The 115,343-nt window shown below is 39.0% G+C and carries 122 protein-coding genes (2 of these 122 cut by a window edge); 100 read left to right on the forward strand and 22 right to left on the reverse strand.

Annotated elements, in window-relative coordinates; translation table 11 throughout:
- The 3 genes from BMZ31_RS07500 to BMZ31_RS07510 form a co-directional block, all read left to right on the forward strand.
- Positions 1–1,960 carry the 3' portion of a vitamin B12-dependent ribonucleotide reductase gene (locus BMZ31_RS07500; RefSeq protein ID WP_090831102.1) on the forward strand. The gene continues 599 nt to the left of window position 1, outside the view, so 1,960 of the gene's 2,559 nt are visible here — the last part of the coding sequence; the start codon falls outside the window, past its left edge; the stop codon is at positions 1,958–1,960.
- Positions 1,961–2,324: 364 nt separating this feature from the next.
- Positions 2,325–3,350, forward strand: a complete 1,026-nt coding sequence (gene splB, locus BMZ31_RS07505; protein ID WP_090831103.1) for a spore photoproduct lyase — start codon at positions 2,325–2,327, stop codon at positions 3,348–3,350.
- A 109-nt stretch (positions 3,351–3,459) separates the two neighbouring features.
- Positions 3,460–4,344 (forward strand): patatin-like phospholipase family protein, encoded by an 885-nt coding sequence (locus tag BMZ31_RS07510; protein ID WP_090831104.1) that lies wholly within the window; start codon positions 3,460–3,462, stop codon positions 4,342–4,344.
- A 53-nt stretch (positions 4,345–4,397) separates the two neighbouring features.
- Here the strand turns inward: BMZ31_RS07510 and BMZ31_RS07515 are convergent, their stop codons facing one another.
- Complete coding sequence (locus BMZ31_RS07515) at positions 4,398–4,784, reverse strand: SA1362 family protein (RefSeq protein WP_302846839.1); 387 nt, start codon at positions 4,782–4,784, stop codon at positions 4,398–4,400.
- Positions 4,785–4,840: 56 nt separating this feature from the next.
- On the reverse strand, positions 4,841–5,785 hold the full coding sequence (locus BMZ31_RS07520; RefSeq protein WP_090831106.1) for a DUF1385 domain-containing protein: 945 nt from the start codon (positions 5,783–5,785) through the stop codon (positions 4,841–4,843).
- A 205-nt stretch (positions 5,786–5,990) separates the two neighbouring features.
- On the opposite strand from BMZ31_RS07520, the gene BMZ31_RS07525 reads away from it, so the two are divergent.
- From BMZ31_RS07525 to efp, 4 genes are all read left to right on the forward strand, one after another.
- Complete coding sequence (locus BMZ31_RS07525) at positions 5,991–6,503, forward strand: YqhR family membrane protein (RefSeq protein ID WP_090831107.1); 513 nt, start codon at positions 5,991–5,993, stop codon at positions 6,501–6,503.
- 116 nt (positions 6,504–6,619) lie between these two features.
- Complete coding sequence (aroQ, locus tag BMZ31_RS07530; RefSeq protein ID WP_090831108.1) at positions 6,620–7,066, forward strand: type II 3-dehydroquinate dehydratase; 447 nt, start codon at positions 6,620–6,622, stop codon at positions 7,064–7,066.
- Positions 7,059–8,120, forward strand: coding sequence for a M24 family metallopeptidase (locus BMZ31_RS07535; RefSeq protein ID WP_090831109.1), 1,062 nt, complete (start codon positions 7,059–7,061; stop codon positions 8,118–8,120). Before aroQ ends, BMZ31_RS07535 begins: the two co-directional genes overlap by 8 nt.
- 23 nt (positions 8,121–8,143) lie before the next feature.
- Positions 8,144–8,701, forward strand: coding sequence for an elongation factor P (gene efp / locus BMZ31_RS07540; RefSeq protein WP_090831110.1), 558 nt, complete (start codon positions 8,144–8,146; stop codon positions 8,699–8,701).
- 166 nt (positions 8,702–8,867) lie between these two features.
- Here the strand turns inward: efp and BMZ31_RS07545 are convergent, their stop codons facing one another.
- Positions 8,868–9,701, reverse strand: coding sequence for an SIMPL domain-containing protein (locus BMZ31_RS07545; protein WP_139205918.1), 834 nt, complete (start codon positions 9,699–9,701; stop codon positions 8,868–8,870).
- 453 nt (positions 9,702–10,154) lie between these two features.
- Here BMZ31_RS07545 and spoIIIAA point away from each other — a divergent pair, with 453 nt between their 5' ends.
- The 22 genes from spoIIIAA to spo0A all read left to right on the forward strand — a co-directional run bounded on the left by spoIIIAA (position 10,155) and on the right by spo0A (position 30,292).
- A complete protein-coding gene (spoIIIAA, locus tag BMZ31_RS07550) occupies positions 10,155–11,078 on the forward strand; it encodes a stage III sporulation protein AA (protein ID WP_090831112.1) in 924 nt (307 codons plus the stop codon).
- A complete protein-coding gene (gene spoIIIAB, locus BMZ31_RS07555) occupies positions 11,079–11,594 on the forward strand; it encodes a stage III sporulation protein SpoIIIAB (RefSeq protein WP_090831113.1) in 516 nt (171 codons plus the stop codon).
- A gap of 17 nt (positions 11,595–11,611) precedes the next feature.
- Positions 11,612–11,818 (forward strand): stage III sporulation protein AC, encoded by a 207-nt coding sequence (spoIIIAC, locus tag BMZ31_RS07560; RefSeq protein ID WP_090831114.1) that lies wholly within the window; start codon positions 11,612–11,614, stop codon positions 11,816–11,818.
- Between the two features lie 14 nt (positions 11,819–11,832).
- On the forward strand, positions 11,833–12,222 hold the full coding sequence (gene spoIIIAD / locus BMZ31_RS07565; RefSeq protein WP_090831115.1) for a stage III sporulation protein AD: 390 nt from the start codon (positions 11,833–11,835) through the stop codon (positions 12,220–12,222).
- A gap of 38 nt (positions 12,223–12,260) precedes the next feature.
- Positions 12,261–13,460, forward strand: coding sequence for a stage III sporulation protein AE (spoIIIAE, locus tag BMZ31_RS07570; RefSeq protein ID WP_090831116.1), 1,200 nt, complete (start codon positions 12,261–12,263; stop codon positions 13,458–13,460).
- A gap of 12 nt (positions 13,461–13,472) precedes the next feature.
- Positions 13,473–14,105 (forward strand): stage III sporulation protein AF, encoded by a 633-nt coding sequence (gene spoIIIAF / locus BMZ31_RS07575; protein WP_090831117.1) that lies wholly within the window; start codon positions 13,473–13,475, stop codon positions 14,103–14,105.
- Positions 14,095–14,763: a stage III sporulation protein AG gene (gene spoIIIAG / locus BMZ31_RS07580; RefSeq protein WP_090831118.1), complete on the forward strand. Its 669-nt coding sequence runs from the start codon at positions 14,095–14,097 to the stop codon at positions 14,761–14,763. The genes spoIIIAF and spoIIIAG overlap by 11 nt, the downstream gene beginning before the upstream one ends.
- 3 nt (positions 14,764–14,766) lie before the next feature.
- Positions 14,767–15,321: a SpoIIIAH-like family protein gene (locus BMZ31_RS07585; protein ID WP_090831119.1), complete on the forward strand. Its 555-nt coding sequence runs from the start codon at positions 14,767–14,769 to the stop codon at positions 15,319–15,321.
- Positions 15,322–15,526: 205 nt separating this feature from the next.
- Positions 15,527–16,036: an acetyl-CoA carboxylase biotin carboxyl carrier protein gene (gene accB / locus BMZ31_RS07590; protein WP_090831120.1), complete on the forward strand. Its 510-nt coding sequence runs from the start codon at positions 15,527–15,529 to the stop codon at positions 16,034–16,036.
- A gap of 15 nt (positions 16,037–16,051) precedes the next feature.
- Complete coding sequence (gene accC, locus BMZ31_RS07595; RefSeq protein ID WP_090831121.1) at positions 16,052–17,404, forward strand: acetyl-CoA carboxylase biotin carboxylase subunit; 1,353 nt, start codon at positions 16,052–16,054, stop codon at positions 17,402–17,404.
- A 19-nt stretch (positions 17,405–17,423) separates the two neighbouring features.
- Complete coding sequence (locus BMZ31_RS07600) at positions 17,424–17,834, forward strand: Asp23/Gls24 family envelope stress response protein (protein ID WP_090831122.1); 411 nt, start codon at positions 17,424–17,426, stop codon at positions 17,832–17,834.
- Positions 17,835–18,091: 257 nt separating this feature from the next.
- Positions 18,092–18,484, forward strand: a complete 393-nt coding sequence (gene nusB, locus BMZ31_RS07605; RefSeq protein WP_090831123.1) for a transcription antitermination factor NusB — start codon at positions 18,092–18,094, stop codon at positions 18,482–18,484.
- A 55-nt stretch (positions 18,485–18,539) separates the two neighbouring features.
- Positions 18,540–19,406 carry a bifunctional methylenetetrahydrofolate dehydrogenase/methenyltetrahydrofolate cyclohydrolase FolD gene (gene folD, locus BMZ31_RS07610; protein ID WP_090831124.1) on the forward strand — a complete coding sequence of 289 codons (867 nt, stop codon included), beginning with the start codon at positions 18,540–18,542 and terminating at the stop codon, positions 19,404–19,406.
- Positions 19,407–19,567: 161 nt separating this feature from the next.
- Positions 19,568–20,944, forward strand: coding sequence for an exodeoxyribonuclease VII large subunit (gene xseA / locus BMZ31_RS07615; RefSeq protein ID WP_090831125.1), 1,377 nt, complete (start codon positions 19,568–19,570; stop codon positions 20,942–20,944).
- Positions 20,941–21,174: an exodeoxyribonuclease VII small subunit gene (locus BMZ31_RS07620; RefSeq protein ID WP_090831126.1), complete on the forward strand. Its 234-nt coding sequence runs from the start codon at positions 20,941–20,943 to the stop codon at positions 21,172–21,174. Before xseA ends, BMZ31_RS07620 begins: the two co-directional genes overlap by 4 nt.
- A 3-nt stretch (positions 21,175–21,177) precedes the next feature.
- Positions 21,178–22,071, forward strand: a complete 894-nt coding sequence (locus tag BMZ31_RS07625) for a polyprenyl synthetase family protein (RefSeq protein ID WP_254778663.1) — start codon at positions 21,178–21,180, stop codon at positions 22,069–22,071.
- A gap of 224 nt (positions 22,072–22,295) precedes the next feature.
- Positions 22,296–24,191 (forward strand): 1-deoxy-D-xylulose-5-phosphate synthase, encoded by a 1,896-nt coding sequence (gene dxs / locus BMZ31_RS07630; protein WP_090831127.1) that lies wholly within the window; start codon positions 22,296–22,298, stop codon positions 24,189–24,191.
- A 4-nt stretch (positions 24,192–24,195) separates the two neighbouring features.
- Complete coding sequence (locus BMZ31_RS07635) at positions 24,196–25,041, forward strand: TlyA family RNA methyltransferase (RefSeq protein ID WP_090831128.1); 846 nt, start codon at positions 24,196–24,198, stop codon at positions 25,039–25,041.
- Between the two features lie 580 nt (positions 25,042–25,621).
- Positions 25,622–26,071, forward strand: coding sequence for a transcriptional regulator AhrC/ArgR (argR, locus tag BMZ31_RS07640; RefSeq protein WP_090831129.1), 450 nt, complete (start codon positions 25,622–25,624; stop codon positions 26,069–26,071).
- A gap of 15 nt (positions 26,072–26,086) precedes the next feature.
- Positions 26,087–27,775 (forward strand): DNA repair protein RecN, encoded by a 1,689-nt coding sequence (gene recN, locus BMZ31_RS07645; protein WP_090831130.1) that lies wholly within the window; start codon positions 26,087–26,089, stop codon positions 27,773–27,775.
- Between the two features lie 122 nt (positions 27,776–27,897).
- Positions 27,898–29,187, forward strand: coding sequence for a SpoIVB peptidase (gene spoIVB, locus BMZ31_RS07650; RefSeq protein WP_090831131.1), 1,290 nt, complete (start codon positions 27,898–27,900; stop codon positions 29,185–29,187).
- Between the two features lie 310 nt (positions 29,188–29,497).
- The gene (gene spo0A, locus BMZ31_RS07655; protein WP_090831132.1) at positions 29,498–30,292 is read left to right on the forward strand and encodes a sporulation transcription factor Spo0A; all 795 of its coding nucleotides are present in this window, start codon (positions 29,498–29,500) and stop codon (positions 30,290–30,292) included.
- Positions 30,293–30,537: 245 nt separating this feature from the next.
- On the opposite strand, the gene BMZ31_RS07660 is transcribed toward spo0A, so the two are convergent.
- On the reverse strand, positions 30,538–30,681 hold the full coding sequence (locus tag BMZ31_RS07660) for a YycC family protein (RefSeq protein WP_090831133.1): 144 nt from the start codon (positions 30,679–30,681) through the stop codon (positions 30,538–30,540).
- A 35-nt stretch (positions 30,682–30,716) separates the two neighbouring features.
- On the opposite strand from BMZ31_RS07660, the gene BMZ31_RS07665 reads away from it, so the two are divergent.
- On the forward strand, positions 30,717–31,457 hold the full coding sequence (locus tag BMZ31_RS07665; RefSeq protein WP_090831134.1) for a glycerophosphodiester phosphodiesterase: 741 nt from the start codon (positions 30,717–30,719) through the stop codon (positions 31,455–31,457).
- A 10-nt stretch (positions 31,458–31,467) separates the two neighbouring features.
- Here BMZ31_RS07665 and BMZ31_RS07670 read toward each other — a convergent pair whose 3' ends face one another.
- Entirely contained in the window at positions 31,468–31,701 is a 234-nt protein-coding gene (locus tag BMZ31_RS07670) for a DUF2627 domain-containing protein (protein ID WP_090831135.1), read from the reverse strand.
- Positions 31,702–31,894: 193 nt separating this feature from the next.
- Here BMZ31_RS07670 and BMZ31_RS07675 point away from each other — a divergent pair, with 193 nt between their 5' ends.
- From BMZ31_RS07675 to BMZ31_RS07755, 17 genes are all read left to right on the forward strand, one after another.
- Positions 31,895–33,964 carry a sigma-54 interaction domain-containing protein gene (locus BMZ31_RS07675; protein ID WP_090831136.1) on the forward strand — a complete coding sequence of 690 codons (2,070 nt, stop codon included), beginning with the start codon at positions 31,895–31,897 and terminating at the stop codon, positions 33,962–33,964.
- Positions 33,965–34,098: 134 nt separating this feature from the next.
- Complete coding sequence (gene yqiS / locus BMZ31_RS07680) at positions 34,099–35,004, forward strand: phosphate butyryltransferase (RefSeq protein ID WP_090831137.1); 906 nt, start codon at positions 34,099–34,101, stop codon at positions 35,002–35,004.
- A 30-nt stretch (positions 35,005–35,034) separates the two neighbouring features.
- Complete coding sequence (gene bcd / locus BMZ31_RS07685; RefSeq protein WP_090831138.1) at positions 35,035–36,129, forward strand: branched-chain amino acid dehydrogenase; 1,095 nt, start codon at positions 35,035–35,037, stop codon at positions 36,127–36,129.
- Between the two features lie 328 nt (positions 36,130–36,457).
- Complete coding sequence (gene buk / locus BMZ31_RS07690) at positions 36,458–37,564, forward strand: butyrate kinase (protein ID WP_090831139.1); 1,107 nt, start codon at positions 36,458–36,460, stop codon at positions 37,562–37,564.
- 14 nt (positions 37,565–37,578) lie between these two features.
- Positions 37,579–39,000 carry a dihydrolipoyl dehydrogenase gene (gene lpdA, locus BMZ31_RS07695; protein WP_090831140.1) on the forward strand — a complete coding sequence of 474 codons (1,422 nt, stop codon included), beginning with the start codon at positions 37,579–37,581 and terminating at the stop codon, positions 38,998–39,000.
- 55 nt (positions 39,001–39,055) lie between these two features.
- Positions 39,056–40,063, forward strand: coding sequence for a thiamine pyrophosphate-dependent dehydrogenase E1 component subunit alpha (locus BMZ31_RS07700; RefSeq protein WP_090831141.1), 1,008 nt, complete (start codon positions 39,056–39,058; stop codon positions 40,061–40,063).
- On the forward strand, positions 40,063–41,046 hold the full coding sequence (locus BMZ31_RS07705) for an alpha-ketoacid dehydrogenase subunit beta (protein ID WP_090831142.1): 984 nt from the start codon (positions 40,063–40,065) through the stop codon (positions 41,044–41,046). The genes BMZ31_RS07700 and BMZ31_RS07705 overlap by 1 nt, the downstream gene beginning before the upstream one ends.
- Positions 41,047–41,087: 41 nt before the next feature.
- Complete coding sequence (locus BMZ31_RS07710; RefSeq protein WP_090831143.1) at positions 41,088–42,413, forward strand: dihydrolipoamide acetyltransferase family protein; 1,326 nt, start codon at positions 41,088–41,090, stop codon at positions 42,411–42,413.
- 182 nt (positions 42,414–42,595) lie between these two features.
- Complete coding sequence (locus BMZ31_RS07715; protein ID WP_254778664.1) at positions 42,596–44,539, forward strand: methylmalonyl-CoA mutase subunit beta; 1,944 nt, start codon at positions 42,596–42,598, stop codon at positions 44,537–44,539.
- Positions 44,529–46,739, forward strand: a complete 2,211-nt coding sequence (gene scpA, locus BMZ31_RS07720) for a methylmalonyl-CoA mutase (protein ID WP_090831145.1) — start codon at positions 44,529–44,531, stop codon at positions 46,737–46,739. Before BMZ31_RS07715 ends, scpA begins: the two co-directional genes overlap by 11 nt.
- Complete coding sequence (gene meaB / locus BMZ31_RS07725) at positions 46,726–47,754, forward strand: methylmalonyl Co-A mutase-associated GTPase MeaB (protein ID WP_090831146.1); 1,029 nt, start codon at positions 46,726–46,728, stop codon at positions 47,752–47,754. Before scpA ends, meaB begins: the two co-directional genes overlap by 14 nt.
- Before the next feature lie 194 nt (positions 47,755–47,948).
- Positions 47,949–48,386 carry a BrxA/BrxB family bacilliredoxin gene (locus BMZ31_RS07730; protein ID WP_090831147.1) on the forward strand — a complete coding sequence of 146 codons (438 nt, stop codon included), beginning with the start codon at positions 47,949–47,951 and terminating at the stop codon, positions 48,384–48,386.
- Between the two features lie 405 nt (positions 48,387–48,791).
- Positions 48,792–49,589 carry a transporter substrate-binding domain-containing protein gene (locus tag BMZ31_RS07735; RefSeq protein WP_090831148.1) on the forward strand — a complete coding sequence of 266 codons (798 nt, stop codon included), beginning with the start codon at positions 48,792–48,794 and terminating at the stop codon, positions 49,587–49,589.
- 149 nt (positions 49,590–49,738) lie between these two features.
- Positions 49,739–50,398 carry an amino acid ABC transporter permease gene (locus BMZ31_RS07740; RefSeq protein ID WP_090831149.1) on the forward strand — a complete coding sequence of 220 codons (660 nt, stop codon included), beginning with the start codon at positions 49,739–49,741 and terminating at the stop codon, positions 50,396–50,398.
- Positions 50,391–51,113, forward strand: coding sequence for an amino acid ABC transporter ATP-binding protein (locus tag BMZ31_RS07745; protein WP_090831150.1), 723 nt, complete (start codon positions 50,391–50,393; stop codon positions 51,111–51,113). Before BMZ31_RS07740 ends, BMZ31_RS07745 begins: the two co-directional genes overlap by 8 nt.
- A gap of 174 nt (positions 51,114–51,287) precedes the next feature.
- The gene (locus BMZ31_RS07750) at positions 51,288–52,280 is read left to right on the forward strand and encodes an aromatic acid exporter family protein (RefSeq protein ID WP_090831151.1); all 993 of its coding nucleotides are present in this window, start codon (positions 51,288–51,290) and stop codon (positions 52,278–52,280) included.
- A gap of 26 nt (positions 52,281–52,306) precedes the next feature.
- The gene (locus BMZ31_RS07755) at positions 52,307–52,819 is read left to right on the forward strand and encodes a L,D-transpeptidase (protein ID WP_090831152.1); all 513 of its coding nucleotides are present in this window, start codon (positions 52,307–52,309) and stop codon (positions 52,817–52,819) included.
- A 77-nt stretch (positions 52,820–52,896) separates the two neighbouring features.
- On the opposite strand, the gene prli42 is transcribed toward BMZ31_RS07755, so the two are convergent.
- A complete protein-coding gene (gene prli42 / locus BMZ31_RS20270; protein WP_175478029.1) occupies positions 52,897–52,992 on the reverse strand; it encodes a stressosome-associated protein Prli42 in 96 nt (31 codons plus the stop codon).
- 162 nt (positions 52,993–53,154) lie between these two features.
- Here prli42 and mce point away from each other — a divergent pair, with 162 nt between their 5' ends.
- The 5 genes from mce (at position 53,155) to BMZ31_RS07780 (ending at position 58,273) form a co-directional block, all read left to right on the forward strand.
- On the forward strand, positions 53,155–53,574 hold the full coding sequence (gene mce / locus BMZ31_RS07760; protein WP_090831153.1) for a methylmalonyl-CoA epimerase: 420 nt from the start codon (positions 53,155–53,157) through the stop codon (positions 53,572–53,574).
- A complete protein-coding gene (locus BMZ31_RS07765) occupies positions 53,571–55,121 on the forward strand; it encodes an acyl-CoA carboxylase subunit beta (RefSeq protein ID WP_090831154.1) in 1,551 nt (516 codons plus the stop codon). The genes mce and BMZ31_RS07765 overlap by 4 nt, the downstream gene beginning before the upstream one ends.
- A gap of 77 nt (positions 55,122–55,198) precedes the next feature.
- Entirely contained in the window at positions 55,199–56,317 is a 1,119-nt protein-coding gene (locus tag BMZ31_RS07770; protein ID WP_090831155.1) for a M20/M25/M40 family metallo-hydrolase, read from the forward strand.
- A gap of 65 nt (positions 56,318–56,382) precedes the next feature.
- Positions 56,383–56,850, forward strand: a complete 468-nt coding sequence (locus BMZ31_RS07775; protein ID WP_090831156.1) for a chemotaxis protein CheW — start codon at positions 56,383–56,385, stop codon at positions 56,848–56,850.
- Between the two features lie 148 nt (positions 56,851–56,998).
- Positions 56,999–58,273 carry a DNA polymerase IV gene (locus BMZ31_RS07780; protein WP_090831157.1) on the forward strand — a complete coding sequence of 425 codons (1,275 nt, stop codon included), beginning with the start codon at positions 56,999–57,001 and terminating at the stop codon, positions 58,271–58,273.
- A gap of 107 nt (positions 58,274–58,380) precedes the next feature.
- Here BMZ31_RS07780 and BMZ31_RS07785 read toward each other — a convergent pair whose 3' ends face one another.
- The 3 genes from BMZ31_RS07785 to zwf form a co-directional block, all read right to left on the reverse strand.
- Positions 58,381–59,649, reverse strand: a complete 1,269-nt coding sequence (locus BMZ31_RS07785) for an MFS transporter (RefSeq protein ID WP_090831158.1) — start codon at positions 59,647–59,649, stop codon at positions 58,381–58,383.
- A gap of 823 nt (positions 59,650–60,472) precedes the next feature.
- Positions 60,473–61,093: a cyclase family protein gene (locus tag BMZ31_RS07795; protein ID WP_090831160.1), complete on the reverse strand. Its 621-nt coding sequence runs from the start codon at positions 61,091–61,093 to the stop codon at positions 60,473–60,475.
- Positions 61,094–61,109: 16 nt separating this feature from the next.
- On the reverse strand, positions 61,110–62,612 hold the full coding sequence (gene zwf, locus BMZ31_RS07800; protein WP_139205919.1) for a glucose-6-phosphate dehydrogenase: 1,503 nt from the start codon (positions 62,610–62,612) through the stop codon (positions 61,110–61,112).
- A gap of 482 nt (positions 62,613–63,094) precedes the next feature.
- On the opposite strand from zwf, the gene BMZ31_RS07805 reads away from it, so the two are divergent.
- From BMZ31_RS07805 to BMZ31_RS07820, 4 genes are all read left to right on the forward strand, one after another.
- On the forward strand, positions 63,095–63,796 hold the full coding sequence (locus tag BMZ31_RS07805; protein WP_090831161.1) for an ABC transporter ATP-binding protein: 702 nt from the start codon (positions 63,095–63,097) through the stop codon (positions 63,794–63,796).
- Positions 63,793–66,078 (forward strand): ABC transporter permease, encoded by a 2,286-nt coding sequence (locus BMZ31_RS07810; protein WP_090831162.1) that lies wholly within the window; start codon positions 63,793–63,795, stop codon positions 66,076–66,078. Before BMZ31_RS07805 ends, BMZ31_RS07810 begins: the two co-directional genes overlap by 4 nt.
- 115 nt (positions 66,079–66,193) lie before the next feature.
- Complete coding sequence (gene rnz, locus BMZ31_RS07815) at positions 66,194–67,123, forward strand: ribonuclease Z (protein WP_090831163.1); 930 nt, start codon at positions 66,194–66,196, stop codon at positions 67,121–67,123.
- Positions 67,124–67,130: 7 nt separating this feature from the next.
- Positions 67,131–67,679, forward strand: coding sequence for a histidine phosphatase family protein (locus BMZ31_RS07820; RefSeq protein ID WP_090831164.1), 549 nt, complete (start codon positions 67,131–67,133; stop codon positions 67,677–67,679).
- A gap of 188 nt (positions 67,680–67,867) precedes the next feature.
- On the opposite strand, the gene namA is transcribed toward BMZ31_RS07820, so the two are convergent.
- The 3 genes from namA to proC form a co-directional block, all read right to left on the reverse strand.
- Positions 67,868–68,884, reverse strand: a complete 1,017-nt coding sequence (gene namA / locus BMZ31_RS07825; RefSeq protein ID WP_090831165.1) for an NADPH dehydrogenase NamA — start codon at positions 68,882–68,884, stop codon at positions 67,868–67,870.
- A gap of 412 nt (positions 68,885–69,296) precedes the next feature.
- Positions 69,297–70,436 (reverse strand): glycosyltransferase family 2 protein, encoded by a 1,140-nt coding sequence (locus BMZ31_RS07830; protein ID WP_090831166.1) that lies wholly within the window; start codon positions 70,434–70,436, stop codon positions 69,297–69,299.
- 498 nt (positions 70,437–70,934) lie between these two features.
- A complete protein-coding gene (gene proC, locus BMZ31_RS07835; RefSeq protein ID WP_090831167.1) occupies positions 70,935–71,762 on the reverse strand; it encodes a pyrroline-5-carboxylate reductase in 828 nt (275 codons plus the stop codon).
- A 487-nt stretch (positions 71,763–72,249) separates the two neighbouring features.
- Here proC and BMZ31_RS07840 point away from each other — a divergent pair, with 487 nt between their 5' ends.
- Both BMZ31_RS07840 and BMZ31_RS07845 read left to right on the forward strand, forming a co-directional pair.
- Positions 72,250–73,212, forward strand: coding sequence for an MBL fold metallo-hydrolase (locus BMZ31_RS07840; protein WP_090831168.1), 963 nt, complete (start codon positions 72,250–72,252; stop codon positions 73,210–73,212).
- A 9-nt stretch (positions 73,213–73,221) separates the two neighbouring features.
- Positions 73,222–74,013, forward strand: a complete 792-nt coding sequence (locus tag BMZ31_RS07845) for an SDR family NAD(P)-dependent oxidoreductase (RefSeq protein WP_090831169.1) — start codon at positions 73,222–73,224, stop codon at positions 74,011–74,013.
- A 66-nt stretch (positions 74,014–74,079) separates the two neighbouring features.
- On the opposite strand, the gene BMZ31_RS07850 is transcribed toward BMZ31_RS07845, so the two are convergent.
- Together BMZ31_RS07850 and BMZ31_RS07855 are read right to left on the reverse strand one after the other, a co-directional pair.
- Positions 74,080–74,289, reverse strand: a complete 210-nt coding sequence (locus BMZ31_RS07850; RefSeq protein WP_090831170.1) for a hypothetical protein — start codon at positions 74,287–74,289, stop codon at positions 74,080–74,082.
- 125 nt (positions 74,290–74,414) lie between these two features.
- Complete coding sequence (locus tag BMZ31_RS07855; protein WP_090831171.1) at positions 74,415–74,612, reverse strand: YqzH family protein; 198 nt, start codon at positions 74,610–74,612, stop codon at positions 74,415–74,417.
- Positions 74,613–74,783: 171 nt separating this feature from the next.
- Here BMZ31_RS07855 and BMZ31_RS07860 point away from each other — a divergent pair, with 171 nt between their 5' ends.
- Both BMZ31_RS07860 and BMZ31_RS07865 read left to right on the forward strand, forming a co-directional pair.
- On the forward strand, positions 74,784–76,043 hold the full coding sequence (locus BMZ31_RS07860; protein WP_090831172.1) for a Y-family DNA polymerase: 1,260 nt from the start codon (positions 74,784–74,786) through the stop codon (positions 76,041–76,043).
- 212 nt (positions 76,044–76,255) lie between these two features.
- The gene (locus BMZ31_RS07865) at positions 76,256–76,591 is read left to right on the forward strand and encodes a YolD-like family protein (protein ID WP_090831173.1); all 336 of its coding nucleotides are present in this window, start codon (positions 76,256–76,258) and stop codon (positions 76,589–76,591) included.
- A gap of 139 nt (positions 76,592–76,730) precedes the next feature.
- Here the strand turns inward: BMZ31_RS07865 and BMZ31_RS07870 are convergent, their stop codons facing one another.
- Positions 76,731–76,952 carry a CDGSH iron-sulfur domain-containing protein gene (locus BMZ31_RS07870; protein ID WP_090831174.1) on the reverse strand — a complete coding sequence of 74 codons (222 nt, stop codon included), beginning with the start codon at positions 76,950–76,952 and terminating at the stop codon, positions 76,731–76,733.
- 160 nt (positions 76,953–77,112) lie between these two features.
- On the opposite strand from BMZ31_RS07870, the gene BMZ31_RS07875 reads away from it, so the two are divergent.
- The 5 genes from BMZ31_RS07875 to BMZ31_RS07895 all read left to right on the forward strand — a co-directional run bounded on the left by BMZ31_RS07875 (position 77,113) and on the right by BMZ31_RS07895 (position 81,391).
- Entirely contained in the window at positions 77,113–77,439 is a 327-nt protein-coding gene (locus tag BMZ31_RS07875; protein ID WP_090831175.1) for an iron-sulfur cluster biosynthesis family protein, read from the forward strand.
- Between the two features lie 747 nt (positions 77,440–78,186).
- Positions 78,187–79,398, forward strand: a complete 1,212-nt coding sequence (locus BMZ31_RS07880) for an ATP-binding protein (protein WP_302846841.1) — start codon at positions 78,187–78,189, stop codon at positions 79,396–79,398.
- Positions 79,399–79,579: 181 nt separating this feature from the next.
- A complete protein-coding gene (locus BMZ31_RS07885) occupies positions 79,580–79,789 on the forward strand; it encodes a hypothetical protein (protein WP_090831177.1) in 210 nt (69 codons plus the stop codon).
- Between the two features lie 320 nt (positions 79,790–80,109).
- A complete protein-coding gene (locus tag BMZ31_RS07890; RefSeq protein WP_090831178.1) occupies positions 80,110–80,616 on the forward strand; it encodes an RNA polymerase sigma factor in 507 nt (168 codons plus the stop codon).
- Positions 80,606–81,391 (forward strand): hypothetical protein, encoded by a 786-nt coding sequence (locus BMZ31_RS07895; protein ID WP_090831179.1) that lies wholly within the window; start codon positions 80,606–80,608, stop codon positions 81,389–81,391. Before BMZ31_RS07890 ends, BMZ31_RS07895 begins: the two co-directional genes overlap by 11 nt.
- 106 nt (positions 81,392–81,497) lie before the next feature.
- On the opposite strand, the gene BMZ31_RS07900 is transcribed toward BMZ31_RS07895, so the two are convergent.
- The 3 genes from BMZ31_RS07900 to BMZ31_RS07905 all read right to left on the reverse strand — a co-directional run bounded on the left by BMZ31_RS07900 (position 81,498) and on the right by BMZ31_RS07905 (position 83,703).
- On the reverse strand, positions 81,498–82,445 hold the full coding sequence (locus BMZ31_RS07900) for an alpha/beta hydrolase (RefSeq protein ID WP_090831180.1): 948 nt from the start codon (positions 82,443–82,445) through the stop codon (positions 81,498–81,500).
- 131 nt (positions 82,446–82,576) lie between these two features.
- Entirely contained in the window at positions 82,577–82,708 is a 132-nt protein-coding gene (locus BMZ31_RS20905) for a hypothetical protein (RefSeq protein ID WP_302846840.1), read from the reverse strand.
- Positions 82,709–82,797: 89 nt separating this feature from the next.
- Positions 82,798–83,703 carry a hydroxymethylglutaryl-CoA lyase gene (locus BMZ31_RS07905; RefSeq protein ID WP_090831181.1) on the reverse strand — a complete coding sequence of 302 codons (906 nt, stop codon included), beginning with the start codon at positions 83,701–83,703 and terminating at the stop codon, positions 82,798–82,800.
- A gap of 148 nt (positions 83,704–83,851) precedes the next feature.
- Between BMZ31_RS07905 and BMZ31_RS07910 the strand changes: the two genes are divergently transcribed.
- Genes BMZ31_RS07910 through BMZ31_RS07925 form a run of 4 tightly spaced genes read left to right on the forward strand, consistent with a single transcriptional unit; the run spans position 83,852 to position 86,742 of the window.
- Positions 83,852–85,039 carry an acetyl-CoA C-acetyltransferase gene (locus BMZ31_RS07910; protein ID WP_090831395.1) on the forward strand — a complete coding sequence of 396 codons (1,188 nt, stop codon included), beginning with the start codon at positions 83,852–83,854 and terminating at the stop codon, positions 85,037–85,039.
- 27 nt (positions 85,040–85,066) lie between these two features.
- Positions 85,067–85,756, forward strand: coding sequence for a CoA transferase subunit A (locus tag BMZ31_RS07915; RefSeq protein ID WP_090831182.1), 690 nt, complete (start codon positions 85,067–85,069; stop codon positions 85,754–85,756).
- Positions 85,757–85,774: 18 nt separating this feature from the next.
- Positions 85,775–86,443, forward strand: a complete 669-nt coding sequence (locus tag BMZ31_RS07920; RefSeq protein WP_090831183.1) for a CoA transferase subunit B — start codon at positions 85,775–85,777, stop codon at positions 86,441–86,443.
- A gap of 44 nt (positions 86,444–86,487) precedes the next feature.
- Positions 86,488–86,742 carry a YqkE family protein gene (locus BMZ31_RS07925; protein ID WP_090831184.1) on the forward strand — a complete coding sequence of 85 codons (255 nt, stop codon included), beginning with the start codon at positions 86,488–86,490 and terminating at the stop codon, positions 86,740–86,742.
- Between the two features lie 36 nt (positions 86,743–86,778).
- Here BMZ31_RS07925 and BMZ31_RS07930 read toward each other — a convergent pair whose 3' ends face one another.
- Positions 86,779–87,693: an aldo/keto reductase gene (locus tag BMZ31_RS07930; protein ID WP_090831185.1), complete on the reverse strand. Its 915-nt coding sequence runs from the start codon at positions 87,691–87,693 to the stop codon at positions 86,779–86,781.
- A gap of 16 nt (positions 87,694–87,709) precedes the next feature.
- Positions 87,710–87,907 carry a Z-ring formation inhibitor MciZ gene (gene mciZ / locus BMZ31_RS07935; protein ID WP_175478030.1) on the reverse strand — a complete coding sequence of 66 codons (198 nt, stop codon included), beginning with the start codon at positions 87,905–87,907 and terminating at the stop codon, positions 87,710–87,712.
- A 72-nt stretch (positions 87,908–87,979) separates the two neighbouring features.
- On the opposite strand from mciZ, the gene BMZ31_RS07940 reads away from it, so the two are divergent.
- From BMZ31_RS07940 to BMZ31_RS08035, 20 genes are all read left to right on the forward strand, one after another.
- Entirely contained in the window at positions 87,980–88,531 is a 552-nt protein-coding gene (locus BMZ31_RS07940; protein WP_090831187.1) for an NUDIX hydrolase, read from the forward strand.
- Positions 88,531–89,694: an endonuclease Q family protein gene (locus BMZ31_RS07945; protein ID WP_090831188.1), complete on the forward strand. Its 1,164-nt coding sequence runs from the start codon at positions 88,531–88,533 to the stop codon at positions 89,692–89,694. Before BMZ31_RS07940 ends, BMZ31_RS07945 begins: the two co-directional genes overlap by 1 nt.
- A gap of 105 nt (positions 89,695–89,799) precedes the next feature.
- Positions 89,800–90,441, forward strand: a complete 642-nt coding sequence (spoIIM, locus tag BMZ31_RS07950; protein ID WP_090831189.1) for a stage II sporulation protein M — start codon at positions 89,800–89,802, stop codon at positions 90,439–90,441.
- A 109-nt stretch (positions 90,442–90,550) separates the two neighbouring features.
- Entirely contained in the window at positions 90,551–91,027 is a 477-nt protein-coding gene (locus BMZ31_RS07955; RefSeq protein ID WP_090831190.1) for a ferric iron uptake transcriptional regulator, read from the forward strand.
- Between the two features lie 66 nt (positions 91,028–91,093).
- Positions 91,094–91,681 (forward strand): HXXEE domain-containing protein, encoded by a 588-nt coding sequence (locus tag BMZ31_RS07960; protein WP_090831191.1) that lies wholly within the window; start codon positions 91,094–91,096, stop codon positions 91,679–91,681.
- Positions 91,682–92,107: 426 nt separating this feature from the next.
- On the forward strand, positions 92,108–92,338 hold the full coding sequence (locus BMZ31_RS07965; protein WP_090831192.1) for a YqzK family protein: 231 nt from the start codon (positions 92,108–92,110) through the stop codon (positions 92,336–92,338).
- A gap of 5 nt (positions 92,339–92,343) precedes the next feature.
- Positions 92,344–93,237, forward strand: coding sequence for a site-specific tyrosine recombinase XerD (gene xerD / locus BMZ31_RS07970; RefSeq protein ID WP_090831193.1), 894 nt, complete (start codon positions 92,344–92,346; stop codon positions 93,235–93,237).
- 196 nt (positions 93,238–93,433) lie between these two features.
- Positions 93,434–94,618, forward strand: a complete 1,185-nt coding sequence (deoB, locus tag BMZ31_RS07975) for a phosphopentomutase (protein ID WP_090831194.1) — start codon at positions 93,434–93,436, stop codon at positions 94,616–94,618.
- A 12-nt stretch (positions 94,619–94,630) separates the two neighbouring features.
- The gene (locus BMZ31_RS07980) at positions 94,631–95,452 is read left to right on the forward strand and encodes a purine-nucleoside phosphorylase (RefSeq protein WP_090831195.1); all 822 of its coding nucleotides are present in this window, start codon (positions 94,631–94,633) and stop codon (positions 95,450–95,452) included.
- 31 nt (positions 95,453–95,483) lie between these two features.
- Entirely contained in the window at positions 95,484–96,788 is a 1,305-nt protein-coding gene (locus BMZ31_RS07985) for a pyrimidine-nucleoside phosphorylase (RefSeq protein WP_090831196.1), read from the forward strand.
- Between the two features lie 160 nt (positions 96,789–96,948).
- Positions 96,949–98,121 carry a D-alanyl-D-alanine carboxypeptidase family protein gene (locus BMZ31_RS07990; RefSeq protein ID WP_090831197.1) on the forward strand — a complete coding sequence of 391 codons (1,173 nt, stop codon included), beginning with the start codon at positions 96,949–96,951 and terminating at the stop codon, positions 98,119–98,121.
- A gap of 219 nt (positions 98,122–98,340) precedes the next feature.
- A complete protein-coding gene (gene spoIIAA, locus BMZ31_RS07995) occupies positions 98,341–98,691 on the forward strand; it encodes an anti-sigma F factor antagonist (RefSeq protein WP_090831198.1) in 351 nt (116 codons plus the stop codon).
- A gap of 2 nt (positions 98,692–98,693) precedes the next feature.
- Complete coding sequence (spoIIAB, locus tag BMZ31_RS08000) at positions 98,694–99,134, forward strand: anti-sigma F factor (RefSeq protein ID WP_090831199.1); 441 nt, start codon at positions 98,694–98,696, stop codon at positions 99,132–99,134.
- 12 nt (positions 99,135–99,146) lie between these two features.
- The gene (gene sigF, locus BMZ31_RS08005; RefSeq protein WP_090831200.1) at positions 99,147–99,902 is read left to right on the forward strand and encodes an RNA polymerase sporulation sigma factor SigF; all 756 of its coding nucleotides are present in this window, start codon (positions 99,147–99,149) and stop codon (positions 99,900–99,902) included.
- 141 nt (positions 99,903–100,043) lie between these two features.
- Entirely contained in the window at positions 100,044–100,664 is a 621-nt protein-coding gene (locus BMZ31_RS08010) for a stage V sporulation protein AA (RefSeq protein ID WP_090831396.1), read from the forward strand.
- On the forward strand, positions 100,654–101,076 hold the full coding sequence (locus BMZ31_RS08015) for a stage V sporulation protein AB (RefSeq protein ID WP_090831201.1): 423 nt from the start codon (positions 100,654–100,656) through the stop codon (positions 101,074–101,076). Before BMZ31_RS08010 ends, BMZ31_RS08015 begins: the two co-directional genes overlap by 11 nt.
- A 23-nt stretch (positions 101,077–101,099) precedes the next feature.
- A complete protein-coding gene (locus BMZ31_RS08020; protein ID WP_090831202.1) occupies positions 101,100–101,711 on the forward strand; it encodes a stage V sporulation protein SpoVABEA in 612 nt (203 codons plus the stop codon).
- Complete coding sequence (locus BMZ31_RS08025) at positions 101,662–103,137, forward strand: spore germination protein (protein ID WP_090831203.1); 1,476 nt, start codon at positions 101,662–101,664, stop codon at positions 103,135–103,137. The genes BMZ31_RS08020 and BMZ31_RS08025 overlap by 50 nt, the downstream gene beginning before the upstream one ends.
- 159 nt (positions 103,138–103,296) lie before the next feature.
- Positions 103,297–104,616: a diaminopimelate decarboxylase gene (gene lysA / locus BMZ31_RS08030; protein ID WP_090831204.1), complete on the forward strand. Its 1,320-nt coding sequence runs from the start codon at positions 103,297–103,299 to the stop codon at positions 104,614–104,616.
- A gap of 285 nt (positions 104,617–104,901) precedes the next feature.
- A complete protein-coding gene (locus tag BMZ31_RS08035; protein ID WP_090831205.1) occupies positions 104,902–105,279 on the forward strand; it encodes a GNAT family N-acetyltransferase in 378 nt (125 codons plus the stop codon).
- 1 nt (position 105,280) lies between these two features.
- On the opposite strand, the gene BMZ31_RS08040 is transcribed toward BMZ31_RS08035, so the two are convergent.
- Both BMZ31_RS08040 and BMZ31_RS08045 read right to left on the reverse strand, forming a co-directional pair.
- Entirely contained in the window at positions 105,281–105,805 is a 525-nt protein-coding gene (locus tag BMZ31_RS08040) for a DUF309 domain-containing protein (RefSeq protein WP_090831206.1), read from the reverse strand.
- A gap of 181 nt (positions 105,806–105,986) precedes the next feature.
- Positions 105,987–106,079 carry a YjcZ family sporulation protein gene (locus BMZ31_RS08045; RefSeq protein WP_090831207.1) on the reverse strand — a complete coding sequence of 31 codons (93 nt, stop codon included), beginning with the start codon at positions 106,077–106,079 and terminating at the stop codon, positions 105,987–105,989.
- Between the two features lie 188 nt (positions 106,080–106,267).
- Here BMZ31_RS08045 and BMZ31_RS08050 point away from each other — a divergent pair, with 188 nt between their 5' ends.
- The 11 genes from BMZ31_RS08050 to BMZ31_RS08100 form a co-directional block, all read left to right on the forward strand.
- A complete protein-coding gene (locus BMZ31_RS08050; protein ID WP_139205921.1) occupies positions 106,268–107,047 on the forward strand; it encodes a segregation/condensation protein A in 780 nt (259 codons plus the stop codon).
- Positions 107,034–107,621, forward strand: coding sequence for an SMC-Scp complex subunit ScpB (gene scpB / locus BMZ31_RS08055; protein WP_090831209.1), 588 nt, complete (start codon positions 107,034–107,036; stop codon positions 107,619–107,621). Before BMZ31_RS08050 ends, scpB begins: the two co-directional genes overlap by 14 nt.
- A 160-nt stretch (positions 107,622–107,781) precedes the next feature.
- Entirely contained in the window at positions 107,782–108,201 is a 420-nt protein-coding gene (locus tag BMZ31_RS08060; RefSeq protein ID WP_090831210.1) for a hypothetical protein, read from the forward strand.
- 27 nt (positions 108,202–108,228) lie between these two features.
- Positions 108,229–108,717, forward strand: a complete 489-nt coding sequence (locus tag BMZ31_RS08065; protein ID WP_090831211.1) for a YpuI family protein — start codon at positions 108,229–108,231, stop codon at positions 108,715–108,717.
- Positions 108,718–109,086: 369 nt separating this feature from the next.
- Positions 109,087–109,977 (forward strand): superoxide dismutase, encoded by an 891-nt coding sequence (locus BMZ31_RS08070; RefSeq protein ID WP_090831212.1) that lies wholly within the window; start codon positions 109,087–109,089, stop codon positions 109,975–109,977.
- A 193-nt stretch (positions 109,978–110,170) separates the two neighbouring features.
- Positions 110,171–111,316 (forward strand): D-alanyl-D-alanine carboxypeptidase family protein, encoded by a 1,146-nt coding sequence (locus BMZ31_RS08075; RefSeq protein WP_090831213.1) that lies wholly within the window; start codon positions 110,171–110,173, stop codon positions 111,314–111,316.
- Positions 111,309–111,896 (forward strand): nucleoside recognition domain-containing protein, encoded by a 588-nt coding sequence (locus tag BMZ31_RS08080; RefSeq protein ID WP_090831214.1) that lies wholly within the window; start codon positions 111,309–111,311, stop codon positions 111,894–111,896. The genes BMZ31_RS08075 and BMZ31_RS08080 overlap by 8 nt, the downstream gene beginning before the upstream one ends.
- A 6-nt stretch (positions 111,897–111,902) precedes the next feature.
- On the forward strand, positions 111,903–112,439 hold the full coding sequence (locus tag BMZ31_RS08085; RefSeq protein WP_090831215.1) for a spore maturation protein: 537 nt from the start codon (positions 111,903–111,905) through the stop codon (positions 112,437–112,439).
- Between the two features lie 148 nt (positions 112,440–112,587).
- Positions 112,588–113,325 carry a pseudouridine synthase gene (locus BMZ31_RS08090; protein WP_090831216.1) on the forward strand — a complete coding sequence of 246 codons (738 nt, stop codon included), beginning with the start codon at positions 112,588–112,590 and terminating at the stop codon, positions 113,323–113,325.
- 100 nt (positions 113,326–113,425) lie between these two features.
- On the forward strand, positions 113,426–113,950 hold the full coding sequence (gene resA / locus BMZ31_RS08095; protein ID WP_090831217.1) for a thiol-disulfide oxidoreductase ResA: 525 nt from the start codon (positions 113,426–113,428) through the stop codon (positions 113,948–113,950).
- Between the two features lie 20 nt (positions 113,951–113,970).
- On the forward strand, positions 113,971–115,343 hold the 5' portion of the coding sequence (locus BMZ31_RS08100; RefSeq protein WP_090831218.1) for a cytochrome c biogenesis protein ResB. It continues 292 nt past the right edge of the window; only the first 1,373 of its 1,665 coding nucleotides appear in the window; it begins with the start codon at positions 113,971–113,973; its stop codon lies beyond the right edge, outside the window.

A 115,343-nucleotide genomic window follows, 5' to 3' on the forward strand; every position in this document is an offset into this window, starting at 1 on the left:
AGGAATTTCCGATCACCGTAAGCAAGTAATGGAAATCATGAGCCGAGGTGGAGGGGTCGGAACGAATGGTTCCACATTACGCCCAAGAGCCACTTTGGCAAAAGGGGTAAACGGAAAATCTTCCGGTTCAGTTTCCTGGCTTGATGATATTGCGAAGTTGACACATCTTGTTGAACAGGGTGGGTCAAGACGTGGTGCACAAATGATCATGTTAGCAGATTGGCATCCTGATATCGTAGAATTCATCATTTCAAAAATGCAGAATCCTAGAATCCTAAGATTCCTGATTGAAAATACAAAAGATGAAACAATTAAGAAGTATGCAAAGGATAAATTGAAATTCACTCCACTTACAGTACAAGAAACTGCTATGTATCAAGGTATTGTGAACTTTAAAACGATTCCAGGCTTCGGCGGGTTTAATGAGAAAATCATTGAAGAAGCAGAAGAGAAATTACTTACTGGAGGCAATTATTCTGTTCATAATCCGGAATTTTTAACAGGCGCAAATATTTCAGTTTGTTTAACAAAAGACTTCATGGACGCAGTGGAAAAGGATGCAGAATATGAGTTGCGTTTCCCTGATGTTGAGAGTTACGATGCAGAGAGTATGAAAATCTATAATGAAGAATGGCACAAAAGTGGAGATGTGCGTGAGTGGGGAAAAATGGGCCACAAAGTTCGCACCTATAAAAAAATCCAAGCGAAAGAACTTTGGAACTTAATCAACATTTGTGCGACGTATTCCGCTGAGCCTGGCATATTCTTCATTGACAATGCAAATGACATGACAAATGCTCAAGCTTACGGTCAGAAGGTTGTCGCAACGAACCCATGTGGAGAACAGCCACTTGCACCAAATTCCGTCTGTAACCTTGCTGCAGTGAATCTTGCGGAGATGGCAGATAAGGAAACAAAGACAGTGAACTTCAAAAAGCTAGAACAAACTGTTGCTGTTGGAGTTCGCATGCAAGATAACGTAATCGATGCTACACCATACTTCTTAGAAGATAATAAGAGACAAGCCCTTGGTGAACGACGTGTAGGACTTGGTGTAATGGGATTACATGACTTGCTCATCTACTGTGAAACAGAGTACGGTTCTGAAGAAGGAAATAAACTCGTAGATAAAGTGTTCGAAACAATCGCAACAACTGCATACAGAACATCTGTAGAATTAGCAAAAGAGAAAGGAAGTTTCCCTTTCTTGGTTTCTGATAATGAAAATGAAACAAATCGTCTCCGCAAAGCATTTACTGAAACTGGCTTCATGAAAAAGATGCCTGAAGATGTACGGAATTCGATATTGGAAAATGGAATTAGGAACTCTCATCTACTAACTGTTGCTCCAACAGGCTCCACGGGCACAATGGTGGGTGTTTCAACTGGTCTTGAACCATATTTCTCTTTTTCATATTTCCGAAGCGGCCGTCTTGGTAAATTTATTGAAGTAAAAGCTGATATCGTTCAGGAATATTTGGATCAACATCCAGAAGCAGATACGAATAACTTGCCTAATTGGTTTGTGACTGCGATGGAGTTGAATCCAGAAGCTCACGCAGATGTTCAATGTGTCATTCAACGCTGGATCGATAGCTCGATCAGTAAAACGGTAAATGCTCCAAAAGGGTATAGCGTTGAACAAGTGGAGAAAGTTTATGAACGTCTGTACCGTGGTGGTGCAAAAGGAGGAACCGTTTATGTCGACGGTTCACGCGATTCACAAGTCCTTACTTTAAAAGCAGAGGAAAATAGTATGGACGACTCTGAAAAGGTTAAAGAAAAACCAAAACATCATGTTGTATTGGTCGATACCATTACGCCACTTCGCTCAACCGACGTTACGATTGGTTCTGAAGTTGGAAATACCTGTCCAGTTTGTCGAAAGGGTAAAGTAAAAGAAATTGGCGGTTGTAACACGTGTACAAACTGTAACGCACAATTGAAGTGCGGATTATAACAATTAGTTGGTATGAAAATTTAACGTAGATAACTGTCTAGCTCCAGCGCCCATCCAGTTTTCATCAATGAATATGCTTCTTCGAAAATGTTGCGGAAAGCATGACCTTTAGGTGATGATTGGAGCAGCTCGGGGTTGTTTCCTAAAGCCGAAACAGCCTTAATTGTTTTCTAAAGCCAAAACAATTTTGGTCATAAGCCAAATCGCTCAGAATAAGGATTTCCTGCGCGCTTCGTCTTGTGCTTGTCGGGGTAATACAGGGCGTTTGCGCTTTTCTTAAGAGGATGGAAAAATTTTTCCGTCCTCTTTTTGCGTTTCTTTTGCACATACTAGAAAAAATGTGTTTTTGAAAAGAGGGTGTTAAATGGAGCCGTTTGTACCGCAACTTGTTTATATTGAACCAAAGGCACTCGAGTATCCGTTAGGAAGAGAGCTAAAGGAAAAGTTCGAGGCCATGGGGCTGGAAATTCGTGAAACAACTTCACATAATCAAGTCAGAGGGATTCCAGGTGACAATGAATTTCAACAATATCGGAATGCAAAATCGACTCTTGTAGTTGGCATTAGAAGAACGTTGAAGTTTGATACTTCAAAGCCATCTGCAGAGTATGCGATTCCTCTTGCCACGGGTTGTATGGGTCACTGTCATTATTGCTATTTACAAACCACATTAGGAAGTAAACCTTATATTCGTACTTACGTAAACCTTGAGGATATATTTGATCAAGCCCAAAAGTATATGGATGAACGAAAGCCAGAGATTACTCGTTTTGAAGCAGCTTGTACATCTGATATCGTAGGTATTGATCACTTGACACATTCATTGAAGAAAACGATTGAGTTTATTGGTCAAACCGAATATGGACAATTAAGATTTGTTACGAAATATCATCATGTCGACCACTTGTTAGATGCAAAGCATAATGGTAAAACGCGTTTTCGATTCAGTGTAAACTCAAGGTATGTTATCAAGAACTTTGAACCTGGTACTTCTTCCTTTGATGACAGATTGGAAGCAGCTAGAAAGGTGGCGAATGCAGGCTATCCGCTAGGGTTCATCGTTGCCCCTATATATATGCACGAAGATTGGAAAGAGGGGTATCGAGAGCTGTTTGAACGCCTTCATTCTGCATTGGAAGGTATTCATCTTGAAAACCTGACTTTTGAATTGATTCAACATCGTTTTACGAAGCCTGCAAAGAACGTAATAGCTAAACGTTATCCAAAAACGAAGTTGGAGATGGATGAAGGAAAAAGGAAATATAAATGGGGACGTTACGGGATTGGCAAATACGTTTATCAGGATGAAGATGCCAAGGATTTAGAAGGGACAATAAGAGACTATGTCCGTTCTTACTTCCCGCAAGCCGAAGTTCAGTACTTTACTTAATAGCTAAATTCCCAACAAAATGTTAAAAAAATTTACTCGTCCGCCGTACTATTTTGAGTTCATGCCGCTTAAAGATGTAAAGGTAAGTACATCGATGGGAGTGGCTTCCATGAACATAGACGGTGTTTTTTCCGGAGGTGGAGTAAAGGGATTTGCTCTAATTGGAGCGTACGAAGAAATAGAAAATCGCGGATTCCATTTCAAAAGGGTAGCAGGGACAAGTGCCGGTTCTTTGATTGCCGCTCTTATCGCAGCCGGTTATACGAGTTCTGAAATGAAAGAGCTGCTTGATGAATTAGACTTAACAAAGTTTCTTGATGCCCGCCGAAATTGGATTCCTTTCCCTTTTGCCAAATGGCTTTTCGTTTATTGGCGGCTCGGATTGTATAAAGGTCAAGAATTAGAAAAATGGATGGAAGAAAAGCTGTCTGCAAAAGGATTGAAAACTTTTGGAGATTTACCGCCGCAGACACTTAGGGTTATCGCTTCGGATCTAACGAACGGAAGGTTGCTTGTTCTTCCAGATGACTTAGAAAAATACGGTATCGACCCCAATTCCTTTTCCATCGCAAAGGCTATTCGGATGAGTTGCAGTCTCCCTTACTTCTTTGAACCAGTAAAACTTCGATCCGCAATAGGAGTCAATATTGTCGTTGATGGTGGTGTTCTTAGTAATTTTCCCATGTGGCTGTTTGATAAGGAGAATGTAGCTAAAGTACGGCCCGTTCTGGGGATAAAGCTCAGTCACAACAAATATGAACTTCCCCAAAACAAAATCCATAATGCAATTGATATGTTCGGAGCTTTGTTTGAAACGATGAAGGATGCACATGACGCCAGATATATTTCAAGGAAACACGCAAAAAACATTATTTTCATTCCAACACAAGGTGTATTATTAACTGAATTTGAACTCACAAATGAGAAAAAACAGGCTATGATTGCACTTGGTAAGGAGGCTGCTAAACAATTTTTCAAGAGTTGGGGATATTGATTTACTGTTCGATCTTTTAAGATATTCTTCGCAAAAAGAAAAATCGGGAATCTTTAAAAAGATACCCGATTTTTCTTTTTGGATTTTTTCCCTTCAATAACAGTAAGATGAGCGGGGCTTTTCTTCTTTTGTTTGCTGGGCTTCTTTAAAGAAGTCATTGATGACGAACTTGAGCGCTGTGAAGAGGTTTCTCCACTTTTTAGACGCTTCTTGGATTGTTTGGCTGCTTTAAGAAATGCCTGCTGCTCTTTTTTCTCTGGACTTGAAGAGGAAAAACGCCTTGCTATGAAATAAATGGCCGAAACAATCAGAACGAGAAAAACGATTTTTTGGATAAACCCTGTCGGATTCGTAATTAACATGCCGATGATGCCGACCACAGCTAAGATAATGACTCCTAACGCAAAGAAAACGGAAATCCGATTTTTCAAGAAAGCCACCTCCCTAAGAGCATCTTAAGCATTTTTATTCTCTTTTAAACCCGTATAATTAAAGATTAGACAATTTCTTCAGTTTCTAGTGATTCTGAAGTCTCTTTCTCCATCGCGAGTAATCTGTTAAACGAAAGGATAGCTACTTCGACTTGTTCATTGTCAGGCTCTTTTGTCGTTAAGAGTTGTAACCATAATCCAGGTAATCCTAAATATTTAAGAACAGGTACATCTCTTAGCTTATTTGTGAATTGAAGTACTTCGAACGAAATACCTAAAACAACAGGAATTAGTGCCAAGCGATTGACGACTCGCACCCAAATGGGTTCGGTGGGAACGAGCATATAGACGAATACTCCGATGATAACAGTAAATAGGATAAAACTACTACCGCAGCGATAATGCAAACGGGATGCAGCTTGAACGTTTTCGATAGTTAACTCTTTACCCTCTTCAAAAGCGTTTATTACTTTATGTTCGGCACCATGATATTGAAACACTCTTTTCACGATTGGTGTAAGGGATACAAAATATATATATGCGAGTAACAGTAAAAGCTTGAAAAAGCCTTCAATTAATATTTGCTCAAAGTCCGTTGAAAATATTGGGCGAGTTAGTTCTGCAAGGAATAAAGGAATTAAAGTAAAGATAAATTTCCCAAAAAGAAAAGAAATGACACCAATGGCAGCGACGCCTAAATACATCGACAGCTTGGAAACCTCTTTTTCCTTTATCTTTTCATCTTCATCTGGATGAAGATCGAAACGTTCGGTAGAAAAGTTGAGATGTTTTGAACCGTTTGCACTGGCTTCTATAATCGCTACAATTCCGCGTAAAAAGGGAATCTTTTTAAGAAGTGTAAACAAAGGGTTTGATTTACGAGGTAAATGAAAATACTCTACTGATTGATCTTTTCTGCGGACTGCTGTGACATAATGATGTTTGCCGCCAAACATAACGCCTTCGACGACAGCTTGACCGCCATAAATCGGTTTTGAAATTTTGGACATGAATTTAAACACCAGCCTATCTTATTCTTGCACACTCAGCATAGCATGAATTCTGTATGTACTTACAAGTATTCTACTCGAAAAAAAGAAAAACCTCTATAAGCTTACAAAATAACTACCCATTTTCCATCAAATTAGATAATTTTCCAATGTTCATGCAAACGATTTTAATTGCTGGGACATAATATGGGTGGAGGTGGTCTAAATGTCGGATGAAAGCAAAAAGGAACAAACGGAAAGAGCAAAACCAATGTCTTTTATTTCTATGATAGTAGTTACGGGACTATTTGGTGGAGTGTTTTGGAGTTCAATTGGCCTATTAGCTCATTATTTCAGTTTTACAACAATCCATCCAAGAGTAATCCTAGAGCCTTGGGCAATTGGAGAGTGGAAACATGGCTGGCTTGGAACGTTGATTTCACTCGGGATTATTGGGTTGATTTCTATCGGAGTGGCTTTTCTCTACTATATTCTCCTAAGAAAGTTAAAGAGCATCTGGATAGGAGCTGCATTTGGCCTTGTACTGTTCGTACTAGTATTATTCGTACTAAACCCCATTTTCCCTGGTATCGAGCCAATACGGGATATCGGTCGTAATACACTCATTACTACGGGGTGTTTGTATCTTTTATATGGAGTCTTCATTGGTTTTTCTATTTCATATGAAGAAACTGAACAGCAGCTTCAACGGAAGAAAACGAAACAGGCATCAACATAAATTATCTTTCGATAGTGAGAAAAATAAGCTTGTGATAGAATGTTCATATTGGACATTCTTTTTCATTATTCTAAATAAAGAAAATGTCTTTAAGATGTAAAATCAGGAGAGTCCTTATGAGGAAAATATTGTTGTTGAACGGTCCAAACTTAAACTTGCTTGGTAAACGTGAACCTGAAATTTATGGGTACACAACGCTGGGCGACATCGAGCAAAATCTAGTAGGGCTTGGTAAAACTTTGGGTATGGAAGTTTCCTGTTTTCAATCTAACCATGAAGGTGCGATTATAGACAAGCTTCATGAGGCAAATGAAAGAGAGTACTTCGGCATTATTTTTAATCCGGGAGCTTTTACTCATTATAGTTATGCCATACGTGATGCGGTGGCAGGAATAAAGGTGCCCGTTATCGAAGTACATATTTCAAATGTTCATGCACGTGAAGAATTCCGTCATCAATCTGTTATTGCACCAGTTACTAAAGGACAAATTATTGGTTTGGGAATCAAAGGTTATGAACTTGCCTTAAACGCTTTATATGAAAGGGAGAGAGAACATGAATAAAATAGAAAAATTAAGATCTGACTTTTCAAAGTTAAACATTGATGGAATGTTGATTACTAGTGGTATGAACCGCCGATATATGAGCAATTTTACAGGTTCATCTGGAGCGGTATTGTTAAGTGAGGGGAAAGCCCAGTTTATTACAGATTTTCGCTATATGGAACAAGCTGAAAAGCAATGTGCTGGTTTTGAAATTGTCCAACACAAGGAGACATTACCAGAAGAAGTAGCTCAACAGGTAAAAAATCTTGGAATTACAAAGCTTGGTTTTGAACAGGATCACTTAACATATTCGGCATTTAAGACATACGAAAAAGCGATTGATGTAGAGCTTGTACCCGTTTCAGGGGCCATTGAAAAGTTACGCTTGATTAAGACAGACGCAGAGATTAATATATTAAAGGAAGCAGCGGACATTGCTGATGCCGCTTTTAAACACATTCTTGATTTCATTCGTCCGGGTATTACAGAGTTAGACGTTTCGAATGAACTTGAGTTCTTTATGAGAAAAGCGGGTGCAACATCATCTTCATTTGATATCATTGTGGCTTCTGGATACCGTTCTGCACTGCCTCATGGCGTCGCAACTGAAAAGATCATAGAAAAAGGTGACTTTGTGACACTTGATTTTGGTGCGTATCATAAAGGCTATGTGTCAGATATCACGCGCACAATTTCAGTAGGACAACCTGTTGAAAAGCTTCGTGAAATTTATGACATCGTGCTTGAAGCGCAATTGCGTGGTATGGCAGGAATAAAGCCGGGTATGACTGGTAAAGAAGCGGATGCCCTTACAAGGAATTTTATCGTTGAAAAGGGCTTCGGTGAATATTTTGGACATTCGACAGGTCATGGGATCGGACTTGAAGTGCATGAAGGTCCTGCATTATCTATGAAATCCAATACAATTCTTGAGCCTGGAATGGTTGTAACCGTTGAACCTGGTATTTATATTCCTGGTCTTGGAGGAGTTAGGATCGAGGACGATACGCTCATCACTTTGGATCATAATGAGTCGTTCACTCATTCAACAAAAGAACTCATTATACTTTAATGAATTTTTAGGAGGATTTACACATGATTTCAGTAAACGATTTTCGTACTGGATTAACAATCGAAGTTGACAACGGAATTTGGCGCGTATTGGATTTCCAACACGTTAAACCAGGTAAAGGTGCAGCTTTTGTACGTTCTAAACTTCGTAACCTTCGTACTGGAGCAATTCAGGAGAAGACATTCCGTGCAGGTGAAAAAGTAGCGAAAGCTCAAATTGACAACCCAAAAATGCAATATTTATATGCTAGCGGTGATCAGCATGTATTTATGAATAATGAAACTTACGATCAAATCGAACTTCCTGCAAGTGCAATCGAATACGAATTGAAGTTCTTGAAAGAAAATATGGAAGTTTATATCATGACGTATCAAGGTGAAACACTTGGAGTAGAACTTCCAAACACAGTTGAGTTAGAAGTAACTGAAACTGAGCCTGGTATCAAAGGCGATACTGCTTCTGGCGGTACAAAGCCGGCAATCCTTGAAACAGGACTGAGCGTTCAAGTTCCTTTCTTCATCAACCAAGGCGACCGCTTAATCATCAATACTACTGATAGTTCTTACGTATCAAGAGCATAGAAATTAAAAATAGCCCTTTTGTCCATTCGGATAAGAGGGCTATTTTTTGTTTCGCTGTTTTCTATAGTTGTGTGAAGGCATGGAAGAATGTCCAATCTCTGGTCTTAATCCGCCGTTCATGATTAGAATAGTTTTTAATGCTTTACAACCATTCAACCTCATTTTGTTATGAAAAATAGGAGTATCTGGCAGAGACAATTGCTTTGATGGTAATTTGGCCGGGTTCAATAGGAGTTGTACTTACCCCCTTCACGAACATTGCTGGCTGTTCGTATACTGGCCGTTGTTCATCTTGACCCTCTGTCACTGCAAATGGTACGGGATTTAGTTTGACATTTAGAGTTCCTGCGAGCGTTTCAGCTTTTTTGTTAGCCTGCAATAATGCTGCCTTCAGAGCTTGTAAATAGATTTCGTCTTCTTTGCTTGAATAGAATCTTACATTTGAAACGTAATTTGCTCCACTATCTACAGCTGTATCAACTACCTTGCCCACTGACCGGATGTCATCCACTTCCACACTCAAATAATGAGTCACCTTATATCCTCTAAAGACCTGTTTGCCATCTATATAATTATATTCTGTATCTATTCGGTATTCAGTTGTTCTGATTTGTTCTTTTTTTATTCCAATTTTAACGAGAGCTGCAGTAACTGCTGTTATAATTACAGCATTTTTACTTTGAGCCTCTTTCAAGTCCTTACTTTCTGTAATCGCTCCTAAAGTGACGCTTGCCTTATCAGGCTGTACAAGTATTTCAGAACCTCCTGTCACCCTTAAGACATTCGTTTCGTGTCTATAGTTGGGTTGGTAGGGTATTTGTCGTGAATCATGCATCGGATAATGATAGTTCAAAGAAACCTCCTCCTTCTTACTTTCTTTTAGGCTGTTTTCGTAAACTTTGCTGCTATTTAATAAGTTGAAGTAGAGGTTGATTTCCGCTCCAGGATGCTCGCTTTCCGTGGACGAATTATGAAAAAGCCCTAATGCCGACTTTTTCATGGGCAAATTCTTCTCGGGGCGGACGGTGAGCCTCCTCGGCGCATTCGCGCCTGCGGGATCTCCTCTATCCCGCTGCTCCCACAGGACATTGCTTGACTCCCTTGAATGGACCCACGCACGAAGGAAATTCGATAGCACAAGGAATTCTTCCCTGAATATACATCGCACGATATTATGCGATAGCATAATGGAGGATTTTCGAGGAGTCCCGCACCTTCCGCTTCAATTAATACTAGGTTTACTTTCACAAAACTTATTCCAAAAACAACAATCTTTTAGAAAAGAGCCTTCTGTTATAAATTAATACGGCTGAGGATGCCTAAACATTCCTTTTGGAGTATTCCCTAACCTCTAAATTCAAATATTACTAGATTTAAGAGCCGTGAAAGTCATAAAGCACAAGAGACGACCATACATTTTAAATAATGAGACAAGCAACAGGGAGGAAAAATGGTGGACAGTGTACTATCTTTTTTACCCAAAAATATCGCAGATAAGTTGAAACAAATCCCTCCACGTGAATTATATGAGCTTGAGGAAATTCGTGTCCGAATTAACCGACCAGTTGAGTTAACGTTAAAAGGCGCTCCAAAATTCATTCCATATGTTGTTAGCCAAGATGATGGGGTTCACCTGTTGAACAAAATAAGTCAATTTTCCCTCTATACGTTAGAGGAGGAGTTGAAACGTGGTTATATCACGGTAGAGGGTGGGCACCGGATAGGGTTGGCAGGTAAAGTCATTTTAGAAAGTGGAAAGGTGAAAGCGATCCGAGATATTTCCTCCTTCAATATTCGGATCGCTCGCGAAAAAATGGGGATAGCTGAAGAGATTATGCCGTTCCTATTTGAAGAAGATTGGCTCCATACAATGATTATTGGGCCCCCCCAAACCGGTAAAACAACCTTGCTGCGTGATATCGCCAGGATTATCTCTTCAGGGGATCCGAGGAATGGCCGCTCAGCCTTTAAAGTAGGAATCGTTGACGAAAGGTCAGAAATTGCTGGAAGTGTGAACGGGATTCCACAAATGACGTTTGGCCATCGAGTAGATGTACTCGATGCTTGTCCGAAAGCTGAAGGAATGATGATGATGATTCGTTCGATGAGTCCTGAAGTACTTGTTGTTGATGAAATAGGGAGAAGGGAAGATGCTGAAGCGATCATGGAGGCCGTCAATGCTGGAATTAAACTCATTATGACAACTCACGGTAAATCACTGGATGAAATAAAGAATAGACCATTCTTGAAATCTATATTGGAACAAGGGATTTTTCAAAGATATATTGAGCTGAATAGACGAAACGGCCCTGGTAATGTTACGCAAATTCTCGATGGAAGCGGCAGGAAGATTCCGACAGAAGTGAGAGTGACCTAAATGATGAAATTGATTGGGGCTATATTTATTATCGTTGCCACTACTTGGACAGGTTTTGAAGCATCAAGGCATTTAAGTGAAAGACCAAAGCAGTTGAGAATGTTAAAGTCGGCGCTGCAATCCTTAGAAGCGGAAATCATGTATGGGCATACTCCCTTGCACGAAGCGTCCAGAAGGCTTTCGACTCAAATACCACGCCCTCTATCTTGGTTTTTTGAATCTTTCGCCAAGAAGCTGACACAGACGGAAACAACTGTGAAAGAAGCTTGGGAGGAAAGTTTGAAAGAGGTTTGGAGACTAACTGCACTAAAGCAAGGTGAATTCGAGATCATGAAGCAATTTGGAGAGACATTAGGACGACATGATCGATATTCCCAACAAAAACAAATCATGCTTACCCTTTCCCATCTAGAAAGAGAAGAAGTGGATGCGAGAGAGAGACAAGCGAAATACGAGAAAATGGTAAAAAGTCTAGGATTCCTTTCCGGATTATTACTCATCATCTTACTGATTTAGTTATAGGAGGAGACTTAATGGGCTTAGAAGTAGATATCATCTTTAAGATTGCCGGCGTAGGAATTGTCGTGGCTTTTTTGCATACAGTATTAGATCAGGTGGGCAAGAAGGAGTATGCACAGTGGGTTACTTTGTTCGGGTTTATCTATATTTTGTTTCAAGTTGCAACCATCGTCGATAATCTTTTCCAAAAAATAAAATCTGTATTCTTATTTCAGAGCTAAAGGGGGGATTTGCCATTGAGATCCTTCAAATAATCGGCGTAGCTTTTGTATCTACCTTTCTCGCTCTGATTGTTAAAGAACAAAAACCGAATTTTGCATTCTTGCTCATCGTTTTTGTAGGATGTGCCATTTTTCTTTTCTTGGTGGACCAAATTTACGAAATCATTCACATGATTGAAAGGATAGCTGTGAATGCCAACGTAAATCTCGTCTATGTTGAAACGATTCTGAAGATTATAGGCATTGCCTACATTGCTGAATTTGCAGCACAAATTACAAAGGATGCCGGGCAAGGTGCAATTGCATCGAAGATTGAACTGGGAGGGAAAATCATGATCCTTGCCATGGCTATTCCAATCCTCACTCTTTTAATTGAAACGATCGTTAAATTAATACCGAGTTAGAGATAGAAACGTGTCTTTACCTAAATCGAGGTGAAAAGATGAAGCATCGAATCTTGTTTATTTTTATTATTACGCTCCCGTTATTTTTCCTGATTTCTTCGAATGTACAAGCATCACCAAAAGTGGAAGAAGCAAGTAATACAGTTTCGACAGATGCCTTGGTCAATTCCCAACTGGAATCATTGAATTTGGACGAGCTAAAGCAGTTTTGGGATGATGTCATCCATAAATATGGAGGTTATCTGCCAGAAAGTCAAAAGGGCAGCCTTTACGATTTTATTAAAGGGGACAAACAGTTTTCCTTTAAACACTGGGTTCAAGGTATCCTTAAATTTACCTTCCAGGAATTCATCGTAAACGGAAAACTACTTGGCTCCTTGATCATGCTTACCATATTCAGCATGTTCTTACAATCCCTACAAAATGCATTTGAACAAAGTACCATTAGCAAAGTAGCATACTCCATAATTTTCATGGTCCTTGTGATTATTGCTTTGAATAGTTTTCACGTAGCCATTGATTACACGAATGAAGCAATAGGAACAATGATTTCATTCATACTGGCTCTCATTCCTTTGTTGCTGGCATTGATTGCTTCATCAGGTGGAATCGTATCTGCAGCTTTCTTCCATCCGGTGATTCTCTTCCTTATGAATATGAGTGGCATTTTGATTCAATATGTGATTCTTCCGATGCTTTTCATGGCAACATTATTAAGTATTGTTAGTACCCTTTCAGAACAATACAAAGTGAGTCAATTGGCAAATTTATTAAGAAATTGGAGTATCGGTCTTCTCGGCCTTTTCTTGACCGTTTTTCTTGGCGTCATTTCTGTCCAGGGAGCCTCTGCAGCAGTTACAGACGGGATTACCATTAGGACAGCCAAGTTTATTACAGGAAATTTCATACCTGTCATTGGTAGAGTGTTCACTGACGCGGCTGATACGGTAGTTAGTGCTTCCGTTCTGTTGAAAAATACGGTCGGCATTGCCGGTGTCGCAATCTTATTACTTATAGTTGCTTTTCCGGCAATTAAGATTTTGATGATTGCTTTTATTTATAAATTTGCAGCAGCAATCCTCCAACCATTAGGGGGCGGACCTGTCATCAAGTGCCTAGATATTATTAGTAAAAGCGTAATATACGTATTTGCCGCACTAGGCATCGTATCGCTGATGTTTTTTCTAAGTATTACCGTCATTGTTGCAGCAGGGAATTTAACAATGATGATGAGATAGGGGGTGGGGTTAGTGGATTTTTTAAAAGAGTGGGTCACGAATATCATTCTATTTATTTTGTTAGCAACTGTAATCGATATGTTGCTTCCAAGTTCAAAGATGCAAAAGTACACAAAGATTGTTACAGGTTTACTCTTGATCGCCATCATCCTTACCCCTGTGTTAAAACTTTTATCGCATGATTTTGAAGCCAATTTGTCTTCCATTCCAAATTTTAAAAGCCCTGACGAAAAAAATATGAAAAATTTGATAGAAATGCAGAAAAAAGAAATACAAGCCTCTCAACATGCATATATTTTAGAACAGATGGCTGTCCAACTAAAAAAGGACGTGGAAGAGGAGTTGATGAATCAATACGGATTAGAGATTGCTCATATCGACATTCAAACAGACGGGCAAAATCATCAAACTTTCCCGGATAACCTTCAAAAGGTATCGGTTCTCCTAAAAGGGAGTGGCGAAGAAACTGAAACGGTTGAAGCTGTCAAACAAGTTGAAATCAACACTGAAAAACCTCTTTCATCAAACAAGGTGACAGACCAATCAAGACAAGTTGCAGCAATGTTGTCCGAAAAATGGAATGTACAGGAAAAGACCATCGACGTCATGATCGAAGGAGGGATAGAAAAGAAAGATGGATATTAAAAATGGTTTTCAGAATTGGATAAAGAAACTTCTGGAAAAAGATGGACATCCAGATCCTAGAAAGGGGAAATTTCAATATCTTCTCCTGGCATTGGCTATCGGAGCAGCTATCATGCTGATCAGCAACTTGTTTGGAAATAACAATGTGGATCCGAATAGCACAACAATGCCTGTTTATCAAAATGAAAAAACTAGTGGAGAGGATGTCGAAGTGTTTGGGCAGAAAAAATCTTCCGAGCATAAGACAATCTCTGATTATGAACATTCTTATGAAACGCAATTGAAGGATGCTTTGGAAACGATTCTCGGAGTAGATGATGTTACGGTTGTAGTGAACATCGATTCTACAGAGAAGAAAATATTGGAGAAGAATAAAGTCTCAAAATCACAAACAACGGATGAAACGGATCGTGAAGGTGGACAACGTAAGGTACAGGATACCTCTGAGGATCAGCAAATTGTTATCATCCGAAATGGAGAAAAAGAGGTTCCGATTGTCATAGAAACAAAAAAACCCGAGATTCGTGGGGTTCTTGTAGTCGCTCGTGGTGCAGACAATATACAAGTGAAAAAATGGATTATCGAATCAGTGACAAGGGCATTGGATGTTCCTAGCCATCGCGTCGCTGTTATGCCTAAAAAATCTAAGGGGGATTAATCAATGCTATTAAAAAAACAAACGGTTTGGTTATTAACGATGTTAAGTTTGGTTGTGGTTCTATCTGTCTATTACATTACTTCACCAGAACAAAAAGGCCAAGATTTTGCAGCCATTCAAGACAAGGTAGAAGAAAAGGGTAAGAAAGACGGAGCAGTAACGGAATCAGAAGATGGTAAAACGGTCATTTCCGGAATCTCAAGCGATGAAGCGTTTGAAACTTTGCGTTTACAACTAGAAGATCAACGTAATGCTCAGAAAGAGGAATTGGAAGAGGTTCTAGCTTCTACAGACCTGCCTACGGATAAAAGAAACGATGCATATGAGCAAATGGAAAAACTAAATGACGTTGCCAATACAGAGCAAATTTTAGAAACAACAATTAAGACAATGGGTTATGATGACGCTCTTGTACGTGTTGACGGAGAGCATATCAAGGTAACTGTAAAGTCCAAGAAGAAGCATTCTCCTACAGCAGCAAACGATATCATTCAGCTTGTTAGAACTGAAATTGGAGAAATGAGAACAGTTGCTGTTGAGTTCAAGCCAGCAAAATAAATAATTTTCAAAGGCAAAGGAGTAAAATAAATCCTTTGCCTTTTTAGCTTTTTAATATAAAAATCTTAAATCGGTAGACTAAAGATGAATGCTTAAAAGAAAAATGGTACAGTGGAATATGAAGACTTGTATTGAACTTTCATCATAAATTATCGTATAGTATTAGTATCTAGTCATAATAATGTTGATCAAGGGGTGCTTTAACTTGTTAAAAGTACAAGAAATTAGAGAATTGATAAAGCTAGTAGACAACTCAAGCATTGATGAATTTGTATACGAAAATGATGGTTCTAAAATCCAAATGAAGAAAAACGCTCAAGGGACTGTAATGGTTGCAGCACCATCAGTTGTTCAAGCTCCAATCGAGACTGCACCTGTTCAAATCAGAACAGAAGCTCCCGTAGCAAAAACGGAAGTGAAAGCAGAAGAAGCAAAAACTGAAACAAAAGTGGTAGCGGAAGCAGATACTTCTAATCTTCACAAAATCACTTCACCAATGGTAGGAACATACTACGAATCTCCATCACCAGATGCCGATGTATATGTAAAAGCTGGTAGCAAAGTTTCTAAGGATTCCATCGTTTGTATCGTTGAAGCAATGAAATTATTCAATGAAATTGAAGCTGAAATAAATGGCGAAATCGTAGAAGTACTTGTGAAAAATGGTCAACTAGTAGAATACGGGCAGCCGTTATTTTTAGTGAAGCCGGAATAAGGGGCGATAACAGGTATGATAAAGAAACTGTTAATTGCAAATCGAGGAGAAATTGCAGTTCGAATCATTCGAGCTTGCCGAGAAATGGGTATTGAGTCTGTAGCTGTTTTTTCAGAAGCTGATCGTGAATCCCTTCATGTTCAATTAGCTGATGAGGCTTACTGTATTGGTCCAACGGCTTCAAAGGATAGCTACCTAAATACAACGAATATTATTAGCGTCGCTAAACTTACAGGTTGCGATGCCATCCATCCAGGATATGGTTTTTTAGCGGAAAACGCTGATTTCGCGGAATTATGCCGAGAGTGCAACATCACTTTCGTAGGCCCATCTCCAGAAGCCATCACAAAAATGGGTACAAAAGATATTGCAAGGGAAACGATGCGTGAAGCTGGAGTCCCAATTGTACCTGGTTCAACTGGAATCATTAAGGATATTGATGAAGCTAAAGCATTGGTTGAGAAAATCCAATACCCAGTTATCATCAAGGCAACAGCTGGCGGGGGCGGAAAAGGAATCCGTGTTGCCCGCAATGAGCAGGAATTGGTGAAAGGTATTACGATTACTCAGCAGGAAGCATTGACTGCTTTTGGAAATCCAGGAGTTTATATTGAAAAATTCATTGAAGATTTTCGTCATGTTGAAATTCAAGTTCTTGCAGATACATACGGAAATACAATTCACCTTGGAGAGAGAGATTGCTCGATTCAGCGCAGGTTGCAAAAACTGCTTGAAGAAACCCCTTCACCTGCCCTTGATGGAGAAATCCGCGAGGAAATGGGGAACGCAGCCGTTAAAGCAGCAAAAGCTGTTGATTATTCAGGGGCTGGAACGGTAGAATTTATTTATGATTACGTAAACCGTAAATTCTATTTTATGGAAATGAACACAAGGATTCAGGTTGAGCATCCAGTAACTGAAATGGTAACAGGCGTAGATTTGATCAAGGAGCAGATTAAGGTTGCTTCAAAAGAAAAATTGAATCTCCGTCAAGAAGATGTTACTTTTACAGGATGGGCAATCGAATGCCGTATCAATGCTGAAAATCCAGAGAAGAATTTTATGCCTTCTCCTGGGAAAATCAAAATGTACTTGCCACCAGGTGGATTAGGCGTACGTATTGATTCTGCTGCTTATCCTGGCTATTCCATTCCGCCGTACTATGATTCGATGATTGCGAAAGTCATTACGTATGGTAGCACTCGTGAGGAAGCTATTTCGAGGATGAAAAGGGCATTAAGTGAATTTATTGTAGAGGGAATCCATACAACGATTCCTTTCCATTTACGACTTCTTGAACATGAGAAGTTTGTTGAAGGGCAGTTTAATACGAAGTTCTTAGAAATGTACGACGTAATGAAATTATAGTTAATTGGAGGTGCTCTAGATGAGTGAAAACAATATCTTGGAAATGAATCAAGACAACAATGGCCATGGAAAAGTTGAAATTGCTCCTGAAGTTATTGAAGTAATCGCAGGAATTGCAGCTTCAGAAGTTGAAGGCGTATCGCAAATGCGCGGAAACTTTGCAACTGGCGTTGTCGAGCGATTAGGTAAGAAAAACCACGGTAAAGGTGTGAAGGTGGAACTTACGGAATCAGGCATTAAGGTTGATGTTTATTGCCTAATGAAATTCGGCGTATCCATTCCGACTGTTGCACAGAAAATTCAGGACAATATCCGTCAGGCATTATTGAATATGACTGCTTTGGATGCGGAAGAAGTAAATGTTCATGTTGTGGGCATTCAGTTTGAAAATCAAAAACAAGAAGCTGTTGAAGTTGAACAGGAATTATAAATAGAGTAAGAACCAAAGGCATCTTTATGTCCTTTGGTTCTTTTATTTTCATGGAGTATTTTTTAGAAAATTCTATAAATGAACCTATAAAAAATTAATGGTACAACCGTGCGAAGATGTTTTAATTGTGCTATTATCTGTGTAGTCCATATTGAATAATACGGTCATTAAGAAAAGCTGAAAAATAATCAACGAGAAAATAAAATTAGAACTGTCGCTCAATTTTATTTAATTGCCATAAAGGAGTTAAAGGTAAAATGAAAAGAAGAACTGCCAGGGAAAAAGCTTTACAGGCCCTTTTTCAAATCGACGTAAGTAATAATGACCCACAATCTGCACTTGAACATGTGTTAGAAGGCAAAGATGGGGATGAGTATCTTACAAGGCTCGTCAATGGAGTAACTGACAATAAAGAAGAAATTGATAACCTAATCAAAGGGAATTTGGAGAAGTGGACGATCGACCGTCTAGCGACTGTTGACCGTAATTTGATGCGTGTTGCAGTATACGAAATGAAACATTGCCAAGGTGAAGTTCCTGCCAACGTTATCCTTGACGAAGCAATCGAAATTGCAAAGTTATACGGTGATGACCAATCAAGCCGCTTTGTAAATGGAGTACTATCTAAAATTAAACAACAATTATCGTAAAAACTGATTGGTTGATGATGTTCATTTTAAGACTAAACAGGGGGTTGGTTGAAAGATGAAAGCGATTATGATTGATGGAAAAGAAATTGCAAGTAATTTACGCAAGGACATGCAGGCCGAGGTTGATTTGTTGAAGATTGAACAAATCATTCCTGGACTTGCTGTTATTCTTGTCGGAAATGATCATGCTTCACGAACTTACGTTAATAATAAAAGAAAAGCATGCGAAGATCTTGGGATGCATTCATTATTAATAGAAATGCCTGATTCAGTAAGTGAGCAAGATTTATTGGCAAAAATAAGCGAACTCAATCATGATGATTCCATCCATGGAATCCTTGTTCAATTACCACTACCCAAACACATCGATGAAAAGAAAGTAATTGAATGCATCATCCCTGAAAAAGATGTGGATGGCTTTCATCCGATAAATATCGGTCGAATGATGACAGGGCAAGATGCGTTCCTGCCTTGCACTCCTTATGGAATCTTAAAATTGCTCGAGAAAATGAATATTGAGATTACAGGAAAGCATGTAGTGGTCATTGGGCGAAGCAATATTGTCGGCAAACCAGCGGGACAATTATTCTTAAATAAAAATGCTACGGTTACATATTGTCATTCCCAAACAACGGACCTTAAGAAGTTTACCAAACAGGCCGATATTCTCGTATCTGCTATTGGGAAGGCCAAGTTCATTACCGCTGACCATCTCAAAGACGGAGCAGTAGTAATCGACGTAGGCATGAACCGTGATGAAGAAGGTAAACTTTGTGGAGACGTTCATTATGATGAGGCCAAAGAGAAGGCGAGTTATATTACTCCCGTTCCAGGCGGTGTGGGACCAATGACCATAACGATGTTGTTGCACAATACATTAAAGTCAGCCCGTCAATATAAACAGTCCTTTCAAAAGCTTTAACAAATACTGTTTCTAATTTTAGGATTGCTATAGCAATCCTAAAATCTCCCGTGAAATAAGGATCCTTGTCATCGTGCTAAATTCAGTGGCCTTCTTGGAAATGTCCCTGAAAAAAACAATGATAAGGATTATTTTTTATTTGTATCAATCATTTTCTGAAGATGGTTTGCCGAGAGGAGGACATAACTCTGGAACAGAGATACTTGACAGTGACGGCGTTAACGAAATACATAAAGCGAAAATTCGATGTTGATCCACATTTACAGGATGTTTTTGTTAAAGGAGAGATATCGAACTTTAAGCAACATACTAGTGGTCATATGTATTTTACCTTGAAGGATGAGAAAGCCAGGATACTGGCAGTAATGTTTTCGAGCCAATCGAAGGGGATGAAATTCAAACCAGAAAACGGTATGAAAATTATCGTCAGAGGTGAAATTTCTTTATACGAGTCTAGTGGGCAATATCAAATATACATAAAAGAAATGCGACCGGATGGTGTTGGCGAATTATTCCTAGCGTTTGAACAGTTGAAACAAAAGCTAGAAAGTGAAGGATTATTTTCAAGACAAACGAAAAAAATGATTCCTGCTTATCCTGAAACAGTTGGAGTCATCACATCTCCAACTGGTGCGGCAGTAAGAGATATTCTCACAACGATCAAGAGGCGATACCCAATCGCGAAAGTAGTTGTGCTTCCTGCCCTTGTTCAAGGTGATCAGGCTGCGCCATCGATTGTGAAGGCCATCAATTTCGCTAATAAGGAACAGTTGGCTGATGTTTTAATTGTAGGACGTGGTGGAGGCTCAATTGAGGAGCTGTGGGCATTCAATGAGGAATCTGTGGCACGTGCCATTTTTTCTTCTAAAATCCCTATCATTTCAGCAGTAGGACACGAAACAGACTTTACCATCGCCGATTTTGTAGCAGACTTGCGGGCACCGACACCTACAGCCGCTGCTGAGTTGGCAGTACCGCATATTGATGAAATGGCTGAACGTGTATTAAGCAGGCAAACAAGATTAATACGAGCGATGAAAGAAAAGTTTAATTTTGAATTTAACCGGCTAACTCGTCTTCAAAAGTCTTATGCATTCAGGTATCCGCAAAGATTGTACGAACAAAAGCTTGAGCAATTGGACAAGATGACAGAGATGCTCGTTAGAGGTGCAAGTAAACTTTCAACATTGAAAGCGGAGCAACACGTAACATTAATGCGTCGTCTAAAGCGCAATCATCCAAAGCAGTTGCTTTTAAACGCAGACGAAAGACAAAAGCGATTACAGAAAAATCTTCATCGAAATATGGTGCAAATACTGTCCAATTACTCGAAGGAATATAATAGTCTAAATGCTACATTGCACGCCTTGAGTCCACTTAAAATAATGGAACGAGGCTACAGTCTTGTCTATAATGATGATAATAAGATCATAAAGAGTGTAAAACAAGTCAAAAAATCTGAAAAGATAACTATCAAAGTGACAGACGGTGAGTTACTTTGTGCCGTGAAGGAAATCAAGGAGAGTGAACAAGGATGAGTGCTGAAAAACAAATGTCCTTTGAAGAAGCGATGAACGAGCTTGAACAAATTGTTGATCGATTGGAAGAGGGAGACGTACCTTTGGAAGAAGCTATTGCCATTTACAAGAATGGCATGGAGCTTTCGAAACTTTGCCATGATAAGTTGAAAAACGTTGAAGAACAGTTGACCCAAATCATTACAGAGGATGGGAGAACAGAAAGTTTTTCTATTGGCGAGGAGGAATAAAAATTGAAAGAAACCCTTCTCGTACAGTTTTCTCAAAAATATAAGCTACTCCTAGAAGAATTCCTTCGCTCTAGTGTACAAGAACTTGAAACACCAAGTATTTTAAAAGATGCAATGCAATATTCTCTTGAAGCTGGTGGAAAAAGAATTAGACCGTTGTTGTTATTTGCGACATTAAAAGCTTTTGGGAAGAATCCACTTCAAGGATTGGAGACTGCTGCTGCAATTGAGATGATACATACTTACTCCTTGATTCATGACGATTTACCAAGTATGGACGACGATGATTTGCGCAGAGGCAAACCGACCAATCACAAAGTTTTTGGAGAAGCCATGGCTATCTTAGCGGGAGATGCCTTATTAACATACAGTTTTCAAATGGTTGGTAAAACCTCGAGCGAGCATGCCACAGCAGAAACAAAACTGCAGCTTATCATGGAATTAGCTAAAGCGGCTGGTGCTGAAGGTATGGTTGGTGGACAGGTTGCTGACATGAATGGAGAAGGAAAAGATTTGACACTAACGGAAATGGAATATATCCACATCCATAAAACCGGCAAATTGCTGGCGTATAGTGTAATTGCTGGGGCAATCCTTTCTGGAGCAACGAAAACTCAACTGCAATTACTGACTGATTATGCCTTTCATTTAGGTCTTGCATTTCAGATCCAAGATGACATACTTGACTTGGAGGGAAATCAAGAAATCATTGGTAAGCCAGTTGGAAGCGATACGAATAATCAAAAAAGCACATATCCATCATTATTAACGCTGGATGGTGCTAAAAAAGCACTTAATCAGCATATAACAGAAGCAGACCAATTATTAAAGAAATCTGGATTAGACATCGGATTGTTGAATGAAATTACTCTTTTGATTGCTTCAAGGGATCATTAATGATGTCGGTTTGAGACAAGCGTGCAATTATGTTATAATGTCTTAAGTTTTAATCGAGCGTTTTACATGCCGTTATCACTTTGGTGTTAGCGGCTTTTTGTCAATTACAACTAAGAAAATCTGTTTTTATTGTATGAACTTGAGTAAATTTCCCATTTCATTATAATAAAAGATAAAAAGTGATAAATTTCTACAGAAAAAGCGACGAAAGTGAGTGGTCCAACATGGATCTGTTATCAATAAAAGACCCTTCATTTTTAAAAGGTCTGTCAACAAAAGAATTGGAAGAACTTAGCCAGGACATTCGCCAGTTCTTGATTGAGAAGCTTTCTAAAACAGGGGGACATATTGGACCGAACCTTGGTGTAGTTGAGTTAACAATTGCCTTACATACATGTTTTAATAGCCCAGATGATAAAATTATTTGGGATGTAGGACATCAATCTTATGTCCATAAAATTTTAACTGGCCGTGCTGGCGAGTTTGATACTTTACGACAATATAAAGGACTTTGTGGCTTCCCGAAACGAATCGAAAGTGAACATGATGTATGGGAAACGGGTCACAGTTCTACCTCATTATCTGCAGCCATGGGTATGGCGATAGCAAGGGACTTAAAAAAGGAAGATACATTTGTAATACCTGTTATTGGTGACGGTGCATTAACCGGTGGGATGGCATTGGAAGCTCTTAACCATATTGGGCACGAGAAGAAAAATATGATTGTCATCTTAAACGATAACGAAATGTCTATTGCACCTAACGTTGGTGCCCTTCATAACGTTCTGGGCAAGCTCCGTACCGCTGGTAAATACCAGTGGGTTAAAGATGAGTTAGAATTATTGCTGAAAAAGATCCCAGCAGTAGGCGGAAAACTTGCCGCAACTGCAGAGCGATTAAAAGATAGCTTAAAATACCTTCTAGTGTCTGGAATCTTTTTTGAGGAAATGGGATTTACTTACCTTGGTCCAGTAGATGGTCATGATTATGAAGATCTATTGGAAAATCTTGCTTATGCCAAGAAAACAGAAGGACCTGTCATCTTACACGTCATCACGAAAAAAGGTAAAGGGTATTCTCCTGCTGAAAGTGATAAAACAGGAACATGGCATGGAACCGGTCCATATAAAATGGAAACGGGTGACTTTGTAAAGCCTGCATTAGTTCCTCCGCCAGCTTGGAGTAGCCTTGTGAGTGAAACAGTACGTAAATTGGCAAGAAAAGACGATCGAATTGTAGCGATTACACCAGCGATGCCAGTCGGTTCAAAGCTGGAAGGATTTGCGTCTGAATTCCCTGATCGAATGTATGATGTAGGGATTGCTGAACAGCATGCAGCAACAGTTGCCGCTGGCTTAGCAACTCAGGGAATGAAACCATTCTTGGCTATATACTCTACTTTCCTACAACGTGCCTATGATCAGGTTGTCCATGATATTTGCCGTCAGAACTTGAATGTCTTTATTGGTATAGATCGTTCTGGATTGGTAGGTGCAGATGGAGAAACGCATCAAGGTGTATTTGATATTGCTTTCTTACGCCATTTACCGAATTTAGTACTGATGATGCCGAAGGATGAAAATGAAGGCCAACACATGGTTAATACGGCGTTAGCTTATGATGACGGTCCTATCGCGTTAAGATTCCCTCGTGGAAATGGTATCGGTGTACCTATGGACGAACACCTAAGGACCATTCCGATCGGATCATGGGAAGTGCTGAAAGATGGTAGCGACGCGGCTATCTTGACTTTTGGAACAACCATTCCAATGGCAATGGAGGCGGCAGGATTACTTGAGAAACAGGGTATTTCTGTGAAAGTCGTCAATGCGCGTTTTATTAAACCTCTTGATGAAAAGATGCTTTCTAAATTGTTGCAGGAAGGAATCCCATTGCTGACAATAGAAGAGGCGGTCCTTCAAGGTGGATTCGGTAGTTCGGTGCTTGAATTTGCACATGATCATGGCTTCCACAATTCAGTAATAGATCGTATGGGAATTCCAGATCATTTCATTGAACACGGCAATGTGGATCAATTGCTCGAAGAAATTGATCTTACATTGGAAGAAGCGATGAAAAGATTGACGATTCTTTCAAGAAAAAAACAAAAAAGGGCCTAACTTCATGAAAATAAAGAAGGAACGAATTGATGTACTTTTAGTTGAACGTGGTTTAGTGGAAACAAGGGAAAAAGCAAAAAGAGCTGTAATGGCAGGTCTTGTTTACACTAATGAAGAGAGACTCGATAAGCCTGGTGAAAAGGTTAATGAGGATATTCCCCTTACAGTCAAAGGGAATCTGATACCTTACGTTAGCAGAGGTGGCCTTAAGCTTGAAAAAGCATTAAAGGTATTTGAAATAGATGTAAAAGACAAAGTGCTTTTGGATATTGGAGCATCTACTGGAGGATTTACTGATTGTGCCTTGCAAAACGGGGCTAGGATGTCCTATGCCCTAGATGTTGGCTATAATCAGCTAGCTTGGAAGTTGCGTCAGGATGACCGTGTTGTCGTCATGGAAAGAACTAATTTCCGATATGTTACACCAGCTGATCTTGAAAGAGAGATGCCAACATTTGCTTCCATCGATGTATCCTTTATTTCTTTATCACTCATTTTACCTGTTTTGAAAACGTTACTTGTTCCTGGAAGTGACATTGTGGCATTGGTAAAGCCTCAATTCGAAGCAGGTAGGGAACAGGTAGGGAAAAAAGGTATTGTCCGTGATGAGAAGGTTCATCTAGAAGTTCTCGAAAAAATAATTGCTCTATCCATTAATCAAGGGTATGATGTCATGAATTTGTCATTCTCTCCTATTACAGGGGGAGATGGTAATATAGAGTTTCTCCTTCACCTAAGCTGGTCAGGGGAAAATGAAGAAACGGGTAGTAATCAGCTATCTTTCCTTCCAGTTGAGGTCGTAAGAGATGCCCATAAAGAGTTGAAAACAAAGCAAAAGGATGAAGGGTAAGCTAAGGCTACCCTTCATCCTTTTTTTATGGTTTAGGAAATTATAAAATAAATTAATGTGGATAACTTTCTACGATTTTCTAATAATCCACCTCCAGCGCCCAGCCCCTCGGGGTTGTTTCAAAAATCCGAAACAACCTTAATTGTTTTCTAAAGCCAAAACAATTTTGGTCATAAGCCAAATCACTTCAGAAATCAGGACAAGGAACGCTTCGGCAGCATCATCATCGCACGAAGAAAAGGCGATAGCACAAGGAAAGCTTCCATGAATTCACATCGCACGAAATGATGCGATATGATCATGAGGATTTTCGAGGATGAACTGCGTGATTCGTCTTATGCCTGTCGGGGCTAAACAGGGCGCTTGCGCTTTTTGTTCCTTTGGCTATCTTGTAGTACCTTGTTGATTTTTTGCACTTTGGTGTTGGGAGCCAAGCGTCTGGAGTGGAAATCAATAGACCCTTTGTCAAAAAAATAATAAATGTACATTATCGACAAAATGGGCTAACATATGATTATAAATGACTATTAGAAGAAAGTTGTCGTACAAAGGTTTGAAATGATTAATGGAGTGATATTGAATGAATAAAGGACAAAGGCATATTAAGATTAGAGATATCATTGCCAACAATGATATTGAAACGCAGGATGATCTTGTGGACGAGCTGAAAAATGCGGGATTCAATGTAACACAGGCAACGGTTTCCCGTGATATCAAAGAACTTCATCTCGTAAAGGTTCCACTGATGAATGGCCGTTATAAGTATAGTCTTCCTGCTGATCAGCGCTTTAACCCTTTGCAAAAATTGAAACGGTCGCTAATGGATGCATTCGTAAAAATCGACTCTGCTGGGCATCTTCTTGTGATGAAGACTTTGCCGGGAAATGCAAATGCCATTGGTGCTTTAATAGATAACCTTGACTGGGATGAAATCCTTGGTACTATTTGTGGTGACGATACTTGTCTCATCATTTGTCGTACCCCAGAGGATACTGAACTTATTACAAATCGTTTCCTTGATATGCTATAGAAAGGGGAATGTATCTTGTTAACTGAATTATCGATAAAGAATTTTGCCATTATTGAGGGCCTGCAGGTTTCTTTTGAAAAGGGACTTACAGTTTTAACTGGTGAAACAGGCGCAGGAAAATCAATTATTATAGATGCCATCCACCTGTTGGTTGGCGGTCGTGGATCAGCTGAGTTTGTTCGTCATGGCGAAGACAAGGCTGAAATTGAAGGATTATTTATGATTGATGACCAAAGGCATCCGTGTTATGACCGGGCTACTGAATTTGGGATTGAAATAGAAGAAGGTATGGTCGTTTTACGTCGAGATATATCTCGTAACGGGAAAAGCGTTTGTAGAATTAATGGAAAGCTTGTAACGATTTCTACGCTTCGCGAATTTGGTGGTACGTTGGTTGATATTCATGGTCAGCATGAACATCAAGAGTTGATGGATGAATCCATGCACCTATCCCTACTCGATCAATTTGGGATGGATGAAATCCAACCTGCTCTAATGGAATATGCTGATATTTTTCATCGCTTTGAACAGACTCAAAACAAATTAAAACAACTTAGTGAAAATGATCAAAAGATGGCCCACCGCCTTGATCTTATTCAGTTTCAACTTGATGAGATTCAAAATGCCAATTTAAAACTGAATGAAGATGAAGAGTTGATGGAAGAGAAGCGAAAACTCGGTAACTACGAGCGTATTTTCTCATCGTTGCAATCAAGTTATTCTGCTCTTCAAGGCGATCAGAAAGGCCTTGATTGGATAGGGATGGTGGTTGGTTACCTTGAAGATGCGGCTGAACTAGATCCTGCCTACAAAGAATTGCACGAGTCAGTTTCGAATAGTTTTTACATATTGGAAGATGCATCACATAGCATGAGGAATGAATTGGATGCCCTGGAATTTGATCCACAGAGGCTCAATGAAATTGAAGATCGATTAAATGAAATTAATCAACTGAAACGGAAGTACGGTAAAACTGTTCAAGAAATCCTTGAGTATGCAGCGAAGATTGAAGAGGAAATAGAGACGTTGCAAAATAAGGAAACACACATCGGGCAGTTAGAAAAAGAGTTAACTTCCCTTAGGAAAGACTTAACGGTTGAGGCTAAAGAATTATCTTCCATTCGTCACAAATGGGCTATCAAATTAACGAAACTTATTCATAATGAGTTGAAAGACCTATATATGGCAAAGACTGTATTCGAGATAAGATTTGTTACTGACTTTGAACATTTTATGCGAAATGGTGCGGATAAAGCGGAATTTTATATTTCAACCAATCCGGGTGAGCCGCTTAAACCATTGTCAAAAATTGCTTCTGGTGGAGAACTTTCACGTATTATGCTTGCACTTAAGAGCATTTTCTCAAAACATCAAGGAATTACTTCCATCATTTTTGATGAAGTCGATACTGGTGTTAGTGGCAGAGTGGCTCAAGCCATAGCAGAAAAAATTTACAAAGTTGCAATAGATTCTCAAGTTCTTTGTATTTCGCATTTGCCTCAGGTTGCTGCAATGGCTGATACGCATTTATTTATTTCAAAGGTCACACGCTCTGGAAGAACGAAAACAGCTGTGTCCTCACTGTCAGAAAGCGATAAGATCAAGGAAATTGGTCGAATGATTTCTGGTGTAGAAATCACGGATTTAACAAAAAAACATGCCGAAGAATTACTTCATTTGGCAGCCGAAATGAAAATACCTTGAAAAGCTATCCATAACGGGTAGCTTTTTTATATTTATCTTAGTTATAAATGACTCTCAAGCAGGCAAAATTATAGATGTAGCCATTTTCGACGTGTGGATTAGAAGCGAGGAGAGTGAAAAGTTTGAAATTAGATCTACTTAGAAAGTTAATTGGTGGAATTCTCCTTGTTTCATTAATTGCCATTGGTTTTTCGAAACCGTTTCAACAATATATGAAAATGCCGAACAATGTTACAATTTTTGAAGGACAGGAGCTCACGTTTCCAAAGGCCTCTCCTGTTTCTGCATCGTTAACCTCTGATCAAGCGGGCATTGAATTAAAACAAGATAAGGATTCATTAGCAGTGCACGCAAGCAAATACGGCAATGATGAAATGTTACTTGAATTTGCGGGATTCCCAGTGAAAAAAGTTGACGTGAATGTATTAAAGAACTTTAAGGTAGTACCTGGAGGGCAATCGATCGGCGTAAAGCTTAATACTGTTGGTGTACTAGTCGTCGGACATCATCAAGTAAATACGGATGCTGGAAAGAAATCTCCTGGGGAATTGGCGGGAATTAAAGTAGGCGACATCATTACTCAAATAAACGGTACTAAAATTGAAAAAATGTCAGATGTCGCTCCGTTTGTTCAAGATGCAGGCGAAAGCGGAAAACCACTCGATTTAGTCATCACACGAGAAGAAGGAAAGATTTCAGCGAAGTTAACTCCTTTGAAGGAAAAAGGAGAAGATAACTTCAAACTTGGTTTATATATCCGCGATTCAGCGGCTGGTATTGGAACGATGACTTTCTTTCATCCGGAATCCAAGAAGTATGGTGCATTAGGTCATGTTATTTCTGACATGGATACAAAAAAACCAATCGTCGTGGAAGATGGAGAAATTGTAAGATCAACAGTCACTTCTATTGAAAAAGGGAGTCATGGCGACCCAGGTGAAAAACTAGCCAGATTCTCGTCAGATAAGGAAACAATCGGTAACATTACAAGAAATAGTCCTTTCGGAATTTTTGGAGAGCTTCATAAAGGGATGAAAAATGGCGTAATGGATAAAGCAATGCCAATATTGTTGTCCCATCAAGTAAAAGAAGGTCCAGCTCAAATTCTAACGGTAGTTGATAGTGATGAAGTTCAGTTATTTGACATTGAGATCGTAAGTACAATTCCACAAAAGTTCCCTGCAACAAAAGGAATGGTTATTAAGGTAACAGATCCTAAATTGCTTGAGAAAACGGGTGGAATTGTCCAAGGGATGAGTGGTAGTCCAATCATTCAGGATGGTAAGCTTGTAGGGGCGGTAACGCATGTTTTTGTAAATGATCCTACAAGTGGGTACGGAGTCCATATTGAATGGATGTTGAATGAAGCTGGAATTGACATATATGAAAAGCCTCATAAGAAGGCAAGTTAAGTTATTCAATCTGACGGGCAGCCATCAACTGCCCGTTTTTCTTTTAAATATAGACTTTGTGAGGTCTTATATTATCTGTCATTTAAGATAAATAAAGATTATTCGACAAAAAAGAGATGTTTTTCATGAGGGAAAGCGAATAAAGTCGAAAACTGAAGAAAATCAAAGAATACATAAGATTTTATACCTTTTTTGAGAAAAATTAAAAAAACGAAAGGAATTTTAGTTGCATTGTCGAATTTGTCATTTAGAATAGAAATTAGAGAAACTGAGAAAAGAGCGCATTATAGGAATCGAGGAGGAACCTGAGTTGAAAAAAATAAAAGTATGTGTTGTCGATGATAACAGGGAACTAGTTGGATTATTAGAGGACTATATTTCGTCCCAAGAAGATATGGAAGTAGTAGGAATTGCACATAATGGTCAAGAGTGTCTGGATATGATGGATAATGGCGCAGAGCCTGACGTTTTAGTCCTAGACATTATCATGCCTCACCTTGATGGGTTAGCTGTTCTTGAAAGAATGCGCGAAAAGAAAAATGCTTCTTTCCCTAATGTCATCATGTTAACTGCTTTTGGACAAGAAGATGTTACGAAAAAAGCTGTAGAGCTTGGTGCATCATATTTTATCCTGAAACCATTCGATATGGAGCATTTAGGAAATCACATCCGTCAAGTAAGTGGAAACAACAGTATGGTTTCTCGTAAATTCCCATCAACTAGCTTCCGCTCACAGCCAGATCCAAAACCGAAAAACCTCGATGCCAGCATAACTAGTATCATCCATGAAATTGGTGTGCCTGCACATATCAAAGGTTATATGTACTTAAGAGAAGCGATCAGCATGGTATATAATGATATTGAACTTCTCGGTTCTATTACAAAAGTTCTTTATCCAGACATCGCTAAGAAATACAACACAACCGCGAGCCGTGTTGAACGTGCGATTCGTCATGCGATTGAAGTGGCTTGGAGTCGCGGTAATATCGATTCAATCTCTACGTTGTTTGGTTACACTGTTAGCATGTCTAAAGCAAAACCGACAAACTCAGAATTCATCGCAATGGTCGCTGACAAGCTCCGCCTTGAGCATAAGGCTTCTTGAAAGGGTTAGAAATAAATAACATCAAAACAAAAACCTCTTTCCCGTGAAAGAGGTTTTTCAATGTGATATGTGGGTAGACAGAAGACGGAGCGAAGTCACGCCTTTCATTTGGATTAAATAAGTCATCATTGACGAGATAAATTTATGTTTTCCTGTGTTATGCTTATTAGGATTTAAGTCGCCACAGAAAAATGAAACTAAGGCTTAGTTACTTAATTCATGCATAATATTGAATAGGGGATTTTCTATTGGTCTTTCTTTTCTGCTTCAAGTTCCATCAGCTTTTTTAATAATATGTGCTGAGGCATGTGCATGATTTGTTCTATAGGCACATTAAGTTTTTTAGAAAGAGCAATAGCCGTATCGGCTGAAATTTGTAAAGGTTTCATTTTAAGCCTCCAATTTTTATAAGGGAAGTGGTAATATGACTAAAATTATAGCACACCGTGGCTATTCTGCGTTGTTTTCAGAGAATACAATGACTGCTTTCGTCGAAGCAGAAAAGAGCGGTGCAGAGGGTCTTGAAATTGATGTACAACTCACAAAAGATGGAGAACTGGTTGTAATTCACGATGAGAAGTTGGATCGAACGACTTCTGGAACCGGATGGGTTAAAGATTTTACATTTGCTGAAATCAGAAAACTAAATGCAAATATTCTTTTTAAGACACAAACGAAAAAAGAGCCGATCCCTTCATTGGTTGAGTTACTGGACTGGATAAAGTCAACAAATCTTATCTTAAACATTGAATTAAAAAATGGCATCCTCCCATATGAAGGTATGGAAGAAAAAGTTATAAGTTTGGTAAGAGCACATGATTTGTCGAGTAGAGTCATCATTTCTTCTTTTAATCATTATAGTATCGTCAAGAGTTTCCGTCTTGCTCCTGAGATTGAGACGGCCCCATTATATTCTGAAGGTCTTTATATGCCTTGGATTTACGCTCAATCGATTGGTGCCAAGGGGATACATCCCAAATATATTGCCGCGAATGATTTCATAGTAAAAAGCGCGATGGAAAATGGAATTGCAGTCAGACCATATACCGTTAACAAGGAATCGGAAATGCGACGCTTAATAAATGTTGGATGCTCCGCGTTTGTAACGGATGATCCTGTAAAAGCGCTGAAAATAAGAAAACAAAGTGAAAAGAGACCCTCGTAGGTCTCTTTTGTCATTTTTTGAAACGATTCTGTACTTTATTTCTTTTTCGGTCACGATGAAGGATGAAGCCAGCTACAAAGCCTAGGCCGATTAAGAAAAAGAGTAATCCTACAAGAAATTGTAGAGGTAGGAAGGGTATGGGCGGCTGAAGTACGCCAAAAACTGTATCACGCATTAACTTTATTCCAAGTGCAGCTATGAATCCAGGTACTAACATGATGATAAGAGCAATGATTCGTTGCATATATAAGTCCCTTTCAAAAAGCATATGTTCTCTCAAAAATCATATTACATGTAAGAAATTTGTCAAGTAACCTGTTCCATATTAGAATAGAGATGAAAAATATTGCAGAATAAATATTTAGAGCGTGAAATTTTTTTCTAAATTCAGGAAGTTTAAGTGTGGTTAGGAATCTTGCCATAAGGGGTAAACTGAAATGCAAAATGTAATTATCGTTGGGGCAGGAAAAGGCGGGACGGCTATCCTGCAGATATTGAATGAAACTGAAGTGCTAAATGTAAGGGCTGTCATTGACCGCAATGATGATGCGCCAGGCCTTTTGCTTGCCAAAAAATATAACATACTGACAGGTAAAGATTGGCGGAAGTATCTTACTGAAGACATTGATATCATCATAGAAGTAACAGGTGATGAATTAGTATTCAAGGAATTGTTAGAAGCTCGTGATAAGAATACAGTCCTCATTCCGGGAAGTGTGGCATATCTAATTGCACAACTAATGGAAGAAAAAGAAGAACTGGTTTCCAAGCATCGGAAAGAGTCATATAAGCATGATCTTATTTTTAACTCTACAGATGATGGGATGCTTGTTATTGATAAAGAAGGAACCGTTACTCTTTACAACGACAGGGCACAACAAATGATAGGTATTAGTAGGGAAGATGTTTTAGGGAAGCATATCACCAATATCATTCCTAAAAGCAGACTTACACACGTTATGGAAACACGGCGTCCTGAAGCGAACCAAGAGATGCTTCTAGATAATGGTGTCAAAATCATTACCACCCGAATTCCTATAATTGATGAAAAAGGTAGGCTAATCGGAGCGTTTGCGGTATTTAAGGATATTACAGAAGTGGTCAATCTTGCGGAAGAGATAACAAATCTAAAAGAAATCCAAACGATGCTCCAAGCAATCATCCAATCGAGCGATGATGCCATTTCAGTTGTAGATGAACATGGTCGTGGAATCCTAATCAATCCAGCATACACAAGAATAACAGGTCTTTCCCAAGAAGAAGTTATTGGACAACCTGCAACAACCGATATTTCCGAAGGTGAGAGTATGCATATGAAGGTCCTTCAAACTAGAAGGGCGATTCGAGGAACACCTATGCGTGTAGGTCCTAATAAAAAAGAAGTAGTTGTAAACGTTGCACCGATCATTGTTAAAGGAAAGTTAAAAGGTAGTGTTGGTGTTATCCACGATATGTCAGAAATCAAGTCTTTAAATCGTGAGTTAATTCGGGCGAGGCAAATTATCAGAAACCTTGAGGCCAAATATTCGTTTGAGGATATAATAGGGTTGTCCGAAGAAATGACACTTGCCATCGAGCAAGCCAAATTGGGTGCAAAAACCCCTGCAACAGTATTATTACGAGGCGAATCTGGGACAGGTAAGGAACTTTTTGCCCATGCCATTCATAACGCAAGTGATAGGAAATACAACAAGTTTATCAGAGTGAATTGTGCGGCTCTATCTGAATCATTGTTAGAAAGCGAATTGTTTGGTTATGAGGAAGGGGCATTTTCTGGTGCTAAACGTGGAGGAAGACGAGGGTTATTTGAGGAAGCGAATAATGGAAGTATCTTTCTTGATGAAATCGGTGAACTTTCAGCCAATACGCAAGCAAAATTGCTCAGGGTCCTGCAGGAACGTGAAATTGTTAGAGTCGGTGGTGCGAAATCTGTACCGATCAATGTTCGTGTGATTGCCGCGACAAATGTTAATTTAGAAAAGGGAATTGCAAATGGCTCTTTTCGGGAAGATTTATATTACAGGCTAAATCGTATGCCTATCCATATCCCGCCTTTACGGAAGCGAAAAGAGGAAATTCCTCTGCTTTGTGAGCGGCTCATTCAAAAAATCAATCAAGATTACGGAAGAAATGTTGAAGGTCTGACGGTTGATGCCATTGCTGAACTGCAGAAATATGAATGGCCTGGTAATGTAAGGGAACTTGAAAATATATTAGGCAGAGCCATCATTTTTATGAATTATCATGAAACAGTGATCGATGTCCAGCATTTGCCTGAACTCAAAAATAAGCAAAATGAAAAAGAAAATAGTTTTCGTATGGACGAATTGGAAGATTCTCATTCGTTGGCAGAAATGATGGATCGTTTTGAAGCTAATATTCTGCAAAATACATTAAATAAATTTGACGGAAATAAGACTTTAACAGCGAAAATGCTTGGATTATCGGTTAGGAATTTGTATTATAAACTCGAAAAGTATAAAATTGAAAAAAACAGCATGCAATAATTTTCATACCGCGCAGTTTTTTGCAGGGTGTTACTGAAGGAAATAAAGCGTTTTCAAACGATTCGTTTTGGCACGCTTCTTGCATTAATAATATATGTGTTGAGACAGCATGAGGAAAGTGAGGTAGATGACACTTGTTGTTAGATGCTCTTATCGAAAAAGCTTCGAGTTTTGTTGATAAAACAGTAGCAGTCGCTGCAGCAGAAGATGAAGAAGTCTTAGAAGCTGTAATAGACGCTGTCAGCAACAATCTCGCCAATTTTCTTTTGTTTGGTGATAAAGAAAAGATATTACATATTTTGAATGAGAAAAAACCAGGGTTTGCTGATAATGAAAGCATTATCATTACACATGCTAAAAATCCTGAGTTGGCTGCGGAACTTGCTGTTAAGGCGGTAAGGTTAAACGAAGCTGACGTTCTTATGAAGGGTAATATCGCCACAGCAGTTATTTTGAAAGCTGTTTTGAACAAAGAATATGGATTGCGAACAGGAAGTGTACTATCGCATGTGGCAGTGTTCGAGGTGCCGGGATTCGATCAATTGATCCTTCTGACTGACGCAGCTATGAACATCGCGCCTGATCTTGATCTAAAAGTTCAAATTACAAAGAATGCAGTTTCTATCGCTTCCGGTATTGGCATTGAGACACCAAAGGTTGCACCAATTGCTGCTGTGGAAGTGGTAAATCCAGCAATGCAGGCCACTCTCGATGCGGCGGTTTTAACTCAAATGAATAGAAGAGGTCAAATTACTGGCTGTATCATTGATGGTCCACTTGCTCTTGATAATGCAGTTTCTATACTAGCTGCAGAGCATAAAGGGATAAAGAGTGATGTAGCAGGTCAAGCAGACATTTTACTTGTTCCAACAATTGAGGTAGGAAACGCATTATATAAATCAATGGTCTATTTTGCAAAAGCAAAAGTCGGTGCTGTGATAGCAGGAGCAAAAGCTCCAATCGTATTAACCTCTAGAGCCGATTCTGCTGAAAGCAAACTTTATTCGTTAGCATTAGCATTATGCACTGCTTCTAAATAGAATTTTTTTTATAAATGGGGAGGAATAACAATGGAAATCTTCAAGTACTTAGAAAAATACGATTATGAGCAAGTGGTATTCTGTCAAGATAAGCAATCTGGATTAAAGGCTATTATTGCCATTCATGATACAACTTTAGGGCCAGCACTTGGTGGAACTCGTATGTGGACATACGAAAATGAGGAAGCGGCTATCGAAGATGCATTGCGTCTAGCTCGCGGTATGACTTATAAAAATGCGGCAGCAGGTTTGAATCTTGGTGGTGGTAAGACAGTTATTATCGGCGATCCTCGTAAAGACAAGAACGAAGAAATGTTCAGAGCTTTCGGCCGTTATATTCAAGGATTAAATGGTCGCTATATTACAGCTGAAGACGTAGGTACTACTGTAGCAGATATGGACTTGATCCACGAAGAAACAAATTTTGTAACAGGAATTTCTCCTGCATTCGGTTCATCTGGTAATCCTTCTCCTGTTACAGCTTATGGTGTATACAGAGGGATGAAAGCAGCAGCTAAAGAAGCATTCGGTACAGATTCACTTGAAGGTAAAGTAATTGCGGTTCAAGGCGTAGGAAACGTGGCATATACACTTTGCCGTCACTTACACGAAGAAGGCGCTCAACTAATTGTTACTGATATCAATAAAGAAGCTGTACAACGTGCAGTTGAAGAATTTGGTGCAAAAGCAGTTGATCCAAACGAAATTTATGGTGTTGAATGTGATATTTATGCACCTTGTGCTCTAGGAGCGGTCATCAATGATGAGACAATTCCGCAAATTAAGGCAAAGGTAATTGCAGGGGCAGCTAACAACCAGTTAAAAGATACAAGTCACGGGGATACAATTCACGAAATGGGAATCGTTTATGCGCCTGATTATGTAATCAATGCAGGTGGAGTAATTAACGTTGCTGATGAATTATATGGCTACAATCATGAACGTGCAATGAAGAAAGTTGAACAAATCTATGCAAACATTGAGAAAGTAATCGAAATCTCAAAACGTGATGGGATTCCTACTTACATGGCTGCTGATCGTATGGCAGAAGAAAGAATTGAAAAAATGCGCAATTCTCGCAGCCAATTCTTACTTAACGGCCATCATATCCTAAGCCACAGATAAGAAAAAAGTAAAAATGCAGCTGCTAGATTTAGTCTACAGTCAATAAGATAAATTCATTTAAGGAGAAAACGCTGGATGCATATTCAGCGTATTTCCCTTTAGGCTATGTTAAAGTGTTGATTTTCTGCACTTCATTGATTGGAGTGGAGGGCGCTTGACTCCTAGGGGATTAGCGTTACAGGCGAGACCCCACAGGAGCGATAGCGACGAGGAGGCTCGACGAACGCTCCTAGGAAAGCAAGCGACTGGAATGGAAATCACAGGCAAGTTTAACAGAGCTTCCCTTTAAAAGGTAGAGAAGAAAATAAAGCAATGTGGAGGTTTAAAAGTGCAGGACAAAGAATATCGAATTCTCGTCATCAACCCGGGCTCAACATCAACGAAAATAGGGGTTTTCGATAACGACATTTCTGTTTTAGAGAAAACAATTCGACACGAAACAGCGGAAATCGAATCATTTGCATCTATTATTGATCAGTATGAATTCCGAAAGAATACGATTCTAGAAGCACTGGACGAAGAAGGGATCAATATTTCCAAACTGAGTGCAGTATGTGGTCGTGGAGGGTTATTACGTCCTATTGAAGGTGGTACATATTCGGTTAATGATGCTATGCTAGCTGACCTTCGCGCAGGCTACTCAGGACAGCACGCTTCGAATCTTGGGGGAATCATTGCATATGAGATTGCCACAGCTTTGAACATCCCTTCTTTCATTGTAGATCCTGTTGTAGTAGATGAACTCGATCCAATTGCCCGTATTTCAGGTTTTTCTTTAATCGATAGAAAAAGTATTTTTCATGCCCTTAACCAAAAAGCGGTAGCTAGGCGCGTTGCAAAAGAGTTAGGAAAGAAGTATGAAGAACTGAATTTAATCGTTACTCACATGGGTGGAGGTATCACTGTTGGTGTCCATCGTGGTGGAAGAGTAATAGAAGTGAACAATGGGCTTCATGGGGACGGGCCTTTCAGTCCAGAACGTGCTGGAACAGTTCCTGCCGGAGATTTGGTAGCCCTTTGTTACTCGGGTGAATTTTACCGTGAAGAAGTCATGAAGAAACTTGTTGGCCAAGGTGGTCTAGTGGGCTACCTCGGGACTAACGATGCGGTAAAAGTGGAGAAAATGATTGAAAAAGGCGATGAAAAGGCTAAGTTGGTGTACGATGCAATGGCTTATCAAGTTGCTAAGGAAATTGGTGCAGCAAGTGCTGTTCTTTCAGGTAAAGTCGATGCCATTATATTGACCGGCGGTCTTGCCTATGGAAAAGGTTTTGTAAAAGCAATCAGTGATCGTATTAATTGGATCGCAGATGTCATTGTTCATCCCGGAGAAAATGAACTTCAAGCCCTTGCAGAAGGAACAATTCGAGTTTTAAGAGGAGAAGAAGCACCTAAGGAATACCCTGGAAATATAAAGAAGGTTTCAGCTAAGTAGGAGGAGGAATTTCATTGGCACAAGAATATGATTTGGTCATATTAGGTGGCGGAACAGGTGGTTACGTTGCTGCCATCCGCGCTTCACAGCTCGGATTAAAGACAGCTGTCGTTGAAAAAGGGAAGCTTGGCGGTACATGTTTGCATAATGGTTGCATTCCAAGTAAGGCCCTTTTAAGAAGTGCAGAAGTATATGCTACTGCTAAGAAGAGCGAAGAATTTGGAATAGTAACAAGTGAAGTTAGCGTTGATTTTAAGAAAGTCCAAGAGCGCAAAAATAAGATTACAGATCAACTTTTTAAAGGTGTCCAGCACTTGATGAAACAAGGGAAAATCGACGTTTATGAAGGGTTAGGAAGAATCTTGGGACCGTCGATTTTTTCACCAATGCCAGGAACGATTTCGGTTGAAATGAATAATGGTGAAGAAAATGAAATGCTTATCCCTAAAAACGTAATTGTGGCTACAGGTTCAAGACCTCGAACATTACCAGGCTTAGAAATTGACGGTAAACAAGTGATGACTTCTGATGAAGCTTTGCTCATGGAAGAACTACCTGAATCCATCATTATCGTTGGTGGTGGGGTAATCGGAATTGAATGGGCATCCATGCTGTCTGATTTCGGTGTAGATGTCACAGTCATCGAATTTGCGGATCGCATTGTTCCAACCGAGGACAAAGAAATCTCGAAAGAAATGCAAAGATTGATGAAGAAAAAAGGCGTTAAGATTGTAACAAGTGCGAAAGTGTTGCCAGAAACACTTACTAAAGGTGAAAAAGTCACTGTTAGTGCAGAAGTTAAAGGCGCACAAAAAGAATTTCATGCGGACAAATTGCTTGTTTCTGTTGGTCGCCAAGCAAATGTTGAAGGTATTGGTCTTGAAAACACAGAAATCCAACTCGAAAAGGGTTATATCGCAACGAATGAATTCTTCCAAACGAAAGAGTCTCATATCTATGCAATCGGTGACGTCATCGGCGGATTACAACTTGCACATGTGGCTTCACATGAGGGGATAACAGCTGTTGAACATATTGCAGGGCAAAATCCTTCACCAATGGACTATAGCCTTGTTTCAAAATGTATTTATAGTTCTCCGGAAGTTGCTAGTGTCGGATACACAGAAGACGAAGCGATTCAAAAAGGTTACAAGGTTAAAACAGGCAAGTTTTCATTTCGTGCAATTGGTAAAGCGCTTGTTTTTGGAGAATCTGACGGATTCGTCAAGATTGTTGCAGACGAAGAAACAGATGATATTCTTGGTGTTCATATGATTGGACCTCATGTGACGGATATGATCTCTGAAGCAGGTCTTGCGCGAGTATTAGATGCAACTCCTTGGGAAGTTGCCCATACCATTCATCCGCACCCAACTTTATCAGAAGCAATTGGAGAAGCGGCACTTGCAGTATACGGTAAGGCCATCCACTCTTAATATTGATCTTATGTACCCACTTAAATAAGTATGGAAAAATAGGAGGTTACTATAAATGGCTGAAAATCGTCATGAAGCTTTAGGTCTTAGTGATGCTAAAGTATTAGAAATCTATGAAACGATGCTAATGGCGCGTCGTATTGATGAGCGTATGTGGTTGTTAAATCGTGCTGGTAAGATTCCTTTTGTTATTTCTTGTCAAGGACAAGAGGCTGCACAAGTTGGGGCAGCATTTGCTCTGGATACTGAAAAGGACTATGTCCTTCCATATTACAGAGACATGGGTGTCGTTCTAACTTTTGGTATGACTCCGACTGAACTAATGCTTTCTGGTTTTGCTAAAGCAGAAGATCCGAACTCTGGCGGACGTCAGATGCCAGGTCACTTTGGACAAAAGAAAAACCGCATTGTAACAGGATCTTCCCCTGTAACAACTCAAGTTCCACATGCTGTTGGGATTGCGTTGGCTGGAAAAATGGAAGGCAAAGATCTTGTGACATTTGTTACCTTTGGTGAAGGATCATCCAACCAAGGTGATTTCCATGAAGGTGCTAACTTTGCTGGTGTACATAAGCTTCCGGTCATCTTTATGTGTGAAAACAATAAATATGCAATCTCTGTACCTATTGAAAAACAATTGGCATGTGAAAATGTATCAGACCGTGCGATTGGCTATGGTATGCCTGGTATCACAGTGGATGGAAATGATCCTCTAGAAGTCTATAAAGCTGTGAAAGAAGCGGCTGAACGTGGACGAAGAGGAGAAGGTCCGACATTAGTTGAAACAGTATCATATCGTTTAACTCCACACTCATCTGACGATGATGACAGAGCATATCGCGCACCAGACGAGGTTTCACAAGCAAAAACAAAAGATCCAATCATCACTTTTGGAGCTTATTTGAAAGAAACTGGTGTAATGAATGACGAACTAGAAAAAGAAATCAATGACCGTATCATGAAAATTGTTAATGATGCTACTGAATATGCAGAAAATGCGCCTTATGCAGAGCCTGAGAGTGCTATGAAATATGTATACGCAGAAGGTAAGGGGGACTACTAATGGCGGTAATTTCTTATATCGAAGCTGTAACAATGGCAATACGAGAAGAAATGGAAAGAGATTCAAGAGTATTTGTTCTTGGAGAAGATGTTGGTAAAAAGGGTGGAGTTTTTAAAGCGACAAACGGCCTTTACGAACAATTCGGCGAAGCGCGTGTACTTGATACGCCACTTGCAGAATCTGCTATTGCTGGCGTAGGAATCGGTGCAGCAATGTATGGAATGCGTCCGATCGCAGAAATGCAATTTGCTGACTTTATCATGCCTGCAGTCAACCAAATCATTTCTGAAGCTGCACGTATCCGTTATCGTTCCAACAACGACTGGAGCTGTCCGATGGTAATCCGTGCGCCTTATGGTGGTGGAGTTCATGGTGCACTTTATCACTCTCAATCAGTTGAAGCGGTATTTGCCAATCAACCTGGATTGAAAATTGTCATGCCTTCGACTCCTTATGATGTAAAAGGATTGTTAAAAGCAGCAATTCGTGATGAAGACCCTGTCTTATTCTTTGAACATAAACGTGCATACCGCTTGATCAAAGGGGAAGTCCCAACAGACGATTATGTACTTCCAATCGGTAAGGCAGATGTGAAACGTGAAGGTGAAGATATCACAGTTATTACTTACGGCTTATGCGTTCACTTTGCACTTCAAGCTGCAGAGCGCTTGGCAAAAGACGGCATTTCCGTTCACATTCTTGACTTAAGAACTGTTTACCCTCTTGATAAGGAAGCAATTATGGAAGCTACTTCTAAAACAGGAAAAGTGCTGCTTTTAACAGAAGACAATAAAGAAGGCAGTATCATGAGTGAAGTATCAGCTATTATTGCTGAGAACTGCCTGTTTGACCTTGACGCACCAGTCATGCGTTTGGCAGGTCCTGATATTCCCGCAATGCCTTATGCACCAACTATGGAAAAATATTTCATGGTTAACCCTGATAAAGTCGAAAAAGCAATGCGTGAACTTGCTGAATATTAATTGATCATTTTTAACTGAAAGTGTAGAAGGAGGTTTACACATTGGCTATTGAACAAATTAAAATGCCCCAACTTGGAGAGAGTGTGACAGAAGGCACAATCAGTAAGTGGTTGGTTTCTGTCGGAGACAAAGTAAACAAATATGATCCTCTAGCTGAAGTAATGACGGATAAGGTAAATGCAGAAGTACCTTCTTCCTTTGCGGGGGTAATTAAGGAACTGATAGCGGGAGACGGAGACACGCTTGCTGTTGGTGAAGTGATTTGTACGATTGAAGTAGATGGCGGTAATGTTTCTACTAGTGAAAGTATCAATACTGTAGCTGAGGCTCAAAAGACTGAAGAAACAAACGTAGCAACAGAAACTTCAACTGAACAAGGGAATAAGCTGCGTTATTCTCCAGCAGTCCTGAAGATTTCACAGGAAAATGGCATCGACCTTACGCAAGTTAAAGGTACGGGTGCAGCAGGAAGAATCACACGTAAAGACCTTTTAAAGTTGATTGAATCTGGAAACATTCCAAAAGCAGGACAAAAGACTGTAGAAACGAAAGAAGTAGTTTCTGAACCGGTTATCAATGATGCTCCTCCTGAAAATGTACCTGTTCAACCAGCAGTTTCTGCATCAAAACCAGCTAGTCCTACTCCTAGTGTTCCTGTTGTCCCAGGAGATATTGAAATCCCTGTAACAGGAATCCGTAAAGCGATTGCAGCAAACATGTTACGTAGTAAACATGAAGCACCACATGCCTGGACGATGATGGAAGTTGATGTGACAAACTTAGTAGAATACCGAAATGGAATCAAGAATGACTTTAAGAAAAAAGAAGGATTCAATTTAACTTTCTTCGCTTTCTTTGTTAAAGCTGTGGCTCAGGCATTGAAAGAATACCCACAAATCAATTCTATGTGGGCGGGAGATAAGATCATTCAGAAGAAAGACGTCAATATTTCTATTGCTGTTGCTACAGATGATGCATTATTTGTTCCAGTAATCAAGCATGCTGATGAAAAAACGATTAAAGGCATCGCTAGAGAGATTACAGAACTTGCAGTCAAAGTTCGTAATGGACAATTGAAATCAGAAGATATGCAAGGTGGAACGTTTACAGTAAACAATACTGGTTCATTTGGATCCGTTCAATCAATGGGTATTATCAATTACCCTCAAGCTGCGATCCTTCAAGTAGAATCAATCGTGAAGCGTCCTGTTGTTATGAATAATGGAATGATTGCTGTTCGTGACATGGTAAACCTTTGTATGTCTCTTGACCATCGTGTACTTGACGGTCTCGTTTGCGGCCGTTTCTTACAACGTGTGAAAGAAATTCTTGAAAATACATCAAAAGACACTACATCTGTTTATTAAAATAAGATTACCTTTCTAAAACCGCTATCCCTTGGATTAGCGGTTTTTCACTATCATTGCCCACTTTTAAAATGTATATTAAAATAAAGGTAGTAGACTTTTTAGAATTTTATCAATATTTTCGAAAAAGAGGGGAGTGAAAGCTGTCTTGTAAGAGACAGGTCGTTATGAACTCAAACAAAATGAAACAAACAACTTTTGAAGAAGCTAGTTATGAGAAATGGCAGGAAAAAGCGGAAGCAACTTTAAAAGGCAGGAAAATCGATTCTCTTGATACAAATACATACGAAAACATAGTCTTGAAACCGCTTTATTCCGAAGAAGATGGGGCGAGAAATGGCTATCCAGGGATTGAGGACTTCAGAAGGGGGAGTGGCATATTAGGTTATGTTGCTTCAAGTTGGAAGATTGCACAAGATATCCTATTCCACTCAATCGATGATTTGAACGAAAAGCTTAATAGAGTTTTTTCAAAAGGACAAACAGCTATCTCTTTTGATGTAAACGAAGAATTGTTTTCTTCAGAAAAAGAACTAGCTGCTGTCTTAATAAAACATGTAGCTCAATACCCTTTAGCGATAGATGCGAAAGGATTGCAACCAGCTTTTCTTTCCATCTTATTAAAGGCAGCAATTGATGAAGGCGTAACAGAGAAGGTAAGTGGCTATGTCGGTTTTGATCCGCTAACCATAATGGCTGAAGCGGGGACTATTCCAGAGGACCATTCCTTACTATTAGACCAATGGTGTAAAAATATTCAATATGCAGGTCAGCAACTTCCCAATCTTAGGACGGTCCTTGTAGATACCGCAGCATATAACAATACTGGTGCAAATGCTGTTCAAGAGCTTGCGGTTGCAATAGCAATGGGGAGCTATTATATAGAAAAACTTCTTGAACATGGAATGCAGTTGAATGAAATACTTGAAAAATTCATTTTCAAGTTTTCTATTGGTTCTAACTTCTTTATGGAAGTGGCTAAGCTAAGAGCGGCCCGTATTTTATGGAACAAAATTTCTGAAGCATATGGAGCACAAATAGATCGTGGAATGGAAATCACAGCTGAAACTTCTAGAATGAACAAGTCCCTTTTGGATTCTCGTGTGAACATGCTTCGTGCGGGCAATGAAGCATTTGCGGCAGTTCTTGGTGGTGTCCAATATTTGAAGGTTGGCTCGTACGATGAACTCTCTAAATCTTCTGAAATAGGAGAGCGGCTTGCTCGAAACACTCAGTGGATCTTAAAAGATGAGGTACATTTGCAAAAGGTTATAGATCCTGCAGGTGGCTCTTGGTATATCGAGAATTTGACGGAGGAATTGGCTGAAAAGGCGTGGGCTAAGTTTCAGAATATCGATGCCCAAGGTGGCATTCTTGAGGTATTGAAATCTGAAACCCTTCAAAAAGATATTGCTTTGGTTCGTCAACAAAGAGCGAAAGATGTACTTAATAGAAAGAAAAGTATTGTAGGCACGAATGTTTATGCAAATTTGGATGAGAAAGTATCCCAGGAGATTTTAAAACCATGTGGCCATTTATACACAAATGTTTCGTTAGAAGAACTCCTTCTAGAACTAGAACAAGGAAATGGAATCAGCCATCTTTTGAAAAAGAAAAAAAATTCAGCTGGAAATACATTTCAAGCTCTCAAAGGGATTCGGTTGTCCCGACCTTTTGAAGAAATGAGGCAAAAGGCAAGAAATTTAGCATTAAACAATGGTTGTGACCCGACAGTGGGGCTACTTTGTCTTGGAGAGTTAAAGGAATATAAACCACGGACCGATTTCGTGAGAGGTTTTTTAACAGCGGGAGGAGTCAAAGTCACCTTAAGTGAAAGTAACCTTTCATTAGAAGAAGCCAAAAGCTTCATAGAAAAATCTAATACGGAACACTTTTGCTTATGCGGTAGTGATGAGACATATCGGACCTTTGGAGTTCAGCTTGTTGAAAAACTCAAGCAATCATATCCAGAAAAGACGTTCTATTTAGCAGGGCTCCCAACTGCAGAAGATCAAGCAGTCTGGCTGGAAAAAGGTATAAAGCAATTTATTCATTTGAAGAGCAACTGTTACGAATCTTTATTGACATTACTAACAGAAATGGGGGCGGAAGTACATGAGGAATAAACCTAATTTCGCCAGCATTTCTCTTTTTGACACTCAGAAAGAGAAACGAATTTCAGACTGGAAAATAAAAGCTGAACAAGAAATTTCAAAATCAATCGATAATCTTTTGTTTGAAACAAATGAGCAAATCAATCTGAAACCGTTATATACAGAAGAAGACCTAGTAGGAATGGATCATCTCAATGATAAACCAGGAGTAGCGCCCTTCACACGCGGTCCGTATCCAACGATGTACGTAAATCGTCCATGGACGGTTAGGCAGTATGCAGGTTTCTCGACGGCGGAAGAAAGCAACGCTTTTTATCGAAGAAATCTTGCGATGGGTCAAAAAGGACTTTCTGTTGCTTTCGATTTGGCTACTCACCGCGGCTATGACTCTGATCATGAGCGAGTGGTTGGAGATGTTGGAAAAGCGGGTGTGGCGATCGACTCTGTGGAGGATATGAAAATATTGTTTGATGGAATTCCTCTCGATCAAATGTCGGTTTCAATGACGATGAACGGAGCGGTTCTTCCTGTCCTTGCTTTCTTTATCGTGACGGCTGAGGAGCAAGGAGTAGATAGCGCAAAACTTTCAGGCACAATCCAAAACGATATTTTAAAAGAATATATGGTTCGAAATACATATATTTATCCGCCTGATATGTCAATGAAAATTATTGCCGATATCTTTGAATATACTTCAAAAAATATGCCGAAATTCAACAGTATCAGTATTTCGGGTTATCACATGCAGGAAGCTGGAGCGCCAGCTGACATAGAATTGGCCTATACGCTTGCTGATGGACTGGAATATGTCCGCACTGGATTGAAGGCAGGTATAGAAATAGATACTTTTGCACCAAGGTTGTCGTTTTTCTGGGCAATCGGAATGAATTACTTCATGGAAGTAGCCAAAATGAGAGCAGCCCGTAGAATCTGGGCAAAGATGATGAAGTCGTTCAATCCTAAAAATGAAAAATCGATGGCATTGAGAACACACTCTCAAACATCGGGATGGAGTTTGACAGAACAGGACCCTTTCAATAATGTCATCCGTACTTTAATAGAAGCTCATGCAGCAGCGATGGGTCATACCCAATCATTGCATACGAATGCTTTGGATGAAGCAATAGCGTTACCTACCGATTTTTCAGCTAGAATTGCCCGTAATACGCAACTTTTCTTACAAGAAGAGTCTGGTATTACAAATGTTATTGACCCTTGGGGTGGTTCTTATTACGTTGAAACGCTGACGAATCAATTGATGGAGCGTGCGTGGGAACATATTGAAGAGATAGAGAGTCTTGGAGGAATGGCGAAAGCGATTGAAACTGGTCTTCCAAAGATGAAGATTGAAGAGGCGGCTGCAAGAAGGCAAGCTCAAATTGATTCCGGCAAAGAAGTAATCATTGGTGTGAATCAGTATAGACTAGAGCAAGAAGATGCACTGGAGATCCTTGAAGTTGATAATACGGCCGTCCGTTTAAAGCAGATTGAAAAACTGAACAGATTGAAAGCAGATCGCGTTGAAAGTAATGTTAAGGAAGCTCTTCAAGCGATTACTCAATCGGCTGAAAGCGGAGAAGGAAACCTTCTTGAACTTGCCGTACAAGCCGCAAGAGTAAGGGCTACCCTAGGGGAAATTTCGTATGCAATTGAAAAGGTTGCAGGTCGTCATAAAGCTATTATTCGCTCAATTAGTGGGGTATACAGTTCCTCCTATACGAATGATGATGAAATCGCTGTAGTGAAGGATATGACAGATGAATTTCTGGAAAATGAAGGCCGTAGACCCCGCATCATGATTGCGAAGATGGGACAAGATGGGCATGATAGAGGTGCCAAGGTTATTGCTACTGCTTTTGCTGACCTTGGATTTGATGTAGATATCGGTCCGCTTTTCCAAACTCCTGCAGAAACTGCCTTACAGGCTGTTGAAAATGATGTCCATGTCATTGGGATGAGTTCTTTGGCGGCTGGACACAAGACACTTCTACCTCAATTGAAGGAAGAATTACAGAAACTTGGTCGTGAGGATATCTTACTCGTCATTGGTGGGGTTATTCCAACACAAGACTATGAATTTTTATATGAAAATGGAGCTGCTGCCATTTTTGGACCTGGAACCGTTATCCCTATTGCTGCGCAAAAAGTAATTCAAGAGATATATAAGCAGTTAGGTTACGAGGAAGTGTCACTAGAAAATGGAGCAAAATAAGAAACGTCGAATTGTACCGAACCGCAAAAATGGACCTACGCTGGATGAGTTATATGAGGGTGTAATAACTCAAAATAGAGGATTATTAGCGCGTGCAATTACACTAATTGAAAGTAACGCTGAACATCATCATCAAGATGCGCAAGTCTTACTGCACAAAGTTCTTCCACACACTGGAAATTCCATTCGAATTGGAATTTCCGGTGTGCCGGGGGCCGGAAAAAGTACGTTTATTGAAGCCTTTGGATTACATTTGTGCCAATTAGGACACCGGGTAGCTGTATTGGCAGTCGACCCTAGTTCGAGTATAAGTGGTGGAAGTATTTTAGGTGATAAAACGAGGATGGAAGAATTATCACGTAACCCTCATGCCTTTATCAGGCCAAGTCCTACAGGAGGAAAACTTGGTGGTGTACACCGCAAAACAAAGGAGACGATACTTCTTTGCGAAGCTGCCGGATTCGATGTTATTCTTGTTGAAACCGTGGGTGTTGGTCAAAGCGAAGTAGCGATTCGTGGAATGGTAGATTTCTTCATGCTTTTAGCGCTAACGGGTGCTGGAGATGAATTGCAAGGAATGAAGAAAGGGATTATGGAAATTGCTGATGCCATTGTGGTGAACAAGGCTGATGGTTTAAATAAAGTGCGATCCATTCAAACGGCAATGGAATATAATCGCATTCTCCACTTCCTCCAACCTGCTACAGAAGGGTGGACAACAAAGGCTTTTACATGTTCAGCAATCGAAAAAGAAGGGATTTCGGAAATTTGGAATGTCGTCAAGAAATTTTCGGAGTTGGGTAAGGGAAGCGGGACTTTCTATAACAGACGCAAGAGTCAGTCCAAAGAATGGGTACATGCACTTATTACCGATCATCTTCATTTCCGTTTTTTCCATCATCCTGAAGTAAAACAGTTATTACCAGAAGTTGAACATGGCGTGATAGAAGGTGAATTAACGGCCTCTTCAGGCGTGGAGCAATTAATTCAAGTTTTTCTTAGTAGCGGAAAATAGAGAAAGGACAGCTCCATTTTCGTGGTGGCCATCCTCTCATAAAGTATGATGGGTTACATTCTTGATGTGTTTTTAATATAACCTTTCTATAGGTAACTTAAACTTTTTTCTCAAAACATTTCACTTTAATGGAAACCACCTCATGGAATTGGTATGATGATAAGGATAATGGTTATTAAAAGGAGTGACATATATTGAATATGGATTTTAATTTTTTTATGAACGATGTCGTTAAACAGGCACGTCAGGATATGGTTGAATCAGGTTATACAGAACTAACTACTCCAGATGGTGTGGAGGAGGCTTTTTCGAAAAAAGGTACAACTTTAGTCATGATCAATTCTGTATGCGGTTGTGCAGGTGGAATTGCCCGTCCGGCTGCAGCACATTCAGTGCATTATGATAAGCGTCCTGATCACCTCGTTACCGTGTTTGCGGGACAAGATAAAGAAGCAACAGAAAAGGCACGTTCTTATTTCACAGGTTATCCGCCTTCATCGCCATCTTTCGCACTTTTAAAAGACGGCAAAATTTGTACAATGATTGAGCGTCATGAAATCGAAGGCTTTGATGCAATGAATGTTGTATCTAAACTGCAGCAGGCATTTGAACAATATTGTGAAGAATATTAATTTGAAAGCTTATCCCACTTCTGGGATGGGCTTTTTTTATGTAATAAAGTATAAAAACCTATAAAATTTCACAATTTATTTGAGTGTAGATACAGCACGAAATATGCTACACCAATGAATTATGCTCTATGATATCTTTTTGAAATAGTCTATAAAGATTGTTCAATTAGATGGAATAAATCAGTTGCGTTTGTGCCTTAATCTCTTTCAGAATAATAAAATTATTTTTTAGTAAAGTAAATTTTTAATAATTTTATTGCATAAATATAAACTTGTGTTAAAATTCATTTAGGTGAATAAATATTAATTCTAGTTTTTACTTGTGTTTTGCTAGTCTTTCACTATAAAATATTTTTAATTAAGAAAAATAATAATTTTCAGTAAAATTATAGGGGGAAAACAAATATGAAAAAAAGTATTAGTATTTTCTTAATGTCTATCTTGGTTGTTGGATTACTTGCGGCATGTGGAACAGGCGGCAAAGAGTCAAATAATGCTACAGGCAAAAAAGAAGATGACAAGAAAGTTTTAGTAATGGGTACATCAGCTGACTATCCTCCATTTGAATATGTTGATACAGCTAAAGGTGAAGAAATTATCGGTTTTGATATTGATCTTGCTAAAGCTATTGCAAAAAAAGCTGGATATGAAATTCAAGTAAAAGACATTGATTTCAATGGATTAATTCCAGCGATTGAAGCTGGACAAGTAGACTTCGTATTAGCTGGTATGACTCCAACTGAAGAACGTAAGAAAAACGTTGATTTCAGCGATATCTATTATGTAGCTAAGAACATGATTGTTTCAAAGAAAGATAGCGGCATTAAGACAGTCGAAGACCTAAAGGGTAAAACATTGGGAGTTCAATTAGCTTCAATTCAAGAAGGTGAAGCTGAAGAAATGGCGAAAACCATTGACGGCCTTAAGGTTGAAAACCGTAATCGTATTCCTGAAATCATCCAAGAAATCAAAGCAGGCCGTTTTGATGCAGCTATGATTGAAGATACAGTTGCAAAAGGATACTTTAAAAAGAATCCAGACCTTAGCGGGTTCACAATGGAAGTTTCTGAAGAAGAAGCAGGTTCGGCAATTGCTTTCCCTAAGGATAGCAAATTAACTGAAGACTTTAATAAGGCATTAAATGAAATGAAAGAAAACGGCGAAGTTGACAAGCTAATTGTTAAGTGGTTTGGCGGAGAGTGATTCGAAGTTTCTTGCATGCCATTAACGTTCAGAGGGGAACATCTCTCTGAACGTTTTTATTCTTGGAGGAGATTTACTTTTTTTGTAAAAGGTGTGTCCCAAACGAATCGCAGTGCTCTTTAAAGAAAAGATAGAAAGGTTGGATATTAATGAATTTGAATTTTCTAGATATCCTACCATCCGTCCCTTACATATTAGAAGGCGTGGGAGTAACCCTCCGCATTGTCCTTGTGGCCGGATTGTTAGGATTTATTCTCGGTATCATTTTAGCTTTATTTAAAATAAGTTCAGTAAAAGTATTAAATTGGTTTGCGGATGCTTATACCTCTGTTTTCCGTGGCACTCCGCTAATTCTTCAGCTTATGCTTATATATTATGGTTCTCCTCAAATTGTTGGATATCAAATAGAGCCATATACGGCAGCTGTCTTAGCGTTTGCACTTAACTCAGGAGCGTATATTTCTGAAGTGATTCGCGGTGGGATTTTGGCAGTGGATAAAGGGCAACGAGAAGCGGCAATGGCTCTTGGAGTCCCTTATAAGAAAATGATGTGGGATATCATCCTGCCTCAAGCACTAAAAAATATCCTTCCAGCACTAATGAATGAATTTATTACATTAACGAAAGAATCAGCCATTGTATCAGTCATTGCAATTAATGATATTATGCGTCGTTCATACATTGTTGGTGGGGACAAGTTCTCGTTTTTTGAACCGCTCCTATTTGCCGGCCTCATTTACTATCTGATGGTCATTATCTTAACATTGGTAGGAAAAGCAATCGAAAGGAGAATGAGACGCAGTGATTAAGATAGATGATTTACACAAATATTTCGGTAAACTCGAGGTCTTAAAGGGAATATCGACAAGCATAAATGAAGGCGAAGTAGTAGCTATCATTGGTCCATCTGGGTCCGGTAAATCCACTTTCCTGCGTTGTATGAACCTTCTGGAAACACCTACGAGCGGGCGCATTTGGATTGGCGATGACGAAGTTACAAATAAGAACACAAATATCATGAAGGTCCGTCAAAATGTAGGGATGGTATTTCAACATTTTCACTTATTCCCGCATAAGACAGTTCTTCAAAACCTTACTTATGCACCGATGAAAGTGAAGGGTATTTCAAAGCAAGAAGCTGAAAAGATCGGTCATGAACTTTTAGCTAAAGTTGGATTATCTGAAAAAGCGAACGAATACCCTACTAGACTTTCTGGCGGACAAAAACAGCGTGTTGCCATAGCACGGGCTCTGGCAATGCAACCGGACGTAATGCTGTTTGATGAGCCAACATCGGCGCTTGATCCAGAGATGGTAAAAGAGGTATTGGAAGTTATGAAATCCCTTGCCCACACAGGCATGACAATGGCGATTGTAACTCATGAAATGGGATTTGCCCGTGAAGTAGCTGATCGCGTTCTGTTCTTAGATGGCGGAGTCCTTGTAGAAGATGCTCCTCCAGAAGAATTTTTCAATAATCCTAAGAGCAAACGTGCACAGGATTTCTTGCAAAAAATGCTATAGAAGATATATGCTATGGAAAAGATGATCTTATAGGTCATCTTTTTTCAGGTTTAGAATGATTAAATAAGACCATTTGGATTACTTTCTAAAAGTTCCTAATCTATATTTGAGAGAAATCAATGAATAGAATGTAGACAATATTTGTTTCATTGGAGATTTTTGAGGAGATGAATAATGAAGTTTCGTATAGGTTACCGAACGCTGAAAACAGCGGTTGGTACAGCAATCAGTATCATCATAGCCCAACAATTTGGACTAGAAAACTATGTTTCGGCAGGAATTCTTACGATTTTATGTATTCAAGTTACTAAACTTAAGTCATTGCGTACCTCTTGGGACAGATTCTTGGCTTGTGTCCTGGCAATGCCTTTCTCAGCGATCCTCTTTGAGGGAATTGCTTATCATCCAATCGTAATCGGGTTGATGTTATTATTTTTCATTCCAACAATCGTGATGTTTCGTGCTCAAGACGGTATTGTCACAAGCAGCGTTATCATACTGCATATTTATTCTGCCGGACAGGTGACGAATTCGTTGTTCTTGAATGAGTTCGGTGTCATCATCATCGGGATTGGAGTAGCTCTCCTAATGAATTTATACATGCCAAGTGTGGATCGTAAATTGGAAGAATATCAAAAAGAAATTGAAAAAAATTTTAAGATCATATTTTGTGAGATGGTCAGTTACTTAAGAGACCACGACAGCAAATGGGCAGGTAAGGAAATTACTGAAACGGCGACCTTATTGGATGAGGCTAAGACGCTTTCCTTTAAAGATGTTCAAAATCATTTTCTTCGTCACGAGAATCATTATTACCATTACTTTAAAATGAGGGAAAAACAGTTCGAAATCATTGAGAGAACTTTGCCCCTCGTTACATCACTCACACTAACAGTAGAACAAAGCAAAATGATGGCTGAGTTTATCGAGGAACTAGCCGATAATATCCACCCGGGAAATACTGCGCTCTTTTTTATTGGAAAACTGCAAAAAATGAAAGCTGAATTTAGCGAGATGGAGCTTCCCAGAACAAGAGATGAGTTTGAAACGAGAGCAGCTTTATTTCAACTCATGAATGAAATTCAACATTATTTACATCTAAAAAGTCTTTTTAAGGGAATTCCTAATCAACCATCGAATCAAAAGAACCTATATGATGCAAACTAGAAGTAAAAAGTTGGCAGGTGATGATGATGGTGAAACTGACCATGACTTTTCTTTTTACTTTTTTTATTTCCCCTCTTTGGCCGTTGGGTCCCAACCCGATACCTGGAGAGCCATTTGTGATTGTGAACAAGCAATCCAATGAGGTAGTCTTTATTCAGGATAATCGTATTCAAACGATTATCAGCGCAGCGACAGGGAAAACAGCAGACTTAACACCTGAAGGATTATTTACGGTTACAGTAAAGGCTAAAAATCCATATTATCGGAAGAAAGATATACATGGTGGAGACCCTTCTAATCCTTTGGGAACAAGATGGATTGGCTTTGATGCAAAAGGCACGGATGGAAGGACATTTGGAATCCATGGAACGAACGATCCTCAATCGATAGGAAAGTATGTTTCTCAAGGTTGTATTCGCCTGCAGAATGAAGCTATTGAATCCATTTTCGAATTTATTCCGCTTGGTACAAAGATATTAGTAGTGCCCAAGGCTGATTCATATGAAGACATTGCAAGAGAGTATGGAGCAATACAATAGAAAACCAATTGCAAATTAGTAGCAGCAAAAAGGACTGTCACATATCTCGTGACAGTCCTTTTGTTTCCAATAATTTATTAAAAAAGAGAAGCAAGTCCAATTAATAGAGTGGATGCTAGCATAGCAAACAACATCAAATAGACGATTACTTTTTGCATTTTACGATTTGACATTTTATTCACCTCTTTCAAAGAAATCCAAGTTTCACCCTTATATTTATTTTACTTTTAAAAGCCTATTCTCACAACTGCTTAAATTAGGAAGGAATTACGACATTTTTCTCGAATACTAAAATTGTCGAATAAAAAAGAAACTTCTAAATTGGAGTGAAATTTATGATTAAAAAAATCGATCATATTGGAATAGCCGTACATTCAATAGAATCTTCTCTGCCATTTTATTCAGATGTTCTTAAGCTTCCGCTTCTTTCAATTGAAGAGGTAGAAAGTGAACAAGTGAAAATTGCTTTTTTACAAGCAGGAGAAACAAAATTGGAATTGCTTGAATCCACTCATCCGGAAAGTCCGATTGCTAAGTTTATCGAAAAACGCGGTGAAGGTATACATCATGTGGCATTAGGAGTGACATCCATCGAGGAACGAATTTCTGAGATTAGGGAAAATGGAATAAAAATGATCAACGAAGAGCCTAAGATCGGTGCGGGAGGAGCATCTGTAGCCTTTATGCATCCTAAATCAACAGGTGGAGTATTATTTGAGCTTTGTGAAAAGAAAGGGTTGAATGTGAAATCATGACAAACATCTATGACAAAATTAATGAATTATATGATAAGCGACGGGAAGTTGAGTTAGGCGGTGGTGATGAGAGAATCGAAAAACAACATGAAAAAGGCAAGTTGACTGCTCGTGAAAGAATTGAGCTATTAGTGGATGAAGGAAGTTTTATCGAATTAAATCCATTTCTTGAACACCGCTGTACAGATTTTGGATTAGAAGGTCAAAAAGGACCTGGCGATGGTGTTGTGACTGGTTACGGAAAAGTGAATGGGCGACCAATCTATTTATTCTCCCAAGACTTTACTGTTTTTGGCGGTGCCTTGGGTGAAATGCATGCAAAGAAGATAGCAAATGTGATGGATTTAGCGGCCAAAAATGGTGCTCCGTTCATTGGTCTAAACGACTCAGGTGGTGCGAGAATCCAGGAGGGAGTTGTTTCCCTGGATGGCTACGGACACATCTTCTACCGTAACGCCATCTATTCCGGTGTCATTCCGCAAATCTCTGTCATCATGGGCCCATGCGCTGGTGGTGCGGTTTATTCGCCAGCCATTACGGATTTTGTTTTTATGGTTGAAAAAACAAGCCAGATGTTCATTACGGGTCCTAAAGTCATTGAGACGGTGACAGGTGAAAAGATTTCTCCTGAAGATCTTGGTGGAGCGAAAGTACATAACTCAATTAGTGGAAATGCCCATTTCCGAAGCGAAAGTGAAGAGGAAGTGCTGATGATGGTACGTCAATTGCTAAGCTATCTCCCTCAAAATAACGAAGAAAAGCCTCCGCGTCTTGATGGGTTGACAGAAAACGATGACCGTCCTGATTTAGTGGATGTTGTACCTTTTGATGCAATCAGACCTTACGATGTGAGGAAGGTTGTAGAACAAGTGGTGGATGAAGGTTCATTTATGGAGATTCATCAGGATTTTGCGAAAAACATTGTTGTCGGTTTAGCTAGGATCAAGGGAGAGTCTGTTGGACTTGTCTGCAATCAGCCTAAATTTATGGCGGGTGGTTTAGATATTGACTCATCGGACAAAGCATCAAGATTCATTAGATTTTGTGATTCTTTCAATATACCTATTATTACTTTTGAAGACGTTACTGGGTTCTTCCCTGGCGTTAAGCAGGAGCATGGAGGAATCATCAGACACGGAGCAAAAATCCTTTACGCTTATTCCGAAGCGACTGTGCCAAAGCTGACGGTAATCCTACGAAAAGCTTATGGTGGTGCTTACGTTGCGTTGAATAGTAAATCAATCGGCGCAGACCTTGTGTTTGCATGGCCTAATGCAGAAATTGCCGTCATGGGCCCACAAGGAGCAGCTAATATTATCTTCGCAAGAGAGATTCAAAACAGTGAAGATCCTGAGGCGGTTAGAGCGCAAAAAATTGAAGAGTATCGTGAAAAGTTTGCCAACCCTTATGTGGCAGCAAGCAGAGGAATGGTCGACGATGTCATTGATCCTCGTGATACGAGAATCAAGATCATTCAGGCGCTTGAAATGCTTCGCAATAAAAAAGAGTCGAGACCGGCAAAAAAACATGGAAATATCCCATTGTAATTGTTCACGTTCATTGGCTGAAAGTTTGGTTTCATGTATACTGATATAGTGAGTACATAATACGGAGGTTTCTAACAATGATTAATCATGAACGCTTATTAAATGAATTTTTAGAACTCGTGCAAATTGATTCTGAAACTAAATATGAAACAGAAATTGCCAAAGTTCTAAAACAAAAATTCTCTGATCTTGGTGTGGATGTTTTCGAAGATGATACAACTGCCGTAACTGGGCATGGTGCAGGTAATTTAATCTGTACCTTGCAAGGTACAAAAGAAGGGGTAGATACAATCTATTTCACTTCTCATATGGATACAGTTGTCCCTGCAAGAGGTGTAAAGCCTTCTATTAAAGACGGTTATGTTGTCACTGATGGAACAACAATTCTGGGTGCAGATGATAAAACTGGTTTAGCTGTTATGCTTGAAACGATTCGTGTCCTGAAAGAACAAAATCTTCCTCATGGAACAATCCAATTCATTATTACAGTTGGAGAAGAGTCTGGCTTAGTAGGAGCAAAAGCTTTAGACCCTTCCCTTGTAAAGGCGAAGTTTGGCTATGCATTGGACAGTGACGGCGCAGTTGGTAACATCATTGTTGCTGCACCTACTCAAGCTAAAGTGAATACAGTCATTTATGGAAAGACTGCTCATGCTGGGGTAGCTCCTGAAAAAGGTGTTTCTGCTATCACAATCGCTGCAAAGGCGATTGCAAAAATGCCACTTGGAAGAATTGATGAAGAAACGACTGCCAATATTGGAAGATTCGAAGGCGGAAAGCAAACGAACATCGTTTGTGACCGTGTAGATATTTTAGCTGAAGCACGTTCATTGCTTCCTGAGAAGATGGAAGCTCAAGTTCAAAAGATGAAAGAAGCTTTTGAAACGGTTGCAGAGCAAATGGGCGGAAGAGCAGAAGTAGATGTTCAGGTTATGTATCCTGGCTTTAAATTTGGCGCAGGTGACCACGTTGTTGAAGTGGCACGTAAAGCAGCAGCGAAAATTGGTCGCAGTTGTGAGTTGCTTCATAGCGGTGGCGGCAGTGATGCCAACGTAATCGCAGGTTTCGGTGTACCTACGGTTAACCTAGCTGTAGGTTATGAAGAAATCCATACGACAAATGAGCGTATGCCAATTGAAGAGTTAGGGAAACTTGCTGAAATGGTTCTTGCAATTATTGAGGAAGTTTCTGCTTAATCGTTTTTACAGCCTCTGCGGGCAATGCCTGCTTAGGCTGTATTTTTAAGGTAGGAGGATTGGACATGTCAGAAACGAATAAGTCTGTTGTTTTTCAAGTTGGTAATGAGGAATATGCCATTCAAATTCAATATGTCATTTCGATTGAAAAAATGGAAAGCATTACTCCGATTCCACATTTGCCTGAGTATGTTAAAGGTATTGTCGAAGTAAGAGGCGAGTTAATCCCGGTTATTGATTTTGAGAGCATTCTATACAATCGTCCATTGCTAGTGAATGAAAATGCGAGATTAATAGTGTTGAAAACGGATGAAATTTCCCTTGCTGTCCTTGTAAATGAGGCGAAAGAAATTATTGATATCCCAGAAGAAAAGCTGAAGCAAGTTGGATTGATAACATATTCAAAAACATCCTATTTCGTAGGGGTTGCAAACCTTGATCATAGATTGATCACTGTGATAAATCCTTCCTCCTTATTAAAATCTCTCGAAGGAATTGAGGAAATTAAGGATTACATGGCAAGCTACGTTTAATATCGAGCCCTCGTCGTTTGACGGGGGTTCATTTCTTTTTATGGAATTTCTAAATTAAAAGTCATCCGCCTCCAGCGCCTTTGGTTCTTGGTACCTTATCTTTTTTTTGATAGAATGAACCTATTATATTGAAGGATGTGCGATCGGCATGAAAGAGATGTATCCTAAAAACGGCCGAGTCATTTTACATGTCGATATGAACAGTTTCTATGCCTCAGTAGAGATGGCGTATGATCCTAAGCTTAACGGTAAGCCATTGGCGATTGCGGGAAATGTGGAGGAGAGACGCGGAATAATTGTTACTTGTAGCTATGAAGCTAGAAGTTTCGGTGTAAAGACGACAATGCCACTTTGGGAAGCGAAAAAACTGTGTCCGCATCTAGTCATAATGAAACCTAATTTCGAAAGATATCGAGCGGCTTCGATGGCGATGTTCGAAATCCTGCGTGAATATACGGAACTCGTTGAACCTGTTTCCATTGATGAGGGGTATATGGATATCACTTCTTGTTATGAAACGGGCAGTCCTATTGAAATAGCCCAGCAAATTCAAAGTCAAATTCTCAATCAATTAAGCTTGCCTTGCAGCATCGGAATTGCCCCAAATAAGTTCTTGGCAAAGATGGCTTCGGACTTTAAGAAGCCCATGGGCATTACTGTTTTGAGAAAACGCGATATTCCTGCTGTTCTTTGGCCTTTGAATGCAGGAGAAATGCACGGAGTAGGAAATAAGACAGCTGAGAAACTATCAACAATAGGGATTCAGACGATAGGTGACCTAGCTAAAGCTAATGACGTCCAACTTAAGTCACTTCTAGGCATCAATGGACCACGTCTCAAAGATCGAGCGAATGGAATAGATCCAAGACAAGTTGATCCAGAAGCCGTTTCGGACTTCAAGAGCATCGGCAATTCTACGACACTCCCACGCGATGTCTCAACTCAGCATGAACTATTGAAAGTAATAGATAGTTTGTCTGAAAAAGTTTCGGTGAGATTAAAGCGAAAAAAAGTTGTTGGTTCAAGTCTCAGCATCACCATTCGTTATAAGAACCGCATGACTGTTACAAGAAGCAGGAAACTCCTAAATACAGTGAACAAACAAGATGAAATTAGTTCGATTGCCAAAAGCCTATTTCTCAAGCATTGGACAGGTGATTCTGTAAGGTTGTTAGGAGTTACTTGTACAGATCTTGTTGATTATGATCATGCGGTACGGCAATTAGATTTGTTTTCCTATGAGAATGAAGCAAAGAAGGAACCATTATACAAAACCCTTAATCAATTGCGCGAAAAGTTCGGTAAGGATATAATCGATCATGCCGGTATGCATACGAAAGATTCTCCGAATATTGGGACTGAAACCAGTTTCAATAAAGATTTTTTGAGGGATTTTCCAAATAAGCAAAGTGAAGAAAAATAGCTGTTTAGACGATTAATGGCCAGCTGTTTTGGTGAAAAATAATGCTTTAGAGTGGAGTAAAAAGATGCCCGGAAATCGTATGATTTTCGGGCATCTTTTTGGATACGCTACAGATTGAAAGTGTTAGCATGAATATTCGTAGATTTTTTCTTGATGATTAAAACAAACATACTTGCGAGTAAACAAAACGATCCTGCCATGATGAAAGCCCAAGTATAGGAGCTAAGTACCTTATAGATAATACCGCCACCAAACGCTGCGAGTGCTCCTCCAGCTTGATGGGCTGCGAATATCCACCCGTAGACGATTCCGCTTTTATTTTCTCCAAAAATTTGTCTTGAAATTCCGATTGTGGGTGGTACAGTTGCTATCCAATCCAAACCATAAAAGATTGAAAAGACGATTAAGAGAGTGGTAGATCCTTCTAAAAGCGCAAATGGAAGAAGTAAGAGGGAAATTCCCCTTAGTGAGTAATACCAAAACAAGAGCCAACGGTTATCAAACCGATCTGACAACCACCCAGATATGGTTGTACCAATCAGGTCAAAAACTCCCATAAATGATAGCAATCCTGCTGCCGTTATAACAGGGATCCCAAAACTAATGCAGACGGGAATAAAGTGGGTGCCGATTAATCCGCTCGTTGACAATCCGCATATGAAAAAGCTTCCTGACAACAGCCAAAATTCTTTTACTTTTACGGCTTCTCTAAGTGTAAGAAATGCCATTGTTATAGGATTTTGTTTTTGTTTTACATGTAGGTTTATCTGTTCATTTTCTTGTCCATATGGAAGAATCCCTACATCTTTTGGTTCGTTTTTCATGAAAAATAAAATAATAACGAGCATGATGATACTAAGTAGTAAAATGAGGCTGATTCCCCAACGCCATGAAAAGTTTGTTTCAATGGAGGCCAACGCAGGCAATAATATCAGTTGCCCCGTTGCCGTACTTGCAGTCAACACCCCGATTGCCAGTCCGCGCCTTTTTACAAACCATTTATTTGCAACATATGTACTAAGTACGGTTAGGAATACACCAGATCCTAGACCAATAATGATTCCCCAAATTAAAATCAGATGCCATGCTTCCTTCATCACGAACGTTAATAAAATTCCCGTTATCAGTGTAGTCATGGCCATAATCATCATTCGCTTCATACCCCATATTTCAATTAAGGCAGCCATGAAGGGGCCAGACAGACCATAAAGCAATAAGCTTATGGCAAATGCCATTGAAATGAACGCACGATCCCAGCCGAATTCGGTTTCAAAAGGGACCATGAATACTCCAGAGGATGAGCGGATTATTCCTGCGACAATAATTGAAAAGAAAGCAATCATAAGGACAACCCAGCTATAATGTATCCGTTTCATCGTTTCACCATCACTTTATATTTATTAATTCAAAATATTATAACATGACAAAAGATAGTAGGTTTCATTTCTTAGGGCTATGTTAAAGTGCATTGTTGATTTCTGAAATTTGTTGATTCGGGCGGATGGTGCTTGACTCCTCCTCGAAAATCCTCATGATGCTATCGTATCTTTTCATGCGATATAAATTTATCAAAGTTTTGCTTGTGCTACTGCCTTTCTCGTGCGTGGATTCTTCGAGGAAATTCATCAATGTCCAAGACGAATTTGTTCATGAAAAAGCCGGCATTAGGGATTATCATGGACAAAATTGTCCTCGTAAAGCAAGCTACTGGAGCGGAAATCAACAGTCAGGATTAATAGAGCATATTTTTCCAGGAAAATCGACGGGTGTTTCTCTGATTTCATGCTTTTTAAAAAAGCTTCATATGAACTTAGCGAATAAATTTTTGAAAACGTTGATTACCCTAAAAAAACAGGCGATAACATTTTTGAAAATGGCGATTACGATTAAAAAACAGGAGTATAAAAAAGGTCATAAACCCCTTAAGGGTATATAGAAGTATATTTATATCCACTTAAAAAGCGATTATTACTCCAAAATCTCCATATTTAATCATGCAAGTTTACGTACAAGTAGATATTTCGTGCCTTCTGTCAGAATTTCTAAATAATATAGGTAAATTAAAGTGATTTGTTGATTTTTTGCACTATGTTAGCTCGATAGGACAACATACAAAATTAATAGAGCCTTACTCTAAGAAACGAGAGCAGAAAAAAAGCAATGAATGCTATTAGACATTCACTGCTTCCATTTTGGTGATTAGTTTGACATACCTTCGAGTAAGAGCACGCGTGCAGGGGACGCGTCTGTACCCTGAAGTTTAAGGGGAGCAGCAACCATGAAGTATTCTCCGGCTGAAACTTCCTTCAACTGCAGGCCTTCCATGATAATGATATCTTGACCCATCAAAGCACGGTGAGTAGGATGACCTTCTTGTGCTCTCTCAATTCCAAGTGCATCAATGCCGATACCGCTGATTCCTTTTTCGACTAAATAGACAGCCGCATCTTCTGCTACATAGATGAACTCAAAATTGAAGCCTTCATCAAACGAATTTTTTGTTTTTAAGAGAATGAAATCGTCCTTCTCAATATGAAGGTCTTCCAAGTCTGCTTTCGTTACTTTTTCGTTTACAGATGAAAGATCCAACACTTTACACTGACGAACAAGACGTTCTAAAGGAATTGTTTCAAAGGTTTTTCCTTCATTGATCATATGAAGGGGAGCATCAATGTGCGTCCCTGTATGAACATCTAGACTCAATCGTGATTCCGTAACATGTCCGTTTGTTTGCGTGGTTAGCTTTGGTTGTTTTTCTGGCTTGTTTTTGTAAACCGCCATTCCTTCAAAAATTTGTGCTGTAATATCATGAATTTTCATTATTAGACCTCTTTTCCTAACAATTATCTACATCTAGATCGGTAACTGGCCACCAAAAGAATCCCTCTTTTTCTAAAAGCTCATCTGCTGCCTTTGGTCCCATTGTCCCTGAAGCGTAGTTAGGGAAGTTTTCTTCTTTTGTGTTTTCCCATACTTCCGAAATCTTATCAACGAAGCTCCATGAAAGTGCAACTTCATCCCAATGTGTGAAATTCGTTGCATCACCGCGCATGCAATCGTAGAGTAGTTTTTCGTAAGCTTCAGGTGTATTCATACCGTCAATACCTTTGTTGGCAAAGTTCAGTTTAACTGGCGTCGCATCCATGTGTGAACCAGCCTTTTTCGCATTCAAATGCAGAGTTATTCCTTCTTCTGGTTGGATATGGATAACCAGAAGATTTGGATTCAATGTCTTGTCAGTTTGATAGTATAAATTCATTGGAATATCTTTGAATTGGATGACGATTTTAGTCGACTTAGCCGTCATCCGTTTTCCTGTACGGATATAAAAAGGAACACCTGCCCAACGGAAATTGTCAATCAACAATTTCCCAGCTACGAATGTTTCCGTGTTTGATTGTGGGTCAACCATGTTTTCTGCACGGTACGCAGGAACGTTTTCTCCTGACATTGTGCCTTGTCCGTATTGACCGCGAACAAAATTTTCTTTAACTTGATCACCCTCGAAAGGTCTCATGGCACGGAATACACGAACTTTTTCCGAACGGATTTCGTCAGTTGTCAAACGGATTGGAGGTTCCATTGCAAGTAAAGCAACCATTTGGAGCATATGGTTTTGGACCATATCTCTTAGTGCACCGCTTGTTTCGTAATAACGACCGCGCTCTTCTACACCTAGAGTCTCACTTGAAGTCACTTGGATATTTGAAATATAACGGTTATTCCATAAAGGCTCAAACAAAGCGTTCGCAAAACGGATCACTTCAATGTTTTGAACCATTTCTTTTCCTAAATAATGATCGATTCTATAAACTTCATTCTCAGAAAAAGCAGTTCTAATTTGTTTGTTTAATTCCTTTGCGGAAGGAAGGTCATGACCAAATGGCTTCTCAATAACAAGACGCTTATATCCTGATACATCGGTCAATCCATCAGACTTCAAGTGCTGTGCAATTGGACCGAAAAATTCTGGTGCCATGGCAAGATAGAAAATTCTGTTGCCGCCTAATTGGTAATGTTCGTCAAGTTCTTGAGCCATTGTTTTTAAGGTTGCGTAAGAACTGGAATCTGTCACATCATGGGAGTGGTAATAAAAATGTGATATGAATTCATCGATATTTTGATCCTTTCCCAAGGCCGTTAAAACAGAATCCTTTACATTTTCTTGAAACTTTTCATTTGTAAGCTCTCTTCTTGCCACACCAATTACGGCAAAACGTTCTGATAATTTCCCTTTTTCGAACAATCGATAGAGGGAAGGGAAAAGTTTTCGATTAGCCAGATCTCCAGTTGCTCCGAATATCATTATCAATGAAGTCGGTTTTCCATCTTGATTCACTTTGAGGACCTCTTTTCAATTGGTTTATGAATAGTGTCAATAGGACAGGAATGAAGATCCTATTGTTTGCCAGTGGGTTTTCTGGCGTTCTGCGCTCTTTTCATTTCTCCCACCTAGTTTTAAGGAATGGACATAGATTTAGGAACATTCCATGTCAATGTTAGTAGGAAGTCGATGTTCAGAAATCGCAAAGCACGTGAGGCCTTTTTAATAAGGCTTAATGCACGATGTCTTAAGGTAACAGCGAGTTTGCTTTGCCTTTATGTATATTCGCAATTACCTACATACCCATTCAAATACAAAATTCTATCGTTTTCTCTTAGAATTAGCAACTTTTACGCAATAAATGTAGAGTTATGGAAATTATTGAAAAATAACAAAGAAAGTTTTGAAATAAAAACTTTAAAATATTTCATAATTATATTGTCGCCTTGATTTTTCGGGTGTATGATGAGGGTAGATGAAAAGGGAGGGTCATAAAAATGGGCATACAATTGAGAAGTGTTCAAAAGACCTTTAAAAGTGGAGAAGTAAGCATAAATGCTTTGAAGGATATCACGCTTAATATCCCTGAAGGAGAAATCGTTGTTATTTTAGGTCCTTCCGGTTCAGGGAAATCGACTTTGTTAAATGTCATTGGTGGAATCGATAAGGCAGATTCTGGAAGTATTCATACATGTAATTTAGAATTGGAAACGTTAAAGGATGCACAGTTAACTGAGTATCGCCGAAACCATGTCGGTTTTATCTTTCAATCTTACAATCTCATTCCGACTCTTTCCGTTTATGAAAATGTTGAAATCGGTTCACAAATTAGCAAAAAGCCACTATCTATTGATGAAGTGCTTCAAAAAGTCGAAATGCAGGGTCGTAAAGAAAAATTCCCTCATCAACTTAGTGGTGGAGAACAACAACGCGTCGCCATTGCTCGGGCATTGGTGAAGAATCCGACTTTGCTGCTTTGTGATGAACCTACTGGTGCTTTGGATGAAGTAACAGGGAAGAAGATACTCACTCTTCTTCAGGATATTAATCGGAAATACGGCACAACGGTCATGTTAATCACCCACAATGCCGGAATTAGTGAAATGGCTCATCGTGTCATCAAGATGAAAAGTGGTGAAGTGGTGGATGTGAGTCAAAATGCAATGCCTATAAGCGCTGAGCAGGTGAACTGGGTATGATTTTAAATCAAGCTGTCATTCGGACCATTCGCGCAAGCAAACTTCAGTCATTGGGTGCAGTCTCTCTTATTGCACTTGCCGTTCTGCTATATATGATGCTTTCAAGCTCCACAGATGCTGTCAAAGAGAGTAGTGAATCTTTTAAGAGGAATTATAAGCAGGAGGATTTTCATTTTGTAACGAGTGAGGAACTTGATAGACAGTCAATTAAAGAAATTTCAAAGAAGCATGAAGTCTTAATTGAAGAAAGATTAGTAGCTGATGTACCATTTGAAAAAAACAAGACCATCAGGTTATTTACCCCGACAGACTCGATAAATAAGCCATTTTTTGAGAGTGGGAAAATCCCTTCACAAAAAGGTGAAATTGCATTATCTGTAGGCTTTACTGAGAAGAATGGGTTACAGCTTCAAGATGAGATTACTCTGGGCGGAGAAACGTTTAGGGTAACGGGTACTTTCTTGCTGCCAGATTACATCTATGGAATAAAAAATGAGACAGATATGATTCATGACCCAGCAACCTTTGGCATTGGAATCGTCATGAAGGATGAAATAGCGAAGATCTCCGATTTTCCAGTAGCTAATTATTTGGGACTTTTCCTAAAAGAACAGGTGAAATCTTCATCGATGCTAAAAAAAGAAATAGGTTCTGTGGAGCCGATTCTTAAATGGTTGGATGCAAGTGAAAATCCGAGGATTACTTACTTAGACACAAAACTTCAAGGAACTGAATCATTTTCTACTATCTTGCCATTGATGATTGTGGCTATCGCGATGATGATGGTCGTCCTCCTCATCAAGCGTAAGCTCGAGATGCAACGAAAACAAATTGGGACACTTCTTGCTTTAGGTTACAGGAATTTGGAAATTGTAAACGCCTATTTGATTTATCCGGTTTTGATAGGGTTGTTGGGAAGTACAATAGGGATGGTAATTGGTCTTGCTCTTTCTATGCCACTTACTCAATATTTTACGGAGTTTTACAATCTTCCTCTCCTTACAAAGGTTTCATTGAATGTAGGCCGATTATCAGCTGCGATTTTTTTGCCTGTTTTTCTGCTTGGTACTGCTGGTTATTTGGTTGTCAACAAGCAGCTTGCTAAAAAGCCACTTGAACTAATGAAACCGCCAATCATCACAGTGATGCTGCCCAAATGGAGTAAATGGTTGTCATTAGACCGAATTTCTTCTTTTTCAATGAGATATCGATTGCGGATGCTTTCCCGCAATATGAGTAGAGCGTTCTATTTGGTTGTCGGAATCGTCTTTTCTACGATCCTTCTCATGTATGGTTATATTTCAATTACGTCGATTGATACGCTTATGAACAAAACTTATAAGGATGTAATGAAGTTCGATTATGCTGTTTACTTTAAGCAACTGCAAAATGGGGCGTCTCAAAATGACAAAAATGTTTTTTCTCTCTCAAATGCAGATATGATTTCTATCATCAGGGATGGAACGCGGGAACAAATTGATTCAAAGAAGGTTCAGCTGTTTGGTATAGATGAAGGTGTTGAACTTTTAGATTTGGTTGATGCTGAAGGCAATAATATGATACCGAAATTAAAGGATGGTATTGTTATCAATCAAGTGCTTTCGTCCGCCTACAATCTCCATGAAGGTGACAAGATAGAATTGAAAAGTGCGACAAGTGAGAAAACCCAAATGTTCATAGTGACAGGTATTGCCGAGATGTATACGGGAACAATTGCTTACTTTGAACGAGAAAGGCTGAATGCTTTTTCTGATTTTCCAAGGGATACCTATTTAGGGGAATGGTCTATTGAAAAGCCAGGCGTTAATGATGAAATTCTACTTTTGGAGGATAAAGAAGAAACGATAAAAGCATTTGCTAGCATTACAGGCCCCATGCAATCTTCAGTTGTGATTATGTCGCTTCTTTCCTTTTTAATTGGTTTAATCATCATTACCCTACTGACAAATCTAATGGTGGAAGAAAATGAAAATACGATTTCACTACTAAAGGTGATGGGGTATACAGAGAAGGAAATTGCAAAACTAATGCTTCATATTTATACTCCAATTGTATTTATTGCATACTTTCTAGGAATTCCTGCAGCTTTTTGGAGTGTCAAAGCCATGTTTATGACTGTTGCAAAGGATGCGGATTTTGCCATGCCGATATCCGTAGAACCTTATATGACTGTACTTGGTTTCATCATGATATTGACTACCTATTATGTATCACTTTTGCTCTCAAAAAAGAAGCTTAGCAAGATTTCCTTACAAGAAGTGTTGAAAAAACAAGAGGCGTAATCTCTACCATTCCGATGTTTCTGTTAGCATATAGTATAATAAGAATTAATGATAAATTTGATCATCCGTTGTCATTATTTTGGCAGCGGATGATTTCTTAGAAAGGAGTGTCCACATGGATATATTTTTCCTTGGAACAGGGGCAGGGGTTCCTGCAAAACAACGAAATGTTACTTGCATAGCTCTTAAGCTTCTTGAAGAACGGGGATCTATTTGGCTATTCGACTGTGGGGAAGCTACCCAGCATCAAATATTACATACATCTATTAAACCTCGAAGAATTGAAAAAGTTTTTATCACCCATCTCCATGGCGATCATATTTATGGGTTGCCAGGGTTACTATCGAGCAGGTCTTTTCAGGGCGGTGAAACAGAAGTAACCGTTTATGGACCTGTTGGAATTAAGTCTTTTATTGAGATAAGCCTGTCTGTTAGTCAGACTTACTTGAAGTATCCTCTTAAAGTGGTTGAGGTTGATGAGGGCATCATTTTTGAGGACGAGCAGTTTAGTGTTGAAGCACGTTTGCTGGAGCATGGAGTCCCATCCTTTGGTTATAGAGTTGTAGAAAAGGATCGTCCTGGAACTTTGCTTTCGGAGAAATTAACTGCGGACGGGATTCCTCCTGGACCGATTTATCGCCGGATAAAAAGTGGTGAACCAGTACTGCTGGAAGACGGACGTGTCCTTCATCCAGCTGACTACGTTGGACCAGCGCAAAAAGGAAGGATTGTAACGATTCTAGGCGACACGAGATTGTGTGAAAATGCTAGATATCTTGCACAAGACGCGGATTTACTTATTCACGAAGCAACTTTTTCTAAAAATGAAGAACGCCATGCTTATGACTATTTTCACTCTACAACACATCAAGCTGCTGATGTAGCAAAGTCATCCAATGTGTCTAAACTTTGTTTGACTCACATTAGTTCCCGTTATGACCGGGAAGCATGTAAAGAATTAACTCGGGAGGCCGAGGAAGTTTTTCCGAATGTGGTAATGGCGGAGGACTTTAAAGAAATCCATATCCCTTTAAAAGGAGAGTGATTGTGCTGTGAAAACGATATTTTTAGTTAGGCATGCGAAAGCGGAAGGGCAACCGGAAGCAGCACCTCTTACTGAAAAAGGGGTAGCGCAAGCGAAGGCACTGGTTTCCTTTTTTAAGGATAAAGAAATTGATGTTATCTATTCGAGCCCTTTTAAGAGAGCGGTTGATACGATTAAACCATTGGCTGACGAGAAAGGTCTTCCTATTATTGAAGATGGGCGTTTAGGTGAGCGGGTTCTAAGTTCAGATTATTTTCCTGATTGGCAAGAAAAATTGAAAATCAGTTTTGAAGACTTTGACCTTGTCTTTGAGGGAGGAGAGTCGCATCGTTCGGGTATGGATAGAGCGATTTCGGTTTTAGAGGATGTTCTTCAATCAGATGCTAACAATATCATTCTTGTAAGTCACGGAAACTTAAGTGTTCTGCTGTTGCGCTATTTTAATGAAAGTTTTGGATTCGAGGAATTGATGGAAATGACTAATCCAGATGTATTCGAAATAGTAGTGTCAGATGAAGAAACCATGCTGAAAAGGATATGGGACGACAGAATTTAAAAAAATCAGTCTAGTCAATTTCATAATCTTGATTTATCGCCATTAGGATACAACATATAGTTGAGTTGAACCATCCTCAACTATATGTTGTAGTGATATGGCTAATTAGTGTAATTATGAAATTGACTAAATCACGAGATTGGCTGATTTTTTTTCATGTTAAATAGATAATATTCTTATTATTTAAGTTACCATCCACGCTCATATTGTTTTGGGCCATCCAAATCCAAGCCAAGCTCTTTTGCTGCTGTGCGTGGCCAATAAGGATTGCGCAGGAATTCCCTTGCGACGAAAATCAGATCTGCACGTTCGTTTTGAAGGATTTCTTCAGCTTGTAAGCCAGAAGTGATCAAGCCGACAGCTCCTGTTTGGATATCTGCACCGTTTTTAATTTCTTCTGAGAATTTCACTTGGTATCCCGGATATACAGGGATGCGAGCTGGCACGACAGCACCTGAACTTACATCGACCAAATCCACTCCTTGTTCTTTCATCCAAGTTGCATATGTGACATAATCCTTTGCGGTTAAGCCTTCCTCGTGATAATCATTAGCTGACACTCTTACAAACAGTGGTCCGTCCCAAACGGTTTTGACTGCTTCAATGACTTCACGAAGAAAACGATAGCGGTTTTCGGTAGATCCACCATATTCATCGCTACGCTTATTGCTAAGTGGGGATAGAAACTCATTAATCAAATATCCATGCGCCCCGTGGATTTCAATGACATCAAATCCCGCTTTCTTCGCTCTTTCCACACCTTTTTTAAACGCTTCAACTGTTTCGTGTATATCGTGGATCGTCATCTCTCGAGGAGTCTTCATTTTGTCATCAAATGCAATCTCTGAAGGGGCAATAATTTCACCCTCTAAAACAGCTTTTCTTCCTGCATGGGCAATTTGAATACCTGTAGCTGCCCCGTGTTCTTTCATTAAGGTGACGAGTTCTTTTAGGCCTTCAATATGCTCATCACTCCAAATGCCAAGGTCTTGAGGAGAGATTCTTCCCTGCGGCGTCACGGCTGTCGCTTCTATAATGATTAAGCCAGCCTGGCCAACTGCTCTGCTCGCATAGTGAGTACGGTGCCAGTTTTCAACGTGACCGTTTTGATTATGGCTTGAATACATACACATCGGAGCCATTACGATTCGATTCTTGAGTGTTACATTTTTAACTGTATAAGGGGTGAAGAGTTTTGTTGACATAAAAGACCTCCTTTTATTTCTAAATAAAAAAGTATATAAATTTAACCGGGATAACTGTCTAGCTCCAGCGCCCAGCCCCTCGGGATCATAAGCAAATCGCTCCAGAAATCAGGATAAGAAACGCTTCGGCAGGATTAACATCGCACGAAGAAAAAGCGATAGCACAAGGAAAGCTTCCATGAATTCACATCGCACGAAATGATGCGATAGCATCATGAGGATTTTCGAGGATGACTGCGCGTTTCGTCTTATGCCTGTCGGGGCTGAACACAAAGGAAAGCTACTTGGAAATACATCGCAGGCACAAGTGTTCTTTACTTGTGCCGAGGGCGCTTGCGCTTTTCTTTCGATATCCTAAATATATGGATGTTTTCAGTATATCAAAATCGGTGTATTCGCGAAATTTTTATGCTTATTTCCGGCCTCTAAGATCACTGAGTTTATATTTCGTTCCTCTCCATATGATGCCGCCCCTTTTGAACGTCAAGAAACTAGCTCTTATAATGGAGTATATGAACAGTATGGCAGTGAGTGGAAAAAGAAGAAATAGGACGGGTGAGAATCGGGTCATTCTTTTAATAATATAGGTGTAGAAAAAGGCAATTAGTGCAATATTGGCAAGGCTGATGAGTTGCAATGGCTGATTGGTAGAGAAAACAGTGAAAAACGGCAAAACCTGTGAAATAAATGTTCCTACAATCGCGAACATGACCATGCTCATTCGATAATGCAATCCTGCAAAAGTGTTTTTCTCTAACCCTATAAACGCTTCCTTAAGATTTGGATACCATTCAACTTCAAGCAGATGAAGAGCAGTAACAATCCGGCATTTGAAACCCGCTTTTTTCATCCGCATACCGAGTTGTAAGTCATCGTCAGGTCTCAACTTGATGACTTCATGCGTCCCGAAAGCCACATAAGCAGATTTTGATACGAGCATGAATGCCCCGATTCCTGTGCCATTTTTCGAACGGGGATTATTGGCTGTCCATGGTCTTTTAAAATAGGAAAAGCCAAACAGGAAAAAGGCAACAAATGATTGTAGCCATATTCCACGTCCATTTAGATTAGGAGCAGCTGTAAGATGGTCTAATTTTAGGCGTTCGGCATAGCTGATTGCTTTTGCTATCATGTTATTTTTAAAATGAACATCGGCATCGGTAAACAATAACCATTTACCAGATGCCACCTGTGCCCCTCTGTACAATGCGTGATTTTTACCGAGCCATCCTTGTGGCAATTGTTCAATATGAATCACGTTAATTCGTGAGTCTAGATTTTTGATATTCTCCATGATAGTACCTGTATCGTCATTTGAGCGATCATTAACCAGAATCCATTCAATGTTCTGATAGGTCTGCTCTAACTGACTCATCACGCTTCTTTGAATATGTTGTTCCTCATTCCGAGCCGCGACAATAATCGTCAATTCCGGTCCATGTTTAATAGGTGGTTCTTCTTCCAGGCGATCAAGGTTCCGAAAGCCAATGACTGCATCGGTAAAAAATATAATCCATACAATCAGGGCTGCTATTAATAAAATGGTCAGCATGTCATCCCTTCCTTTCCCTTATTTTAATGAAAGGCTATGTTAAAGTACATTGTTGAATTTCTGCATTTTTCTGACTGGAGCGGAAATTAACAGAGCATATTTTTTAGGAAAATCGATGAGAAATTCTGTGATTTCGTGATTTTTCTAAAAGCTGTATATGAACTTAGCGAATAAATCTTTGAAAACGTTTATTACCATGAAAAAACAGGCGATAACATTTTTGAAAATGGCGGTTACGATTAAAAAACAGGAGGATAAAAAAGGTCACAAACCCAGCGGGGGGATAATGTAATATTCTCATATCCACTTTAAAAGAGATAATTACGCCAAAATCTCCATATTTAATCATGCAAATTTTCGTACAAGTAGTCATTTCATGCCTTCTGCCAGTATTCCTCAAAAATAAAGTTAAATTAAAGTGAACTGTTGATTTTCTGCACTTTGTTGACTAGAGCGGAATTCAACAGGCAAGACAGAGCATAATGAAAAGAGGGAGGTTCATTTCATTTGTTCACTTAACATGCTTCCGAGTCTTTGCGATTGCGCAGCGGCTTCTTTAATACAGGAAACGAAAGCATTTTGAACACCATGCTTCTCAAGAACGCGAATGCCTGCTTCCGTCGTTCCACCTGGGCTAGTGACATCCTGGCGTAATTGCAATGGTGCTTTCTTTGAAACACTCAGCATTCCAGCAGCTCCGATCAATGTTTGGATAATGAGCTCTTTTGCCATTTGCTGTTCGAGACCAATTTCGACCGCGCTTTTTTCCATTGCTTCAACTAGATAATAGATATAAGCAGGACCGCTCCCTGATAACCCTGTTACGGCGTCGAGCTGGTTTTCTTCAACTACCGTAGTAAGTCCTACTGTTTCAAACAAACCCTTAACAATCAGCATCTGTTTTTCGGTTACCCGTTCGTTTATCGCGATTGCAGTCGCAGATTTACCAATGGCAGCGGAAGTGTTTGGCATCGCCCGCACGATAGAGAGAGGTTTGCCTGCTAGTTTTTCAATCGTTTCAATTGAAATCCCTGCTAATACAGAAACAATTAACATATGTGGCTGCAAGTATGCTTTAAGGTTGTTGATTGCGTCCGCAGCATCTTTTGGTTTCATCACTAAAACGACTACATCAGCATCGGCAAGTGTTTCCTCTAGGTGATGTGACGTACAAACTTTATATTTTTCCTGTAGCTGAGTTAACTTTTTTTCATCACTGCGATTGGTGACCCAGATTTTTTTTGATTCCATCAGATTATTATCAATCATTCCTGAAATAAGTGCATCTGCCATGGCGCCTGCGCCAATCATCGCTAACTTTCTCATCATCCATTCCTCCTTTAGTTTTCCTCAAAAAATACAAAAAGACCCTTCATCCGTAAAGGACGAAAGGTCTAGCTTCCGTGGTACCACCTTCATACACCTTTTTTATGAAAATCGAAAAAAGGTGACTCGACTCCGATAACGCCGGAATTGCGTTTAGGTTTGGCCTAACAGCTCGAAAGGTAGGTTTCAATGGTCAAGTGGACGGAGAAGCCTTTCAGCCGCTGAGCTTCTCTCTCTTTCGCCGTTTCCCATTTACTGGCCTTTGTCATTGCCATTTTACGAATCAAAGTTTTAATTGTCATTATGGTGGAAATTTAGCTTGTCTGTCAAGGATGAAAATTTTATTTTTTTGGAAAGTTATGTGAAAATAATGACAATTAAAGATAAAGTAAGTTAGAATTATATTTATATGTAAGTGACTTAAGAAATGATCTTTATTTTCGAAAAAATTCTTATTTAAATATAGTTGTTTGAAGGAGCATGCGGAATGACAGAATGGCAGAACGGCATTGCGAAAATCACCCTTCCTACCCCTTTTGCGGTGGGGGATGTGAATGTTTATTTAGTAAAAGGGGAACGTTTGACACTCATTGATGCCGGAACAAAAACGGAAGAGTCGTGGGAGGCATTCAAATCCCAATTGGGAGAATTGGGTCTTACTCCCGAAGATATCGAGCAGGTGGTGCTCACCCATCATCATCCGGATCATGTGGGGATGCTAGATTATTTGCCTGACTCGTTAGAAGTGTATGGTCATTATATAAATGAGCGCTGGATCAACAGATCGGAGGAATTTCTTGAAGAGCATAACCGTTTCTTCCATGCTATATTTGCAGAATTCGGCATTCCTGATCAATTTCTTCCGTTCATTAAGCAGTCTAGAAGAATCTTGCGTTATTCTTGTCATCGTCCGCTGACTGGAGAGTTGAAGGAAGGCGATCGTCCGCTTGGTATGAGCGACTGGGAGGTTATTGAGACGCCGGGGCATGCTCAAAGTCATATTGCGCTTTTTAGGGAAAGTGATGGGGTACTTATTGGGGGAGATCATATTATTGCCCATATTTCTCCTAACCCATTAATTGAACCGCCATTGCCTGGTGAAACGGAAAGACCGAAATCGCAGCTTCAATATAATGCTTCTTTAAAAAAAGTGCTGAATTATCCGATTGAGCTTGTATATTCAGGACATGGTAAAGAAGTATTCAATTTGAATCCGTTGATTGAAAAAAGGCTGTTGAAACAGCATGATCGGGCAATGGGTGTCAAACAAATGCTTGCAACTGAACCGCTTACCGTGTTTCAAGTTTGCCAGCGTCTGTTTCCGACTGTTTATGAGCGTGAACTATCGTTGACGATTTCTGAAACGGTTGCCCAGTTTGATTATTTGTTATCATTAGGAGAAATTGAAATGGTTACAGAGCATCAACCATATTTGTATCGAGCTAGATGAGGTGAATAGATGGGGAGAATTACAGGGAAAAATATTGTGATCACAGGTGCATCAGGAGGAATAGGAGCAGAAATTGCCCGCCTTTGTGCTGAGCAAGGTGCCAATTTGGTGTTATTGGCTAGAAGTCATGACAAACTGATGCATTTGAAAAAAGAACTTGAAAATAAGCATCCTATCCAGGTGTCTGTTTATCAGTTGGATGTTTCTAATTCTGCCGACGTGAAGGCAGTCTTTACACGAATATTTGAGGAAATAGGGACTGTGGATGTTTTAGTCAATAATGCTGGGTTTGGCATTTTTAGGGAAGCGCACGAAGCTTCTATTGAAGAAATTACAGGTATGTTCAATGTTAATGTTGTCGGTCTGATGGCCTGTACGGGTATGGTTTTACCACATATGCGAGCTAGAAGGTCAGGGCATATCATTAATATTGCTTCACAAGCAGGCAAGATTGCCACTCCGAAATCGAGTGTGTATTCTGCCACGAAGCATGCGGTGCTTGGATATACGAACAGTCTAAGAATGGAGCTGGCGGATTATCATGTACACGTAACATCTGTCAATCCTGGACCAATCGCTACGAATTTTTTTGAAATTGCTGACGAAAAAGGCACTTATGTAAAAAATGTGCAAAAATTCATGTTGCAACCTGAATATGTCGCAAAAAAAGTGGTCGAATCGATGTTTACAAAAACGAGAGAAATCAATTTACCTCGTTGGATGAACATGGGGAGCGTAATATACGTTCTGTTCCCTCGCTTATTTGAACGTTTAGGAAAAAAGGCTTTTAATAAAAAATAAGACATTGCCGCCGTTTTGGCGGTTTTTTGTTGGGCTGAAATGAAAAAGAGCCCTGTTGAAGGGGCTCTAAAAGGACCATTTTTCAATCTTTTCAATGTTATCTAAGAAATGACTTACCAATTCACTAAATGAATAACTTGATTCACCTAGTATGTATGATATGGCATTTTCATCGCCAATATCTTTACTTCCCCTAACTCCAAATACGGGCTTAACATGATTATTCTGAATAAGCGCCTTTGCAAGTTCAATAGCTAACTGTCTATTAGGTTCCATATAATCCCCTCCATACTCTATAAATATTGGAGGTTTGTCCATCATATGAAATTTATTTTGAGTTGAAAGAGATTTTTTTATCGTTTTCCGACAGAAGGCTCCCACTTCAAGGAAGTGTGAGTAGTTCAAGCCCCGCTTAAAAATTCATAAACCACATCATTGATAATATCGTATAAATCGGCGTCTGTTTCAGTTGCTTTCACAGTAAGAATTTCTTCGTAAAGCCGGTCATAGTCACTTTTGTTTAAAGGTAGATTTTCTCCGTGCTGATAGTATTGCTTGAAGATATTTTCGATCATTTTATAAATGAATTTTTTATCCATCCTTTTGCACCTCATCCTTATTATAACCCTTTTTCTATTGCCATTCCTATTGGCAGAATCTCCTTTATCATGAAAACTGTCGTAAAATTTCCATTGAAACAGAACGTATATTCGCATATGATAGTGGGTATAATGAAATGGAACAAATGTTCTGCAACGGAGGAAAAAATGATGTTCGACTACAGCACGATGCCGCAACACAAAATTTTGTGTATTGATATGAAAAGTTTCTACGCAAGCTGTTCCGCGGTCATGCTTGGGCTCGATCCGTTAAATTGTTATCTTGCTGTTGTAGGTCATAAAGAGAGGCAAGGAAGCGTGGTACTTGCTGCTTCACCACTTTTAAAAAAAGAATTCGGGATTAAAACGGGTTCTCGTAAGTATGAAATTCCAGAAGATCCCCGTATTATTATCGAAGATCCAAAGATGGCAACCTATATTAGGATTTCCACTGAAATTAGCCGAGTTTTTCACCGCTACGTTCCTAAAGATGCAATCCATACGTATAGTGTCGATGAAAGTTTTATTAAAGTAGACGGAGCTTCAAATCTATGGGGAGATGCGGATCAAATCGCAGAAAAAATTAGGGATGATATTTACAGGGAATTTCAGCTTCCTTGTGCGATCGGCATCGGTCCGAACATGCTTATGGCGAAACTCTGTCTCGACTTAGAGGCCAAAAAAACGGGAATTGCTGAGTGGACTTATGAGGATGTGAAGCCAAAACTTTGGGAAGTCTCGCCGTTAAGTGAGATGTGGGGGATAGGGAGACGAGTAGAAAAAACGCTAAACAGCATGGGGATTTTCACAGTTGGTCAGCTGGCTCGCTATGATTTGGAAAAACTCGAAAAGAAATTTGGGATTATGGGGAATCAACTGTACCATCATGCTTGGGGAATTGATCTATCTGAAATTGGTGCTCCGATTGTAGAAGGTCAAATCAGCTTTGGAAAAAGCCAAATTTTACTGAGGGATTATAAGGAAGAACATGAAATTAAGAGTGTAGTCCTTGAAATGTGCGAAGAGGTAGCAAGGCGGGCAAGGTCGCAACGAAAAGCGGGACGGACAATCAGCTTTGGCCTTAGTTACAGTTCCGAAGAATTCGGTGGAGGCTTTTACAGGTCCAGAACAATTGAAAAACCAACTAATATCACGATGGATCTCTATCGTGTTTGTTTACAGCTTTTTCGCGAACATTATAGTGGAAAGACTGTCCGACAAATTTCCATTACGCTTGGCAATATTGTGGATGACTGCGAGATGCAATTGAGCCTATTTGATCCAGGCGCTGATAAAAGGAGAGAGCTAGGCTATGTGGTGGATCGTATTCGACTCCGCTATGGTTCGGCTTCATTATTGCGAGCTGTTTCTTATACAGCAGCTGGAACCGCAAGGCATAGGGCATTGCTAGTAGGTGGGCATAAAGGATAAATAAGATAGGCTCTTTTCGTAAATTTTGTTGCTTTCACACGCAAAAGTAAAAATCGGCTTCTGGATTTTTACGATTTTTTATGAATTCTTGATTCAGGAACTTCTCGAAAAGAGCCCCGAATCCATAAAGAATGCGGGATGAGAGTAGTATCCGAAAAGCAACAATCAATGCGAAAACAGCCACAAGATGAGAGCAAAGGGAGGTGGACTCGATGATTCGGGACAGAGGAAGAATAAAATGGACATCAATGATGCTTCCTGAACATGTGAAACTACTTCGCGATTGGGTTGCAGAAGAGACTTACGAACAGGAAAAGGAAATCGATGAACAACAGTTGGAGTTAATGAATGAGGTTCTAGCACAGGCAATGGAATTAGGGCTATCAGTTACGATTACGCATTATCGAAAGCCGAGACATGAACTCATCATTGGCAAGATCCACTACTGGAATGAGTTGTCTCAAAAGCTTCATATCATAGACCGCTTTGAAGAAGTACATCGAATTCCATTCAAGCACATTGCCGATGTACGGCTAACAGATGAATAAGGATTGAAAGGAGGGCCAAGAGGCATTGTTACTCTTTTTTCAGTTGAGCTAAAATCCGACCGTGAACGTGAATAATCCTGGAAACAGAAATCAAATTAAAACAAAGGGCGGCCATATATAATTGGCCGCCACTAGCATATTATTCTTCTTTATCCTTCAAAACTTGAACAGCGCGCACGCAAGAATCAAATTTACCCTTATGCGTGCCGTCACAGAAAGGAAGCTTTGAAGACATACCACATCGGCAAAGAGAAAAAGCCTGTTTTGTTTCAAAAACATTTCCATCGACATCAATCAATTCTACTTCTCCTGTCACACGTAGCGGGCCGTTATCCATCACTTTAATTTGCACCTTTGACATTTTAAGCACCTCTTTCACAAATTGTTCACATTTTTATTCATGATTTGATATTAAAAGGAAGTATTGGAAAAAGCAACTAATACTTTTCCGAAACGATTTCCGCAGCTTTCGACTGGCATATGCTACAATTATCATATGCCAGACGAAAGGGGCTTTAAACATGGAAATTAAAATGACAGAAGCAGCGGCCCAAAAAATCAATGAAAAGTTGCAAGGGAAGCTAGGCTTCCTGAAGTTGAAATATGAAACAGAAGGTTGCGGTTGTGTAGTGAGCGGGGTTACAGCCCTGTGGTTCGTTGATGAATTAGACGAAGATGACCAGGCCATTCAAACGAATGATATAACCGTTCATATAGAAAAATCAAAGGTTGTATTTCTGGATGAAAATATGACAATAGATTTCTCAGAAAGCGCAAATACATTTCAGTTGCGAAGTCCAAATCAAATCCTTAACGGAAGAATGAGTTTTGTAGATCATACAAAATAGAGAATTCGTCTAAAGAAGCTGCCATTTAGGCAGCTTTTCTTGTGGTCTAGGAAATTATAAAATAAATTAATGTGGATAACTTTCTACGTTTGTCTAATAATCCAGCTCCAGCACCCCGCCCCTCGGGGTTGTTTCCTAAAGCCGAAACAACCTTGGTCATAAGCCAAATCACTTCAGAAATCAGGACAAGGAACGCTTCGGCAGCATTAACATCGCACGAAGAAAAAGCGATAGCTTTTTCGAGGATGACTGCGTGGTTCGTCTTATGCCTGTCAGGGCTAAACAGGGCGCTTGCGCCTTTTGTTCTGGAATGATGGGTTAATATTGTTCAAAGCCTTCTTGGAAACGCCCTTACTTTCAGAGGGATTTTAAAAAAAGAGCAAAAATCGACAGATTATGATAACTTTAAAGATTAATGTGGAATAATATAAATCGGTTGTTTCTTAAAATAAGGCTCTTTTCTTACACTTTGTTGTTATTGTTATACTAAAACCATTAGGGGTTTATCTTTTAGAATTTTATTTTGAGGAAAAGAGCACGAAATAAGAATCCATGCGTGTTGTTACTTAATTCGTAAGAGCAACATTCAATGCCAAAACAACCTAAAATAAAGATGTTTATATGGAACTGTAATAAACAAAATGAACATCCGTATCGTCCGTATATTACAGGATTCAAATTATTGATTGAATATGAAAGGTAACGAAAATGAGTATAATAAAGGATTTTTTGCTACAACTAACATTTATGATAATACCTATATTTATTTACTTTACTTTTATTACAGAGAGGGTAAAGACGGAGAAAAATAAAAAAGTAATCATGTCTATTTTATGGGGATTATCCATCATATTTTGCATGTCCTTTCCCGTGATTTTTGGTGAAAATGCGCGTCTGGAGTTAAGAATTATTCCTCTATTATTTGGCACCTTATACGGCGGATTTTGGTCAGGCATCTTCCTATCAGCCCTTATAATACTTTATCGCCTTTATTTTGGAATTAGTATAGGTTTTTACAATACTGTTGTTGTTTTATTATTAACACTGCCTGTTATTTTGTTTTTTCAAAAATCGTTTGCAAGTTCGAAAAAAGACAAAAGGGTAAAAGTTGCGGTTGGTCTATCATTATACTACTGTCTAATTGGCCTTACTTCCTTTGGTATTCTAAGAGGTTTTTCAATAGAATATCTTAAAGTACAGGTTATTCATCTTATCTTTGTAGTGGTCGTTACTTGGTTTTTCACTGTGTTAGTTGAAACGATCTCAGAGATTCATCAGCTTCGATTGGAGATGCAAAACACAGAGAAGTTACGGGTTATCAGTGAATTAACAAGTGTTTTTGCTCATGAAATTAGAAATCCGATGCAAGTTACTCGTGGCTTTCTCCAACTTTTAAACGAGCCTGATTTGCCTGAAAAAAAGAAAGAATATATCCAATTATCCATTGAAGAATTAGATCGTGCAAATGAAATTATTAATGATTTTTTAACTTTTGGAAAACCATCAATAGATAATTACGAAAGAATCGATGTAGGTAATCAGTTACATCGTGTAGCCAATATCATCCAAAGTTACGCCATGAGCCATCATGTTGAGGTTGAAACGAATGTTCGTGATAACTGCTGGATATATGCTAATCCGCAAAAATTGAACCAATCTTTGATCAATATTTTAAAAAATGCGATAGAGTCTATGCCAGATGGTGGAATTGTTTGGATTTCGTGTACTACCACTGATGATGGATATATAAAGATAAACATTAAGGATCAAGGGATTGGTATGACAAAAAAGCAAATTGATAGGCTTGGTTCTCCATTTTATTCTTTAAAGGAAAGTGGGACAGGACTAGGAATGATGGTAAGTTTTCAAATTGTCCGTTCTTTCAAAGGTAAAATACAAGTGAACAGTGAAAAGGATATTGGGACAGAAATTATTATTCTTTTACCCCAGATGAACTAAAGTTAGAGAGCATACGCCAAATATCAGCAAGCTAGTTTGTTTAATTAGATACTTTCCATCTGTTTGATTGAGCGCCAGCACATGGTATAATAAGAAACTTGGGTAATTACAATCATTACCTAAACTGAACGGAAGCCAAAAAAAGCCTCCGCAAAGCGATAAAATATGGAGGTGTAAGAGAATGAATAAACGATGGACGATTGGTAAAATAAAGGGATTTATTGAGAACAATTCGGAAAGTAAATTGTTAACGACGGAATATCACGGCTTTTCTCAAAAGTTATTACTTCAATGTGCATGTGGTAGCAATTTTGAAAAAACATTTACGAAATTTAAAAATAATAACCAACGTAAATGTGACGTGTGTCAGCCGCCCAAGGGTGACCGATAACGCATAAAATAAACGAAGTGCTGATTTCTCCTAAAGAGAAGTTGGCACTTTTTTTTATAAAGTGAATTTCACTAAAGAGAGCTTAGAAGAATGTTCCTTCTTAAAATATTTGGGGCTTTGACCCTGGAAGGATTAACGGCATTTTTGTTGAAGTACCAATTAAAAGGAGCTTGGAGTTTCAAGCTCCGTATTTTATTACAATAACAGGCGCGTTAGCAGAATAAATCTTAAATAATATTAGTGAAAATGAAATAAATATTGCGCTGATTCGACTAATCTATGAGTATAAAAAATCGGAGGGAAAATGGAGTGACCAACTGATGATTAGCAATGAAATTTCGGAGTGGTTTTACTTGTACAACAAAGATATATACCATTATTTGGTTTATTACATCGGGTCCAGTGATGTAGAAGATCTGGTGCAGGAAGTTTTTATCCGAGCAATTAAAGGCTTTGATACTTATCAGAAGAAATCAAGTCCTAAAACCTGGCTTTTTTCGATTGCGCGGAATGTGGGGATAGATGAAATTAGAAAAAGAAAGCGTTTAAGGATGAAGCAAATGATTTGGTTCCGGGATGAGCAAACGGATAAGGAAACACCGGAGAAAATTCTCCAACTAAATGAAAATAACCGATTGCTTTATCAAGCAATTCAATCTTTAAAAGCAAATTATCGGGATGTAATCATCCTTAGAGGGATTAAAGAATTTTCTGTATCTGAAACAGCATCGATATTAAATTGGAATGAAAATAAGGTTCGAATAACCTATCATCGTGCGTTAAAGACACTACAAAAAGTAAAGGAGGATTTTCTTCATGAAAGATAATGAGAAATTTTATGATTTAGAGAGAAAAATTCGATCATTACCAGAACCTGATTATGATAAATCGTTTACCAAAGATACACAAGATATCATCCATGGAAACCTGTTACAATTTGCAAGTTCATATTTTAAGAAGAAAAAGAGAATTGCAATAATGAGTAAGATTTCATTAGGTTTAGTTAGTGTTGCTGCATTCGTATTATTCGCCCTTCTTACTATTCCAATAAACGGGGATGGTCCATCGAGTCTTGATCCAAATGAACAAGGGCAACAGAGTAAAAACCATAATACAATAGATGAAAATAAAGTGGACAATGATAAAGATGCTATTAATGAGAACAAACCTGATAAATTAACAGAAACGATTCTTTATGAAAATACAGAATATGGATTTACCTTTGCGTTACCCAAAAGTTGGGAGGGATACCAGATTGTGTCAGATACTTGGGAGGGTATTGATCAACAACAAAGTGAAATAATTGAAAATGGTCAAATCCTTTTAATCAGACATCCTGAATGGACGAAGGAAAAACCGAGACAAGATATACCGATTATGATTTTTACTCTTAATCAATGGTCCTCACTTGAAAAAGGGGAATTTCATATTGGTGCAGCACCTATTGGTCCAGCAATGCTGGGGCAAAATAATAAATATGTTTTCGCACTTCCGGCTAGATATAACTTTGCATTACTAGAGGGATATATAGAAGTAGAAAGTATTTTAGAGAACAATCCACTTCAATCGAAAAATGGAGAAAAAGATACATCCAATAATTGAATAATCATCAGAAATAATTCTCCAAACCACAAAAAAGGATAGATAAGGCATAATTCTCTGCTTTATCTATCCTTCTCTTCTGCCTAATAAACCGTACGAAAATTTATCAGCCTTCTGTTTTATCAATGGTAGGAACTGAGTGTTCTTTCCGCCAATAAAATTCTGTAAGGAATTCATCTACCACTCTTTCATAATCTTCCCGGTTTTCGTTTAGCGATTGAGCATGAACGCCGTTTGCCGCAATAAACAGTTTCTTAGGACCGGGCTTTTTTTCATAAAGGGCTTCGGTCATGGCTGGGAGAATGAAGTCATCCTTGCTGCTATGAATAAATAAGATGGGATGCTTAATATTTTCAATAACCGAAATGGGCGAAACAAGGTGAATCGAGTACTTATCACGTATCCGTAAGAAAGCATCTGCCACTGGAATAAGAAGCAAGGAAGGAATCTTCATTTCTGCTTTTAAACGATAGGCTAACTGTTCTTTGAAATCTGAAAAAGGACAATCGGCAATGTAAAAATCAGCCCCATCTTCAAGCATTCCTGCATAAAGGAGCATGGTTGCCGCACCCATTGATTCACCGTGAATACCAATGCGTACCTCAGGGCCCTTTTCTGCCCTAAGCCAATCCACAACCGCCTTTAAATCGAATTTCTCATAATGCCCAAAGCTCGTTGTTTTTCCGCCAGATTCTCCATGGCGGCGATGATCGTAGATAATGGCATTAAATCCTCTTTTTAAAAACAAGTTCATGTACTTAATCGAATTCGTTTTACTTTCTGTTACGCCATGGCTTATGATCACGTATTGCGAAGTGTCATAAGGTTCGACCACAATCGCATTGATGTTATAGCCAAAGGGGGAGGATATGAGAACTTCCTTTTTAGGAAGTGACTCAAATTCAAGAGGATTAAGCCTTCCGGATTCCTCTTCTCTTTTACGGATAAGCATCTCATCTTTTTTCTTCATGTACATTAATCGATTCGTAAAGTAAAAACCGATAGAGGCAAAAAATAAAAAGAGCGAAAATAGAAATCGAAAGGTCTTTTTCAAAAATATCCCTCCGTCATAATCGGATAACGTGTAAGGGGTGGATATGGATCCAGTCTCACTTATCTTATTTTACCATTCAGACAAGCTGTTAAAACAACAAAAAAGCCGCTTTTCATAGCGGCTTTTGCATTTTAAGATTGAGCATTTTCACGTTTCGTCGGATGAATCGCTTTTTCTAATTCTTCAGCTGCGATTAGACGCTTTCCAGTATCCGCACTTGCTTTACCTTTTTGGCTATTTCCCTTATCACGATTTTGACTCATAGTTGATAGCTCCTTTCAGTGTTGTCTTCTTTTAATAAGATGTTTCAACCGAAGGAGAACTATTCAATATGTACCATGAAATGAACAAATTAGTTATGGACTGCATTCAACTTATAGAAAGCACTATCAATATTGCGGCTAAGATGAGGGAGCAATGAGTTTAATGCATCAATAATCTTATTGAGATCAATTCCAGTCCTAATGCCCATCCGTTCAAGCATATAGACAACATCTTCCGTAGCAGCATTTCCAGATGCACCAGGGGCGAAAGGACATCCGCCTAAGCCACCGGCAGAAGTATCAAAACGGTCAATTCCCGCTTGTAGGGCAGCTAAAATATTAGCGACAGCAAGTTTTCTCGTATCATGAAAATGAGCTGTTAAAAGAACGTTCGGAAAAGCCGATTTCAACTTTGAAAATAAAGAATAAGATTCAGTAGGTGCAGCCATTCCGATTGTGTCGGCCACGCTTAATTCATCGACTCCAGCCTCGACAAACTCTCCGCATAATTTCAATGTGTCATCCTCAAGAATTTTGCCTTCGTAAGGACAATAGAAAGCGGTAGAGATACAAGCTCTGACAAAAAGCCCTTTTTCCTTCAGAGACGCAATGATGGGCTTTAGTTCTTCCATGCTTTCTGCTGTTGTTTTATTAATATTTTTCTGGTTAAACGTGTTACTGACTCCGACAAAAACCGCCACTGCTCGGCAATCGGTTTCTAACAAGCGATCAATTCCTTTTTGATTTGGAGCAAGGACGAAATTCCGACTTGCCTCGTCTAGACATTCGGAAATAATTTCATTTGCATCACTCATTTGTGGAACCCATTTGGGCGAAACGAGAGAAGTGAGCTCCATTTCCTTCATGCCAGCTTCTTTTAATCCTTTGATAAAGTTGATTTTTGCCTCAGTTGGAATGAATCCTTTTTCATTTTGCAGACCGTCACGAGGGCCTACCTCAATGATGGTGACGTCTTTAGGTAAGTGCAAAGTCATGTTAACCCTCCTTTATACATATTTTTATTGTAGGATGAACAAATTCTAAAAATCAAGAATAATAGAAATTTTGACAAAATAAAAGGAATTTTGAGTTTTCGCTCGAACTAAATAATAGTGAACAACAACGATAGAAGGGAAGATGGAGATGAGACATACTGAAGTAGTGATTGTAAGTGCAGTCCGTACGGCAATTGGAAATTTTAATGGAAGCTTGAAAAACATATCCGCCCCCGAACTAGGGGCAACAGCAATAAAAGCCGCTTTAGAAAAAGCAGGAGTGAAACCAGATCAAGTAGACGAAGTCATTATGGGGAATGTCTTGCAAGCAGGATTAGGTCAAAATCCGGCACGCCAGGCTTCTTTGAAAGCGGGTATTCCTGAAAGCGTTTCCGCAATGACCATTAATAAAGTCTGCGGTTCAGGCTTAAAGGCCGTGCACTTGGCCACTCAGGCCATTCTGGCTGGTGACGCGGAAATCGTTGTAGCTGGTGGAATGGAAAATATGAGTCAATCACCATACATTTTAAAAAATGCTCGTGATGGTTTTAAAATGGGTGACCAAAAATTAGTCGACACGATGATTGCAGATGGCTTAACATGTGCATTCAATAATTATCATATGGGCATTACGGCAGAGAATCTGTGCTCTCAGTACGATTTAACGAGAGAGGAACAAGATGAATTTTCCGCGTGGAGTCAGGAAAAAGCTGTAACGGCGATTGAAGAAGGCAAATTTAAAGACGAGATTGTTCCTGTACATATTCCGCAACGCAAGGGTGATCCTGTCGTATTCGACACGGATGAATATCCAAAGAAAGGTACAACAGTTGAAAAGTTGGCTGGATTAAGACCTGCCTTTAAGAAAGACGGAAGTGTAACAGCAGGAAATGCTTCAGGAATTAATGATGGAGCAGCCGTTGTCATTGTAATGAGTAAAGCGAAGGCAGAAGAGCTTGGCATTCAACCACTTGTATCTATAAAAGGAAATGCAAGTGCTGGCGTAGATCCGAGTATCATGGGAATTGGTCCTGTATCTGCAGTGAAAAAGGCTTTTGAAAAAGCTGCTGTATCCATGGAAGATATTGAGCTTATTGAAGCAAATGAAGCATTCGCAGCCCAGTCACTTGCAGTTGACCGCGAGCTGAAATTTAACAAAGAAATCCTGAACGTAAATGGTGGAGCAATTGCGTTAGGGCATCCAATCGGAGCAAGTGGAGCGAGAATTCTTGTCACACTTATCCATGAAATGAAACGCAGAAATGCAAAGAAAGGACTAGCGACACTTTGTATTGGTGGAGGCCAAGGTGTTGCAACTGTCGTTGAGTTGGCATAAAAGTAGGAAAAGAGAGGAGCGGTAAAAATGAAACAACTTTGCAGTTCATTTACAGAAGCCGTAGCCGATATTCAAGATGGCGCAACCTTGATGGTTGGCGGATTTGGTCTTTGTGGCATTCCGGAAAATCTAATCTTGGCCCTTGTCGAAAAAGGGGTAAAAGACCTTACTGTCATCTCCAATAACTGTGGAGTCGATGACTGGGGACTTGGCTTACTCTTGAAGAATAAACAAATCAAGAAAATGATAGGTTCATATGTTGGTGAAAATAAAGAGTTTGAACGTCAAGTTTTATCGGGAGAGATTGAAGTGGAATTATTGCCCCAAGGATCTCTTGCCGAAAAAATTCGTTCGGGTGGTGCGGGAATCCCTGCCTTCTATACACCGGCTGGCGTTGGCACTCCGATTGCTGAAGGTAAGGAAACAAGGATTTTTAAAGGGAAGGAATATTTGCTTGAAGAAGCATTAACAGCTGATTTTAGCCTGGTTAGAGCATGGAAAGGTGATAAGATGGGAAATCTTGTTTATCACAAAACGGCTCGAAACTTCAATCCGATGATCGCAGCCGCGGGAAAAGTGACGATTGCTGAAATAGAAACATTGCTTGAAATCGGGGAACTGAATCCAAATGAAATCCACACGCCAAGCATATATGTGCAAAGCCTTATTGAAGGTAAGCAGGAAAAAAGGATTGAAAGACTTACAGTAAAAAAATAGAAAGGAGTGTGCCCAATAATGAGCAATCAGCAGGTTTCTGTGCGTGAAGTAATCGCTAAAAGAGCGGAGAAAGAAATTGAAAATGGCTATTATGTGAATCTTGGGATTGGAATGCCTACATTGGTAGCTAATTTTATTTCAGATAATAAGCAAGTCGTTTTACAATCAGAGAATGGTCTATTAGGAATTGGTCCATACCCGGAACAGCAAAATGTAGATCCCGATTTGATTAATGCAGGAAAAGAAACGGTTACGGCCATATCTGGTGCTGCCTATTTTGATAGTGCTGAATCATTTGCGATGATTCGCGGTGGACATGTCGATATTGCTATTTTAGGCGGTATGGAAGTTTCCGAAACAGGAGATTTAGCGAACTGGATGATTCCTGGTAAGATGATCAAAGGTATGGGTGGCGCAATGGATCTGGTCCATGGAGCACGTAAGATTATCGTCATCATGGAGCATACGAATAAAGCTGGTGAATCAAAAATCCTGAAGAGTTGCACACTCCCGTTAACAGGGAAAAACGTCGTGAATAGAATTATCACAGAACGAGCGGTTATGGATGTAACGTATTCGGGACTTAAGTTAGTTGAAGTTGCAAAAGGCTATACAATCGAAGAAGTAGTCGCTGTAACAGAAGCGAGCATGACAGTAGATGAAAATGTAGTGACAGAAGCTTATTAACAAATGGTATACTAATCTTCAAAAAGTATCCAAGGAGCTTTCACATGAAAAAGAAACATCAAAAACATCAAAAACAGCAACCGAAAAAAGATGATTCGAAATTGACGCTTGGGGATGTACTCAATCAAGATTTAATGAATCAATTGAAAAACAAACAGCAGGAATTAAAAGCTGCTGAAGAGAAGAAGGCTGCTGAGGAAGAAGAAAGAAAACGCGAAGAACGCCGATTGAAGGAAAAGAACAAAAGCTTTGAGGAGCTTTTGAACGAAAGTCAATTCAATTGGAAGGAATTTAAATAAGTAAGCAAGGATAAAGCAGCCGCATATGTGGCTGCTTTATCTATGGTCACTATAAATATTTGCCTTCGTGATGGATTGAATAAGTGCTATCTCTTCGTTGGTGAGTGAATCACTTTTGACTGCATTTGCATTGTTTCTTACTTGGCTCACTGAACTGGCACCTGCAATCACAGAAGCTACTTCAGGATAGGCAAGATTATACTGTAGGGCAACTTCGGTAAAGGAACGTTCGGATGAAAGTTTGTTTTTTAGTAGAGGAAGCAATTCTGATAATTCCTCATGACCATAATCAAGATAACTTTTTCCAAGATCAAGCTTTTCCATAAAAGAGTCACTGAGAAGCCCTTTTGCTAGTGGGCCTCTTGCCACTATGCTGACACCTTTATCTTCTAATAGAGGTAGAACGGTTTCCTCAGGTCTTCGGTCCAGTAAGTTGTATTGCATCATAATGGCAACTATGTTTGATTTTTCGATGTATTCACGAATGACGTTTGGGCGAATCGAAGAAATTCCATAGAATCTGATATAACCCTCTGACTTTAAGTCTTCAAAAGCTTCAATCGTTTCTTCAATGGGATCATCAATTGTACCACCATGAAGTTGATAGAGATCAATATAATCTGTACCAAGACGCTTTAGACTATTTTTAACTGCGTCTTTTATATAAGCTTTAGAAGGATCCCAAGTCCATTGGTCTTTCTTGTCTGTCCAGCGATTCCCGACTTTAGTCGCGATGATGACTTGTTCACGAACCTCTCTTAATGCTTTGCCAACCAGTTTTTCATTAACTCCGAAATCATAGAGATCTGCTGTATCAAAGTAGTTGATTCCTTCATCGAGAGCCGCTTCAATAATTTGCTGAGCTTTTTTGTCGTCAGTACCCAGCGACATGCAGCCAAGCCCCAGTTCACTTACCATTAAATCAGAATTCCCGAGCTTTCTTTTTTTCATGAATACACCTCAATCTTTACAAATTCCGCTTTTCTCTATTCTCGCATAGGGATTCTTTAATCTCAAATGATAGAAACCGGCACTCTGTCTGTCCAAAGGCTAAAATCATTTCACTAACAGTAGGATACGTTCGGTTAAGTTCATTTAGTTTATCAAGGATTGCCTGTCCTTTTCCTATCAACACGATTCGCTTATGTCCACCATACATTCTCATATTCATACCTCCGAAACGAAATATGTTAAAATGTATGAGCATTCAATTTCGGATTAGAACAGGAGTGGCAAAATGAGTCGCTTTGAGGAAAAAACAATTAAAACGGAAGAAATTTTTTCAGGGAAAATAATAAGTTTAGAAGTTCAGGATGTGGAACTTCCTAATGGGAAAACATCCAAAAGGGAAATTATCAAACATCCAGGTGCTGTTGCTGTTATCGCTCTTACAGACGACAACAAGATTGTGATGGTTGAACAATATCGTAAGGCTTTGGAAAGAACTTTGGTGGAAATTCCGGCTGGGAAACTTGAAAAAGGAGAAGACCCAAAGCTTTGTGCCATGCGTGAACTAGAAGAAGAAACAGGATACGAAAGTGAGACTCTGGATTGGCTCATTTCCTTCTACACTTCTCCTGGATTTGCAGATGAACTTGTTCATTTATATGTTGCAAAAGGATTGAAAAAGAAGGAAAATGCGGCGGGATTGGATGAAGATGAGTTCGTAGAACTGGTTGAATTAACCCTTGATCAGGCAATAAAATATGTAAAAGAACAAAAAATTTACGACGCGAAAACGGCATTCGCGGTAAATTACCTTCAATTACAAGAGGCGTTAAAGAAATAATGGACCTCTTTTATGTGGATTTGCATATTCATATTGGCAGGACCGCATCAGGGAAGCCAGTTAAAATAACCGGTGCAAAATCCTTAACTTTTTCAAACATCATCCATCATGCTCGTGATGAAAAAGGGCTGAATATGATTGGAATTATTGACAGTCATTCTCCCGAAGTCATGGAAGAAATGGAAATGTTAATAGCAAATGGACAAATGGAAGAGCTTGCAGAGGGTGGATTAGTATACGGAGACATGTCCATCATTCTTGGTTCAGAATTGGAAATATACGATGAGTCTTGTCAGGGTCCTATTCATGTACTCTGTTACTTACCAACATTGTCGAAAATGAAAAAATTTTCACATTGGCTGTCACAACACATGAAGAATATTCAATTAAGCTCTCAACGCGTTTACATATCAGGGAAGGAACTTCAATTGAAAACAAAAGAATTGGAGGGATTATTCATTCCTGCACATGTCTTTACTCCATTTAAGAGTTTGTATGGAAAAGGTGTGAAAAAAACGCTGGAAGAGGTATTTGTTCCAGACTTAATAGATGGAATTGAACTGGGGCTAAGTGCCGATACTTTAATGGCAGATAGTGTAAATGAATTGCATCGCTATCCTTATCTTTCAAATTCTGATGCTCATTCATTAGGGAAGATTGCACGTGAATACCAAACCATTCAAATGGAAAAGCCGACATTCCATGAACTGAAATTGGCTCTTCTTGAAAGAGAGGGCAGAGGTGTTGCGGCGAACTACGGGCTCGATCCTCTCCTTGGAAAATATCATCAAACCACTTGTGCAAATTGCCTTAAACGATTCGAAGAATCCGAGTTGAGATGTAGCAATTGTGGTGGAATGAAAAAGGTAAAAGGGGTAGCTTCGAGGATAATGGAGTTGAAGAATGAGATGGGGCAGGTCAGAACAAGGCCACCCTACATTCATCAAGTGCCACTAGACTTCATTCCAGGTTTAGGACCGAAACTTTTACAACGACTCTTGAACCATTTTGGAACGGAGATGGCTGTTCTTCATGAGGTCCCCTTTGAAAAGATGAAGGAAGTAATTCCTGAAAAAGTAGCCCAACTGATTATGAAAGCAAGGATAGGGCAACTCAATCTTGCCGCAGGCGGCGGAGGTAAATACGGTAAGGTCACCGAATAAAAAACATAGGATGAGTCCAAGTAATGGGACTCATCCTATGTTTTTTTGTCATAGATTAACAGGACATGCATACAATGAATTAACCAATTAATAGGAGGAAACGCTATGAAGAAACGAATGTACCAGAACGTCGCCGCAATCTATTTCCGCGAAAACTCCTCGATCTTTTTATTTGTGGTGGTCTTGTTCTTAATGGGTGTTATTTTTGGCGCCGTTGTTGTAAATAGCTTGAGTTTCACACAAAAAGAAGATTTATTTTCCTACCTTTCTCAGTTTTTCGGACAGGTTTCAGATGGAAAAGTGGCAGCTGCGAATGATCTCTTTAGACAAAGCTTTTATCATAATATTAAGTTCATCGGTTTGATGTGGGTCCTTGGCATTTCGATAATTGGATTACCAGTGATTCTGATTCTGCTTTTTATCAAAGGTATGGTAGTCGGTTTTACTGTTGGGTTTCTCGTCAATCAAATGGGATGGAACGGTTTCTTGCTGGCATTTGTCTCAATCCTGCCACAAAATTTAATCATAATTCCAATCTTTATTATCATTGCGGCAGTTTCGATTTCCTTCTCTTTAAGAATGGTGCAAATGCAATTCATGAAAAAGTATAGTCAGCCGATTCTTCCGCTATTTAGAAGATATTTAACGGCGCTAGTCGTTGCCATTATACTGCTTGCCGTTTCTTCTGCAGTTGAAGCCTATTTATCACCTGATTTAATGAAAACTGTTGTTCATACAATAAAATAATAATTATTTTTAAGTAATGATTATAAAATGTTAATGATAATAATTTTATTTTGAATCTCCTAATCCATCTGTTATAATGAGAATTGACAGTGGCGAGGGAGGACTGCGCATGGAAACTAGAATTGAGAGAATTAAAAAACACTTGCATTCGTCAAGCTACAAGCTGACACCACAACGTGAAGCTACAGTTCGTGTCTTGCTTGAAAATGAAGAGGATCATTTAAGTGCAGAAGATGTCTACCTCCTCGTTAAAGAAAAATCTCCAGAGATCGGCTTGGCTACTGTATATCGGACTTTAGAATTGCTAACCGAATTGAAAATTGTTGATAAAATTAACTTTGGTGATGGGGTTTCTCGTTACGACCTTCGCCAAGAAGGCGCCGCTCATTTTCATCATCATCTTGTATGTATTGAATGTGGTGCTGTAGATGAAATTCAGGACGACCTTCTAGAAGATGTAGAAGCAATTGTTGAGCGCGATTGGAATTTTAAAATTAAAGATCATCGACTAACTTTTCATGGAATCTGTTATCGCTGTCACGATAATGAATCCGATACTGATGAATCTAATGAAACCAGTGAATAAAAACAAAACCTTTTCAAACTTGAAAAGGTTTTTTATTTTGGCTTTGTCAAGAATTAGAATGAATATATGGAATATGATGTAAATATAAATCATCAACATGAAGGGAAGGGCGATAGATTGTTAAATTGGCTAAATTCAAATATAAGTTTAGCGACACTATTTTGGTTATTTCCAATTACATTTCTACTTCATGATTTTGAAGAAATAATTTTTGTAGAATCTTGGTTTAAGAGAAATTATTCAAGAGTAGTAAAAATGGTACCAAACCATATGAAAAAAATTTTTGAAGAATTATCGGAAACAACTTCGGGAAGGTTTGCTGTTCCAGTGCTTTTACAATTAGTTATGTATATCATTGCTACTTATTTGGCAGTGGAACACCAATTTTATGGGATTTTTGTAGGGTTTAACGTTCTTCTTTTCCTTCATGTATTTACTCATGTTGGTCAATGGATATACTTTAAGGTTTATGCATTGGGTGCATGTACAGCTTTACTGATCACATTCCCTTATTCACTATACTTGTTTTATAGGCTAATGAATGAACAATTAATTAATGCATTAGATTTGTTCATTAACATTCCATATGGAATGTTAACTATATTGATTGTCATTATTGGACATAAGTTAGCACCAAAAATCTTACATAATTAGATATTTAAGATATAGGCTCTTTTCGTAAACTTTGTTGTTATTGGAACAAGAAAAAGCGGGTATTAGGGCTTTTTCTATACTAAAACCATTAGTAATTTAGCGTGTAGAATTTCATATTGAGGAAAAGAGCGCGAAATATGAATCAATACGTATTGTCGCCCTTTTCGTAAAGCAACAATTTATGCGAAAACAGCCATGTATTAAAGCAGTCTTCATCTTTTGTTAACTACATTGTAAAAAGTGATATCCATAGATGTAAATCTATTAGTATGGATACTAAGGCTTATTTTCATACCTCATTTTGAAAATTTCTTACTGTTAAACTACCTTGTACAGGTGCTTGCACTTTTCTTATGACGATTGGTATAAATCTTGTCCAAGTTGGCATACCTTTTACTAGGCAGCTTCACATGGGGAGGAAGAAATATGGTTTCATTTTTTAAATTAGTTATTCAAACTCTTAAGGTATTCATTTTGTTCACTGGATGCACGATATTATTCTACTATGGTATCATGTACTTAAATGAAGAATATCAAAATTATCATCGTTACGATGAACCAGAAGGAGCAGCAATTAAAGTATCCAATGCTGTAAAAAACGAAGAAAGTTCGTCCTGGTATGAAAGGTTGATATTGTTCTATTTAAACGGGGAGTAATGAAAATGGAAGATCATTTAAAGGATTTCATGCATTTTCTTATCGTGGAAAAAGGTCTTGCGAAAAACACGATTGTTTCATATGAACGCGACTTAAAAAGTTATCTTCATTATTTAACTCAAGTCGAAACAATAACGGATTTAAATGTCGTGCAACGCACGCATATTGTCCATTTTCTCGGTCACTTAAAAGAACAAGGGAAATCGGCTAAGACACTGGCGAGACATGTTGCCTCTGTTAGGGCATTTCACCAATTCTTGATTAGGGACAAGGTTGTCGATCATGACCCGTCTGTCCATATCGAATCACCTCAAATGGAACGCTCCCTTCCTAAAGTCCTCAATCTCGAAGAAGTTGAGACGTTATTGGAATCTCCTAAAAATACGGATCATTATGGGATTAGGGATAAAGCGATGCTTGAACTGCTTTACGCAACCGGCATGCGGGTGAGTGAGTTAATCGGATTAGATAGCGGAAATATCCATTTGACTATGGGGTTTGTGCGATGTATCGGAAAAGGGAACAAAGAACGAATCATCCCAATTGGAAAAACGGCAACCGATGCAATCTTGAAATACTTAGAAAACGGAAGACCAAAGTTCATTTCTAAGAAACATAAAGAGGAAGCGCTTTTTCTCAATCACCAGGGAAAACGCTTAACTAGACAGGGTTTTTGGAAAATCCTAAAGAAGTTGGCAAGAGAAGCAGGTATTCAAAAAGATTTAACTCCTCATACATTAAGACATTCTTTTGCTACTCATTTGCTTGAGAACGGTGCTGATTTGAGAGCTGTGCAAGAAATGCTAGGGCATTCAGATATTTCAACAACACAAATTTATACACATGTCACAAAAACAAGACTTAAAGACGTCTATAGCAAATTTCATCCGAGAGCTTAATAGGTTCATAGAATTGTCAAAAAGCCGCTAAGAAATTAGCGGCTTCTATCTTGTAATTTCTTAAACTTCTAGTAAAATAGAGATGTCAGACTTCTGACTAATTAATAAACGGTTAATTAAATGGAACAAGGGTAACATACAGTTGAAAAAACCAAAACGCTCATGCAAGCGTTTACAGTTAAAAGGAGGAGCTCACATGTCTTCACATACATATAAACGTGTATTCTTAGTCGTAATGGACTCAGTTGGAATTGGTGAAGCGCCAGATGCAGCTGATTTTGGCGATAAAGGCTCAGATACACTTGGACACATAGCTGAAAAAATGAATGGTCTTAACATGCCAAATATGGGCAAACTTGGTTTGAGTAATATTCGGGAAATCAAGGGGATTGAAAAAGCTGATAAGCCCCTTGCTTTTTATACGAAGATGCAAGAAGCTTCAAACGGAAAAGACACAATGACAGGACATTGGGAGATAATGGGCTTGAATATTCAAACTCCATTCCGTGTGTTCCCAGATGGATTCCCAGAAGAATTGCTTTCTCAGTTAGAAGCGGACTCTGGAAGAAAGATCATTGGTAACAAGCCTGCAAGCGGTACAGAAATATTAGACGAACTCGGCGAAGAACATATGAAAACAGGAGCGTTGATTGTCTATACATCGGCAGATTCTGTTTTACAGATTGCAGCTCACGAAGACATCGTACCACTTGAAGAACTTTACCGTATTTGTAAAGTTGCACGTGAATTAACATTAGATGAGAAATACATGGTTGGTCGCATTATTGCAAGACCTTTCACAGGTGAACCAGGAAACTTTAAAAGAACACCAAATCGTCACGACTACGCATTGAAACCATTCGACCGTACAGTAATGAATGAAATGAAAGATGCGAATCTAGATGTAATAGCAATCGGTAAGATTGCAGATATCTATGATGGTGAAGGTGTGACTGAGACGTTACGAACAGTCTCTAACATGGACGGAATGGACAAATTAAACCAAACTTTAGATATGGATTTCACAGGTATGAGCTTCTTAAATCTAGTTGACTTTGACGCTCTTTTCGGTCATCGTCGCGACCCAGAGGGATACGGAAAGGCGTTAGAAGAATTTGACGCAAGGCTGCCTGAAGTATTCGAGAAGTTGAAGGAAGATGACTTGTTGCTTATTACAGCAGACCACGGTAATGATCCAGTCCATCCTGGAACAGACCACACTAGAGAATATGTTCCGCTAATCGCTTATTCAAAAGGAATGGCTGAAGGAAAAGAACTGCCTATATGTGAAACATTTGCAGATATCGGTGCAACTGTCGCTGAGAACTTTAACGTGGCATTGCCTAAATACGGAAAAAGTTTCTTAAATGAATTGAAATAAAGGGGTATAAACATGAACTTTGATAAAATTCAAAATGCAGCTGAGTTTTTAAAGGGAAAATATGAACACCAACCGGTTATAGGTTTAATTCTAGGTTCAGGTTTAGGTGTATTGGCAGACGAAATCGAGAATGCAGTGAAAATTCCTTATGATCAAATCCCGGATTTCCCTGTTTCGACAGTTGAAGGTCATGCAGGGCAACTAGTGTTTGGTGATTTGAACGGTGTAAAAGTAGTTGCTATGCAAGGACGCTTCCACTTTTACGAAGGTTATACTTTCGAGAAAGTAACGTTCCCAGTTCGCGTTATGAAAGCATTAGGTGTTGAACAGCTAATCGTAACGAATGCAGCAGGTGGAGTGAATGAAAGTTTTGAGCCAGGGGATTTGATGATCATTACTGACCATATTAACAACATGGGATCGAATCCGTTAATCGGTCCGAATGATTCTCGTTTAGGAGTACGATTCCAAGACCTATCCGAAGCCTACTCAAGAGAATTGGCAAAGCAAGCTAAAGAAATTGCTTCAAAGCTAAATATCAACATAAGAGAAGGTGTTTATGTTGGTAATACAGGTCCTGTCTATGAAACACCAGCAGAAATAAGAATGTTTAGAACTTTAGGAGGAGACGCAGTCGGAATGTCAACTGTACCGGAAGTCATCGTTGCGCGTCACTCTGGTATGAAGGTTCTTGGAATTTCTTGTATTTCTAACATGGCAGCTGGAATCCTGGATCAGCCATTAACGCATGATGAAGTAATTGAAACAACTGAAAAAGTTAAAGGCGATTTCCTTCGATATGTGAAGGAACTTGTTAAGACATTTGGTAACTAAAGTTCAATCTTACATTAAAGGGTGATTAAATATGAGAATGGTTGACTTAATCGAAAAAAAGCGAGACGGCGAAGAGCTATCAACAGAAGAAATCAATTTTATTATTGATGGATATACGAAGGGATCAATTCCTGACTATCAAGTAAGTGCTTTTACAATGGCAGTATTCTTTAAGGGGATGACTGAGAAAGAAAGAGCAGATTTAACGATGGCAATGGTGAAATCAGGCGACCAAATCGATTTGTCCGCTATCGAGGGTGTGAAGGTTGATAAGCACTCTACAGGTGGAGTTGGCGATACAACTACACTAGTACTTGGGCCATTAGTAGCGGCTGTTGGCGTGCCTGTTGCGAAAATGTCAGGACGCGGATTAGGTCATACAGGTGGTACGATCGATAAACTTGAAGCAGTCGAAGGCTTCCATGTTGAAATCGAGAATGAAGAATTTATTGACCTAGTAAACAAAAATAAAATTGCAGTTATCGGACAGAGTGGCAACTTAACTCCTGCCGACAAGAAGTTATATTCTTTACGAGATGTAACCGCTACTGTTGACAGCATTCCCCTTATCGCAAGCTCGATCATGAGTAAGAAAATCGCTGCAGGTGCAGATGCAATTGTTCTAGACGTTAAAACAGGTGCTGGTGCATTCATGAAAACACTTGATGATTCTAAAGAACTTGCAAAAGCAATGGTTCGCATCGGTAATAATGTGGGCCGCAGAACAATGGCTGTTATTTCTGACATGAGCCAGCCGTTAGGTTATGCAATCGGTAATGCTTTGGAAGTGAAAGAAGCGATTGACACTTTAAAAGGTGAAGGTCCTGAGGATTTAACAGAACTTTCACTTGCGCTAGGAAGCCACATGGTATTCCTTGCAGGTAAAGCTCAATCATTAGAAGAAGCAAGAGAGATGCTGAAAAATGCAATGAAGGATGGTTCTGCTCTCGAGACATTCAAAGTATTCCTAAGCTCTCAAGGTGGAGATGCTTCTATCGTAGATCAACCTGAAAAATTGCCACAAGCTAAGTACATTTACGAATTGGAAGCAAAAGAAGACGGCTATGTGTCTGAAATTGTTGCTGATGAAGTAGGAACTGCAGCTATGCTTCTTGGTGCAGGAAGAGCAACGAAAGAATCTATTATTGATTTAGCAGTTGGTTTGATGCTCCGCAAGAAAATTGGCGATGCTGTTAAAAAGGGTGAATCACTCGTTACTATTTATAGTAATTTTGAAGATGTTGAAACGGTAAAAGCAAAGCTATACGAAAACATCAAAGTATCCTCTGAAAAAGTAGAAGCACCAGTTTTAATTCATGGTGAAATTACTGAATAATAAACAATGAAGCGTCCAGGAGAAATCCTGGACGTTTTTTTATGGTTTAGGAAATTTGTTCTTCAAAAGTGCATAGATTGGAAACTATTTACGGGAAATATTGTATAAAAATGACTTTAATGGAAAAAATGGAGGCTATAAAGAATGGAGGGTTATGTTTATGAAGCGAATTTTCTCCTTAATGGCAGCATTATTTCTATTAAACACGGTAGTTGTGCCTGCAGCATTTGCAGAGAAAAAAACAGAAGGTGGAAGCCTTGTTACCAATGTTAAATCAGCTATCTTAATTGAACGTGATACAGGTGCAGTGCTCTATGAAACAAACAGTGACGAAAAATTGCCACCTGCAAGTATGACGAAAATTATGACCATGCTTCTCATCATGGAAGCACTGGATGAAGGCAAGCTTAAAATGAATGAGAAAATACGAACGAGTGAATATGCAGCCTCTATGGGCGGTTCACAAATCTTTTTAGAACCTGGAGAAGAAATGACCACTCAGGAAATGCTAAAAGGCATTGCAATTGGATCCGGAAACGATGCTTCGGTGGCAATGGCAGAACGCATTGGTGGTTCAGAGGAAGCCTTCGTTGAGATGATGAATAAGAAAGCGAAAGAATTAGGTCTAACGAATACTTTCTTTAAAAATACAACCGGCCTTCCTGTGTCAGGTCATTATAGTACAGCTCATGACATGGCTATTATGGCAAAGGAATTGCTGAAATATGATGGCATTACAAAGTTTACAGGCACTTACGAAGCTTATTTGAGAGAAAAAAGTGACAAGAAGTTTTGGCTTGTGAATACCAATAAACTGGTTCGATTTTACCCAGGGGTTGATGGCCTAAAAACCGGTTTTACTGGCGAAGCAAAATATTGCTTGACTGCAACCGCTCAAAAAGATGGGATGCGAGTAATTGCGGTTGTGTTCGGGGCTCCTACTTCTAAGGAAAGAAACGCTCAAGTGACTAAAATGCTTGATTATGCTTTTAGTCAATATCAGACACAGGCAATGTATAAACGGAATCATCCACTCGGCAAAGCTGCAATTAGTAAAGGAAGCCAAAAAACTGTAGATGCTGTAACGAGTGAGCCCATTTCACTTTTAACCAAAAAGGGTGAAAAGACAGATGATGTTCAACAAAAAATCACGTTAAAACAAAATATTCAATCACCAATCCATAAAGGTGATCAAGTTGGAACGATCAAACTTATCAAAGATGGAAAGGTGCTTGTCGAAAGTCCTCTTATGGCTAAAGAAGATGTAAAAGAAGCAAATTGGTGGGTGCTTTATAAACGTTCATTCGGAATGTTTACAAAATCAGGAGAATAGCTAAAAAATGACACTAATTTTAGCGAATGTACACTAGTTTTGTCATGGTGGAAGGAAAACAAGCTTCAAAAGGAGAATGACTCACTATACAGGTAAAACTTTCTGAGGAGGGTGTCCTGTCAAGGGAAACAAAGCCCGATTTACATAAAATGATCGCTAGCGCTTTTATAAAGTGAGGCGGTATTTTATGTAGAGACCAGATTAAGGAGGCTAGTGATAGTGAGTCTTAATATTCATTTGGAAGTGAAGAATGACGTCCTTTGTATACGTCTTGGTGGAGAATTAGATCACCATACGGCAGAGAGTTTGCGAACTCAGGCATCAGCAGCGATTGAAAAGTACAGTATTCGCCACATTGTCTTAAATCTGGAGAACCTTTCTTTTATGGATAGCTCAGGTCTAGGCGTCATTTTAGGGAGATATAAACAAATTAAACAAGTTCATGGTGAAATGGTTGTGTGTGCGATCACCCCACCTATTCAACGTCTATTCGATATGTCGGGATTATTTAAGATTATCCGCTTAGAACCGACGGAAGAATATGCATTGCAAAGATTGGGGGTTGCCTAACCATGAAAAATGAAATGAACATTGAATTTAGTGCGCTTAGTCAAAATGAGTCGTTTGCCCGTGTTACAGTAGCTGCTTTTATTGCTCAGTTAGATCCGTCAATGGATGAACTGACAGAAATAAAAACAGTCGTTTCGGAAGCGGTCACAAACGCAATCATTCACGGGTATGATAACGACCCAAGTGGAAAAGTGTATATTTCCGTTTCTATTCAAGACGGATTTATTGAAATGACCATTAAAGATTATGGGATTGGAATCAGCGATGTTGAAGAGGCTCGCCAACCCTTGTTTACCACAAAGCCAGATTTAGAACGATCAGGAATGGGCTTTACCATCATGGAGAATTTCATGGATGAGGTAGAAGTTCAATCACAGCCAGGCACTGGAACCGCAATTAGATTACGTAAGCATTTAACTAAGAGTAAAATGCTTTGCAATTAAGGAGACTTGCCCATGGATGTGGAGGTCAAAAAAAATAATCAGACGTTTCTTAAGGATCATGAGGTAAAGGAATTAATTCAAAGAAGTCAAGACGGAGACCAGGATGCGCGAGATCTTATCGTGGAAAAAAATATGCGTCTTGTTTGGTCAGTCGTGCAAAGATTTATGAATAGAGGCTATGACCCGGATGACTTGTTTCAAATTGGATGTATAGGCTTGTTGAAATCCGTTGATAAATTTGATTTATCATATGATGTTAAGTTTTCAACTTACGCCGTGCCAATGATCATTGGTGAAATTCAAAGATTCATACGGGATGATGGGACTGTAAAAGTAAGCCGATCATTAAAAGAAATGAGTAATCGGATTCGAAAAGCCAAAGATGAATTATCTAAAATTCTTGGTCGAACGCCGACTCTTAATGAGCTTTCCGCGCACTTGGAATTACCTCCCGAAGATATCATTCTCGCTCAAGAGGCCAGCAGAACTCCTTCTTCCATTCACGAAACAGTTTACGAAAATGATGGAGATCCGATTACGCTGTTAGATCAGATTGACGACGGGAATAATGGGAAATGGTTTGATAAGATTGCGCTAAAAGAAGCAATTCGTGAGTTGGATGATCGCGAACGACTCATCGTATATTTAAGATATTATAAAGATCAAACACAATCGGAAGTAGCTTTGCGCCTAGGAATATCTCAAGTGCAAGTATCAAGACTTGAAAAAAGAATACTGCAACAAATGAAAGATCGGATGGACATGTAATGTCCTCGATCTTTTTTTTTTGCAAAAATTATGTATTTCTGCAAGCCACTTAAATGGTTAACCATTTTTTGGATTTCATGAAAAATGGCAAACTACCAATACTACCTATACAAGGAAATCAATGTGTGGGAAGTGAATGTTTTGGAAAAAACAATTTACATTCGCATGCGGCATAAGATCCAAGTCCGTCCGGATGAAAAAGTTTTGTTAGGTGCGATTGCCCAATTGATTGCTCCCGAAGAGATATTTAATGGAGTTAAAAATCTATGTATGCATCAAGTTTCTAGAGAAGATAGAAATATCGTAGTCATTGATGTGATGAAAGTGATAGCAGCGATAGCAGAAGTCTTTCCAGACGCTGAAGTGCAAACAATGGGTGCATCACAATCCATTGTGGAAGTTGTGTATAAGAAGAAAGGGGTGTCATTACCCTTTTTTCTTCTTATATGGTTTTTGCTCTTTTTTGGTTCTGCCCTTGCGATTATGAATTTCCATGAAGATGTGAGTATGCAAAGTGTGCAACAGGAATTGTATACAATCATTACAGGGAAAAAAGTAGTGAAGCCGTTGTTATTTCAAATCCCTTATTCAATTGGTCTCGGGTTAGGAATGATTTTATTCTTTAATCATGTGTTCAAAAAGCGGATTAATGAAGAACCAAGTCCGCTTGAAGTCGAAATGTTTAACTACCAGCAAGCGTTAGATAACTATGTGATTATGCATGAAAATAAAGAAAGTATGAAAAATCTACATGATCATTAGCATCTTACTTGTTATTTTTATAGGAATATCTGGCGGGTTGGTAGTAGGTGCTGGCTTTGTAGCATTCTTAACCGTTCTGGGAATCATTCCGAGACTGACACAATTGACGAAGACAATGAAAATGATTCACTACTATGAATGGGCAGTAGTGGCGGGTGCTGTATCAGGAACAGCAGCAAGTTTAAGGGATCCAATTTTGGGACTATCTCCATATGTTCTTATTCCGCTAGGACTCGCAGGTGGAATATTTGTTGGAATGCTTGCAGCTGCTTTGACTGAAGTATTGAATGTTCTTCCTATTCTAATGAAAAGGGTAGGCGTTGACGGGAAAATTGTCATTCTTCTCATGGCAATCGTTCTAGGGAAAATGTGTGGGTCCATATTCCACTGGGTGTACTTTGTAAAACACTAAGAACGGTGAAAGGGCGTAAGCAAATGAGTGTGAGGCGGAAAGTCATATTGATTACTGATGGAGATGAATACGCAACGAGAGCTGTGAAGCTTGTTGCTAAGGAAGTAGGGGGACGATGTATTTCCATGTCCCATGGAAACCCATCGGTACTTTCAGGCCAAAAATTAGTAGAACTCATTTTAAAGACACCATTTGATCCTGTCCTAGTGATGTTTGATGATAGTGGCTATGTTGGGGAAGGTGCAGGAGAACGAGCGCTGAAGTACGTTGCTTTACATCCTGAGATAGAAGTTCTTGGAGCGATTGCAGTAGCATCTAGCTCAAGAAAAGAAGAATGGACTAGGGTGAACGTCTGTATTGACCGAGATGGAGTGCTTACGCCATATGGAGTGGATAAATACGGGATACAAGAATTGGAAATTGGAAGACTAAATGGTGATACAGTCTATTGTTTAGACGAGTTGAAAATTCCTTTCGTTGTAGGGATAGGAGATATAGGAAAGATGGCACGAAAAGACGACTTCGAAAAAGGCGCACCTATCACAAGAAAAGCAGTGGAACTCATTTTGGAAAGGAGCGGTTTTTATGGCTCAAGATCAGAAACAGAAAACACCAATTCCAGAATCAGTCGATAAAATTGAACAATATATGAAAGATCGGGTAGGACTTGGTGTAAGCTTTGATTTAGGTGTAAGAAAGCTAAAGATATTAAGAAAAGACGTCCAATTCTATTATGTAAACGGCTTATGTGATACAGCATTTATTGTTGAGATAATCGAAGAATTAGTTAGAATCAATGATCATGAGAAATTGTCTACAAATTTGTTTCATATAGTCGAGAATCGTCTCGTCAATCAGTCCGTTCAACCAATAACAGCCATGGAAGACCTGGTTACGTCAGTACTTTCCGGATTAATCGTAGTTGTCGTCGAGGGTTCTGATGTAGCACTTGTAGTAGATGTGAGGAGTTATCCAGGAAGGTCACCTCAGGAACCAGACACAGAAAAGGTTGTAAGGGGTTCCCGAGATGGCTTTGTAGAAAACATCATCCTAAATACGGCTCTGACAAGAAGAAGAATTCGTGATGAACGCCTTCGATTTGAAATGCTTCCGAAGGTAGGAGAAAGATCGAAGTCAGACATTGCTCTTGGATATATAGATGGAGTTGCAGATCCAGACCTCATTGATATCATCAAAAAAGAAATTGCTGCAATAAAGATAGACGGTATGACGATGGCAGATAAAACGGTAGAAGAATTCATCGTAAAACAAGGGTATAATCCATATCCCTTGGTGCGATATACGGAACGTGCAGATGTAGCAGCCACACACTTGTTAGAAGGACATGTCATTATTTACGTTGATACTTCACCGAGTGTAATTATCACTCCTACCACATTTTTTCATCATGTACAGCATGCTGAAGAATACAGACAATCTCCAGCAGTTGGAACTTTTGTGCGTTGGACAAGATTTCTAGGGGTATTTTCATCTCTATTCCTGTTGCCATTATGGTTCTTATTTGTACTTGAGCCATCTTTGCTTCCAAAAAGCATTGCGTTTATTGGCCCAAACGAACAGACGAATATACCGGTAGTCATTCAAATATTTATGGCGGATTTTGGGATTGAATTCCTAAGGATAGCGGCCATTCACACCCCAACCCCACTTTCAACTGCCATGGGCTTGATTGCGGCTGTAATGATTGGACAAATTGCCATTGACGTAGGTCTATTTGTTCCAGAAGTTATTTTGTATGTGTCGTTGGCAGCTGTCGGAACGTTTACGACTCCAAGTTATGAATTAAGCGTGGCGAATAAGATTGTCAGATTAGTTTTATTAATTTTAGTTGCAGCATTCCACACGCCAGGTTATGTAATTGGAATTACGTTGTTTATCTTGTTCCTTGCAAATATGAAACCGCTAAACGCACCTTATTTATGGCCGTTCCTGCCGTTTAATCCAAAGGCATTTTTGCAGATCGTGGTAAGACGAGCAGTTCCAGGTTCAAAAATACGTCCAAGTATCGTTCATGCGCAAGACAGATATCGACAACCATGATTAAGGAATATCTACAATTGCGGAATATTCTGTTCTATGCTAAAGTAATTTAATTAAATAGTGACTTTTCATGATAAAAATAGACAGAGTTCTCTAGGAAGAATCTGTCTATTTGTTTATGATATATTTAACGAGTTTTGTTGGAGGAGAGGGATTACGGTGCATTACTATGGTACAACAAAAGTAAATGATAAGGGCCACCTCGAAATTGGTGGTTGTGATACGATTGATTTAGCAAGTAAATACGGTACACCTCTATATGTATATGATGTTGCCTTAATTAGAGAGAGAGCAAAAGGTTTTAAGGGGACTTTTGATAAACACGGAATAAAAGCTCAAGTTGCTTATGCAAGTAAGGCTTTTTCATCTGTGGCAATGATTCAATTGGCAGAAGAAGAAGGGTTATCATTGGACGTGGTTTCAGGGGGAGAATTATATACAGCTGTTGCCGCAAACTTTCCTGTCCGCAAGATTCATTTTCATGGAAACAATAAAAGCTATGATGAACTGGAAATGGCTCTTGATTACAATGTTGGATGCATAGTTGTAGACAATTTTCATGAACTGCAACTGCTCGCATCACTTTGCGAACAAAAAAATAAAAAAATGGAAATCCTTTTGCGTGTGACGCCTGGTATTGAGGCTCATACTCATGATTATATTTTAACGGGTCAAGAAGACTCGAAGTTTGGCTTTGACCTTCAAAATGGACAGGCTGAAGAAGCTTTAAGGATATCTCTTGATTCAAATTGGATTGAAGTTTTAGGCTTACATTGTCATATTGGATCACAAATCTTTGATACAACGGGTTTCTTGCTTGCAACAAGAAAAATATTTGAGAAATTGAATGACTGGAAATCTGAATATGCTTTCGAATCGAAAGTCCTAAATTTGGGTGGAGGATTTGGAATCCGCTACACAGAAGAAGATGATCCAATTCCACCTGCGCAGTATGTTGAAGAAATCATTAAGGAAGTCAAAAAACAAATAGAACTTCATTCCATGAACCTGCCAGAAATCTGGATCGAGCCGGGACGTTCTCTCGTTGGAGATGCCGGAACGACTCTGTATCGTATTGGTTCTCAGAAAATTGTCCCGAACGTAAGAAAGTATGTTGCAGTGGATGGAGGCATGAGCGATAATATACGTCCTGCTCTTTATCAGGCTAAGTATGAAGCTGTTTTAGCTGAAAAACCGCTTGCTCTTAAATCTGAAACGGTCTCTATCGCAGGAAAATGTTGCGAATCAGGGGATATGCTTATTTGGGATTTGAAGCTTCCAAAGAGTGAAGATGGAGATGTATTAGCTGTATTTTGTACGGGTGCTTATGGATATTCAATGTCCAATAATTACAATCGCCTCCCTCGACCTGCTGTTGTTTTCGTTGAAAATGGTCAAGATAAGCTCGTTATCAAAAGAGAGACCTATGCGGATATGGTTCGACTTGACTTAAAATTGAATGAAAAAATTTGTAAATAGCTGCCGATTTCTACGGCAGTTTTCTTCTTTCTCGACGATGTATTCCTATTTTCTTAGTAGAATGGATTATTTTTTTGTTTTAGTGTAGAATAAATGAAATTAAGAAGGAATTATTTTTTACAGAAATATACAATTGATTTGAATAGTGGATAAAATAGGTTTAGGAAACAAAAGATGATTGTTCCATATAATATTTATCAAGCAGTCTTATTAAACAGTGCAGATCAAATCATGCCTAAAAGTATCGTACTTAAGAAGGCGTATTTAAAATAATGAGGGATCAAAATGTTGATTAGATATAAGAAATCGTTTGAAAAAATTGCAATGGGTTTATTATCCTTTATGCCAAGTGAAAAAGATTTGAAAAAACTTCTGCAAACAATGAAGCAATATGAAACTGAGGAAGAACGACAATTGTTTCTATGGAAGCAGCAGGAAGATATTATCGGTTTAATCGGAGTCTTGTTTGTCGATGACATAAATATGGAGATTCAGCACATTTCAGTTAATCCATCTCATCGTCACCAAGGTATTGGTAAAGAGATGGTAAAAGCCTTGCATGAATTATATCCTGCCAAGAGAATCACTCCAAGTGAAAATACTGCATCGTTTATAGAAAAATGTGATTTTATTAAAGACGAAACAAACAAAGGCAGCGAATAATTTATTCGCTGCCTTTTGTTTTGCTTCTTATGGCATTTTCGCGTTCGAGGATGACATCTGTACGATCTCGTGTCATATGTCTATGGAGTAATTCGTAATTATTGATATCACTGTCCTTGAGCCAATGGGTTCCTTTCTCAATACAAGTTTTTTTACACAATTCAATGAGCTCTCGATCTGAAAGAGGTAATATCACACTTTGATAATCCTTGTGATCTTCAATTTTTTTGATAAGTTCGTTGATTAATCCCATAAATAGTTTTGGATCGATTCCAAGATCACGAAGATTATTTTCTTTGTCGGTGAAAATGCCCTTTGCTTTGCCGATAGTTCTCAATGCACCAGAAAAATTGTTTCTTCGGTGATGATAAGTGGAAACGGCTAGAAGGATAAGTCCAACCCAAATGGATGCTTTATTGCCATTGTCTGTTTCTTTCCAATATTCTTCGAGAATTTCGTGGCATTCAAAATAATCTCGGTCCCCATGGAAGTGAACCAAGTAATCCACATATGCTTTTGGGTACAAAGTAGCACCACCTTTTTCATGAAATAGTTTGAGTTTATCATATCATAGGCTCGGATTCTTTTAATAATCGAAAAGAAGTTTAAAGGGAAAATGATAAAAGCCCGTCATCCAAAAGGAAACGGGCAATTGTTTTTAGGTTAAGATTTTTGTTCTTTTTCTTAATTAGAAGCGGCTTTGTGGTTTAGAACCAAGAAGCACCAACGATGATTAACAAGATGAATAGCACCACAATTAGTGCAAAACCTGAACCGTATCCGCAATGTCCACCAGACATATTAAAACCTCCTGTTTAAATAATGTTTGTTTTCTCTTTCATCATATGTAAGACCGGAAAAAACGTTATAGGCGTTTGCCCCAATTAAATGAAAGAATGAGTCCTAAGGTTAAATTTCTATTGGACAACGAATATGAATACTCTATACTTAAAGTAGCCATGCCTATGGCAAATCTTTTCAAGAAATAATGGTGAGAAATTTGCAATACAACGTGAAACTGGATGCGTTTGAAGGTCCATTAGACTTACTTTTACATTTGATTAACACACTTGAAATTGATATATACGATATACCTGTTTCAAAGATAACGGAACAATACTTACTGTACATCCAAACAATGAAGGAATTGAAGTTGGATATTGCAAGTGAATATTTAGTAATGGCAGCTACGTTGTTAGCTATCAAAAGTAAAATGCTTTTGCCGAAGTATGAAGAAGATTTATACGATGATGAAATGGAAATCAACCTTGAACAAGATCCGCGTGACGAGTTGGTGGAAAGATTAATTGAATATAGAAAATATAAAGAAGCTGCGCATGATTTAAAGAATTTAGAAGAAGAACGTGGATTAATGTATACAAAGGCACCGAGTGACCTAACAGATCTTGGAAAAGAAGAAAAATTTGTAAGAGAAGAACTCAATGTGTCACTTTACGACATGCTCAGTGCATTCCAAAAACTGATGAGAAGAAAAAAACTGCAACGTCCCATGACAACGAGGATTGCCAGACAGGAAATTTCTATTGAAACGAGAATGTCAGAAATTATAAAAGAGCTAAAAGCCATTAAAAGAAGAATCAGTTTTAATGAGTTGTTCCCAATTTATCAGCGTGAACACATTGTCGTTACATTCCTGGCTGTTTTAGAACTAATGAAACGGAATGAAATAAAAGCTGAACAAGAAGAAAATTTCGGGGAAATATTTGTTGTAGCATCGGAAGGAGCAGAATCAATTGGACATCATTAATTGGAAAGGCATCTTAGAAAGTCTATTGTTTGCTGCGGGGGATGAAGGACTTTCTCTAAAGCAAATTTCTGCGGTTCTTGAGGTGGAAGAACATAAAGTGCTTGAAATTATCAACGAGCTTAAGCAAGGTTATGACCAAGATTCAAGCAGAGGAATAACACTTGTTAACTTGGCTGGGGTATATCAGCTAGCTACTAAGAAGGAAAATGTACAGTTCCTTAAGAAATTGGTGGAATCTCCAAATACAAACACGCTTTCACAAGCTGCTTTAGAAACTTTGGCCATTGTTGCATATAAGCAGCCTATAACAAGAACTGAAATTGAGGAAATTAGGGGTGTAAAAACAGAGCGTCCTCTACAGACCCTAATGGCAAAAGTTCTAATTAAAGAAGTGGGTAGAGCAGAAGGAACTGGAAGAGCCATACTATACGGTACAACGAAGGAATTCCTTGATTATTTTGGACTTAGAAGTTTGGATGAATTGCCTCCTTTAACTGACAAAGTGGAAGAAGACTTTGTTCAGGAAGAAGCTGATTTATTCTTTGAAAAGTTTCAGGATACTGTTAATTCATAGCTTCAAAAGACAGTAGCAACTTAAAATATGTTAAAATATTCGTAATCAATCAAATTGTTCAAAATATTTTACATAGGCTATGAATTTTCTGTGTTTTGTTGATTGGAGCGGAAATCAACAGGCAAGTTTTTCAAGAGCCTAGAAATAAGGAGGAATCTTCATGCTGATTAAAGAATGTAAAGGTTATGAATTGGAAAAAGAAAAGTCAAATACCTCAGAAGATTTTTTTAATCGAAGTGAAGTGGTATTTAATGAGAATGGACAAACGAAGACATTGCATATCTTATACTTAAGATACTTTGATGAGCTAGCACAAGAGATCACAGGTCTTGATCATGATCCACTATTCACTGCAAATGCTAGAGAAGTAACTTTTAAAGATGTAGTAGCAGTGGTTTGTTTGTTGAAAAATCCTGATCTAAGGAATAGAAAAAGATTATACATAAATTCCAAACATGAAATGGCTTCCTATTTTAAAGATGTTGATTTAAAAAAGTTGCCAACTATATTTGAGTCTCTTGATCAAAAAGGTGGTTATCCACTTGATTCGCCGTTGTCATTTATTGTCCAGACTAATTAAACATTAGAAACCTGCGGAGGTGTAAATTTGGGAAATACAATTGTGAAATCACAGCTTGAAGATGTACAAAGTTTCTTAAAGAAAACAAATAACAGTTTAGAAGATTTCTTGAATGAAACTACCTTGTCAACTTTGAATACTGAACAAGAAGGGGACGCAGATTATTATAAAGCCATTTTGAGTAATCTTCGCAAACTTCTCGTATATAGTGAAGAAAGTGCAGAAACTTGCCTTCTTTTATTGCAGGGAGATCCATTCCAAAAGGCTCCTGCTGAAAAAATATTATATAAAATATATCATCAATGCATCGAAGAATTTTTCTCACCGAAAAATGATGCCTGGACAGAGGATAGTCGCTCCGCCTATACGGGTCAAAATTCCATAAAGTTTTATAAACAAGTGCCAGAAAGATTGACCCATTTGATGAAAGGGCTAGAAGGTGACTTTCAAAAAATGAGAGAAGATCTCGAATATTACGAAACTGATTACCGAACAAAAATGCTTCAATCAAAATAAGTTGTGAAAAGAGTGCCTTACAGGGGTACTCTTTTTTTGTGGTCTAGGAATTTTTATAATAAATTAATGTGGATAACTTTCTACGTTTTTCTAATAATCCAGCTCCAGCGCCCAGCCCCTCGGGGTTGTTTCCTAATGCCGAAACAACCTCGGTCATAAGCCAAATCACTTCAGAAATCAGGACAAGGAAAGCTTCGGCAGCATTAACATCGCACGAAGAAAAAGCGATAGCTTTTTCGAGGATGACTGCGTGATTCGTCTTTTGCCTGTCGGGGCTAAACAGGGCGCTTGCGCCTTTTGTTCCTTCTGTTGAACCATTTCCTTAGGCTTTCATAAAATAAGAGATAGCCTAGGAAAGAAGGGTCGGAGATGAATCAATTTAAAAGTTACGTTAAAGAACTATTCGAATGGAATTCACAAATGAAAGATCTTTTAGAAGCAGAAGAAGTAGGAAAGAGTGAAGAAGTTTGGAGAAGTTTAAATGGATTTGTTGAAGTGTTGGAAGGGATATCAAAACCCCTTACAAACGAAGAGATGTTGGCTTTACAAAAACAAGCAGAGAAGATCCATGATAATATGGAAGATTACTTTTTAAGACAACAGGAATTTGGCAATGCACGTGTACAAGAAGCCATGATACCACCAGGAAAACATACATTGCCACCTCTCCCATATTCCTTTGAGGCACTAGAGCCATTTATTGAAAGAAAAATAATGGAGTTGCATCACGATAAGCATCATCAATCTTATGTTGATGGACTTAATAAAGCAGAGTTGCAACTGCAAAAAGCACGACTCCAAAATGATTTTACACTAGTAAAGCATTTTTCCAGGGAACTTGCCTTTCATGGATCAGGTCATTACTTACACACTATTTTTTGGAACAACATGAAACCAAACGGAGGGGGGCAACCAGGAGGGCGTCTTCTCAAAGAAATCATCCAATACTTTGGTAGCTTTGATGCATTTAAGAATCATTTTACAGAAGCAGCAAAGCAAGTGGAAGGATCGGGTTGGGCTCTCCTAGTCTGGTCACCTCGTTCGAGACATCTTGAGGTACTTCAAACTGAGAGTCATATGCATTTGACACAATGGGATACGATTCCTTTATTGGTTCTTGACGTCTGGGAACATGCTTATTACCTGCAGTATAAGAATAACAGGGCTGAGTATGTGAAAAATTGGTGGAATGTAGTGAATTGGAAGGATGTAGAGACTCGATTTGAAAAAGCAAGACAATTGAAATGGGAAGCTTTTTAATCCATATTCAAAATATTTTATATGAGAGCGTGACACTTAGCTGGTGTAAAAAAGCTTTAGTTGTAGAGGTTGAAATACTTTTATCTTGCGAAAACAACGGTTTTCGCTTTTTTATTTTATGTGTTGAACTAGTCATAACCCTCCCTCTTAAGCCATAAACTTGTACAAACTATACAAGGAGACGAGGTATCTCATGAAATTGATTTGGAAGCCGGTCATTTATGCACTCATCGCGGTTCTACTCTTTATGAACGCACCTCAAAAAGTGGATGCTTCTGTTTCCGTAAGTGCAAAAAGTGCGATTCTTATGGAACAGAAATCAGGACGAGTCCTTTTTGAGAAGGATGCTCATAAAGTACGAAGGATAGCGAGTATCACAAAAATCATGACCGCAATACTTGCGATTGAATCTGGAAAGATGGATGAGGAAGTTAAAGTTTCCGGGAGAGCAATTAAGGCAGAGGGTTCTTCCGTTTATCTTAAAGAGGGTGAAAAAATAAAACTGGAGCATCTAGTTTATGGACTCATGTTAAGATCCGGAAACGACACAGCAGTAGCCATAGCAGAACATGTTGGTGGAAGTGTGGAAGGGTTTGTTTATTTAATGAATCAAAAAGCTCAGGAAATCGGTATGACCAAGACACATTTCTCTAATCCCCATGGACTTGATGATCACGAACAGCATTACTCCACAGCTTACGACATGGCCTTGCTTACCCGTTATACAATGAATAATGAAACATATAAAAAGATTGCCGGTTCAAAACTTCATCGTGCCCCTAATCCAACTGAAAAATGGGACAGGGTATGGAAAAATAAAAACCGATTGCTAAATAAATATCAATATTGTACAGGAGGAAAAACCGGTTATACAAAACGGGCGAAGAGAACGCTCGTAACGACTGCAACAAAAGGAGATATGGACTTAATTGCCGTAACACTTAATGGTCCAGATGATTGGAACGATCATATATTCATGTTTGAAAATGGCTTTAAAAAGTATGACATGGCTGAGATTGCAGAAGAAGGGAAAATTAGTGCCGGGAAATCATCGTTTTATAAAAATAAGATCTATATCAATCACCCTATTCAATATCCTGTTACAAGTAAAGAGAGTAAAAAAATAAAACTTGAGTACAAATTGCTAAAGCCAAAAGAAGAATGGGATGATGAAGAAGATGTCCCAAGTGTTGTGGGAAATGCTGTTGTGTATATAGATGGAAGAGAGATTGAGAAAGTTCCTGTCTATTTCGAAAAGTCTAGTGAAGATAAAAAGAGCTTATTCGAGTTTTTTGATAATATCTTCACATCCATGATAGGGATTAAGAGCGATGGTTAATTATATATGGGTGGCTATGACTCTTATCGGAATCGTGTTTGCCCTTATCAATGGCACTATGAATCAGGTGAACGAAGCTATTTTTAGCGGTGCAAAGGATGCAGTTTCCTTATGTATAGGTTTAATTAGCATACTTGTATTTTGGCTTGGAATGATGAAAATTGCAGAGGATTCAGGGTTGCTTTCTAAACTTACCGCTTTATTCCGACCGTTGATTGTCAGGCTCTTTCCAGATGTTCCGAAGCAACACCCAGCTATGGGGTATATTCTTTCAAATATGATAGCCAATATGTTTGGACTAGGGAATGCGGCTACCCCACTCGGAATCAAAGCGATGGAACAATTAAAGGAATTAAATGGAGGGAAAACGGAAGCAAGCCGATCTATGATTACTTTTCTAGCTATCAATACTTCAAGTATTACTTTAATTCCAACGACAGTGATCGCGATTCGGATGAATTACAATAGTGCTTCGCCCACAGATATTGTGGGTCCTACATTAATAGCCACTATAATATCGGCAATCGGTGGGATTTTAATAGATCGATATTTTCATTATCGAAGAAGTCGCAAAGGATGATATAACATGGCATTTATTTCCCTCATTTCACTATGGTTCATCCCAGTGTTAATAGGATCTATTCTTATTTATGGAACGATGAAAAAAGTACCTACTTATGAAAGTTTCGTAGAAGGAGGAAAAGAAGGAATAAAAATAGCCATCTCCATCATTCCCTTTTTAGTTGGTATGATGGTTGCAATCTCTGTTTTTAGAGCTTCGGGAGCCCTTGAGCAATTGATGGTCTTCATTCGTCCTTTAGTTGAAAAGATTGGTATCCCAGCAGAAATTGTTCCTCTTGCCATTATAAGACCTATATCTGGGACAGCCGCTCTTGGAATGACAAGCGATATTATTGCCGCAAATGGACCTGATTCTTTTGTTGGGCGACTTGCTGCCACATTACAAGGAAGTACAGACACGACTTTTTACGTATTAACGGTCTATTTTGGAGCCGTTGGCATTCGAAAGATGGGCGATGCAGTGAAGGTTGGTTTGCTTGCCGATTTGGTTGGAATTATCGCAGCCGTAGTTATTGTTACCATTGTTTTTGGTGGAAAATAGGAGAATCCTCTTTTTATTTTACAATAAAAAGAGGATTTTTTTTTATTGTTGGTTAGCTTACTTTGAAAACAAGGGGAATTGTGTCATAATTCATTAGGATACAATTTAGTTAAGATAACTTAGATTAGAATATTATGAGGTGGCATAGATGGAAAGATTGCAAAAAGTGATTGCGCACGCTGGTGTTGCATCAAGACGAAAATCCGAAGACTTAATAAAAGAAGGCAGAGTGAAGGTAAACGGCAAGGTGGTAAAGGAACTTGGAATCAAAGTATCCCCATCAGATAGAGTTGAAGTTGATGCAGTGCAGATTCAAAGAGAAGAACCTGTTTACTATATGTTTTATAAACCGCGCGGAGTTATTTCTAGTGTAAAGGATGATAAAGGTAGAAAAGTGGTTACGGATTTTATGCCACAAATGCTTGAACGAATTTATCCAGTTGGACGCCTTGATTATGATACGTCTGGATTGCTTCTACTGACCAATGATGGGGAATTTGCCAATTTACTCATGCACCCAAGAAATGGTGTAGAAAAGTTATACGTAGTAAAGACGAAGGGGATTCCTGCAAAAGAGCAACTTAGAAAGCTTGAAAGAGGGATCATGCTGGAAGATGGAAAAACAGCACCTGCCAGAGTGAAAATGCTTTCTGTTGATAAACAGAAAAACACGGCTATCGTGGAAATTGTTATTCATGAAGGAAGAAATCGACAAGTAAGAAGAATGTTCGATGCCATCGGTAATGAAGTACTTAAGTTAAAAAGGGAACGTTATGGTTTCCTTACTTTGCAAGGATTAAGTACAGGTCAAACAAGGGAATTGACACCACATGAAGTTAAGCAACTGAGAGCGATGGCAATGGAATCTGGTAGGAAAAATTCATAGAAGTGTCACATTTCGCCAATTTCGAAAACACTATTTTAATGATAAAAAATGTTATAATTTAATTCATGCTTAAAAAGTGGAATGTTTTGGGGGTTACTTAATGAAGAAGAAAAGGTTGATGACAAGAACAGTCATCCTACTCATTCTAGGGGCAGCTGTGGCATATACATTGTACGCAAACTTTACAAAAGATGATTCAAAACGAGTGGCTGTTGGAGAGCAGGCCCCAGATTTTATTGTAACGGATTTAAATGGTAATAAACACAGACTTTCAGAATATAAAGGTCAGGGCGTATTCTTAAACTTTTGGGGTACTTTCTGCAAGCCTTGTGAAAAAGAGATGCCTTATATAAATAATCAATATCACCAATTTAAGGATCAAGGCGTGCAGGTACTAGCCCTTGATGTGAAAGAATCTGAACTTGTCGTCTCCAAGTTTGTTGAGCGTCATCAATTGGATTTTCCAGTGGCTATAGATACAGATGGACAAATCCAGGATGCATACGGAATTGATCCAATTCCTGCAACGTTCCTGATAGATAAAGAGGGGAAAGTTGTGAAGTACTATACCGGTCAATTAACCGAAGCAATGGTAAAAGATTTTATGGAACAAATTAAACCATAAGTTACGGGGAGTTTTATTAAATGAAAGAAGTAAAATGTGAGTGTGGTCATGTAAATCCACATGGTACCATACTTTGCGAGGCATGCGGCAAAGTTCTGGATGAGAGAGAAAAAGAAAAGCAACTTATTGATATGCGTTACGAAGGCAGTGCTAGACGGTCCCAAACTTACAATAAGACAATCGTGGATAAGATTTGGAACTTCTTTTCGTCGGTTAAAGTAGGGGTATGGCTCATCGTTTTAACGTTGATTGCCTCTTCACTCGGTACCATCCTACCTCAGGAAATGTATATTCCAAACATAATGCCTGTAGCAGATTACTACGAACAGGAATATGGTTGGTTCGGGAAATTGTACTATGACTTAGGGTTCCACAATTTATATAGCTCATGGTGGTACTTAATCTTAATTGCATCCATAGGAGTATCATTGGTTATTTGTAGTTTAGACCGAGTTATCCCACTTTACCGAGCGTTAAAAGCGCAAAACGTTACAAGGAATGAAGGATTTCTAAAAAGGCAACGCGTTTATGGAATTGCTACTGAGACGATTAACGAGCAAGAGTTATCCAAAGCAGTAGAAGGTTTGAAAGCAAAAAGGTACCAAGTGAGAGAATCTCAAGGTGACATATTAGCCGAAAAGGGCCGCTTTTCTCGTTGGGGACCATATGTAAACCATATTGGACTAATTATTTTCCTCTTCGGAGCAATGTTGCGTTTTGTACCAGGGATGTATGTCGATAAGATCCTTTGGATTCGTGAAGGAGAGACAAAAGCTATCCCGGGAACAGAGGGGAAATATTATTTAAGTAATGATAAATTCACTCTAGAACTCTACGATAAACAAAAGGATAAAGAAGTATTCCAGAATGCACTAGATAAAGCAGGAAATGTCGTGAAGACGTACCAATCAGATGTTGTCCTCTATAAAAAGGAAGGCAATACTGTACCAGGTGAAAAGCCAACCTTGAAAAAAATGAAAGATTTTAAGATTAAAGTAAATGAACCATTGAAATTTGGAGATTTTGCTTTATATCAAGTTGACTATAAGTTGGATGAGTTAAACAAAATGACATTCACTCTTTCACAGAAAGAGTCTCAAAAGACATTTGGCGATCTTACAATTGATCTTTATGAGCCAAAAAAGAAGTATGACTTAGGAAATGGTTATTCAGTTGAACTCTTAAGCTATTTCCCTGATTTTGAGTTTGATAAGAGTAAGGGTGGAGAGCCAAGAACCAAATCTCGAATCCCAAATAACCCTGCATTCGTTTTTAAAATGTTCAGTCCTGAGCATCCAGATGGAGAAGTTAGCTTCACTGCAATCAGGCAGACATTGGAACCTCTTGGCGAAAATGAATACAAGATGGAGTTTAAAGGTGTAGAAACAAAAAA

This window comes from Bacillus sp. cl95, from assembly GCF_900115925.1.
Classification (GTDB): domain Bacteria; phylum Bacillota; class Bacilli; order Bacillales; family Cytobacillaceae; genus Neobacillus_A.

Excerpts from the sequence above, each read along its gene's own strand:
- splB (WP_090831103.1), top strand. The coding sequence starts at position 2,325 with ATGGAGCCGTTTGTACCGCAACTTGTTTATATTGAACCAAAGGCACTC.
- BMZ31_RS07510 (WP_090831104.1), top strand. The coding sequence starts at position 3,460 with ATGAACATAGACGGTGTTTTTTCCGGAGGTGGAGTAAAGGGATTTGCT.
- BMZ31_RS07520 (WP_090831106.1), bottom strand. The coding sequence starts at position 5,785 with ATGTCCAAAATTTCAAAACCGATTTATGGCGGTCAAGCTGTCGTCGAA.
- BMZ31_RS07525 (WP_090831107.1), top strand. The coding sequence starts at position 5,991 with ATGTCGGATGAAAGCAAAAAGGAACAAACGGAAAGAGCAAAACCAATG.
- aroQ (WP_090831108.1), top strand. The coding sequence starts at position 6,620 with ATGAGGAAAATATTGTTGTTGAACGGTCCAAACTTAAACTTGCTTGGT.
- BMZ31_RS07535 (WP_090831109.1), top strand. The coding sequence starts at position 7,059 with ATGAATAAAATAGAAAAATTAAGATCTGACTTTTCAAAGTTAAACATT.
- efp (WP_090831110.1), top strand. The coding sequence starts at position 8,144 with ATGATTTCAGTAAACGATTTTCGTACTGGATTAACAATCGAAGTTGAC.
- BMZ31_RS07545 (WP_139205918.1), bottom strand. The coding sequence starts at position 9,701 with ATGAAAAAGTCGGCATTAGGGCTTTTTCATAATTCGTCCACGGAAAGC.
- spoIIIAB (WP_090831113.1), top strand. The coding sequence starts at position 11,079 with ATGATGAAATTGATTGGGGCTATATTTATTATCGTTGCCACTACTTGG.
- spoIIIAC (WP_090831114.1), top strand. The coding sequence starts at position 11,612 with ATGGGCTTAGAAGTAGATATCATCTTTAAGATTGCCGGCGTAGGAATT.
- spoIIIAE (WP_090831116.1), top strand. The coding sequence starts at position 12,261 with ATGAAGCATCGAATCTTGTTTATTTTTATTATTACGCTCCCGTTATTT.
- spoIIIAG (WP_090831118.1), top strand. The coding sequence starts at position 14,095 with ATGGATATTAAAAATGGTTTTCAGAATTGGATAAAGAAACTTCTGGAA.
- BMZ31_RS07585 (WP_090831119.1), top strand. The coding sequence starts at position 14,767 with ATGCTATTAAAAAAACAAACGGTTTGGTTATTAACGATGTTAAGTTTG.
- accC (WP_090831121.1), top strand. The coding sequence starts at position 16,052 with ATGATAAAGAAACTGTTAATTGCAAATCGAGGAGAAATTGCAGTTCGA.
- BMZ31_RS07600 (WP_090831122.1), top strand. The coding sequence starts at position 17,424 with ATGAGTGAAAACAATATCTTGGAAATGAATCAAGACAACAATGGCCAT.
- nusB (WP_090831123.1), top strand. The coding sequence starts at position 18,092 with ATGAAAAGAAGAACTGCCAGGGAAAAAGCTTTACAGGCCCTTTTTCAA.
- folD (WP_090831124.1), top strand. The coding sequence starts at position 18,540 with ATGAAAGCGATTATGATTGATGGAAAAGAAATTGCAAGTAATTTACGC.
- xseA (WP_090831125.1), top strand. The coding sequence starts at position 19,568 with ATGGTTTGCCGAGAGGAGGACATAACTCTGGAACAGAGATACTTGACA.
- BMZ31_RS07620 (WP_090831126.1), top strand. The coding sequence starts at position 20,941 with ATGAGTGCTGAAAAACAAATGTCCTTTGAAGAAGCGATGAACGAGCTT.
- dxs (WP_090831127.1), top strand. The coding sequence starts at position 22,296 with ATGGATCTGTTATCAATAAAAGACCCTTCATTTTTAAAAGGTCTGTCA.
- BMZ31_RS07635 (WP_090831128.1), top strand. The coding sequence starts at position 24,196 with ATGAAAATAAAGAAGGAACGAATTGATGTACTTTTAGTTGAACGTGGT.
- argR (WP_090831129.1), top strand. The coding sequence starts at position 25,622 with ATGAATAAAGGACAAAGGCATATTAAGATTAGAGATATCATTGCCAAC.
- BMZ31_RS07660 (WP_090831133.1), bottom strand. The coding sequence starts at position 30,681 with ATGAAACCTTTACAAATTTCAGCCGATACGGCTATTGCTCTTTCTAAA.
- BMZ31_RS07665 (WP_090831134.1), top strand. The coding sequence starts at position 30,717 with ATGACTAAAATTATAGCACACCGTGGCTATTCTGCGTTGTTTTCAGAG.
- BMZ31_RS07670 (WP_090831135.1), bottom strand. The coding sequence starts at position 31,701 with ATGCAACGAATCATTGCTCTTATCATCATGTTAGTACCTGGATTCATA.
- BMZ31_RS07675 (WP_090831136.1), top strand. The coding sequence starts at position 31,895 with ATGCAAAATGTAATTATCGTTGGGGCAGGAAAAGGCGGGACGGCTATC.
- bcd (WP_090831138.1), top strand. The coding sequence starts at position 35,035 with ATGGAAATCTTCAAGTACTTAGAAAAATACGATTATGAGCAAGTGGTA.
- BMZ31_RS07700 (WP_090831141.1), top strand. The coding sequence starts at position 39,056 with ATGGCTGAAAATCGTCATGAAGCTTTAGGTCTTAGTGATGCTAAAGTA.
- BMZ31_RS07705 (WP_090831142.1), top strand. The coding sequence starts at position 40,063 with ATGGCGGTAATTTCTTATATCGAAGCTGTAACAATGGCAATACGAGAA.
- BMZ31_RS07715 (WP_254778664.1), top strand. The coding sequence starts at position 42,596 with ATGAAACAAACAACTTTTGAAGAAGCTAGTTATGAGAAATGGCAGGAA.
- scpA (WP_090831145.1), top strand. The coding sequence starts at position 44,529 with ATGAGGAATAAACCTAATTTCGCCAGCATTTCTCTTTTTGACACTCAG.
- meaB (WP_090831146.1), top strand. The coding sequence starts at position 46,726 with ATGGAGCAAAATAAGAAACGTCGAATTGTACCGAACCGCAAAAATGGA.
- BMZ31_RS07735 (WP_090831148.1), top strand. The coding sequence starts at position 48,792 with ATGAAAAAAAGTATTAGTATTTTCTTAATGTCTATCTTGGTTGTTGGA.
- BMZ31_RS07740 (WP_090831149.1), top strand. The coding sequence starts at position 49,739 with ATGAATTTGAATTTTCTAGATATCCTACCATCCGTCCCTTACATATTA.
- BMZ31_RS07750 (WP_090831151.1), top strand. The coding sequence starts at position 51,288 with ATGAAGTTTCGTATAGGTTACCGAACGCTGAAAACAGCGGTTGGTACA.
- BMZ31_RS07755 (WP_090831152.1), top strand. The coding sequence starts at position 52,307 with ATGGTGAAACTGACCATGACTTTTCTTTTTACTTTTTTTATTTCCCCT.
- prli42 (WP_175478029.1), bottom strand. The coding sequence starts at position 52,992 with ATGTCAAATCGTAAAATGCAAAAAGTAATCGTCTATTTGATGTTGTTT.
- mce (WP_090831153.1), top strand. The coding sequence starts at position 53,155 with ATGATTAAAAAAATCGATCATATTGGAATAGCCGTACATTCAATAGAA.
- BMZ31_RS07765 (WP_090831154.1), top strand. The coding sequence starts at position 53,571 with ATGACAAACATCTATGACAAAATTAATGAATTATATGATAAGCGACGG.
- BMZ31_RS07770 (WP_090831155.1), top strand. The coding sequence starts at position 55,199 with ATGATTAATCATGAACGCTTATTAAATGAATTTTTAGAACTCGTGCAA.
- BMZ31_RS07775 (WP_090831156.1), top strand. The coding sequence starts at position 56,383 with ATGTCAGAAACGAATAAGTCTGTTGTTTTTCAAGTTGGTAATGAGGAA.
- BMZ31_RS07780 (WP_090831157.1), top strand. The coding sequence starts at position 56,999 with ATGAAAGAGATGTATCCTAAAAACGGCCGAGTCATTTTACATGTCGAT.
- BMZ31_RS07785 (WP_090831158.1), bottom strand. The coding sequence starts at position 59,649 with ATGAAACGGATACATTATAGCTGGGTTGTCCTTATGATTGCTTTCTTT.
- BMZ31_RS07795 (WP_090831160.1), bottom strand. The coding sequence starts at position 61,093 with ATGAAAATTCATGATATTACAGCACAAATTTTTGAAGGAATGGCGGTT.
- BMZ31_RS07805 (WP_090831161.1), top strand. The coding sequence starts at position 63,095 with ATGGGCATACAATTGAGAAGTGTTCAAAAGACCTTTAAAAGTGGAGAA.
- BMZ31_RS07810 (WP_090831162.1), top strand. The coding sequence starts at position 63,793 with ATGATTTTAAATCAAGCTGTCATTCGGACCATTCGCGCAAGCAAACTT.
- rnz (WP_090831163.1), top strand. The coding sequence starts at position 66,194 with ATGGATATATTTTTCCTTGGAACAGGGGCAGGGGTTCCTGCAAAACAA.
- namA (WP_090831165.1), bottom strand. The coding sequence starts at position 68,884 with ATGTCAACAAAACTCTTCACCCCTTATACAGTTAAAAATGTAACACTC.
- BMZ31_RS07830 (WP_090831166.1), bottom strand. The coding sequence starts at position 70,436 with ATGCTGACCATTTTATTAATAGCAGCCCTGATTGTATGGATTATATTT.
- proC (WP_090831167.1), bottom strand. The coding sequence starts at position 71,762 with ATGAGAAAGTTAGCGATGATTGGCGCAGGCGCCATGGCAGATGCACTT.
- BMZ31_RS07840 (WP_090831168.1), top strand. The coding sequence starts at position 72,250 with ATGACAGAATGGCAGAACGGCATTGCGAAAATCACCCTTCCTACCCCT.
- BMZ31_RS07845 (WP_090831169.1), top strand. The coding sequence starts at position 73,222 with ATGGGGAGAATTACAGGGAAAAATATTGTGATCACAGGTGCATCAGGA.
- BMZ31_RS07850 (WP_090831170.1), bottom strand. The coding sequence starts at position 74,289 with ATGGAACCTAATAGACAGTTAGCTATTGAACTTGCAAAGGCGCTTATT.
- BMZ31_RS07855 (WP_090831171.1), bottom strand. The coding sequence starts at position 74,612 with ATGGATAAAAAATTCATTTATAAAATGATCGAAAATATCTTCAAGCAA.
- BMZ31_RS07860 (WP_090831172.1), top strand. The coding sequence starts at position 74,784 with ATGTTCGACTACAGCACGATGCCGCAACACAAAATTTTGTGTATTGAT.
- BMZ31_RS07865 (WP_090831173.1), top strand. The coding sequence starts at position 76,256 with ATGATTCGGGACAGAGGAAGAATAAAATGGACATCAATGATGCTTCCT.
- BMZ31_RS07870 (WP_090831174.1), bottom strand. The coding sequence starts at position 76,952 with ATGTCAAAGGTGCAAATTAAAGTGATGGATAACGGCCCGCTACGTGTG.
- BMZ31_RS07875 (WP_090831175.1), top strand. The coding sequence starts at position 77,113 with ATGGAAATTAAAATGACAGAAGCAGCGGCCCAAAAAATCAATGAAAAG.
- BMZ31_RS07880 (WP_302846841.1), top strand. The coding sequence starts at position 78,187 with ATGATAATACCTATATTTATTTACTTTACTTTTATTACAGAGAGGGTA.
- BMZ31_RS07885 (WP_090831177.1), top strand. The coding sequence starts at position 79,580 with ATGAATAAACGATGGACGATTGGTAAAATAAAGGGATTTATTGAGAAC.
- BMZ31_RS07890 (WP_090831178.1), top strand. The coding sequence starts at position 80,110 with ATGATTAGCAATGAAATTTCGGAGTGGTTTTACTTGTACAACAAAGAT.
- BMZ31_RS07895 (WP_090831179.1), top strand. The coding sequence starts at position 80,606 with ATGAAAGATAATGAGAAATTTTATGATTTAGAGAGAAAAATTCGATCA.
- BMZ31_RS20905 (WP_302846840.1), bottom strand. The coding sequence starts at position 82,708 with ATGAGTCAAAATCGTGATAAGGGAAATAGCCAAAAAGGTAAAGCAAGT.
- BMZ31_RS07905 (WP_090831181.1), bottom strand. The coding sequence starts at position 83,703 with ATGACTTTGCACTTACCTAAAGACGTCACCATCATTGAGGTAGGCCCT.
- BMZ31_RS07910 (WP_090831395.1), top strand. The coding sequence starts at position 83,852 with ATGAGACATACTGAAGTAGTGATTGTAAGTGCAGTCCGTACGGCAATT.
- BMZ31_RS07915 (WP_090831182.1), top strand. The coding sequence starts at position 85,067 with ATGAAACAACTTTGCAGTTCATTTACAGAAGCCGTAGCCGATATTCAA.
- BMZ31_RS07920 (WP_090831183.1), top strand. The coding sequence starts at position 85,775 with ATGAGCAATCAGCAGGTTTCTGTGCGTGAAGTAATCGCTAAAAGAGCG.
- BMZ31_RS07925 (WP_090831184.1), top strand. The coding sequence starts at position 86,488 with ATGAAAAAGAAACATCAAAAACATCAAAAACAGCAACCGAAAAAAGAT.
- BMZ31_RS07930 (WP_090831185.1), bottom strand. The coding sequence starts at position 87,693 with ATGAAAAAAAGAAAGCTCGGGAATTCTGATTTAATGGTAAGTGAACTG.
- mciZ (WP_175478030.1), bottom strand. The coding sequence starts at position 87,907 with ATGAGAATGTATGGTGGACATAAGCGAATCGTGTTGATAGGAAAAGGA.
- BMZ31_RS07940 (WP_090831187.1), top strand. The coding sequence starts at position 87,980 with ATGAGTCGCTTTGAGGAAAAAACAATTAAAACGGAAGAAATTTTTTCA.
- BMZ31_RS07945 (WP_090831188.1), top strand. The coding sequence starts at position 88,531 with ATGGACCTCTTTTATGTGGATTTGCATATTCATATTGGCAGGACCGCA.
- spoIIM (WP_090831189.1), top strand. The coding sequence starts at position 89,800 with ATGAAGAAACGAATGTACCAGAACGTCGCCGCAATCTATTTCCGCGAA.
- BMZ31_RS07955 (WP_090831190.1), top strand. The coding sequence starts at position 90,551 with ATGGAAACTAGAATTGAGAGAATTAAAAAACACTTGCATTCGTCAAGC.
- BMZ31_RS07960 (WP_090831191.1), top strand. The coding sequence starts at position 91,094 with ATGGAATATGATGTAAATATAAATCATCAACATGAAGGGAAGGGCGAT.
- BMZ31_RS07965 (WP_090831192.1), top strand. The coding sequence starts at position 92,108 with ATGGTTTCATTTTTTAAATTAGTTATTCAAACTCTTAAGGTATTCATT.
- xerD (WP_090831193.1), top strand. The coding sequence starts at position 92,344 with ATGGAAGATCATTTAAAGGATTTCATGCATTTTCTTATCGTGGAAAAA.
- deoB (WP_090831194.1), top strand. The coding sequence starts at position 93,434 with ATGTCTTCACATACATATAAACGTGTATTCTTAGTCGTAATGGACTCA.
- BMZ31_RS07980 (WP_090831195.1), top strand. The coding sequence starts at position 94,631 with ATGAACTTTGATAAAATTCAAAATGCAGCTGAGTTTTTAAAGGGAAAA.
- BMZ31_RS07985 (WP_090831196.1), top strand. The coding sequence starts at position 95,484 with ATGAGAATGGTTGACTTAATCGAAAAAAAGCGAGACGGCGAAGAGCTA.
- BMZ31_RS07990 (WP_090831197.1), top strand. The coding sequence starts at position 96,949 with ATGAAGCGAATTTTCTCCTTAATGGCAGCATTATTTCTATTAAACACG.
- spoIIAB (WP_090831199.1), top strand. The coding sequence starts at position 98,694 with ATGAAAAATGAAATGAACATTGAATTTAGTGCGCTTAGTCAAAATGAG.
- sigF (WP_090831200.1), top strand. The coding sequence starts at position 99,147 with ATGGATGTGGAGGTCAAAAAAAATAATCAGACGTTTCTTAAGGATCAT.
- BMZ31_RS08015 (WP_090831201.1), top strand. The coding sequence starts at position 100,654 with ATGATCATTAGCATCTTACTTGTTATTTTTATAGGAATATCTGGCGGG.
- BMZ31_RS08020 (WP_090831202.1), top strand. The coding sequence starts at position 101,100 with ATGAGTGTGAGGCGGAAAGTCATATTGATTACTGATGGAGATGAATAC.
- BMZ31_RS08025 (WP_090831203.1), top strand. The coding sequence starts at position 101,662 with ATGGCTCAAGATCAGAAACAGAAAACACCAATTCCAGAATCAGTCGAT.
- BMZ31_RS08035 (WP_090831205.1), top strand. The coding sequence starts at position 104,902 with ATGTTGATTAGATATAAGAAATCGTTTGAAAAAATTGCAATGGGTTTA.
- BMZ31_RS08045 (WP_090831207.1), bottom strand. The coding sequence starts at position 106,079 with ATGTCTGGTGGACATTGCGGATACGGTTCAGGTTTTGCACTAATTGTG.
- BMZ31_RS08050 (WP_139205921.1), top strand. The coding sequence starts at position 106,268 with ATGGTGAGAAATTTGCAATACAACGTGAAACTGGATGCGTTTGAAGGT.
- BMZ31_RS08060 (WP_090831210.1), top strand. The coding sequence starts at position 107,782 with ATGCTGATTAAAGAATGTAAAGGTTATGAATTGGAAAAAGAAAAGTCA.
- BMZ31_RS08070 (WP_090831212.1), top strand. The coding sequence starts at position 109,087 with ATGAATCAATTTAAAAGTTACGTTAAAGAACTATTCGAATGGAATTCA.
- BMZ31_RS08075 (WP_090831213.1), top strand. The coding sequence starts at position 110,171 with ATGAAATTGATTTGGAAGCCGGTCATTTATGCACTCATCGCGGTTCTA.
- BMZ31_RS08080 (WP_090831214.1), top strand. The coding sequence starts at position 111,309 with ATGGTTAATTATATATGGGTGGCTATGACTCTTATCGGAATCGTGTTT.
- BMZ31_RS08085 (WP_090831215.1), top strand. The coding sequence starts at position 111,903 with ATGGCATTTATTTCCCTCATTTCACTATGGTTCATCCCAGTGTTAATA.
- BMZ31_RS08090 (WP_090831216.1), top strand. The coding sequence starts at position 112,588 with ATGGAAAGATTGCAAAAAGTGATTGCGCACGCTGGTGTTGCATCAAGA.
- resA (WP_090831217.1), top strand. The coding sequence starts at position 113,426 with ATGAAGAAGAAAAGGTTGATGACAAGAACAGTCATCCTACTCATTCTA.